Here is a 111752-nt window from a genome sequence, read left to right on the forward strand (position 1 = left end):
CAACAAACAAATTGTTGCCAAAGGAATCCCAACCAGCCAGCAAAAACTGACCAGTCCGGGGTATAAATCATCATTGGCACTGGCTTTACAAGCACCCTGTTGAGTTCTCAAAGAACAACCACACACCGATCAAAGCACCACACTCAGTGGAACCCATCCCGGGGCTTTACCGCTCCACAACCCCGACGCTTTCAGCGCCAGGCACTTTTACTACGTTACCCGCTCGTTTCCGCCGTGTCAAACCGACATTTCCCGGTTCGTCGTGCTTCAGCGATATTGCGGATACTCTTGCTGCTTCGAGTCCACGATGACGCGCGTCGTTTCCGACGTTCGTTTCTGTCGTGGGAAGCCGCAGACCGGCCGATCGCCGCTTCGCGGCTCTCCGCCCGGCTCCTGCCGGCTTCAGAACTCTACCCGGTCGGCTTCGCGTTCGCAACCCCGTATCCGGAGTGTTCCGCACCGCCCGATCCTCAGTCTCGCTCGGCGTTCCCGCCACGAGCCTGGCGCCCGTTCTCGGCCGGTTTGTCCGGCCTCCCCCGTGCAGAGAGAAAGTTACGCGGACGGCCCGGAGAAGGCAAATCAGGGTTCATCACTGGTTCGGACGAGGCGCGCGGCAGACTCCTCGGTGCGGCCGAGGACGCGGACCGCCTCGACGTGCCAGAGTGTCAGTCATGGATGAGTCCGGGCACGGTGCCAGGGTGGTCGCCGAGGAGGCACTGCTCGGCCTCATCGGGCCGTTCTGGCAGGTGGTGATCGGTGCGGTCGTGCTGGTCGTACTCGTGCTCTCGGTGGGACGACTGGCCCGCCGGGGGCGGTCCCGGATGACCACGGCGCTGCTGGTCACCGCAGCGGCCATCGCCGGGTTCGCGGTGATCGGCGTCCTGCTGGAGGGCTGAGGCTCAGAGCCGGCGGTTGGCGAGGCTGGGCAGCTCCGCGCGGATCGCGTCGAGCCGGTCGAGGTCCAGATCGACGACGGAAACTCCCGGCCCGTCCGGCACCTGGCCGATGACCGTCCCCCACGGGTCGACCACCATGCTGCGCCCGAAGCAGGTGCGACCGGGCTCATGGTCGCCGGTCTGGCCGGCAGCCGCCACGAAACACTGGTTCTCGATCGCCCTGGCCCGCAACAGAACCTCCCAGTGGTCCCGGCCGGTGTGCATCATGAATGCGGCCGGAACCACCAGCAGCTGAGCGCCACCATCGGACGCGAGCCGTCGGTACAGCTCCGGGAAGCGGAGGTCGTAACAGATCGACAGGCCGACCCGAAGCCCTTCGACGTCGACCACCACCGGCTGGACCCCGGGCGCGACACTCGCCGACTCCCGGTACGAGACCCGACCGGGGATCTCCACGTCGTACAGGTGAATCTTGCGGTAGCTCGCGGCCAGGCTGCCGGAACGGTCGAAGACCAGCGACGTGTTCCAGGTGTGCTCCGGGTCCGGGCCGGCCTCGTGGAACGAGCCGGCCACCAACCAGATCCCGAGCCGCCGGGCGACCCCGGCGAAGAAGCTGCCCACCTCCCCGTCGACCGGCTCCGGTTCGGGCAGCCCTGCGGCGGGACCCAGGTAGTCGACGTACTCCGGGAGGACGGCGAGATCGGCGCCGCCGGCGGCAGCGCGCTCCAGCAGGGCCTCCGCGGCCGCCAGATTGGCCTTACGGTCGTCCCGGGCGTTCAGCTGGCAGACGGCGACACGCATGGGCAAAGGGTACGGCTGGAAGACCGCTCACGGACAGGGTCACGGCCCAGCCGGCGCGGGTGGTCAGCGGCCGGCGCCCGAACGCGATCACGCCGGCCGTCTCAGAACTCGACGGCCGGCGTGATGCGGGGAGGATCAGGCGGACTTCTCTTCGCGATCGCGCCGGGCGCGACGGCCGGTGAACTCACGCGGCACGATCGTCGGGTTGACGTTCTCCAGGACAACCTCGCGGGTGATCAGCACGCGGGCGGCGTCCGGGTTGCTCGGCACCTCGTACATCGCAGAGAGCAGGACCTCCTCGATGATCGCCCGCAGGCCACGAGCACCAGTGCCCCGCAGCATCGCCTGATCGGCGATGGCTTCCAGCGCCGCCTCGTCGAACTCCAGCTCGACGCCGTCCAGCTCGAACAGGCGCTGGTACTGCCGGACCAGGGCGTTGCGCGGCTCGGTGAGGATCCGGACCAGGGCGCTGCGGTCCAGGCTGCGCACGTTGGTGATCACCGGCAGCCGGCCGACGAACTCGGGGATCAGCCCAAACTTGAGCATGTCCTCCGGCATGACCTGGCTGAAGATGTCGTCGGTCGACCGCTCGGACACCGACCGGAGCCGGGCGCCGAAGCCCGTGCCACCCTGCCCGGTGCGGGACTCGATGATCTGGTCGAGGCCCGCGAACGCGCCACCGCAGATGAACAGCACGTTGGTGGTGTCGATCTGGATGAACTCCTGGTGCGGGTGCTTGCGCCCGCCCTGCGGCGGCACGTTGGCCACCGTGCCCTCCAGCATCTTGAGCAGGGCCTGCTGCACGCCCTCGCCGGAGACGTCCCGGGTGATCGAGGGGTTTTCCGACTTGCGGGCGATCTTGTCGACCTCGTCGATGTAGATGATGCCGGTCTCGGCGCGCTTGATGTCGTAGTCGGCGGCTTGGATCAGCTTGAGGAGGATGTTCTCCACGTCCTCGCCGACGTAGCCCGCCTCGGTCAGCGCTGTGGCGTCGGCGATGGCGAACGGGACGTTCAACATCCGGGCCAGGGTCTGCGCCAGGTGGGTCTTGCCGCACCCCGTCGGACCGAGCAGCAGGATGTTGGACTTGGCCAGCTCGACTGCGTCACTGCCGGAGCCCGGCGCGCCAGCCGCCTCGGCCTGGATCCGCTTGTAGTGGTTGTAGACCGCGACGGCGAGTGCCTTCTTCGCCTGATCCTGACCCACGACGTAGGTGTCGAGGAACTGGCAGATCTCCATCGGCTTGGGAAGCTCTTCCCACTTCACCTCGCCGGACTCGGCCAGCTCCTCTTCGATGATCTCGTTACAGAGATCGATGCACTCGTCGCAGATGTAGACCCCTGGGCCCGCGATGAGCTTCTTGACCTGCTTCTGCGACTTGCCGCAGAAGGAGCATTTCAGTAGGTCGCCGCCGTCACCGATCCGTGCCACCTACGTTCTCCCTGCACTCATCGGCCGGAGACCCGGCCCTGACCTGCGGACGTTGCGCTCCGCCCGGCTTCGTTCGCGCCGCCGGCCCAACCGGCGAAGCGGTACGGACCCGACGTTACCCGCTGGCGGGGCATTCTCCGACCCCCAAAACGGGTGTGTCAGAGGTCGGCCGGGAACGAAGCCCCGGCCAACCTCTGACCCGATGCTGCTCAGCGAGCGGCGTTAGCCGCCAGCAGACCCTTCTTGCGACTGGTCAGGATCGTGTCGACCAGCCCGTACTCCTTGGACTCCTCGGCCGTCATGATCTTGTCACGGTCGATGTCCTTGCGAACCTGCTCGATCGGGCGGTTGCAGTGGCGGGACAGCATGTCCTCCAGCTGCGTACGCATCCGCAGGATCTCCCGGGCCTGGATCTCGATGTCCGAGCCCTGCCCGTAGCCGCCCTCGGTGGCCGGCTGGTGGATAATGATCCGCGAGTTCGGCAGGGCCATCCGCTTACCCGGAGTGCCCGCCGAGAGCAGCACCGCCGCCGCGCTCGCCGCCTGCCCGAGGCAGACCGTCGAGATGTCCGGACGGACGTACTGCATGGTGTCGTAGATCGCCGTCATGGCGGTGAACGACCCACCCGGCGAGTTGATGTACATGATGATGTCGCGGTCCGGGTCGGTGCCCTCGAGCGTCAGCAGCTGGGCCATCACGTCGTTCGCCGACGCGTCGTCCACCTGGACGCCGAGGAAGATGATCCGGTCCTCGAAGAGCTTGTTGTACGGGTTCGACTCCTTGACCCCGTACGACGTGCGCTCAACGAACGACGGCAGCACGTAGCGGTTGTGCACGGCCGCGAACTGGGGCGGCAGGCTCAGATCGGTCATCGTCAGCTCCTCAGCTCAGGGTCCCGGCGCCATCGGGAACCTGTGCGGCCCCGATGATCACCTTGTCGATGAAGCCGTAGTCCATGGCCTCCTGGGCGGTGAACCAACGGTCCCGGTCCGAGTCGGCCTCGATCTGCGACTGGCTCTGGCCGGTGTGGTGTGCGACCCGCTCCTGGAACATCCGCTTCGTGTAGAGCATCTGCTCCGCCTGGATGGCGATGTCGGACGCCGTGCCGCCCAGGCCACCGGACGGCTGGTGCATCATGATCCGCGCGTGGGGCAGGGCGTACCGCTTGCCCTTGGTGCCCGCGCAGAGCAGCAGCTGGCCCATCGAGGCAGCCATGCCCATCGCCACGGTCGACACGTCGTTGTCGATGAACTGCATGGTGTCGTAGATCGCCATGCCGGAGTAGACCGAGCCACCCGGCGAGTTGATCCACAGGTTGATGTCGCGGTCCGGGTCCTCCGCGGCGAGCAGCAGCAGCTGCGCGCAGATGCGGTTGGCGACCTGGTCGGTCACCTCACTGCCCAGGAAGATGATGCGTTCCTTGAGCAACCGGTTGTAGACCGAGTCGTCGAGGTTGCCAATGGAGTCGCCACCGCGCGCGTCAATCGCCCGGAGCGACTTCTTGGGGATGTGCATGTCGGTCATGGCAGCCCTTCGCTCTCCGTACCGTCTTTCCCGACACTAACCGCTGTGCGGGGCGGCAGAGTCCCGGTCGGGGCAGTGTTCGCTCTCAGCGCAGCTGTGTCGGGCGTACCCGCGGCGCGGGCTTCCGGGCGTACCCGGCAGTGCTTTGCGGCTGCCCGGCGTACCGGGCAGTGCTTGCTGCCCGGGACTACCCGGGAAGGAAACGGCCGTCGTCCGCCGCTGAGCGGCGGACGACGGCCGCAACCCGACGATCAGTGTTCGTGGTTGTGCTCCGCCTCGTTGGCGGCGCGCAGCGCGTCGAGCGTGATCCCGTTGCCGGCCGAGTCCTTGATCGTGATCCGCTCCATGACGGCCGCGAGCGCCTTGCCCCGCCGCACGTCGCCGAAGACCGCGGCGGCCGCGCCGGAGCGCACCAGCTGGTCGTAGTACTGCTGCGGGGCCATCCCGGCGCGCTGCGCCCGGTGCACGATCTCGTGCCCGAACTCGTCGTCGGAGACCTGCACGTCCTCCGCGTCGGCCAGCGTGTCCAGCAGGAGCTGGACCTTGACGCCCTCGGTCGCCGCCTCGGTCAGCTCGGCGTCGATCTGCTCCTCGGTCTTGTCCTCGGCCGCGAGGTACTCCTCCATCGAGGCGCCGATCCGCTCCAGCTGGTCGATCATCGCCTGCTTGCGGCTCGCGACCTCCTCGCGGACGACACCCTCCGGGGCCGGGATCTCGGCGGCCTCGACCAGCTGGGCCAGGGCCTTGTCCCGAGCGGCGTAGATCTGCTCGACCTGCTTGCCCTGGGTGACCCGCGCCCGCAGGTCGCCGCGCAGCTCCTCGATCGTGTCGAACTCGCTGGCCATCTGGGCGAACTCGTCGTTCAGCTCGGGCAGCTCCTTCTCCTTGACCGTGCGCACGGTCACCGCCACGTCGGCGTCGCGACCGGCGAAGTCGCCGCCGACCAGCTGGGTGGTGAAGGTGGTGTCCTCGCCGGCGGCCAGGCCGACAACTGCCTCGTCCAGGCCCGGCAGGAGCTGCTTGCTGCCCACCTCGTGGGAGATGTTGCTCGCCTGACCGCCCGGCACGTCCTCGCCGTCGACGGTGGCGTTCAGGTCGATCTGGACGTAGTCACCCTCGGCGGCGGCCCGCTCGACGGTCTTGAGGGTCGCGAAACGCTCCCGCAGGTTCTTCACCTGCTCGTCGATCTCGCTCTCGTCGATCTGCAGCTCGTCGACGGTCACCTCGATGGTGCTCGCGTCCGGGATGGTGATCTCCGGACGGACGTCGACCTCAGCCGTGAAGTTCAGCGAGTCACCGTCATTGAACTCGGTGATCTCGACCTCCGGGCGCCCCAGCGTCTTCAGGTCGTGCTCGCGCACCGCGGCGAGGATGTTCTCCGGGATGGCCTCCTGGACCGCCTCGTTGAGGACGGTGCCCCGGCCCACCCGCTGGTCGATCACCGCGGTCGGCACCTTGCCCCGGCGGAAGCCCGGAACCTGGACCTGCGAACCGATCTCCCGGTACGCCTTCTTGAGGCTCGGCTCGAGCTCGACGAACGGCACCTCGATGGCGAGCCGCACGCGCGTCGGGCTCAGAGTCTCGACGGTGCTCTTCACAGGCGTACTCCTTGACGGATCTCAGTTGAGTCTGGGCGTGATTCAGCCCATCGAGTGTAGGCGAGCCGGCCTGACGCTCCGGCATCGCCCGGGGACCGCACTGGGCGGCACCCGGGGCGGCCCGGCCGCGGACGACAGTCGGGGTGGCGGGATTTGAACCCACGGCCCCTCGCTCCCAAAGCGAGTGCGCTACCAAGCTGCGCCACACCCCGTGGCGACGTGCAGTCTATGCCGTCGCCACGCCTCCGGTGGTGCCGGGGCGTCCCCCACCCGGACACATCGCCCGAAAATTACCATTCCACCCACCCGCGTGCCACCAAGGTCCGCTGACGAATCTTGATGGCGTCATGCCGCGACGTGGAGGCGTAGCGCCGCGGGTCGGGACGCCTCGGCATCGCGGGCCGGTGGCGCGGTTACGGGCGGGGCACCGGCATTGGGTACGCTATGGGCGCGTTCCGTTCCGACGGACGCACGCGGGCGTAGCTCAATGGTAGAGCTTCAGTCTTCCAAACTGACTACGCGGGTTCGATTCCCGTCGCCCGCTCCACCACCTCCGACCCAGGTCAGAGGCCGCCGCAAGGGCACGTCGACCGTGAGCGGGACGCGGCGCAGCCGGCACGGGTCATCGGGGCGGGGAGAGACGACAAGGCCCAGGTGAACCGCTGGCTCGCGGCACCTGGACCCACTCGGCGAAGCCGAGTTGCCGTGTCACTTCAGGTGGAACCTCTCGTCGACGGCGAGCGCCGCCAACCGCGGCACGGAGAACGGCAGCTTCGTCAACGCCGGCCGGCTCTCGTCAAGCCGTACGCCCTGCGCCACGAAGACCACCACGCCGTCCGGATGCCGGTACGCCGACCACTGGTCCAGTCGGTCGTCGCCGTCCGGTCGGACCACCACGCCGACCCGCGCCGCGCCGACGGTCTCGACCTGGCACTCGCCCCGCATGCCCCAGAACGTCTGGGCCAGGTCGCACGGCTCAGTCGGCATCGGATTGCCGGCATCGTGCACCTCGACGACAACGCGCCCGGTGCCGTTGCCCTGCGCGACGGCCACCGAAGAGGAGTAGCTCCACACGTCGGTGTCGTCCACCCTGGCCTCGAACTGCGCCTGGTGGGTGCGCAGCGTCCGCTGATCGGCGGACTGACCCGGTGGGTCGTCGGGCGTGGTGAAACCGGCGGGTACGACAGCGACAGCCTCGCCGAGCAGGTGGGCCCCCTGGTCGTACTTGGAGCCGGCCCGCGCGGTCCGGTCCTCCTGCGGTTGACCGTTCGGCCCGGTCGGCCACGGCTTCTTGGTGTCCGGAGCAACCATCGGCCCACGGCCCGCCGGTTCGTAGACGTGACCGCCCGGACTGGCGACGGCCGCGAAGCCGCTGACCGCCAGCACGACAGCCGCCGAGCCGAGCGACGCCCACACCACGCGCCGGCGGACGTGCGCCCGTCGTGCCGCGCCGAGCGCGGCAGTCGTACTCAATGGTGGTGGCGGGGTGATGCCCGCCATCTCGCTACGCAACCCCGCGCGCAGCTCTTCCTCGTTCATCGCTCCCCCATACCGATCTCGCTATAGGTGGGTGCCAGGAGGCCACGCAACGTGTCGAGCCCGCGTGCCGCCTGGCTCTTCACCGTCCCTGGAGAACACTCCAGCAGCGCCGCGACGTCCTCGACGGACAGGTCCTCCCAGTAGCGCAGGACCAGCACGGCCCGCTGCCGCGGTGCCACCCGGGCCAGCGCCTGGAGCAGCACCAGTCGACTTTCCGGCGAGTCGGACGGGGCCACCTTCTCGGTGTCCTCGCCACCCACCCGTTCGCGCCGCCACCAGCCACGCCGTCGCTCGTCGAGGAATGTGCGGATCAGGATCTGGCGTACGTAGCTGTCGAGCACTTCGTGCCGGGAGATCCGGTTCCAGACCCGGTAGAGCTTGACGAACGTGGTCTGGACCAGGTCTTCGGCCCGGTGCCAGTCGCCGCACAGCAGGTACGCGGTGCCGCGCATGGCTCCGGACCGTGCCGCGAAGTACTCGGCGAACGCCTCGTCGCGGTCGCTCATTAGGCCTCCGATCCCCGTTTCGAGATAGTCACGCGGGGTCCGGCTCGGCGGGTTGCTCCGAAACTCGCGCAGTTGTCAACGGATCAACGGAGCACCGAACGGGGAGGATGTTGACCGGCACGAGCCGGCAGGGCGTGCCAAGCAGTTCTATGTGTTCGCCAACTTCGACTGCGCCGAGGCATAAGCCTCATGCCCGAGCGGCGGCCGGCCCGGTGGCGACTGGCCCGCTGGGTGAGGGAGGAGAGCGCGGCAGCAGGCGCAGGCGAGAACCAACCAGGCATCAGCAACCCCCGTGACCAAGCCCGGATAGTGGGCCAGACATTAGAGATCGAATAGCGGCACCGTCGAGAGCCGTCACAACGTGCGAGAACAAGCAGGACATCGGACCTAATTGTTTGATCGCGACCACGTTCCGTGAACTTCGCCCCGGCGGGTCCGCGCCACCCCTTCTCTTGACAGTTGTCGATCTGTGCACTGGTGTAAGGACCACGCACATCTATGTCCGTCACAGGAGGGCACATGATCGTCCGACGACGGTGGACAGCTGCCGCCACCACAGCGATCCTGATCAGCGCGGTGCTGTCCCATCCCGGTTCCGCAGCGGCGGCACCCGCCGCCCCGGCCAGCCCGATCACCCTGACCGCCACCGAGACCGCCCTGGTCCGGGTCCAACTCCGCGATCAGGCCCAACTGGACCGGCTCGTCGCCACCGGCGCGGACCTGGCCAACCGACCCCGCGCCCGCGACGGGAAGATCCTCGCCGACCTGGTGCTCACCGGCACGCAGCTCGCCGCACTGACCGCGCAGGGCGCGACCGCCGTGCAGATCGTGCAACGTGCCGGGGACGGCACCCGGAACTACGCGGACAGCGTCCGCGCGGCCCAGGCCCGCACCGCCGCCGGGCTGCGCGCTCCGGCCGCCGGCCAACGGACCACCGCCGCCGCCACGGCCGTGGACACCCTTCAGGTGCAGCAGGCGTACTGGTGGACCACCGGTGGGCAGACCTTCCTGCAGGCCCAGGTGGCCACCACCGCCACCGACGACCCGGACGTGGAGATCACGGTCAGCTGGCGGACAGCGGACGGCACGACCGGGTCGTTCCCGCTGTACCGGTTCGAGGACTCGGGCGAGTACCAGTACCACTACAACCTTCCCCAGCCGGTGCCGAACCGGCCGGTTCAGTTGACCGCCACCTCCAGCCTCGGCGGGGTCAGCCGCGCGGTCACGCCGGCGCTCTGGCCGAACGCCTCCCCGCCCCCGCTGCCGGCCGGCTACCAGAAGGACTTCATCGACGCGTACCTCACGCCGATCGACATCCAGGCGCGGATCAAGCGCCTGGCCCGCCAGTACCGGGACCTGGTCGAGGTGATCGACCTGCCGAACAAGACCCAGGGGTACCGACGCAACGCCGCCGGTTACCTGGGCGACCCGGCGGTGGCCGCAGTGGTGGTCGAGTCGGTCCGCTTCGGCGACCAGAACATGAACGGCGTACAGGTGCGGACAGTCGACCCGGGCCGGTCGAACCGACCGCTGACCGTCAACTACCGCGACCGTGTCCTCACCGTCTCGCTGGCCACCGACACCGCGGGGAAGACGGTGAGCACCACCGACGAGGTAGCGGCGGCGATCAACGCCCGCCAACCGGAGCGGTTCCGGGCCACCGTCGAGGACGGCTCGGCCGGGCTGCCGATGCCCGTCGCCGGCCCCACCCGGCTCGACGACGGCCTCCAGGGCACCGAGGTGCCCGCCCGACCGTGGACGGTGCAGGCGCTGCGCCTCGGCGTACACCGGGACGGCTCCCGGGTCGGGGTGCTCGCGTACTCCCAGGAACACGCCCGGGAGTGGGCCACCCCACTGGTGACGCTGGAGTTCGCCGAGCGGATGCTGGCCAACGCCCGCACCGACCCGGCCACCCGTGAACTGCTGGAACAGGTCGACATCTTCGTCATCCCGACGGTCAACCCGGACGGCGCGAACTACTCGTTCAACGACTTCAACTTCCAGCGCAAGAACCTGGTCAACCACTGCACCGGGGCGGCCCGGGACCCGAAGAACCGCACCTCGTGGGGCGTCGACATCAACCGCAACTACACCGTCGGGTCGTACTTCGACGGCTACGTGGGCGCCAGCGCCAACTGCCTGTCCGGCAACTACGCGGGCACCGCCGAGCTGTCCGAGGCGGAGAGCAGCAACGTGATCGCGCTCGCCGAGGACCACCCGAACATCAAGTTCGCGATGAACGTGCACTCCTACGGCGGGTACTTCATGTGGCCGCCCGGGGCGTACCGGGCCGATGGGCGGATCACCCTGCCCCGGCCGTCGATCGACGAGTCGACGCTGTTCCTCAACAGCGCCCGGCGGATCGTCGGCGCCATCGCACAGGAGCGCGGCACCGTGACCTGGCCGTCGCAGACCGGACCGGTCGCCGACGTGCTCTACTCTGCCGCCGGTAACTCGGCCGACCAGCTCTACTACGAGCTGGGCATCTTCGCCTGGGACTTCGAGGTCGGCAACGACCGGTGGAACCCGGCGACCAACCAGTGGGAGGGCGTCGGCTTCCAGCCGCCGTTCGACGAGGCGCACGGTGAATCCCAGGAGTACGCCGGCGGACTGGTGGAGCTGGTCCGGGTGGCCCGCGACTACGCCGCCGCCGAATCGGCCGGCTGATCCCTCAGCGGTGCCGTGCCCGCACCGGGCGCGGCACCGCCGGCCGGATCCCACCCAGAGCCCTCGACTCAGGTCGGAGCGACCGGCCACGGATGAACCGCGACCGGCCGGGTAAGCAGCGACAGTGCCTGGTGGGGAGACGACCGGGTGCACGGGTGGGCGGGCATCGACCGGCCCGCCCGTGCACGCTCCGGGTCAGTTCGAGGAGATCCAGTTCCAGGCCGAGACGACCCACTCGGTCTGCTGGAGCCACGCCACCCCCAGGCCGGCGAGGAAGACCGCCGTCGCCAGGTGGGCACCTCGGGCGCTGCGCCGGACCCGGCCCAGCTGCCGCTCCAGCACCACCCTGCCGACCAGTCGGGACAGGGCGAACAGGCCGACCGCCACCAGCAGGCTGAGCACCAACACCAGCAGCGGTCCGCTCAGATCACCCTGGCCGGACAGCGCCCAGATCCCCCAACACACGAACGCGAAGAGGCCAGCCGCCGCGCTCCACTCACCGCCGCGCCGCAGTTGCGCCATTCGCGAGCTCAGCGAGCGGCGTGGCACCGGCCCGTCGGGCCAGCCCGTGCCGGTCGGCTCCTCGGCGACCACCGGGAACGGCTCCGTCCGCGGGGTGCGCGGCTGACCCACCGGGGCGACCCCCCGGCGGAACGCGTCGCGCTGCGGCGGCACCCCGACGCCGGCCTGCGGTGGCACCTCCACGGTCCGCTCCGCCCACGGCTGCGTCTGGTCTGCCATCTCGTCCTCCCCCTGACCGACGGCAACGACACCGCCTGGATTCGAGGGTAGCCAGCCGGCAAATCGGTCGCCGACCCCGGCCGGGACAGGCGATCCACGACGGTGCCGGATCACACCAGGGCGGGGTACGGTCGGTTGATGGGTGACCCCGACCGACGACGGCGACGGCTACGCCCCCCCGCCGACAGCGAGACGGCCAGACCAGGTGCCGACGGCCCGACGGCCAGCACCGCCGGCGTGCACGACGGTGACGACCCGCCCGCGCGGCGCAGGGGCGCGGGCGGCGACGAGCGCGACGGCGAGCGGGGGCTGCGGGGGTTGGTCGGTTCCGGCTCGTCCCAGGTGGGGCTGAGCGCCGCGCTACGGGCCCGGGATGCGGCCCGCCCCAACGACGACGACCTGGCCGAGGCGGAGGCCCGGGTGGTGGTGGTCCGCCGCAACTGGGTGCCCCGCGAGGAGTTGCCCCGCTCGCCGCGCTGAGCGCCTGCCGTCAGGGCAGGTCGGGCAGCTTGCGGGTCTGCTCGTACTCGGCCACCTGGGCGATCCGGCGAGCGTGCCGCTCGTTGCCGGAGAACGGCGTGTTCAGGAACGCCTCGACGATGGCGGTCGCCTCGTCCAGCGTGTGCTGGCGGGCACCCACGGCGACCACGTTCGCGTCGTTGTGCTGGCGGGCCAGCTGAGCGGTCTCCACGCTCCAGGCCAGCGCGGCGCGGACGCCGGCGATCTTGTTCGCGGCGATCTGCTCACCGTTGCCGGAGCCACCGATGACCACTCCGAGGCCCGTCTCGTCGGCCACCACCCGGTCGCCGGTGTGCAGGCAGAACGTGGGGTAGTCGTCGTCCGGGTCGTAGGCGTGCGGGCCGACGTCGACCACGTCGTACCCCTGCATGGCCAGGTGGTTGGCCAGGTGCACCTTCAACTCGAAACCGGCGTGATCGGATCCCAGGTAGACGCGCATACCGGAAGTCTGTCAGGCCGCGCCCGGGAACGTCACACGGGCGTCCCCGGGCGCGGGTTCGTCACACGGTCGTGGGCACGGCGCTCAACGCGGCAGCTCGGCGACGACCAGACCGCCGCGCGCCTTCGGGGTGAACCAGGTGCTCTTGCGGGGCATCTTCTCCCTGGCCAGGTTGACGGCGACGAAATCCGCCACGGTCACCGGGGCGATCAGGATGGCCAACTCGGCCCGCCCGGCGTCGACCTCACCGGTGAGCCAGCTCGCCGGGTAGTCACCGCCAACGTAGGTGATCCGCTTGTCGCCCGGGTCCAGACCGAGCGCGTCGCGCAGCACCAGACGCTCGACCAGGGCGTGGTCCAGGTTCTCCAGGCGGGCGGAGGCCGTGGCGGGCAGGCGCACCGCGTACCCCTGGCCGTCAAGGCGGAGGTGCACGGTGCCGCCGACCTCCGGGACCTCGACCGGGCCGTCGATCGGCTCGACCTCGGCGCCGGCGGCCCGCAGCCGGTCGAGCAGCTCGGCGGGGGTGGTGGTCAGCTCGCTGACCAGGCGGTTGTACGGCTGGATGGCCACCGACGCGGGAGTGGTGACCACGGCCAGGAAGCGCGGCAGCCCTCCGGTCTGGGCGGCCAGGCTGCGGTGGTTGCCGTCCGCGACGACCAGGTCGCCGCCACCGGCGAGGGCGGTCAACGTGGCCTGCTCCGGGCCGGGGCCGAGCAGCCAGATCGCGTGCGTGCGCCCCGCCTGGTCGGTGTCCGTGGCGGCGGGCACGCCGGCCGCGTCGGTCGCCGCCGCGAGCGCCGCGTGCAGCTCATCGCCACGCCCGGTCTGCAGCAGGAGTACGGGTGAGAGCAGGTGGCCCAGCGCGTCGGCCAGCGCCACCCGCTCGCGGACCTTGGCGATGAAGACGTCCTCGTTGCGGATGACCAGGCCCGGCTCGTCCGCCCGGGTGGAGATCTGGTCGGTGTCCACCATCGCGAACATCCCGTACGCCGGCTCCTCGCCGGGTGCGCTGATCCGGTAGAGCACCACCACCTGCTCGGCGGGGGTGTAACTGCCGTCGGCCTTGGCTTCGGCGAGACGGGCCACCGCGTCCGGCAGCGCGTCGAGGAACGACTTGCCCAGGCTCTGCGGGGCGCGATGCGGCATCTCGATGCCGAGAGCACTGTGCGGGTTCGACTCGATGATCGCGGTAATCTCCGCGTCGTCGGCGAACTCGTCGTAGTTCTGCGCGCCGGTGCCGCCAGTGGTGACCCAGGCCCGGGTGATCGGATGCACGACCGTCATACCCACTGACGCTACCGGCGACGGTGTCGCCGCCGACGGGGACCCGCAGGGCGTCCACCAGATGAAAGCGCCCGGTCGTGCCCGAGTGGTCAGCCGGCGCGGTCGGACGTGCCCCGGCGGTGTCGACCCGCGCTCACCGGCCCACCGTTGCCGCGTCGACCGCTCCCGATCGGTCCGGTGTTCACGCCACGGCGGGGCGACGTGGGCGGCCCCGGCACGGGGCGGTCCGGGGGCGGCGTCGGAACGGGCCTCGGGCTCAGCGGCGGCGTTGGCACCGGACGCGGCGGAGCCGGCGGCGGGGGCGCGGGTTCGGCCGGCGCCGCCCCCGACGGCACCAGCGCCGGTACGTCGGCCGGCACGGCGTCGGCGGGCGACGGGAGCGGGTCGACCACCGCGGGCGGGGTGAGCCGGGAGGTCACCGGGACCCGCGCCACGCCCACCACGATGGGCGGCGCGAGCAGATCCACCAGATGGGCGGGGAGATCCGGGCGGACTGTCGGCCAGCGGGAGTCGTCCACGGACCAGTAGTCCGCGCCGGGAGTTTCGATCACCCCCTGCCGGGTCGACTGTTCGTCACCGGACGCACGGTGCTTGGCCATCGGGAATGCCTCCACGAGCTGCGGCGTGCGGCCCTACGGGTCGCTGCGGCGGACACCGAGGGAAACGACGCCGCCCGCCTCCCGGTGACGCCACGACCGCCCGCCGACCTCGGCACCCGACCCGAAACGCCCCCGTCCGCGCAGCTGACGCAGCACGGACGGGGGCGTGGTGGCCGTCGCTCAGTCGAAGATCGGGTCCTGCTCCCGAGTGCGCTTGAGCTCGTAGAAGCCCGGGGTACCGGCGACCAGCAGCACGCCGTCCCAGAGTCGGCCGGCGGCCTCCCCCTTCGGAGCCGGGGTGATCACCGGGCCGAAGAACGCGACCGGAGCGCCGTCCGGGCCGGGCGCGTGCACGACCGGAGTGCCCACGTCCTGTCCGACCGGGCGCATTCCCGCCTCGTGGCTGGCCCGCAGCGCCTCGTCGTAGTCGGTGCTGTCGGCGGCCGCGGCCAGCGCCGGGTCCAGGCCGGCGTCGGTGAGCGCGGCCACGTACAGCTCCGTGTTCCGCTCCTGCTTCTGCAGGTGGATCCGGGTGCCGAGCGCGGTGTAGAGCGGGCGCAGCACCTCGTTGCCGTGGCGCTGCTCGGCGGCGATGCAGACCCGCACCGGGCCCCACGCCGTCTTCAGGAACTCCTTGTACTCCTCGGGCAGTTCGTCGCGGCCGTCGTTGAGCACGGCGAGGCTCATCACGTGGAACCGGATATCCACATCCCGGACCTGCTCGACCTCGAGCAGCCAGCGTGAGGTGATCCATGCCCACGGGCAGGCCGGGTCGAACCACATGTCGGCGGTGACACGTTCGGTCACGGTGAGATCCCTTCACAACGGGTGGCGCCGGGAGTCGGCGTCTCAGAGGAATCTTCACCCCGCAGCACATCGACCGGCACCCGAATGAGAGCGTGACCTCGGCCACCGCGGGCTGCCCGTACATGGAAGACTCGAATCGGGCCGGCCGTCACGAGCGGTAGGCGAACGGGCGCCGCCGGGCGTACGGCGACACGTGGGATGGAGACGAACAGTGCCGGGAGTGCGCAACCTGACGCAGGTCGAGGCGACCGAGCGGGCACGCCTGCTCAACGTGACGGGGTACGACATCAGTCTGGACCTGTCCACCGCCGTGCTGGCGGCCGACGGCCGCACGTTCAGGTCGACGACCGAGGTTCGGTTCCGCTGCTCCGAACCGGGGGCGAGCACGTTCATCGAGTTGGCCGCCGAGTCGGTGCGGTCCGCGACGCTGAACGGCACACCCGTCGACCTCTCCGACTGGTCCGCCGAGAAGGGTCTGACCCTGTCCGGTTTGGACAGTGACAACGTCCTGGTGGTCGACGCCGACTTCGGTTACTCCAACAGCGGTCAGGGCCTGCACCGGACGGTCGACCCGGTGGACGGCGAGACGTACCTCTACAGCCAGTTCGAGACGGCCGACGCGCAGCGGGTGTACGCCTGCTTCGACCAGCCCGACCTGAAGAGCGTCTATACCTGGCACGTCACCGTGCCGGCGCACTGGCGGGCGGTGTCCAACATGCCGGTGCAGCGCGAGGAGCCCGCGGGTGAGGCGCTCAAGACGCTGCACTTCGCCGAGTCGCCCCGGATGAGCACCTACATCACGGCGATGTGCGCCGGGCCGTACCACGAGGTGCGCGACGCTCACGACGGCATCGACCTGGGGGTGTTCTGCCGGGCGTCGATGGCACGGTACCTGGACTCCGACGACCTGTTCCTGATCACCAAGCAGGGCTTCGACTTCTTCCACGAGAAGTTCGGGGTGCGCTACCCGCTGCCGAAGTACGACCAGCTCTGGGTGCCCGACTTCAACGCCGGCGCGATGGAGAACTTCGGCTGCGTGACGCACGCCGAGTCGCACTACCTGTTCCGCTCGCAGGTCACCGACTTCGAGTACGAGCAGCGGGCCAACACGATCCTGCACGAACTGGCCCACATGTGGTTCGGTGATCTGGTCACCATGCGCTGGTGGAACGACCTGTGGCTGAACGAGTCGTTCGCCGAGTGGGCCAGCCACTGGTGCAACACCAACGCGACCCGGTTCACCGAGGCGTGGACGACCTTCCTGTCCATCCGGAAGAACTGGGGCTACCGGCAGGACCAGCTCTCCTCCACCCACCCGGTCTACACCGAGATGCCGGACATGGAGGCCGTGGAGGTCAACTTCGACGGCATCACCTACGCCAAGGGCGCGAGCGTGCTCAAGCAGCTCGTCGCCTACGTGGGTGAGGAGCCGTTCGTGGCCGGGCTGCGGGCCTACTTCGGCAAGCACGCCTGGGGCAACGCCACCTTCGACGACCTGCTCACCGAGCTGGAGGCCGCATCCGGTCGGGAGCTGCGCAAGTTCGCCGCGCAGTGGTTGGAGACCGCGCAGGTCAACACGCTGCGGCCGGAGGTGACCATCGGGGCGGACGGCACGTACGAGCAGGTGCTGGTGCGACAGGAGGCGCCGGCGGCGTACCCGACGCTGCGTACGCACCGGATCGGCGTGGGCCTGTACGACCTGACCGACGGGCGGCTGGTCCGTCGGGAGCGGTACGAGGTGGACGTGACCGGCGAGCACACAGATCTCGCCCCGCTGCGGGGCGTCCGGGCGGCCGACGTGCTGCTGCTCAACGACGACGACCTCAGCTACACCAAGCTGCGCCTCGACGAGCGCTCGATGGCGACAGTGGTGCAGCACATCGGTGGCTTCGACTCGTCGCTGGCCCGCGCGCTCTGCTGGACCGCCGCGTGGGACATGATCCGCGACGCCGAGCTGTCCGCCCGCGACTACGTGGCGCTGACGCTGAGCGGGCTGCCCGCGGAGACCGACATCAACCTGGTCACCGCCACCCTGCGGCAGGCGACCACCACGCTCACCCTGTACGCCGACCCGGCCTGGGCGCCCACCGGCTGGGCCGACCTGGCCCGTACCGCCCGCGACGCGCTCGCCGCCGCCGAGCCCGGCAGCGGGTTCCAGTTGGCCTGGGCCCGCGCGTTCACCTCGGCGGTCCGCTCCGAGGAGGACCTGGCGACGCTGCGGGGCTGGTTGGACGGCACCGGCGTGCCGGCCGGGCTGACCGTCGACACCGAGCTGCGCTGGTCGGTCCTCGCCGCGCTGGTGGCCAACGGTGCCGCCGGCGCCGCCGAGATCGAGGCGGAGCTGAGCGGTGACCGTACGGCCAGTGGTGAGCGGGAGGCCGCGTACGCGCACGCGTTGATCCCGACGGCGGAGAACAAGGCCGCCGTGTGGGCCCTGCTCACCGGCCCGGAGGCGCTGCCCAACTGGCGGCACCGGGCGCTGTTGCAGGGCTTCGCCCACCCGACGCAGGTGGAGCTGGTCGCCCCGTACCGGGAGCGCTACTTCACGGCGGTCGGGCAGGTGTGGGCCACCCGGGACAGCGAGCCGGCGCAGGAGTTCGCCCAGTTGGCGTACCCCACCTACCTGGTGGCGGACGACACGGTGGCGGCCACCGACGCGTGGCTGGCCGGTGACGGACACCCCGCCCCGCTGCGTCGGCTGGTGGCCGAGGGCCGCGACGGTGTGGTGCGGGCGTTGAAGGCCCGCGCGAAGGACGCCGCGCAGAGCTGACCGACGAGTACCCGGCCCGGGCCGGCGTGGGTGCGAACCGACGCCGGCCCGGGCCATTATGGTGGCGAGAGGAGGTGAACGTGATGGCGCAGCCGACCTACCAATGGCAGCCCCCGGAGCGGGGCTGGCGCGAGCAGGACCTGTCCGACCTGCCTGAGGACGGGAACCGCTACGAGATCATCGACGGGAGCCTGCACGTGACGCCACCCCCGGGTTACGGGCATCAAGAGCTGGCGGATGAACTGCGGGCTGCCCTTCGAGCGGCGGTGCCCGCTGGATGGCGGGTCATCCGGGAGGCAGGGCTTCGAATGGCCGGGGGAAACCTCATCCCCGACGTCACGGTGCTGAAGCCGACAGCCCCCGCCGACGGCACCTGGGTCGAGGCAGAGGATGTGGCGCTCGTCGTCGAGGTGGAATCACCGGGTAGCCGTCGGCATGACCGGTTCACCAAGCCAGCGCTCTACGCCGAGGCCGGCATCCCCGCCTACTGGCGCGTAGAACGTGGCGATTTCGGTCCGGTGATCTACCGGTACGAGTTGGTGAAGGGGGTGCACTACAACCTGCTCGGCACGGTCGGCCCCGACGATGTAGTGCAGGTCGACGAGCCGTGGCCGATGCGCCTCGATCCCTCGGCCTGGCCCCGCTGAAGCAAGCCCTGACACGACGAAGCCCCGGCCCGCTGCGAGCTGGCCGGGGCTTCGTCGTACGAGTGGGTCAGCCCTTGCCGGCGTGGCTGGCGAGCTGGTCGAGGCCGTTGATGATGCCGCCGGCCAGGTCGCCGCCGCTGAACGCGCCGACCATGGAGAGCGCGGCCAACTTGGCGTACGTGTCGGGGATGCGCTTGCGGGCGTACCGCCCGGTGACGATCTCCAGCTGCCGTTGGTTGGGCGACACGGCGATCAGCACCGACTTGTCGGGCTCGGCGAGCTGACGGTGCAGCCGCTGGGCGTGCTCGCGGATCGGCTCGTCGAGACCGCCGACGAACACCGAGAACACCAGGCCGGTGCCCTTGTCGGCCAGGCGCAGCGCCTCGTCGATGCGCAGCAACTGGCGGGTCGAGAACGGCCCGTCCAGCACCTCGGGCGGATTCTCCGACCCGGCCTGCTTCTCACCAACGGTCACTTGCGCCTCCGGTTCCACCGGCCGGCGCCTCGACGCTGGCCTGCTCAAGCTTGTGGCTGGTCAGCGCGGGCGCCTGCGCCCCCGCCGTCAGCGCGGTGCCGGCCGAGTCGGCCAGCTGCTCCGGCCGGCCCAGGAACCAGACCGGAGTGAAGTCGAAGGGCCGGCCCGGCCGGTAGCGCTTGGCGCCACCGCCACCGCCGGTGGTGGCACCCCCACGGCTACCGGCGTACGACAGGCCGGCGATGACCAGGACCGCGGCCAACGGGATGCCGACGAAGACCAGCAACGTCTCGGTAACAGACAATCCCAACGCCCCCAGGCGGAAGAAGGACGACCTTGAACAACCGGGTCGGATGGACGATCATGCTGCCGACCGCCCGACTCCGTCGCCATTCACGTTAGCGGAGTCGACGGCCCGCCAGATTGCGGGGTGCCGATCCCATCCGTCACTGGAGTTCTCCAGTTGCGCAGCGGTGGCGATAAGCCGCGCGTCGTCGCCGTACCGGCCGGTGAGCAGCACCCCGACGGGCAGTCCGTCGGTGGTGGTGCCCAGCGGCAGGGAGACGGAGGGATCACCGGTGACGTTGAAAATGGCGCAGTAGGGCGAGAACCGACGTTGCCGGTCGAAGTCGGCGGCCGGGTCCGCGTCGGCGCTGAACCAACCGACGGGCGCCTGCGGGGTGGCCAGGGTGGGGCAGAGGAGCAGGTCGCAGCCGGCGGTGCGGCGGGTGCCGAGGCGGACCTGCGCCTGCAGCTCCCCGAGGGTGGCGGCCAGGGTTCCGGCGGAGAGTTCGGCGCCCCGGGCCCGGAGCAGCCGGGTCAACGGCAGTAGCTCCGCCTCCCGCTGTGGCGGTACCGGGGCCAGCGCCAGCACGTACCAGAGGATCTCGAACAGCGGCCACGCCGCCGGCCCGAGCGGCGGCGGCACCTCGACCACCTCGTGGCCGGCCGCCGTGAGCAACGCGGCGGCCCGGTCCACGGCGGCCACGCAGGCGGGGTGCACCGGCTCGTCGGCGAGCATCGGTGTGGTGAACCGGCCGATCCGCAGCGGGCCGGGTTCGGCCCGGCGCGCGACGGCCAGGTAGCCGCCGGGCGGCGTGACCGGCGGCAGGTAGGGCTCGCCGGGGACCGGGACGGCCATGACGTCGAGCAGCGCGGCGACGTCGGTGACCGTCCGCCCGAGCGGACCGCTGGTGGGTAGGCCGAACGCGCCGGAGCCGACCGGCCCGCCGGAGACGAGGCCCCGGCTGGGCTTGTAGCCGACCAGTCCGCAGAGCGACGCCGGGATGCGCAGCGACCCGCCGCCGTCGGACCCCTGGGCGACCGGAACCAGCCCGGCCGCGACCGCCGCCGCCGCGCCGCCACTGGACCCACCCGCCGTGTACGCCAGCTGCCACGGGTTGCGGGCCGGCGGCGCGACCCGGCCCTCCGAGTAGAGCGAACAGCCCAGCTCGGAGGTGGTCGTCTTGCCCAGGCTGACCAGACCGGCGGCCTTGATGAACCGGACCACGTCGGCGTCGACCGGCGGGACGAAGTCGAAGAAGGCGGCCGAACCGAAGGTGGTGCGGACACCGGCGGTGAGCGTCAGGTCCTTGATCGCGGTCGGCACGCCGTGCAGCGGGCCACGCCGGTCGGCGGGCGCGGCGTCTGCGGCGCTGGCGGCCGCACGGGCCAGCTCCGGGGTGACGGTGACGAACGCGCCCACCGTGTCGCCCAACGCGTCGACCCGGCGCAGGTGGTGCTCGACCAGGTCGACGCTGGACAGCTCGCCGCGCGCGATGGCGGCGGCCTGCTCCAACGCGGTCAAGTCGTGCGGTTCGGCCATCCCGCCATCCTGCCCCTCGGCAGGGCTGCGCACAGCCGACACACGCCGACAACCCGAAAACGGACCAATCCGACATGACGCTGCGGGGAAGGCATGTCGCGTGAAGAGCGTGATGCCACAGTGGAATCACGATGCCGCTGTGACATCGCGCTCCCGACCACTTGCGGCCCGGTCGGGAGCAGGGAACCGGGAGCCGGAAGCCGGGAGGTCTCAGCCGGACAGGAAGCGGCGGGCGTTGGCGGATCGGAGCTTGTCGCGCTGGGCGTCGGTGAGGAAGTCGGCCGCGTCGACAACCGCCCCGGCCGGCCGCTCACCCAGCGGGTACGGGTAGTCGCTGCCGACCAGCACCCGGTCCTCCCCCATGGTGTCCACCAACAGCCGCAACGCGGGCGGCGTGAAGACCACCGAGTCGACGCTGAACCGGTCGACGTAGCTGCTGGGCGGGGCGACGGACGCGCCCCGGACCAGGTCGCCCCGGCGGTGCCAGGCGTTGTCGGCGCGACCCAGCCAGAACGGGAAGCTGCCACCACCGTGCGCGAAGCAGATCCGCAGCGTCTGCGGCACCCGGTCGAAGACCCCGCCGAGGATCATCGCCAGCACCGACAGGTGCGTCTCGGCGGGCATCCCGGTGAGCCACCGGGCCATCCAGCGGTCCAGTCGCGGCCCGCCCGGCATGTCCCACGGGTGGACGAAGACCGGTGCGCCCACCTCGGCGCAGTGCGTCAGGAAGGTGACCACGCCGGCGTCGTCCAGGTCGCGGTCGCCGACGTGGTTGCCGATCTCCACGCCGACGTGCCCGGCCGCCAGACTGCGATCCAACTCCGCGCAGGCGGCGTCCGGGTCCTGCAACGGCACCTGGCAGAACGGCACCAGCCGGTCACCGCCGGCCGCGGTGACCTCCAGGGTCAGGTCGTTGAAGATCCGGGCGACCTTGACCGCCTGGTCGGCCGGGCGGTCGTAGCTGAAGAAGACCGGGGTGGGCGAGACCACCTGCACGGCCACTCCGTCGGCGTCCATGTCGGCCAGTCGCGTCGACGCGTCCCAGCACGCGGCGCCGACCGGGCGGAACTCCGTCTCCCCCACCATGATCATGGCGGCCCGCTCGGAGTCCACCCGCAACCACGGCCAGCCGGACCCGCCGCACGCCGCGCCGAGGTCCGGCCACCCCTTCGGTACGACGTGCGTGTGCACGTCGACAACGCCTGCGGGCATCAGCCCTTGCCCGGGTGCAGGGTGCCGCAGTTGGCGCAGGTGCGCGCCGCCTCGTCGGCGTAGAACGCCTGGAACACCGGGGGCAGGTCGGCGGCGATGTCGCGGACCTGCAACTCCACCTCGTGCACCTTGTTGCCGCACTCCGGGCAGTACCACTGGAACCTCTCCAGCGTGCCCTCCTCACGAACCCGTTCCACGACCACACCGATCGAGCCGGCCTCCGGGCGCTGCGGCGAGTGCGGGGTGTTGCGCGGCAGCATCCACATCTGACCCTCGCGCACGTGCACCGTACGCGGCCCCTCGGGAGTGACCAGATTGATGTGCATGTTGCCCTTGACCTGGTAGAAGAACTCCTCGTACGGGTCCACGTGGAAGTCGGTGCGCTGATTCGGACCGCCCACCACCATCACGATGAAGTCGTCCCCGCCGGGGAACATCTCCTTGTTGCCCACCGGGGGCTTCAACAGGTGCTGGTTGTCGGCGATCCAGCCCGGAAAGCTGAACGGCTCGGCGATCTCACTCACGACTGACCTCCCGAGGGAAGAAGGGCCACGGCCTGGATTTCGATCAGCAGGTGCGGGTGCGGCAGCTGGTGCACCGCCACCGTGGTACGGGTCGGTCCGGACGCGTCGAAGAACTCCGCCCACACCTCGTTGTAGCCACCGAAGTCATTCATGTTGACCAGGTACGTCGTCACCTGGACGAGGTCGGTGAGATCCGCGCCGACCGAGCGCAGCAGATCGCCGATGTTCTCGATCACGGCCCGCGTCTGCACCCGGATGTCGAGGTTCGTGGTGCCGAACTCGTCCACCGAGACGCCCGCGAAGCTGTTGTCCGGCCGCCGGGACGACGTACCGGAGACGAAGACGAACCCACCCGCCACCTTGACGTGCGGAAACGCCCCCCGAGGAACCGCCTTCCCCGCGACGACCCGAGCGGTCACGACGACGCCCGCAAGGACGCCGTGCCGAGCTTCTCCACGACCGCGCGGACATGGGCACCGGGACGCAACGGCACCGCGGCGGTCGCGGCACCGGCCAGGAAGACCCACCCCGACTCCAGCCGCACCCCGTGCCCGCCCGCCAGCCGGATGCCCTCGTCGAGCGCCCGACGCGGGTCACCGAGGATCGCGGCCGTCGAGCCGACCTGCGCCACCCGTCCGTCGACCTCCAGCAGCACGCCGAGGTTGTCCAGCCCCGCCGGTACCGGCGACCACGGCCCGATCACGAAGGCGGCGGCGGAGGTGTTGTCAGCGATCACGTCCGGCAGGGAGAAGCGGAAGTCCGCGTACCGGGAGTCGATCAACTCGATGGCCGGGGCGACAGCGCGGACCGCCGTGGCGAAGTCGCCGACCGGCTCGCCCGGCTCGGGCAGCCGGTCCAGCAGGAACGCCACCTCCGGCTCGACGCGGGGATGGATGTACGCGGCCGGGTCCACGGCGCCGCCGTCGGGCACCCGCATCGCGTTGGTGAGCCGCCCCCAGATCACCTCGTCCACGCCGACCTGCGCCATCTTCGCCCTGCTGGTCAGCCCCATCTTCAACCCGACCAACCGCTCACCGGCGTTCAGCCGGCGGTGCAGCAGCGCGGCCTGCACGGCGTACGCGGTGTCCACGTCGAGGCCGGTCTCGGCGGCGAGCTGCGGGATCGGGGTGGCCGTGTCGGCCGCCGCACCCAGCTTCTCGGCGATCCCGGCGATGTCCGGTCCGATCATGCTGCGCCACCCTTCGTTTGCGGCTGCGGGCCTCGCAGACCCGGCTCGCTCCTCGTGCTCACAGCCTCCTGGCCGGCCAGGTCGAGTGCGACGTCGACGATCATGTCCTCCTGGCCGCCGACCATCCGGCGGCGGCCCAGCTCGACCAGGATCGACCGGACGTCCACGCCGTACTTCGCCGACGCCCGTTCGGCGTGCCGCAGGAAGCTGGAATAGACCCCCGCGTACCCCAGGGAGAGCGTTTCCCGGTCCACCTGGACCGGCCGGTCCTGCAGCGGGCGGACGATGTCGTCGGCCGCGTCCATCAGCGCGAACACGTCGCAGCCGTGCTTCCAGCCGTGCAGCTCGGCGACCGCGACGAAGACCTCCAACGGGGCGTTTCCGGCGCCCGCGCCCATGCCGGCGAGGGAGGCGTCGACCCGGACGGTCCGACCGTGAGCCGCGTCGGGGCCGATCGGCGCGGAGCCGGTGACCCGCCCGTGCTCGACGGCGAGCACGCTGTTGGCCACCCCGAGCGACAGGTTGTGGTGGGCGTGGATGCCGATCTGCGTGTCCGGGGCGAGGACCTGCCGGTACGCGTCGACCCGCTGCGCCACGTCGGACATCAGCAGCCGGCCGCCGGAGTCGGTGACGTAGACGCAGTGCGCCCCGTACGACTCCATCAGCTTCGCCTGACCGGCCAACCCGGCCGGATCGTTCATGTGCGACATCATCAGGAACCCGGCCACGTCCATGCCGTTCTCCCGGGCCCAGGAGATGTGCTGGGCGGAGATGTCCGCCTCGGTGCAGTGGGTGGCGATCCGCACGCTGGTCACGCCCAGCGCCTTCGCCGCCTTCAGATCGGCGATCGTGCCGATGCCGGGCAGCAGCAGCGTGGTCAGCTTCGCGGTGGTCAGCACCTCGGCGGCGGCGGAGATCCACTCGGCGTCGCTGGCGGCACCGTGGCCGTAGTTGACGCTGGAACCGGCGAGCCCGTCACCGTGCGCCACCTCGATGGCGGCCACCCCGGCGGCGTCCAGCGCGGCGGCGATGGTGCGAACCTGGTCGACCGTGTACCGGTGGGCGATGGCGTGCATGCCGTCGCGCAATGTCACGTCCTGGATGTACAGGTCGGTCATGCCACCGCTCCCGTCGAACGCAGGGCGACCAGCCGCTCCGCCGTACGAAGCGCGGCGGAGGTCATGATGTCCAGGTTCCCGGCGTACGTGGGCAGGTAGTGCCCGGCACCCGCGACCTCCAGGAAGACCGACACCTGCAACGCGGTGATCTGTCGCCCGAGCGTCGGCACGTACGTCTCGACCCGGTCGAACTGCACGTCCTGCTTGAGCCGGTAGCCGGGGACGTACTCCTGCACCGCCGCCACCATCTCCGTCACCGAGGCGGCGATGGCGTCGGTGTCGGCGTCGGCGTCCGGGCAGAGGCAGTAGACGGTGTCGCGCATCAGCAGCGGTGGGTCCGCCGGGTTCAGCACGATGATCGCCTTGCCCCGTTCGGCCCCGCCCACCACCTCGATGGCCCGGGCCGTGGTCTCGGTGAACTCGTCGATGTTGGCGCGGGTGCCCGGCCCGGCGGACTTCGACGCGATCGAGGCGACGATCTCCCCGTACGCCACCGGCGTGACCCGGCGTACCGCGGCGACGATCGGCACCGTGGCCTGCCCGCCGCAGGTCACCATGTTGACGTTCGGTTCGTGCAGGTGCTCGTCGAGGTTGACCGGCGGCACCACGTACGGGCCGAGCGCGGCCGGGGTCAGGTCGACCACCGTGCGCCCGTGCGCGCGCAGCACCTCGTCGTGGTGTCGGTGCGCGCCGGCCGAGGTGGCGTCGAACACCACCTCGACGTCGGCGAACTCGGGCATCGCGACCAGCCCGTCCACCCCGTCGGCGGTGGTGGCCACGCCCAGTCGACGGGCGCGCGCCAGGCCGTCGGAGGCCGGGTCGATCCCGGCCATCGCCACCATCCGCAGGCTCGCCGGGGAGGGCGGGGAACCCAGCGGGGCGGTGTCCCGCAGCGACCCGTCAGCCGCACTGCCGCGCCGCAACACCTTGATCATCAGGTCGGTTCCGATGTTGCCGGAACCGAGCACCGCCACACCGACGCTCATGCCGAACCTTCCCTGCTGAAAGAGGTACGCACCGAGCCGAGCCCGGAGATGCGGGCCTCGTACGCGGCCCCCGGGGTGACCGGCACCATCGGACCGAGCGCCCCGGAGAGCACCACGTCCCCGGCGCGCAGCGGGTCGCCGGCGCGGGCGAGGGTGCCGGCCAGCCACTGCAGGGCGTGCAACGGATTGCCCAGGCAGGCCGCGCCCGCACCGACCGAGACCGGCTCACCGGCGTGTTCCAGCACCATTCCGCACAGCCGCAGGTCGACGTCGGCGAGCCGGCGCGGCGTGGTGCCGAGCACGAAGAGCCCGCTGGAGGCGTTGTCGGCGACGGTGTCCACGATGGAGATGTCCCAGGCGGCGATCCGTGAGTCGACGATCTCGATCGCCGGCAGCACGTGGTCGACCGCGCGGATCAGGTCGACGGTGGTGAGCTGCGGGTTCGGGAGGTCCTTGTCGAGCACGAAGGCGATCTCCGCCTCGACGCGGGGCTGGAGCAGCCGGTCGATGGGCACCTCGACCCCGTCGCCGACCGCCATCGCGTCGGTCAGCATGCCGAAGTCCGGCTGGAACACCCCGAAGGTCTCCTGCACCGCCCGGGAGGTCAACCCGATCTTCGCGCCGACCCGGCGTTCTCCGCGACCCTGCCAGGCCCGCGCCTGCAACTGCTGCACCCGGTACGCGGACTCCACGTCGCCCTCCGGCAGCAGCCGGCCCCGCAACGGCGCGCACGGCTTGCCGGTGCTGCGGGCGTCGGCCAACTCCCGGTTGGCCGCCTCGATGTCAGCTTCCATGCCCGCTCCCTCGCTTCGGCTCACGACAGGTCCACGCAGACGTTGGTGAGTTCGGAGTAGAAGTTCAGCGAGTGCACCCCGCCCTCCCGACCGATACCGGACGCCTTCACCCCGCCGAACGGGGTGCGCAGATCCCGCAGGAACCAGGTGTTCACCCAGACGATGCCGGCGTCCAGCCGGGCCCCGGCCCGGTGCGCCACGCCCACGTCCCGGGTCCACACGGTCGCCGCCAGGCCGTACTCGGTGCCGTTGGCGAGGGCGTACGCCTCGTCCTCGGTGTCGAACGGCGCGACGTGCACCACCGGGCCGAAGATCTCCTCCCGGTTGGTGCGGGCGTCCGGGGCGAGCCCGGTGAGCACCGTCGGCTGCACGTACGACCCGCCGTCGCGGGCGTCGCCGAAGGTGGGCGTGCCGCCACCGGTGAGCACCTCGGCGCCCTCGGCGCGGGCCAGCTCGTACGCGCCGAGCACCTTCGCCCGGTGCTGGTGGGAGATCAGCGGCATGGTGGCGGTGGCCTCGTCGGTCGGCCAGCCGTACGCCAGCTCGCCGGCCCGCTTCGCCAGCCGGGCGGTGAACTCCTCGAAGACCGGGCGCTGCACGTAGATGCGCTCGGTGCAGAGGCACACCTGCCCGCCGTTGGTGAAGCTGGACCGCACCGAGCCGGCCACCGCGGCGTCCAGGTCGGCGTCGGCGAAGACCAGGCCGGCGTTCTTGCCACCCAGCTCGAAGCTGACCGCCTTCACACCGTCGGCAGCGGCCCGCATGATCGCGCCGCCGGTGGCCGACTCGCCGGTGAAGGTGATCGCGTCGACCCCCGGGTGGCGGGTGAGATGTTCACCGGCCGAACCCGGCCCGAAGCCGTGCACCAGGTTGAACACCCCGGCCGGCACCCCGGCCGCGGCCATCACCTCGGCGAGCAGCGTCGCCGAGGCGGGAGTCTCCTCGCTGGGCTTGACCACCACCGCGTTGCCGCAGGCCAGCGCCGGAGCCACCTTCCAGGTGAGCAGCAGCAGCGGCAGGTTCCACGGCACGATGACCGCGACCACACCGACCGGCTTGCGCAGCGCGTAGTTGAGCGCCCGGCCGCCGGTCGGGGTGACGGTGGTGAACGACTCGGTGGGCGCGGTCGCCACGATCTCCGCGAACGCCCGGAAGTTCGCCGCACCGCGCGGAATGTCCAACGTGCGGGCCTGGGCTATGGACTTGCCGGTGTCGGCGACCTCGGCGGTGACCAGGTCGTCGAAGCGGCGCTCCAGCTCGTCGGCGACGCGGCGCAGCACCTCGGCGCGTTCACGCTCCCCCATCCGACCCCACGGCCCCCGCAGTGCGGCCCGAGCAGCGGCCACCGCGTCGTCCACGGTGGATGCCGACGCCTCGTCGACCTCGAAGACCTGCTCCCCGGTGACCGGACTGGCCTTGGCAAACGTCGTTGCGCCGTCGACGAACTCGCCGGCGACGAAGTTGCGCAACCGGTGCGGGCCACTTGGCGCGTGGCCGGCCATCAGTCGTGGATCCCAGGTGCCGGTCATGCGCGCCTCCCTCGGTTCAGTGCCGCACCGATCGCGCCGACCAGCAGCAGCGCGGCCCCGCCGACGACCGCCCCGAGCACCCGGTGCTGTCGGCGCACCCGGCGGCGCACCTCGGCGTACGGGGTGGTGGAGAACGACACCAGCTCGTACTGGGAAACGTACCGGCCGGGCAGGACCCGTTCCAGTGCGTGCTCCACCCGCCGCCGGGTCTGGAACACCGGGGAAGCGACCTTGTCCCGCATCTCCACGAAGTTGGTGAGCGCCATCGTCGCGATGGCCTCGGCGTTCTCCTGCCGGCGCCGCTGGAACAGCGGCAACGCCGCCAACCAGTCGTCGGCGCACTCGTCCAGGCAGCGGTCCAGCTCCACCACGTCCTCGAAGGCGCAGTTGGCGCCCTGGCCGTAGAACGGCACGATGGCGTGCGCCGCGTCGCCGAGCAGGCCGACCTTCCCGTTGACCTGCCAGGGGGTGCAGCGCACCGTGCCGAGCACGCCCACCGGGTTGTGCTGGTAGTCGTCGACGAGGTTCGGGGCCAACGGGACCACGTCCGGGTAGTGCTCGGTGAAGTGCCGTTCGATCTCCGCCGGGCTGGTCAGCGAGGCGAAGCTGCCGGCACCGTCGTTGGGCCAGAACAGCGTGCAGGTGAAGGAGCGGTCCGGATTCGGCAGCGCGATCATCATCGAGGTGCCGCGCGGCCAGATGTGCAACGCGTCCGGGTCCAGGGCGAAGTCCCCGCCCAGCGGCGGGATCGTCAGCTCCTTGTAGCCGTAGTCGAGGAAGTCGACGCTCTCATCGAGCAACCCGTACGCCAGCAGTTGCCCGCGCACCGCGGAGCCGGCGCCGTCGGCACCCAGCACCACCGACGCCTTCGCCGCGACCGGACCCTGCGGGGTCTCGAAGCTCAGGGTGCCGTCGACCGGGTCGAGCCCGACCAGCCGGTGGTCGAAGACGACCCGTACCCCGGGCAGCGCGGCGGCCTCGTCCAGCAGGGCGTTGTTCAGCGCGCCCCGGCTGATCGAGTTGATCGCCCGGTCGCCGGCCGCGCTGTAGGACTGGAACTGCTGCTCACCCTCGACCGGGTGGATCATCCGGCCGCGCATCGGCAGCGCGTCGGTCATCACCTGCTCGGCCAGCCCGATCCGGCGCAACGCGTCCAGGCCGCGCTCGGAGAGCGCCAGGTTGATCGAGCGACCCCGCTCGGCGACACCGGCCCGCGGGTCGGGGCGACGCTCGTAGAGGGCCACCGGGTAGCCCCGCCGGGCCAGGAAGCAGGCCGCCAGACAGCCGGCCAGGCCGGCACCGATGATCGCGACCTCGTCGCGCCGCGCGGTCACGGGTTCACCTGCCCGACCGTCGCGGCCAGCGCGGACGCGGCCCGCCAACAGTCCAGGTACGTGGAGTAGAGCGGCACCGGGGCGAACCGGACGACGTCCGGTTCACGGGCGTCGGCGATGACCCCGTGCTCGTACCGGAGGCGTTTCGTCAGCTCGGCGGCGCTGCCGGAACCGATGCGCACGGAGAGCTGGCAGCCCCGGCGGGCCGGGTCGCGGGGGGTGACCACCCGCAGCGGCCGGCCCACGGTCACCTGGTCGAACAGCGACTCCAGCCAGCCGGTGAGGCGCTGGCTGCGCGCGCGCAACGCGGTCATCCCCACCGCGTCGAACAGCTCCAGCGAGGTACGCACCGGACCCATCGCGAAGATCGGCGGGTTGGAGATCTGCCAGGCCTCCACAGTGGCCGGTGGCCGGGACACCGGCGTCATCTCGAACCGGGTCGCCGCCGCGGTGCTCCACCACCCCTCGAAGCGGGGCAGGCTGTCGTCGCCGAGGTTCCGCTCGTGCACGAAGACACCAGCCAGGGCACCCGGGCCGGAGTTCAGGTACTTGTAGGAGCACCACGCGGCGAAGTCGACATCCCAGTCGTGCAGGGCCAGCGGCACGTTCCCGACGGCGTGGGCCAGATCCCAACCGACCACCGCGCCGGCGGCCCGGCCGGCGGCCGTGATCGCCGGGATGTCCAGCAGTTCGCCGGTGAGGTAGTTGACGCCGCCGAGCAGCACCAGCGCCACCCGGTCACCCTCGGCGGCCAGGTAGTCGGTCACATCCTCGGTGCGCAGGGCGTCCTCACCGTCGCGCGGACGCAACCGGACCACCGTGTCGTCCGGGTCCAGGCCGTGGAACCGGGCCTGGCTGCGCACCGCGTAGCTGTCCGAGGGGAAGGCCGCGTCCTCGATGACGATGCGGGTGCGCGCGCCGGCCGGGCGGTAGAAACTCACCATCAGCAGGTGCAGGTTGACGGTGAGCGAGTTCATCACCACGGCCTCCGCCGGGCGGGCGCCGACCAGTCGGGCGGCCGGGCCGGTCAACAACTCGTGGTACGGCAGCCAGGCGCGCTCCGCCTCCAGGTGCCCCTCCACGCCGAGCCGCCCCCAGGCGTCCAGGTCGGCCAGGAGTTCGTCACGGGTGGCCCGAGGCTGCAGGCCGAGCGAGTTGCCGGCCAGGTACGCCGACTCGGGGTGCTCGCCCCCGTCGGCCGGCGGCACGTGGAACAGGTGCCGGTGGCCGGGGTCGGCCTCGTCGCGGCGATGCGCTTCCGCCTCGCCAGCGGCGAGGCCCAACGCTCCCGCCTCGCCAGCGGCGAGGCCCAGCGGCTCAACGTCAGGGGTCGTCATTGTCTGTTCTCGCTCTCCGGTCACATCGCGGTGCGGGCCGACCACAGCTCCGGGAAGACCACCCGGGCCATACTGCGTTGCAACCACGCCAGGCCGGCGGAGCCTCCGCTGCCGACCTTGGCGCCCATTGTCCGCTGCACCGCCTTGACGTGATTCCAGCGCCAGTCGCCGAACTCCTCGGCGACCGCGCTCAGCGCCTCACCGAGCAGCCGCAGGTGGTTGTCCGGGCCGGCGTCGTCGTAGATCCGTACCCAGGCCGCCTCGACCGACGGCTGCGGGTCGTGCTCGACGGCCACGTCCCGGTCGAGCAGGTCGGCGGGGAGGTCGAAACCGTGGCGGGCGAGCAGCGCGAGCACGTCGTCCCAGAGGCTGGGGGCGGCCAGCGCGGCGCTCAGCGCGGCGTGCACCTCGGCCTGCCGGCGGAACGGGCGGATCAGCGTCGGGTCGCGCAACCCGAGCAGGAACTCCAACTGCCGGTACATCGCCGACTGGAAGCCGGAGGCTTCGCCGAGCAGGTTGCGGAACCGGTTGAAGTCGGCCGGGCTCATCCAGCGCAGACCCTGCCAGGCGGCGTTGAGCCCTTCCAGGTGCAGCTTGGCTCGGCCCAGCGGGGCCAACGCCTCCCAGACCTGGTCGGCGCGGATCAGCCGCTGGGTCTCTCGCAGTTCGTGGCAGGTCAGCCCGAAGTACAGCTCCATGATCTGACTGACCATCAGGAAGGACATTTCGCCGGGGTCGTCGCTGAGCGGGTGCTGCATCTTGTGCAGGGCGCTGGCCTGCACGTACGCGTCGTACGGCACCATGTCGGCGAACTCCAACGTCGGCTCGCCACCGGTGCGCTCCGCCTGCGCGGCACGCTGCCCGGGGGTCACCGGCTGCACCGCGGCACGGCGGTTCGTCGCCCGCCGCTCCGTCTGATCCACCATCTCGTCTCCCTCCCCCGGACTAGCCGACGCCATGATCTCGCGGTCGGATCGGCCTGCGGAATGCCAAATCAACGGCTCTCGCCGCCTTCTCCTGGCGAACCAAAGGCAACTAGGCGAAGTCAGTTCACGAAAGTAAGGTCTGAGCGTGGACGACATGGACTGGGCGCTGCTGCGCGAGTTGCAGGCCGACGCGCGGCTCTCCTTCAGCGAGTTGTCCCGGCGGGTGCACCTGTCGCCGCCGTCGGTAGCGGAGCGGGTCCGCCGGCTGGAGGAGTCCGGGGTCATCACCGGCTACCACGCCCATGTCGACCTGACCCGCGCCGGGCGAACAGTGGTGGCGTTGATCCGGATGTCCTGTTACGGAACGCGGTGCATCCTGCACGACCCGGCGGTGGCCGGCTGGCCGGAGATCCTGGAGATCCACCGGATCACCGGGGACGCGTGCAGCGTGCTGAAGGTGGCGGCCGGCTCGATCGGCGCGTTCGAGGGGGTCATCGACCGTCTCGCCCCGTACGGCCAACCGTCGAGCACGATGGTCCTTTCCTCCCCGCTGAACTGGCAGCCCGTGGCCCCCCTGGCCACCCCCAACCCCACCCCCCGCCCGCGCTGACCCCCTGCACCCCGCCCGCCTGCGGGTTTGCACCTGCGCCAACGGGAAAGCAGCGCGCGTGCCCAGGGGAGGGTTCCGGCGGTCGTCGCCGGTTGGGGGGAAATCATGCAGGGAATCCGCACGATCAACCGCACGCTCTCGTCGGTACTGACACTGGTGGGGCTGGTCGGGGCGTTCGTCCTGTTGTCGGTCGCACCGGCTCGGGCCGGCGAGAACGTCTTCGTCGAGGTGACACCGAACAGCGCCCAGGCCGGTAGCCGGGTCAGCATCAAGGCAAGCTGCGACAACGACAACAACAACCGCCAGTCCAATGTGCACTCGGACGCGTTCGGAAACGTGATGCTCAAACCGGACAGGGGTTTCCTGACCGGACAGGTGACCATTCCGCGTGACAAGGCGGCCGGTGACTACCCGGTCGACCTGCGCTGCGAGAACGGCCAGACCTCGTCGACCACGCTGACCGTGCTGAACATGGCCTCACCCAGCAAGGGGCCGGCGACCGGAGGCGGCGGAATGGCCGGCGGTCGCGGCACGGGCTCGTTGCTGGTGCTCGGTGGCGTCGCCTTGGTGGCCACCGCGATCGGGCTCGGGATGGCCGGCGGCCGACGTCGATCGGGAGCCGGCTCCTGAGCCGGATCACCAATGACCCGCAGATCCGCGCGTGCGCGGCCGGACCGCCGCGCCCGCCTCCGGGCCGGGCCGGCGCTGCGCGCGTCCGGTCGGCTGGTGGCGCGCGTCTCCGGGCGGCTGCGTCGGGTCGCCGGGCAGGCCGTCTCGGCAAGTGTCGCCACCACCGATCCGGCCGCCCGCCCGCTGCCGCCACGGCGTCCGGTCGGGCCGCCGTCGGCCCGACACCGTTTCGGTACGAGCCCCGGGTTGCCGGTGCTGGCCATCGGAGCGCTGATGGTGCTGATCGTGGCGATGCTCGGCGTCGAGCAGGTGACCGGGATAAGCCTGCTGCCGGACCGGCTCAGCGCCGGCCTGCGACCACCGCCGAAGAAGTTCCCGGTGCTGCCGGCCAGCCAGCCGACCAGCCTCGCCATCGAGGAGATCGGTGTGCAGGCGCCGGTGCACGCCGTGGGCATCGCCCCGGACGGCACGATCGCCGTGCCGGACGCGGGCCGCGCCCAGGAGGCCGGGTGGTACGACCAGGGGCCCACCCCGGGCCAGTACGGTCCCGCCGTGATCGTCGGGCACGTCGACACCACCAGCGGCCCGGCGGTCTTCCACAAACTCCGCGAGCTGCGTTCCGGTGACGAAATCGAGGTCACCCGCACCGATCAGCGGGTGGCGGTGTTCGAGGTGAACTCGGTGGAGAAGTTCGACAAGGGCCGACTGCCGGTGGACGAGGTGTACGGGGACTTCAGCCGCCCGAGCCTGCGACTGATCACCTGTGGCGGGCAGTGGGTCGGCGGCGAGACCGGCTACGCGGACAACGTGGTTGTCTTCGCCTCGCTGGTCAAGGCACGTTCCGGCGGCTGAGCAGCGTCGAGGTAGTCGGCCAGCCGGGCGGCAGCGGTGAGCATGGCCCGGCCCCGCTCGGTGAGCCGCTGCCGCCACTGGCCCAACGACGCGGCGAGCGGTTCCGCGCCGCCCGCGTCGCGCACCCGACGCAGCACGTCGGCGATGTGGTCGAGCCGGTACCCGCCCCGGCGCAGCAGGTGAGCCAGTTCGGCGTCGCGGACGTCGTCAGCCGAGTAGACGCGGTAGCCGGTCGCCGGGTCACGCACCGGCCGCAGAATCCCGGCCCGCTCCCACTTGCGGAGCGTGGCCGGTCGTACGCCGAGCCGGTGTGCCAGCACGCTGATCGGCAGAGCCTTGCGGCTCTGCGGCTGCGGCCGCGCTCCGGTGAGCGTCGCCACCGCCGCCTCGACCGCGTCCAGGGTTTCCCGATCGCGCTGGAGCAGGGCATGACCCTGGTCGATGCCGCGCAACGCCGTGTCGATCTCACCCCGGTTGGCGGCCCGCATGATCTCGCCGCTGACCGGATAGCCGTGGCCCACGATCAACGCGAGGTAGGCGCTGAGGGCCTTGGCGTGCAGCTCGGTGAAGCGACGGTAGCCGTTCGGGGTGCGCTGGGCCGGCGGAAGGACCCCGTCGCGTTCGTAGTTGCGCACGGCCTGCGTGGAGAGGCCGTGGGCACGCGCGAGATCCACCGGTCGGCGTACACCCGGATTTGAAGGTTTTGTGGCTGTCACCGTGCCCTGCCGCTCGTAGGTCTCAATCGCTGGTTCAACGATACGGTTCATGGAATGGCATCTTTTCTCGACCTGCTGGCGGCATCCCCGGACCTGCTCGCGCTCGGTGAACCGACGCACGGTGAATCCGCCTTCCTGCAACTGCGCAACGAGGCCTTCCTGTCGCTGGCGGAGCACGGCTACCGCTCGATCGCCCTGGAGAGCGACCGGGCGGCCGGGCTGATCGCCGACGAGTTCGTGCGGGGCGTCGCCGACGTGACGCTCGACCGTGCGCTCGCCGAAGGGTTCAGCCACGGGTTCGGCGCGTACCCGGCCAACCGCGACCTGCTGCTGCGGATGCGGGAGTGGAACGCCGGACGGCCGGACGCGGAGCGCCTGACGTTCCACGGCTTCGACGCCCCGGTCGAGCTGGGGAGCGCGCCGAGCCCACGCCACCACCTCCACCAGGTCTGCCACTTCGTCGGCGTGGACCGGTCCGCCGAGATCGACGACCTGATCGGGGACGAGGCGCGGTGGAGTGACCCGGCCGCAATCTGGGAGCCGGGCCGTTCGATCGGGCGCTCGGTCGACGCGCAGCGTCTGCGGGTTGTCGCCGACGACCTGCTGACCGAGTTGTACCTACGGGCACCGGGCAGGTCCGAGGGCTGGCCGGCGGCGTACGTGCACGCCACAGCGGCAGTGGGGTTGCTGCGCTACCACGCCGCAGCCGCCACCCCGGTGGCGCAGGAGGAACGTTTCAACCGCCTGGCCGCGGTCCGGGACGCGCTGATGGCCGAGAACCTGCTGGCGATCCGGGCCGTCGAGGCCCATCGCGGACCCACACTGGCCTTCGCGCACAACGCGCACCTGCAACGCCACCAGAGCACGATGAGGCTCGCCGAGAAGCAGGTGACGTGGGCCGGCGCCGGTGCGATCGTCGCGGCGCTGCTGGGTGACCGGTACGCGGTGATCGCCGGCAGCCTCGGCGCGAGCCCGGCGCTCGGCATCGGAGCGCCCGCCGCCTCGACCTACGAGGGCAGACTCCAGCAGCAGAGCGGCGTGCCCCGGTACCTGCCGGCGGCCGACATCGGCCCGGCCGAGCGGCGGACGCACGACTACCGCTACTTCCCGCTGGACCAGGCCACGATCGACCACGCCGACGTGGTCCTGCACATCCCGACCGGTGTCGACGCGGCCACGCTCGCCGATCGGATCGTCGCGCTGCCCGACGTCGAGCAGGTCGTGGCGAGTGAGGAGAACGGATCACCCGAGGCGGCGTGGGGCGACCGGTTCTTCCACGTGGGCACCGACCGCCGCCAGCCGTTCGCCACCATCGTCGAGCACGACGTGCCCGGCTTCGACGAGGCCGCACAGCTCGACCGCCCCGGCGTCTTCCGCCTCAACCTGGACCTCGGCCGGGCCGAGTTCGAGCGGCTGTTCGGCTTCCCGCCCAAGGAGTTCGAGGAGCACCGGCACGAGTTCGACTTCGCCCGTCTGGACACCCTCGCGCCGCACCCGGGCTACGCACTGTACGGGTTCGCCAGCGTCGTCATGCCCGGCCCGCACCTGCTGCCCGAGATCGACAGGCTGCTCGCGGTCGCGCACCGCCGCGCTGTCGACCGCCACGAACGCGCCACCCGCCGGGCAACCCACCCGCAGTCCGGAGCCTGACCACGCCCCTCGACGTCAGGCGGCGGCCTCGGGCTCCCGCAGGTCCAGCCAGTCGGCCCAGCGGGGGTCGGGGGCGCGGTGCCCGAGGACCCGCCAGGCGGTGCCCTTCGGGGCGGCCGGCAACGCGTGTAACCGCCACCCCATCTCGGCCGGGGTCTTGTCGCCCTTGGTGTGGTTGCACCTGGCGCACGCGGCGACCACGTTCTCCCAGGCGTGCCGGCCGCCCCGGCTGCGCGGGAAGACGTGGTCGATGGTCTCGGCCGGACCCCGGCAGTAGGCGCACCGCCACCCGTCCCGGGCGAAGATCGCCCGCCGGGACAGCCCGACATGCGTGCGGTACGGCACCCGGACGAAGCGCGTCAGTCGGACCACCGATGGCACCGGGAGCGCGTCCCGGGCGCTGTGCAGGATGCCGTCACCATCGGCGACGCAGACCGCCTTGGCGGAGAGGACGAGGATCGCGGCGCGACGCACCGACACGACACACAGCGGCTCGTAGGTGGCGTTGAGGACCAGCGCGCCGGAGCCCACCGTGGGTCGTATGTCAGGCATCGCGCTCACCCTCCCGGTTCAGCGGCTGCTGGGGACCGCCGTCGACCGGGGCCGGGCACAACGGCCCACACGGTCGACGCCGGGCCGATCACCGACGTCCGTTGCGCCAATAGTCCCTGATCGGACCCCGGATTGCACGTACTAATCTCTCTTCTGGTAAGCGGATCACCCACGCCGGGACGGGTGGCTCGGTTTACGGCGCTTCGGAGCCCTGTCTCGACCGATCGGCCAGCAGCTCCAGTTGCCATCGACTCCTATGGTCACTGGCATGATCGACAAGCTTTCCGCTGCGACAGTGCGCCACCGGCACGTACTCCTGGCGCTCGGGCTTGTCCTTGCCTGCGTGAACGCCGTCGCCCCGGGTTCCACCGTGGGGACCCGTCTCTTGCTGCTGCTGTCCCTGGCGGCGCTGGTCCTGTCGGTGGTCCTCATGGGGGTCCGTCCGGCCTACTTCGTGGTGCGGCCGCAGGTTCCGGCCTTCGCCGCCCCTGGTCCCGCCTGGATGGTGTTCTTCGCCCTGGGCTACCTCGGGCCCGCGTCGCTCTGCCTCAGCGCGCTGATGCGCTCGACCAGGCAGGGCACGCTGTCGGCGTTCGACCTGGTCTTCAATCTTCTCTGGTTGGTCCTGGCCGCGTTGGTGATCACGCGGGCGTGGCGGGGTCAGGGGGTACGACTGCATCCGTCCGGGGTACGGCAGACCTGGGCCCTGGGCTCGCTCACCGTGCCGTGGGATGCCCTGGTGGCCCCGCAGATCCCATCGGCCGCCGACCGCCGCCAGTGGCTCCCGATGCGGATCACGGACCCGCACCTGGTCCGGCGACGCGGCATCCCGCGCAGCCGGGGGGGCGTTGCGGACGGACACCGTCGACGCGGCATTCCTCGCCGCGGCGATCGGGCACTACGTCGCGCACCCCGAACACCGGGCGGCGATCGGCAGTCACGCCGAGTACGAACGGCTGCGCGCCGAGTTGCCAGCGAGAGGGTGAGCAACGACCGGCAGGCAAGCCTGCCGGTGGGGTCACCGGCCGGTGGGTCGGCGGCGGGCGCTCGGGCTCCTTACGGTACGAAGACAGGGTGAGTGCCGCCAGCGTGACGCCCCTAGCCCTGTCCGACGCCGTCTCGGTGAGCTGCCAGGGCAGCACCTCCTGCGAGTGGATCTACCGGATCACCGGGTCCGGCTGGTTCGCCGAGGGGAGCTACTGGATCCTGCTCAAACCGCTTCGGGTGCTGCTGATCCTGGCGCTGGCGATGGTGGCCCGGTGGGCGCTGCACCGGACGATCAACCGCCTGGTCCGGACGACCACCGACGGCGCGGTGCCGACCATGCTGCGGCCCCTGCGCGAGCGGGTGCCCACCGCAGCGGCCGACCCGGCCGAGTTCGTCCCCGAGCGACGACGGCAGCGGGCCGAGGCGATCGGGTCGGTGCTGCGCAGCCTGACCACCGCGTTCGTCTTCGGCATCGCGCTGCTGATGATCCTGCGCGAGTTCAGCTTCGACCTGGCTCCGCTGCTGGCCAGCGCGGGGATCGCCGGCGTCGCGCTGGGCTTCGGCGCGCAGAGTCTGGTGAAGGATCTGATAGCCGGCCTCTTCATGCTGATCGAGGACCAGTACGGCGTGGGCGACAACGTCGACCTGGGCGAGGCGATGGGTGTGGTCGAGTCGGTCGGCCTGCGGGTCACCACAGTGCGCGACGGCCGTGGCGTGCTCTGGTACATCCGCAACGGCGAGATCATCCGGGTGGGCAACAAGAGCCAGGGCTGGGCCCTCGTGGTGGTGGACCTGCCGATCGGCTTCAACAGCACCGAGGAGGCCACCGCGGTGCTGCGGACCGCTGCCGCCTCGGTCGCGATGGACCCGGAGCTGTCGCCGGAGATCGTGGAGGCACCCGAGGTGCTGGGGGTCGAGCAGGTGACGGTGGATGGCGCGGTCATCCGCACAGTGGTGAAGACGACCGCGGACGGGCAGTTCGCCGTGGGTCGGGAGTTGCGTCGGCGGCTCGCGGAGGCGCTGGAGAATTCGGGGATCACCGCGCAGATCGCGGCGGCCCGCATCTACCCCGGTCTCTCGACCCGGCCGCTTTCGGACGGTGAGACTGGTCAGGGCGGCGCCACCTGATCCGGCGACATCGTCCTGCGATTCAGGGGTCGCGAGCCGGCCGGCCCCTCGGGTATCGTCCGTTCGTTCAGTCGGGGAGGCGACGAACGACCCGTTCGACCTAGCCAGTTGTCAGACGATCGGGCAGAATCCGGAACACGCGTTCCCACCAAAGCGTGATCACATCCTCGCTGATCCGTAGATCTGACGAGAGCTTCCGGCCGTGCTGCCACGAGCGGCCAAGCCGGGGCCGATGGAGGCGACGGTGCCTAACGAGCGACCTTCCGTGGAAGGCCCGGCAACCTTTCGCGAAGTGTTCTCCCAGCGCGAGTTCCGGGCCGTGTTCGTGGCGAGCGCGCTCTCCTGGGTCGGCGACTACGTAGCGAAGGCCGCCGTCACCCTGCTCGTCTTCCAGCAGACCCGGTCCGTCGCGCTCTCCGCGGCCGCCTTCGCCGTCAGCTTCCTGCCCTGGCTGCTCGGCGGCCCGGTGCTCGCCGCACTCGCGGAGCGGTACCCGTACCGGCGGGTGATGGTGGCGTGCGACCTCATCCGGATGGCGCTGATGCTGCTCATCGCCATTCCCGGCCTGCCGTACCAGGCGGTGCTGGTGCTCATCTTCGCCGCCACGTTGGCCAACCCACCGAGCCAGGCGGCGAAGTCCGCGCTGATCCCGCAGTTGCTCACCGGGGACCGACTGGTGCTGGGGCTGTCGCTGAACAGCAGCGTCGGGCAGGCCGCCCAGGTGGTGGGGTACGCCTTCGGCGCCGCTCTCGCCGCGATCACCCCGGAGGTGGCGCTGCTGTTCAACGCGGCCACGTTCGGTCTCTCGGCGCTGCTGGTGCGCCTGGGTGTGCGCGACCGCCCGGCGGTGATGAACCCGGCGCACCGCAGTCACCTGCTGCGCGAGACCCGCCAGGGGTTCGGCATCGTGTTCGGCACACCGGTGCTGCGGGCCATCGCGGTGCTGGTGTTCAGCGCGATGCTCTTCTCGATCGTTCCCGAGGGACTGGCTGCGGCCTGGGCCAACGACGAGAGTCGCGGCGCCGTCAGTGCGGGCACCGCCCAGGCAGCGATCATGATGGCGAACCCGATCGGTTTCATCCTCGGCGGGTTGCTGGTGAGTCGCCTGTTCGGGCCGGCCCGCCGGCTGAAGCTGATGCGGCCGCTCGCGGTGGTCGCCCCCTTGATGCTCGTGCCGGCCCTCCTCGACCCCCCGCCGTTGATGGTCGCGCTGCTCGCCGCGCTGTGCGGGTTCGCGGTCGCCGGCATGATGCCGATGGCCAACGGGTTGTTCGTGCAGGCGCTGCCGGACGGGTTCCGGGCCCGCGCCTTCGGCGTGATGGCCACCGGTGTGCAGGTCATCCAGGGTTTCGCGGTGCTGGTCACCGGGGTGCTCGCCGACCGGTTCCCGATCCCGATCGTGGTCGGGGTGTGGAGCGCGGCCGGGGTGGTGCTCATGGCGGTGGCCACGCTGCGCTGGCCGGACCGGCAGACGGTGGACGACGCGATCACCGCCGCCGCGAAGGCCAACGTGGAGCCGCCGGCCGCCGGGCCTGACGGCCCTCCCGGTGACCGCTTGCCGGGAGGCGCCACCGCTGACCCGCACGCCGGTGACGGCCACCGCCGGCACGCCGTCACCTGACCCGTCGCGCCGACGTCGACACGAGCGGGTCGGACGCGGCATCGGGGGCGTCGACCCGGCGTGATCCGACGCACGCCGTGCGGGTCAGGTCGGCCTGGGGCGCACCTGGCAGGATGGAACTGTGACTTCCGCAGGCGAATCCGACCGTCCCGGTGCGTCGATGACCCTCTTCGAGGCGGTCGGCGGCGAACCCACCTTCCGCAGGCTGGTCGACGAGTTCTACGCCGGTATCGCCACCGATCCCCTGCTGCGCCCCATGTACCCGGAGGAGGACCTGGGCCCGGCCGCGGACCGGATGACCCTGTTCCTGATGCAGTACTGGGGCGGGCCGAACACCTACTCCGCCCAGCGTGGGCACCCTCGGCTGCGGATGCGGCACGCGCCGTTCCGGATCGGCGCGGCCGAACGGGACGCCTGGCTGCGGAACATGCGCCGGGCCGTGGATCGACTCGACCTGGAGCCGGAGATCGCCACGACCCTCTGGGACTACCTGGAGCGGGCCGCGTACTTCATGGTCAACGTCGAGGACGACCCCGCCCACGGCGTCTGACCCGCCCGGCCCGCCGCACCGTCAGAGCAGCGCGCCCTCGTCGTGCAGCCAGTCCACGAAGCTGGTGGCGACCGCCGCGCCGCAGTCGAGCATCTCGACCAACAGCGCGTCGTGGGTGCCGGCACCGAGCGGCACCTGAAGCTCCGCGTAGATCGGCAGCTGACCGCGCTCGGTCGGGTCACCGATGTACGCCTTGCAGAACCGGCGGGTGTGGTTCCACTCGTTGACCACCCGGTACGCCCGGTCGGCCCAGTCCGGCGGGACCGTGGCGTGCGGACGTGCCCGCATGACGAGGATTTCGTCCTCGGGCCCTTCCAGGGTGACCAGCACGGCGTGCCGCTCCCACATCGCCAGCAGGTTGCCGTCGCCGTCGGCCAGGTAGCGCACGTCCAGCAGATCGAGCGCGTCACAGACCCGGCGCAGGCTCACCGGCTCGACGGTGGCGGGCATCTCGGTCAGCACTGGCCGCTCGTTGGACGGGCAGTCGTCCCCCGGCTGGCGAGGGCTGGGCGGACCAATCCGGACCGCACTGTCGACTGTGATCCCGCTTCGGGTTTCCGGATCGCCGCCGTCGGCGGGACCGGGGCGCCATGACCACCACGGCATCGCTCGCGCACCTCACTCCCCAGCGGATCCAGTCGCCTACGGTGCGTTGGATCCGAGGATGGACGGTACCCGGACAGCCGGGTTGAAGCACCCCCCCAACGACCGCCCCTGACCAGAAGAATGAACCGGGGTCATCCGTTCGGACGAGTGCTCAGGGGTGTCACGGCAAGATCCGTGGCCTTCTGCAACCACGCCGCTCCGTGCGGTCCCACCAGGCCGACCCAACGACCGGCCACCCGCACCTGAACGGTGTCCCCGCCCTCGCCGGCCGGCGAGCCGTCGGCGGCGCCGAGGAAGCCCATCCGGACCACCCCCTGCACCAGCCGCTGCGGCACCTCGACCGGCGCGGCGGGCGTCCCGTCCGGGGTGATCAGCACCGCCACGTGGTCGAGCAACGCGTCGCGCAGCGCCCGCTGGCCCACAGCCCGACCGGCGACACCCTGCTCGCTCGCCGTCCGCAGGGTGCCCGCCGCCGCGGCCGCGATCCGTCGCAGCTCGGCGACGGGCAGCACCTCCACCTGCTGGCTCCGCGCCGGCGGCAGCGGCCACCGCCACTGGGCGTCCCGCCGGGCCGGCAGGGCCGTACCACCGCGCTCCAGCTCGGCGAGCAGCTCCGCGGCGGCCACCGTGACGTCCTCGGCGGCACCGTCGGCCGGCCCGCCGGCAACGGTGCGGACAACCAGAACCTGCCACGGCAGCCGGGCCCACAGCGCGACCCGGCCGGGTGCGCCGGCCGGCCGCAGCCGGACCGGCGCGGCCGGGTCCAGTCGGACGAGCCGGGCCAGGAAGGCGCCCGCGTCGGCCACCCCGGCGACACCGTGCGTCGACGCCGCCACCCGGCCCGGCTCAGCGGTGCCCGGCCGGGTCACCCCACACCGCCCTGCGGTGCGTACGTGAGCAGGAAGTCCCGTTCCTCGGTGGTGATCCGCCGGGGCACCTGACGGGTCAGGTCGAACGGCACCAGCACGGAACGGGCCCGGCTGGCCAGCACGTCGCCGTCGTACAGCTCGTAGGCGACGGTGAACCGGGAGGCCCGGATCTCCTCCACCCACAACTCGATCCGTACGGTGGGCGCCGCCTCCGCGGTGGCCCGGCCGAGCGCGTAGTCGACCGGGCGCAGGTAGTCGACCTCGTGACGGCGGATCACCACCCCGTCGGCGAACGAGCCGACACCCCAGGCCCGCCCGCCGGCGAACATCAACGCCACCCGCGCCTCCTCGTACAGCGTGAGGAAGCGCGAGTTGTTGACGTGGCCGTACGCGTCCAGGTCGGACCAGCGCAGGGTGCAGTGGTAGACGAAGCGATCAGACACCGTCTCGGCCGGTCAGTCGCGGGTCAGCTTGCGGTAGGTCACCCGGTGCGGCCGGGCGGCCTCCGCGCCGAGGCGATCGATCTTGTTCTTCTCGTACGCCTCGAAGTTGCCCTCGAACCAGAACCACTTCGCCGGATTCTGGTCGTCGCCCTCCCAGGCGAGGATGTGCGTGGCGACGCGGTCCAGGAACATCCGGTCGTGGGAGATGACCACGGCGCAGCCGGGGAACTCCAGCAGCGCGTTCTCCAGGCTGGACAGCGTCTCCACGTCCAGGTCGTTCGTCGGCTCGTCGAGCAGGATGACGTTGCCGCCGATCTTCAGCGTCAGCGCCAGGTTGAGCCGGTTGCGCTCCCCGCCGGAGAGCACCTTGGTCGGCTTCTGCTGGTCCGGGCCCTTGAAGCCGAACGCGGCGATGTACGCCCGCGACGGCATCTCAACCTTGCCCACCATCAGGTAGTCCAGTCCGTCGGAGACGACCTCCCAGACGGTCTTGTCGCCGTTGAGGCCCTCCCGGTTCTGGTCGACGTACGACAGCGAGACCGTCTCGCCGACCCGGACCGACCCGCCGGTCGGCTGCTCCAGCCCGACGATGGTCTTGAACAGGGTGGTCTTGCCGACACCGTTCGGACCGATGATGCCGACGATGCCGTTGCGGGGCAGCGAGAACGACAGGTTGTCGATCAGCAGCCGGTCACCGAAGCCCTTGCTGAGGTTGTTCGCCTCGATCACCGTGCTGCCCAGGCGCGGGCCCGGCGGGATCTGGATCTCCTCGAAGTCCAGCTTGCGGGTCTTCTCCGCCTCGCTGGCCATCTCGTCGTAGCGGTCCAGGCGGGCCTTGGACTTGGTCTGCCGGGCCTTGGCGTTGGAGCGGACCCAGTCCAGCTCCTCGGTGAGGCGCTTCTTCATCTTGGCGTCGCGGCGGCCCTCGACGGCCAGCCGGGCGGCCTTCTTCTCCAGGTAGGTGGAGTAGTTGCCCTCGTACCCGATGGCCCGGCCACGGTCCAGCTCCAGGATCCAGCCGGCCACGTTGTCGAGGAAGTACCGGTCGTGGGTGATCGCCATGACGGTGCCGGCGTACTTCGCCAGGTGCTGCTCCAGCCAGGAGACGCTCTCCGCGTCCAGGTGGTTGGTGGGCTCGTCGAGCAGCAGCAGGTCGGGCGCCTCCAGCAGCAGCTTGCAGAGCGCGACCCGGCGGCGTTCACCGCCGGAGAGCTGGGTCACGTCGGCGTCCGGCGGCGGGCACCGCAGCGCGTCCATGGCCAGTTCGAGCTTGGAGTCGATGTCCCAGGCGTCGAGGTGGTCGAGCTCCTCCTGGAGCTTGCCCATCTCCTCCATCAGCTCGTCGGAGTAGTCGGTCGCCATCTGCTCGGCGATCTTGTTGAACCGCTCCAGCTTGGCCTTGGTCTCGGCGACCGCCTCCTCGACATTGCCGAGCACGGTCTTGGCCTCGTTGAGCGGGGGCTCCTGGGCGAGCATGCCGACGGTGTAGCCGGGCATCAGCCGGGCCTCGCCGTTGCTCGGCTTGTCCAGCCCTGCCATGATCTTGAGAAGGCTGGACTTACCGGCGCCGTTGGGGCCGAGCACACCGATCTTGGCCCCCGGCAGGAAGCTCAACGTGACGTTGTCGAGCACGACCTTGTCGCCGTGCGCCTTGCGCGCCTTTTCCAGGACGTAGATGTACTGGGCCACGGTGCGGGCTACCTCCGTCGGTTGCTGTCGCTGATCGGCGGCGCGGCGCGGGCTGCGAGGACCGCCCGCCGCCGCCGGCCGGGAGCCGGCCGCGCGCACGCCATCGTCAATCCTGACAGGTACGACGCGCTTCGCCCACATCACCCCGCCCCAGGAGTACGCGGGCGAGCCTTCTTGCCCAGCGCCGGTAGGGCAAATTACGGTTTCGGTATGACCAAGAAGATCACCATCAGCCTGCCCGATGAGCTTGCCGACAGGCTGGCCGACGAGCCGAACGCCTCCGCCTATGTCGCCGAGTCTCTGCGACGGAGGGTGGCCGGTGAGAAAACGCGGGAGATCCTCCGGCGGGTTGGTTTTGAGATCACCGACGAGGGCGTAGCGCGGGTACACGCCGAGATGGAGCAGTTGCGGGCGAGCATCACCCCCGAACTGCGCGAACAGGCGGCCCAGCTCCAGGCAGAGGTCTTGGCAGCACGCGCGAGAGCGCGCCGGTGACGGGCTACGGCTTGGCGCTGGATGCGACCGCCCTGCTGGCCTACTCGTCGTCGGAACGGGATGTCGGTCACCGCATCGCGGAAGCCGCTGACTATGGCGTGCACGTGCTGGTGCCGGCACTCTGTCTCGTTCGTGCGCACCAGGAGGCCACTCCCGGTCAGTGGGAGATGCTCGAAGTGCTCGCCGCGTTGCCGCACATCCGGGTGACCCCGGTCGAGCCGGACATGTGCTCGTTTCTCGGCGGATGGTCGCGCCGAATGGCCGGGCACACGGACCTGGCCCAGTTGGCGATGGACGCCGCCGCCCACCCCCTCACACCGATCATCACGGATCGGCGGGAACTGCTGGGTGAGGTGTTGCCCAAGGAATGGCCCATCATCGACCTCTGACCAGCACTGCTGTCGAGAAGATCACCTTCAGGGTTCGGTCAGACCGAGGCGGGTAGGAGACTCCGGCACTAGGCACAAGACGCCGCAGCTACGCTCAGTACGCTCATCGCGGTGGACCCGTCAGTACCCGGAGGTGGCCGATCGTGACCGTCCGTAGCTCCTTTGTCGTAGTGGCGAACCGTCTGCCGGTCGACGAGGTGAGCACACCCGAGGGCCGGCAGTGGCGACGTAGCCCTGGCGGGCTGGTCACCGCGCTGCATCCCGTCCTCGCCGAACACCAGGGCACCTGGGTCGGCTGGGCCGGTGGCACCGGCGCCGCCCCCGAGCCGTTCGACCTGGAGGGGATCCGGCTGCACCCGGTCCCGCTCAGCGCCGAGGAGCTGGAGCGCTACTACGAGGGCCAGTCCAACGCGACGATCTGGCCGCTCTACCACGACGCCGTGGAGACGCCGGCCTACAAGCGCCGGTGGCGCGAGGCGTACCGCCTGGTCAACGCCCGGTTCGCGGAGGCCGCGGCCGACGTGGCGGCCGAGGGCGCGACGGTCTGGGTGCAGGACTACCAGCTCCAGTTGGTCCCGGCGATGCTCCGTGAGCTCCGCCCGGACCTGCGGATCGGGTTCTTCCTGCACATCCCGTTCCCGCCGATCGAGCTGTTCATGCAGATGCCGTTCCGCACCGAGATCCTGCGCGGCCTGCTCGGTGCCGACCTGGTCGGCTTCCAGCAGCGGCTGGCCGCGCAGAACTTCGTCCGGCTGGCCCGGCACCTGCTCGGGCTGCGCTACGAGGGGCAGATGATCCAGGTCGACGGTCGGCAGGTGAAGGCGGGCGCCTTCCCCATCTCGATCGACACCCAGGAGATGGAGCGGATGGCCGCCGACCCGGCGATCCAGGCCCGGGCCAAGCAGATCCGCGCCGAACTGGGCGACCCGAAGACGATAATCCTGGGCGTGGACCGACTGGACTACACCAAGGGCATCGAGTTGCGGCTCAAGGCCTTCCGGGAACTGCTGGCTGACGGAAAGTTGACAGTTCCCGACGCGGTCATGGTTCAGGTCGCCACGCCCAGCCGTGAGCGCGTGGAGCACTACCAGGCACTACGGGTCAAGGTGGAGCGCGAGGTCGGCCGGATCAACGGCGAGTTCGGTCGGGTCGGCGTGCCGGCGGTCCATTACCTCCATCAGTCGTACAGTCGCAGTGAGCTGGCGGCGATGTACGTTGCTGCCGACGTGATGATGGTGACCCCGCTGCGAGACGGAATGAACCTCGTGGCGAAGGAATACGTAGCATCACGTGCCGACCAGGGTGGCGCGCTCGTACTCAGTGAGTTCGCCGGTGCCGCCACCGAGCTTCGCCAGGCATTTTTGTGTAACCCGCACGACCCGGACGCGGTCAAGGACGCCCTCCTCCGGGCCGTGCACGTGGAGAAAACCGAGGCACGCCGCCGGATGCGGACAATGCAACGTCACCTGCGTACCCACGACGTGGGCCACTGGGCCAAGTCTTTCCTCTCGGAGCTGGGAGTTCCCGAGGCGGAGGCCGAGTGAACACGTCCGTCAACGATGGGGCGGCAATCGCCACCGGGGTCATGGACCCTGAGTTGCGCGCCGCCATCGGCCGGATCGCCCGGGTCCCCCAGCTCCTGGTCGCCTGCGACTACGACGGCACGCTCGCGCCGATCGTGGAGGATCCGAGCACGGCCGTCCCGCTGCCCGAGTCGGTGGCCGCGGTCCGCGCACTCGCCGCGCTGCCGCAGACCACCGTCGCGGTGGTCTCCGGTCGGGCGCTACGCGACCTGGCCGCCCTCTCCCGGCTGCCCAGCGAGGTGCACCTCGTCGGCAGCCACGGCTCCGAGTTCGACATCGGCTTCGTCGAGCGGCTCTCGCCCGAGCTGGTCGCCGTCCGCACCCAGGTCCGCAACGCGCTGCGCGAGATCGCCGCCGAGCACCCCGGCATCCGGCTGGAACGCAAACCGGCAAGCGTCGCCATGCACACCCGGGGAATCGATCCGCAGGTAGCGGCCTCGGCCATCGAGGCGGTGCTCAACGGTCCGGCCACCTTCGACGGCGTCACGGTGACCCAGGGCAAGGAGGTCATCGAGCTCTCCGTGGTGGCCACCCACAAGGGCACCGCTGTCGACCAGCTCCGGACCCAGCTCGCCGCCAGCGCGGTGCTGTTCATCGGTGACGACATCACCGATGAGAACGCGTTCGGCAACCTGCACGGTCCCGACCTCGGCATCAAGATCGGCCCCGGTGACACCCAGGCCGGCTACCGGGTGGCCGACCCGCTGGAGGCGGCGCGGGCACTCGCGCTGCTGCTGGAGACCCGCCGGCACTGGCTGTTCGGCGAGCGGGCGGTGCCGATCGAGCGGCACTCCATGCTGGCCAACGGTCGTACCGTCGCGTTGCTCACCCCCGAGGCCAAGGTGAGCTGGCTCTGCCACCCCAAGCCGGACTCGGCGGCGATCTTCGCCGATCTGGTCGGTGGCAGCCCGGCCGGCCACTTCAGCATCGTCCCGGAACGTGGCGGCATCCCGCTGGGTCAGCGCTACCGCTCCGGCACGATGACCGTGGAGACCCGTTGGTCCGGGCTCACCGTCACCGACTGGTTGGACAAGCCGGCCCGGGAGACCACCCCGGACGGCCCGGCGGTCGTCACCGGGGACTCGACCCTGGTCCGGGTGCTGACCGGCGGCGGCAAGGCCCGGGTGGAGTTCGCGCCTCGACCGGAGTTCGGCCAGGTGGCCGTGCAGTTGCAGCCGCTCGGCGACGGCCTGCTGGTGCTCGGCTCCAACGAGCCGGTCGCGCTCTACTCCCCCGGCGTGCAGTGGGAGGTCGGCAACGACGGTGGGTACGAGACCGCCAAGGCGATCGTCGACCTTTCCGCGGCCGGCGGGCAGGTCGTGCTGGAGCTGCGCTTCGGCACGCACAGCCTGGAGCACCACCGGGTGCCGATCCACGAGCGTCAGGCCGCCGCCGAGCAGCCGTGGAAGGACTGGGTGGCCTCGCTGCGGCTGCCCTCCACCGCTCGTGACCTGGTCGCGCGCAGCGCCCTCACCCTGCGCGGGCTCTGCCACGAGGCCACCGGCTCGATCCTGGCCGCGGCGACCACCTCGCTCCCCGAAGAGCTGGGCGGCGTCCGCAACTGGGACTACCGCTACTGCTGGCTGCGCGACGCCGCGCTGACCGCCCGCGCCCTGGTCGACCTGGGCTCCGTCGAGGAGGCTGAGGCGCTGCTGCGCTGGGTGGACGGCTGCATCGAGCGCACCGGCGGGCACCCGGAGCGGCTGCACCCGCTCTACACCATCGACGGTTACGAGCTGGGCGCCGAGGCGGTCATCGACACGCTGCCCGGGTACGCCGGCTCCCGGCCGGTCCGGGTCGGCAACCTCGCCAACCACCAGTTGCAGCTGGACGTCTTCGGCCCGATCGCCGACCTGATCGCGGCCGTCGCCGATGCTCGCGGCTCGGTCCGCGACGACGAGTGGCGCGTTCTGGAGAACATGGTCGAGGCGGTCCGCCGCCGCTGGCACGAGCCCGACCACGGCATCTGGGAGGCCCGGCTGCCACCCCGGCACCACGTGTTCTCCAAGGTGATGTGCTGGATGACGGTCGACCGGGCGCTGCACGTGATGCGCCAGCACGGCGGCGAGGACCGGCCCGAGTGGAAGGACCTGCGGGACCGGATCGGCGCCAATGTGCTGGAGCACGGCTGGCACTCGGACGTCGAGGCGTACAGCGTCGCGTACGGGGACGAGGACATGGACGCCTCGTCGCTCTGGATCGGGCTCTCCGGCCTGCTCCCGGGCGACGACCCGCGCTTCCTGTCCACAGTCCTGCGGATCGAGGCGGACCTGCGCAGCGGCCCGGTCGTCTACCGCTACCACTGGGACGACGGCCTGCCCGGCCGCGAGGGCGGTTTCCACATCTGCACGGCGTGGCTGATCGAGGCGTACCTGCGCACCGGCCGCCGCACCGACGCCGAGGAGCTGTTCGCGCAGATGGTGCTGACCGCCGGCCCGACCGGCCTGCTCCCCGAGCAGTACGACCCGCTGGCCGAGCGCGGCCTGGGCAACCACCCGCAGGCGTACAGCCACCTCGGGCTGATCCGCTGCGCCCTGCTGCTGGACAACATGCTCAAGCAGTAGTTCGACAGCTCGTACGACGGGCCGGAGGCGCAAGCGCCTCCGGCCCGTTCCACGTCCGTGCCCCGCGCCAAGATCCGGACAACTTCCCTGATACTGCTGCCTCCGGCGCGCGGGAGGCAGCAAGATCCCCGATGTTGCGCAGATCTTGCGGGAGTGCGCCGGCGCGGATCGGGGTGCCTTGTTCTCAGACGGCCAGGGCGTCCACCACGTCGCCCACCACGACGACAGCCGGTGGGCGCAGGTCGGCCGCGAGGGCGTCGGCGGCCACCTCGCCCAGCGTGGAGCGCAGGACCCGTTGGGTGCCGGTGGTGGCTTCCTGGACCACGGCGGCCGGCGTCTGCGGCGACCGACCGTGGGCGATCAGGGTGGCCGTGATGGCGGCGAGGTTCTTCAGCCCCATCAGGATCACCAGGGTGCCGTGCAGACCGGCGAGGGCGTCCCAACGCACCAGCGAGGCCGGCGAGTCGGGTGCCAGGTGCCCGGAGACCACTGTGAACTCGTGCGCCACCCCCCGATGGGTGACCGGAATCCCGGCCGCCGCCGGGGCGGCGATCGAACTGGTCACCCCGGGGACCACTGTCACCGGCACACCGGCCGCCGCGCAGGCCAGCAACTCCTCACCACCCCGCCCGAAGACGTACGGGTCGCCGCCCTTGAGCCGGACCACGACGGCGCCGGCCAGGGCCCGGTCGACCAGGATCTGATTGATCTCCTCCTGGGCCCGGGACGGGCCGTAGGGGATCTTCGAGGCGTCCACCAGCTCGACGTCCGGGCGCAGCTCGTCCAGGAGCAGGCCGGGCACCAGCCGGTCGGCGACCACCACGTCCGCCTCGGTGAGCAGCCGCCAGCCCTTGACCGTGATCAGCTCGGGGTCACCAGGCCCCGCCCCGACCAGCGCCACCCGCCCGGCCCGCCGCCCACCGCCCGCACCGTGTGCGTCGGTCGCGCCGGTTGCACCGTCCGCGCTGTCCGCGCCGGCTGTGCCGACCACGTCGGTCCCACCTGTCGCACCGGCCGGAGGGCCGGGTTGGCCCCGCGTCGAAGCGATCCCGTCCGTTCCCAGACGGACCGCGAGCAGCTCACGGATCGCGTCGCGGACGGTCATCGCCCGTCGGGGGTCGCCACCGCCGAGCACCGCCACGGTGACCGGGCCATGCCGGGTCACCGCCGGGGTCCAGGCGGTGGCGGCCGTGCGGTCGTCGGCCCGGACGCAGAAGATCCGTCGCTCGGCGGCGACGGCGCTCACCGAGGCCGCCGCCATCGGGTCGTCGATGGCGACCTGGACCAGCCAGGCACCGTCCAGGTCCTCGGGCTGGAACCGGCGCGGCACCCAGTGCAGCCGCCCCGCGTCGACCCGGGCGCGCAGCGCCGGGGTCAGCTCCGGGGCCACCAGCAGGACGTCCGCACCGGCGTCCAGCAGCGCGGGCACCCGCCGGGTGGCGACCGCGCCGCCGCCCACCACCACCACCCGTCGCCCGTGCAGCCGCAGGCCGAGCGGGTACGGGTTGGCGGTCATGCCGCACCGCCGGGGCGGACGGCTCGTTCGTCGCGCGCTGTCACTTCTCGGCCACCCCGGCGGAGTCGAAGGTGGCCACCTCGTGCAGCACCCGGACCGCGCCGGTGACCACCGGCAACGCCAGTAGCGCGCCGGTGCCCTCGCCGAGGCGCAGCCCCAGGTCGATCAGCGGGTCGAGCCCGAGGTGCCGCAGCGCCACGGTGGCACCTGGCTCGGCCGAGCGGTGGCCGGCGACCATCGCGCAGACCGCGGCCGGGGCGAACGCGGCGGCGGCGAGGGCGGCCGAGACCCCGATCACGCCGTCCAGCAGCACCGGCGTGCGGCGCGCCGCGGCACCCAGGATCAGCCCGGCCAGGGCGGCGTGCTCCAGGCCACCGACGGCGGCCAGCACCCCCAGCGGGTCGGCCGGGTCGGGGGTGTGCCGGGCCAGCGCGGCCCGCACCACCGCCACCTTGTGGGCGTACGTCGGGTCGTCGACACCGGTGCCCCGACCGGTGGCGTCGAGCGCGTCGACGCCGGTGAACGCGGCGATCAGCGCGGCGGCCGGGGTGGTGTTGCCGATGCCCATGTCCCCGGTGAGCAGGATGCCGGCGCCGGCGTCGATCAGCTCGTCGGCGATCCGGATGCCGGTCTGTACCGCCGCCAGCGCCTCGTCCCGGGTCAGCGCGGTGGTCACTGTGAGATCACGGGTGCCCGGGCGGACCGACGCGACGACCAGCCGGGGCACTGCCGGGTCGAGCACGGCCGGACCTGTGACCGCCGGGTCGAGCACGGCCGGACCTGTGACCGCCGGGTCGAGCGCAGCTGGATCGGAGCCGGCCGGCGCGGCCGCCGGGTCGGTGGGCAGCGGGGTGGCCACGCCGACGTCGACGACGGTGACCGAGGCACCGGCCTGCCGGGCGAACGCGTTGACCACCGCACCGCCGGCCAGGAAGTTGCCGATCATCTGCGCGGTGACCTCCTGCGGCCAGGGGCTGACCCCCTGGGCGTGCACTCCGTGGTCGCCAGCGAAGATCGCCACCGCGGCCGGCTCGGGCAGCGGCGGTGGGCACGCCCCGGCCAGACCGGCGAGGCGTACCGAAAGCTCCTCCAGCGCGCCCAGCGAGCCCACCGGCTTGGTCAGCCGTCCGTGCAGCTCGCGGGCGGCGGCCATGGCCGCCTCGTCGGCCGGGCGGATCGCCGCGATCGTGGTCTCCAGCATCATGCCTCCATGGTCTCGCGCAGCACGTCGATGAACGCGTCGGTGGTGTTTCGGTCGCGTACCGCCGCCCGCAGCCAGTCCGGCCCGAGGCCGGGGAAGGTGTCGCCTCGGCGTACCGCCCAGCCGCGCTCCCGCAGTGCCGCCCGGATGCGGGTGGCGCCCGGCAGATGCAGCAACACGAACGCGCTGGCGGGCGGGCCGACGACGCGTACACCGGGCAGGTCGGCGAGTCGCGCGACCAGGTGGTCGCGGTCGGCGGCGAGGTCGGCGGCGATCGCGCGTTCGGCCTGGACCGCGACGGCGCTGGCGCACGCCGACGCGGCCGCCAGCGCGGGCGTGGAGACGGCCCAGAGCGGCTGGACGGCGGCCAGCCGGGACAGCAACTCCGCATCGCCCAGCAGGTAGCCGATCCGCAGGCCGGCCAGTCCCCACGTCTTGGTGAGGCTGCGCACCACGAGCAACCCGGGCAGGTCGCGGCGTTCGGCCAGCGACTCCGGCTCGCCGGGGTGCCCGGGGGCGGTGGTGGTGTCGGCGAACGCCTCGTCAACCACCAGCACCCGGCCGGGGCGGGCCAGCGCGGCCACCGTCCGGGCGGGGTGCAGCACCGAGGTCGGGTTCGTCGGGTTGCCGATCATCACGAGGTCGGCGTCAACGGGCACCCGGGACGGGTCGAGCCGGAAGTCGTCGGCGGCGTCGAGCAGCACCCGCTCGACCTGGTGTCCGGCGGCCCGCAACGCGGCCTCCGGCTCGGTGAACTGCGGGTGCACCACCACGGGGCGGCGGACGCCGCGCAGCGCCTGTGCGATCAGCACGAAGCCTTCGGCGGCGCCGGCGGTGAGCAGCACCTCGTTCGGGTGACGGCGGTGTCGGGCGGCGACCGCCGCCCGGGCCGGCGCCGGGTCCGGATAGCGGGCGAGGTCGGTGAGGGTCGCGGCGATCGGGTCGGCGAGCCAGGCGGGAGGCCGCGCCCGACGGACGTTGACGGCGAGGTCGATCAGGCCGGCGGTGGCCTCCGCGTCGCCGTGGTGCCCGAGGTCCGGCTCGAACCCGGTAGCTGGGGCGAGCGTGCTCGGCTGATCAGACATGTCCGCGATCCTGCCGGGAAGGTGGCCGGTGGGACAGCCGATCTCGACGTAAGCCGCGTCACCACTCGGCGGTTTAAGAGTTCTTCTCATGTACGAATCGGAAATGTCATAACTTGACCAGGTGAGCAATCGACCCCTTGCCGCCGCCGGTCGTCTCGTCCCTCTCCTGCGTGCCGGGCTGATCGCCGGAATCGTGATCGCCGCCGTCGCGTACCCACTTGTCGCCCTCACCGGGCTCGGCGCGAAGGCCACCGCGCACGCCGTGGACCAGAAGACCCGGGTGCTGAAGACCGCCCTGCCCGCCGAGACCTCGTACCTCTACGCCCCCGACGGCAAGACCGTCCTGACCATGTTCTACGAGGAGTACCGGCAGTACACCAAGCTGTCGGACATGTCGCCGAACATCCAGCAGGCGATCGTCGCGGCCGAGGACTCCCGCTTCTACCAGCACCACGGCGTCGACCCGAAGGGCGTGGCCCGGGCCTTCGTCTCCAACGCCCGCTCCGGCGGCTCCCAGGGCGCCTCGACGCTGACCATGCAGTACGTCCGGATGGCCCTGCGGGACAGCGCGACCACGCCCAAACAGGTCCAGGAAGCCACCCAGCAGACCAGCCTGCGCAAGATCAAGGAAATGCGGATGGCGTTGGACCTGGAGAAGGAGCTGAGCAAGGAACAGATCATGGAGCGCTACCTGAACTCGGCGTACTTCGGGCACCGCGCGTACGGCATCTACGCGGCCAGCGAGATCTTCTTCTCCAAGACCCCCAAGGACCTCACCCCGGTCGAGGCCGCCACCCTCGCCGGACTGGTCAAGTCCCCGTCCGAGTACGACCCGGCCGACTCCGACCAGAAGGAGGCCACCGGCCGGCGCAACTACGTGCTGGACCGGATGAGCCAACTCGGCTACCTCTCCCCCGACTCGGCCGCCGCCGCCAAGTCCGAGCCGATCCGGCTCAAGCTGACCACCCCACCGCACGACTGCGCGGCCATCCCAGAGAAGTACAACAGCTGGGGCTTCGCCTGCGACTACCTGAAGAACTGGTGGAGCGCGCAGCCCGCGTTCGGCGCGAACCGGCTGGAACGGATGGACAACCTGCGCCGGGGCGGCTACCGGATCGTGCTCAGCCTCGACCCGAAGATCCAGGAGGCGGCGGAGAAGAGCGTCGGCGCAAAGGAGGCCACCGGCAGCCCGTTCGCCAACGGCATCGTGGTCTCCGAGCCGGGCACCGGGCGGGTGAAGGCGATGGCGGTCAACCGGACGTACTCGCTGGACCTGGCCGAGAATCCACAGAGCTCCAACCCCGAGGCCGGGCCGAAGGTGAAGGCCAACTACCCGAACACGGTCGCGCCGCTGCTCGGAGGCGGTGACCTGGCCGGCTACCAGGCCGGGTCGACGTTCAAGATGTTCCCGATGCTGGCCGCGCTGGACTCGGGGATGACCCTCTCCACCTCGTTCAACGCGCCCTACCGCTACAAGTCGTCCGTGTACGACGGCTGGGCCCCGTCCAACGCCAGCGCGGCCATGACCGGTCAGCAGACCATGTGGTCCGGCTTCGGCAAATCGGTCAACACGTACTTCGTGTGGCTGGAGGAGAAGGTCGGCGCGGACCGGGCGGTCCGGTTGGCCGAACAGCTCGGGCTGCGCTGGCGCACCGACGTCGACCGGGAACAGGCGTCCCCGGCCAAGGCGAAGAAGTGGGGCGCGTTCACACTGGGCGTCTCCGACGCCACCCCACTGGAGATGGCGAACGCCTACGCCGCCATCGCCGCCGATGGCCGCTACTGCGAGGCCATCCCCGTTCAAGCGATCATGAACCGCGACGGCACGCCCGCCACGTACGCCACCCCGGGCGGCCTGCACCGCGAAGTGGCCAAGCCACGGTGCCGGCAGGTCGTCAGCGCCGACGCCGCGCGGGCAGCCACCGACGCGGCCCGCTGCCCCACCGGCGACACCCCGGCGCGCGGCAGTTGCGGCGGCTGGTCCACCGCCGACAGCGTGCGGGGCACCGTCGGACGCCCGGTGGCCGGCAAGACGGGTACGACCGACAGCACCAGGTCGGCCTGGTTCGTGGGCTACACCCCGGAGTTGGCGGCGGCGAGCTTCATCTCCGACCCGGACAATCCGTTCAATGCGGTCGGTGACGGGCAGTCCCAGATCCCCATCAAGGCGGTCTCGGAGACCCTGCGTGACGGCCTGAAGGGCAGCCCGACCCGCCAGTTCACCCCACCGTCCGACGCTATCGTCGGCTGACCGGCGCGCTGGTCAGCGCAGGTCAACGGTGACTCAACGCAGGTCGGCGGCGACTCAGCGCAGGTCGGCGGCGACTCAGCGCAGGTCGGCGGCGACTCAGCGCAGGTCGGCGGCGACGAACGACCACAGCTCCAGATCCACCCGGCCGCCGCTGACGAACCCGGCATTTCGCAGCAGACCCTCGTAGCTGAACCCGGCCTTCTCGGCGACCCGGCGCGAGGCCAGGTTGCCGGGCGCCACCCGCAGCTCGACCCGTTGGAAGCCGTGCTCCAGGATCAGCGCGATGGCCACCGCGTCGACCGCCTCGGCGGCGAAGCCGAAGCCCCGCGCGGGTGCCGCCATCGCGTAGGAGATCTCGGTGAGGCGGGCGCCCCAGTCGGTACGCCGGGTCCACAGCGAGCCCACCACCTGGTCGTCCTCGCGCCGCACCACCGCGTAGTGGTCGCCCTCCCCGCTGTCGCGCCGCTGCCGGGCCAGATCGGTGCACCAGGCCAGGCCGTCGATCGGGCCGGAGTCGTCGGGCAGCGGCAGCCAACGCCGGGTCAGCTTGTCGGCGAAGATCTCCCCGGCCGCCGCCGCGTCGGCCGCCGTGAGCTGACGCACCTCGGTACGCGGGGTGGAGACGGTCAACGCCGGGAATCGGCGCACCGCCACCTGACCGATCACACCGGCACCCCGCCGGACTGCGCGGCTACCACCTCGCCCGTCGGGTCGGCCGCCGCCGCGGCGACCAGCCGGGTGGCCGTCGCCGGATGGCTGGCCCAGTGCACGGTGAGCTGCGAAGCGTGCACGTTACGCCAGACGAAACCCTCCGGCGCACCGCCCTCCCAGCTCCAGGCCGGGCGCTGGCCGGCGCGCGGGGTGAGCACCGCACGGTGCGCCTTGTGCCCGACCAGCACCGTGCCGCTGGCGGCGACCACACTGTCGGTCTGGGCGGTCGCCTCCCGGTAGCCGGCCACCACCCCGTCCCGGCTGACGCCGACCGCGTCCAGGACACCGCACATCGGCAGCCCGTCCAACTCCCGGGCCAGCCACAGCAGCCCGGCGCCCTCGGCGATCACCGGACGCCCGGTCCGCGCCAACTCGGCCACCGCGATGCAGAGCCGCCGGTTGGCCGACAACTGCCCGGCGTACGCCTCGGGCAGCGCGCCGCCGACGACCAACGCGCGGGTGCCGACCGGCAGCGCCTCGTCGCGCAGCGGGTCCAGGACGACGACCTCGGCGCCGGCGGCCCGGAGCAACTCCGCCGTCTCCGGGTGGCTGAAGCTGCCGCCCGGCCCACCGGCCACCGCCACCAGCGGACGGTTCGCCGGGGGTGTGAACGCGCCGATGGCCTCCTCGGGAGACCAGGCCGGCGCCGGCAGCGGCGGGGCGGAGCGGGCCAGCCCGAGCAGCCGTTCCAGGTCGACAGTGGCGGCGACGGCCTCGCCCAGCCGGCGGACCGCCCGGACGGCGTCGGCCGAGTCGTCGACCACCGGCGCCACACCGTGCCGCCGCGACGGCAGCACCGCCGGCAGGTCCTGGCGACGCAGCGCGCCGTAGACCGGCACCCCCACGTCGTCCAACGCCTCGCGCAGCATCCCCTCGTGCCGCGACGACGCCACCCGGTTGAGGATCACCCCGCCGAGCCACAACTGCTCGTCGTACGAGCGGAACCCGTGCACCAGGGCGGCCACCGACTGACCCATCGCGGCCACGTCGACAACGAGCACCACCGGGCTGCGCAGCGCGGCGGCCGCGGCGGCGGTGGACTCCTGCTCGGGACGGCCACCGACCGAGTCGTACAACCCCATGCTGCCCTGCACCACGGCGAGCCCGGCACCGGTGGCGCCGTGCGCCACCAGCGGGGCGAGGCGGTCGACGCCGACGAGCCGGGGGTCGATCACCCGACCCGGCCGGCCGGAGGCGAGACCGAGGTAGGCGGCGTCGACGTGATCCGGCCCGAGCTTGAACCCGGCGACGTCGACCCCGCGCTCGGCCAGGGCGGCGAGCAGCCCGATCGCCAGCGCGTTCTTACCGTGCCCGGAGGACGGCGCGCTGAGCACCAGGCGCGGCACGACGGTCATCATCGACTCCTCGCGAGCGGCGGCGGGTACGCGACGGGACGACCGGGGCCGATCCGTCGGCGTGACGATACCCGCCCGGCTGGAGGCGCGAGCACCGCCAACCGGGGCGGACGGTCCGGCCCTGGCAGGGGCCCCGGGCGACGATCCCGGCCCGGTCCGGCCCGGTCCAGGTCAGTGGCGCCGGTCATACGAGTAGCCTCGGTGCCGTGTACCGGTTCCTGCTGAGCCCACGCTGGCTGGGCGCTCTCGCGCTGACCCTGGTCGCCGCCGCCGTCATGGTGTTCCTGGGCAACTGGCAGCTGGACCGTTACCGGGGACGCACCGAGGTCAACGAGCGGATCGACGCGGGCCAGCGGATGGCCCCCGCGCCGCTCGCCGACGCGCTGCGCGCCCCCAGCGGCGGCCCCGGGACGGTGGGTCCGGCCCCCGCCGAGGACAAGGTCTGGACCCGGGTCACCGTCACCGGCCGGTACGACCCCGCGAACACCGTGCTGGTCCGCGGCCGCACGGTGGACAGCCGGGTCGGCTTCGAGGTGCTCACCCCGCTGGTGCTCACCGACGGCACGGCGCTGCTGGTGGACCGGGGTTGGATCCCGCCGGCACCCGGTGGGGCGACCGCCCAGCCGTCGGTGCCGGCCGCGCCGACCGGCGACGTGACGGTGGTCGGACGGGTGCACGAGACCGAGAGCGGCGCCGGCGCGGTGGCCCGACGTGACGGGCTGCTGGAGATCCGGCGGATCGGGGTGTCCCGGCTGGCCGGCGAGCTTCCCTACCCGGTCTACGGCGCCTACCTGCTGCTCGACGAGCAGACCCCGGCAGCCGATCCGGTGTTCAAGGCGGTGCCGGTCGGGCACGCCAACAACTGGCAGAACTTCGGCTACGTCGTGCAGTGGTGGCTGTTCGCGGTGATGGCCCTGTTCGGCTACGGCTGGGTGGCCCGCCGTGAGGCCCGCCGGGCCGCCGGCATCGGCGTCACCGAGGCTCCCCTGGACCGGGCGGCCGAGCCGACACCGACCGCGTCCGCCTGACCTCGCCCCGTCAGCCGCTCACCCGGCCGGCGTGGATGGCGCGGACCGCGTCGATGGTGTCCGCCTCGGCGGCGGACTTGTCGTCGCGGTAACGCACCACCCGGGCGAACCGCAGCGCCATCCCGCCGGGATAGCGCGAACTCGTCTGCACCCCGTCGAAGGCGATCTCCACCACCTGCTCGGGCCGGACCCGGACGACCCAGTCGCCGCGCTCGACCGCGAGGTCGAGGAACCGCTCGGTCTGCCAGCGCAGCAGCTCGTCGGTGAGCCCCTTGAACGTCTTGCCGAGCATGACGAAGTCGCCGGTGCGCGCGTCACGCGCACCGAGATGCAGGTTGGACAGCCAGCCCTTGCGTCGGCCGCTGCCCCACTCGACGGCGAGGACCACCAGGTCGAGCGTGTGTCGCGGTTTCACCTTGACCCAGGCGGAACCGCGCCGGCCGGCGTCGTAGGGGGCGTCCGGGGCCTTGACCACCACGCCCTCCTGCCCGGCGTCGAGCGCTGCGGCGAACGCGGTGGCGGCCTGCTCCGGATCGTCGACCTCCATCCGGCCGACCAGCAGCGACGAATCCACCGCACCGGCGAGGGCGGCCCACCGCTCCCGGCCGGGGAGGTCGATCAGATCCTCTCCGTCGAGGTGCAGCAGGTCGAAGAAGTACGGGGTGAGCACCGTCGCACCCGTGCTGGCAGCCGCCGCGAGCACCGCCGGGGCGACCGGGCTGCGCCCGGTGGTGCTGGGGGTGGTGCGTCGGGCGGCCCGGCTCGACGTCTGTTGGAACGGCAGCGGGCGGCCGGTCTCGTCCAGGCCGATCGCTTCGCCGTCGAGGACCATCTCCCGGCCGGGCAGGGCGCGGACCGCGGCGACCACCTCGGGCACCCGGGTGGTGATCTCGTCGAGGCTGCGGGTGAAGACCGCGATGTCGGTGCCGGAGCGGTGCACCTGGATGCGGATGCCGTCGAGCTTCACGTCGACCACCGCCGGCGTGCCGGTCGCGGCGAGCGCCTCGTCGACCGAGGGGGCGCTCTGCGCGAGCATCGGCGCCAGTGGCCGGCCGACCCGCAGACCGAACCCGGCCAGCTCGGCGGCCCCGCCGGCCAGCGCGGCCACCGCCACGGCCCGCAGATCACCGGCGAGCAGCAGCGCCCGGCGGACCGCGGCCACCGGCACCTCGGCGGCCCGGGCCACCGCGTCCGCGAGGAGCCCGGCCTGGGCGCCCTGACGTAGCTCGCCGCTGAACAGACCGGTGAGCAGGCGCTGCTCATCGGCCGTCGCCGCCGCGTAGAGGGCGCCGAGCAGCGCCCGACGTCGAGCCTGCGAGCCCGAGCCGTGCACGGCGGCGATCTGCGCGATGGCGGCGTCAACGGCGGCCACCGTCAACGTCGGCTCGGCGGCCGGCGGCGGCAGGTCACGCAGGCTCGCGTAGCCGACCCCGGTCTGCCGTTGGCGCAGCTCACCGGCGAGATAGCCGGCGCCGGGCTCGACCTCGTCGGGATCCAGTCGGCGCAGCGCGTCAGCGAGCAGCTCCACCTTGGCGCGTCGGCCGCTGGTGGCACCGACGGCGGCGGAGGTGGCTGCCAGATCGAGGAACCGCACGCAGCTCATCCTGCCAGTCACCTCCGACACCGCCCGGGCATTGCCGTGCCCGGGCGGTGTCGGCAGGGTGCCGCCCGCTCACGCGGACGACGGATCAGGCGGAAGGCGGATCAGGCGGAGACGGGCTCCTCGATGCGCAGCCCCCGGGCCCGGACCTCGCCGGCCACGCGGGAGAGCACCGAGTCGAGGGCGACCAGTGCGGCGGAGAGCTCACCGAGCTGTTCGTTGAGCGTGTCCTCGGACCACGCGGAGACGTCGACATCTCCCAGCGCGCTGACAGCGGCCCCCAACCGGGCCATCACCTCGTTCGTACTCATGTACGAAAGGCTATAACAGACAGCGGACCGACACGCCGTAAACCCCCAGATCAGACCCAAACTTGCCGGGCCGCCCGCAGCCGCGTGCCCCGACGCCAAGATCCGCGCAACATCACTGTTGTTGGTGCCTCCCGCGTCGCGGAGGCAGCAACATCCGGGAAGTTGCGCGGATCTTGGGCGTGGGGTGGGGGCACAGCGCTAGCTGGCGGCGGCGCCCACCTTGCCCAGCAGGAGCGCCTCGGCGAGGCAGACCCGGGCGAACTCCCCCAGGTGCAGGCTCTCGTTCGGGCCGTGCGCACGGGCGTGCGGGTCCTCCACACCGGTCACCAGGATCGCCGCCTTCGGGAACATCTCCTGGAAGGTGGCGATGAACGGAATCGAGCCGCCGACGCCGATGTCCACCGGGTCGGTGCCGTCCCAGGCGTCCCGGAAAGCCGCCCGGGCGGCGTCGAACATCGGCCCGGACGCGTCGATCACACACGGGTCACCGTCGTGCTCGAAGGTCACGGTCACCTGCGCACCCCACGGCGCGTGCTGCTCCAGGTGCGCGCGCACCGCCGCGTACGCCCGCTTGCTGTCGTCGCCCGGGGCGAGCCGGATGCTGAGCTTCGCCTTCGCGGTCGGGACCAGGGCGTTCGGCGCCTCGCCCGTGGACGGCGCGTCGACGCCGAGGATGGCCAGCGCCGGCTTGGTCCAGAGCCGGTCGGTGATCCGGCCGGTGCCGATGAACCCCACGCCGTCGGCCAACCCCGCCTCGGCCCGGATCCGGTCCTCCGGGTAGTCGACGGTGGCGCCCTCCCGGCCGACCAGCCCTTCCACCGCCACGTCACCGGCGTCGTCGTGCAGCGTCGCCAACAACCGGACCAGCGCGGTGAGCGCGTCCGGCACGGCGCCGCCGAACATGCCGCTGTGCACCGCCTGGTCGAGCGTGCGCACCTCGACGAAGCAGTTGACGATGCCCCGCAGCGAGGTGGTCAACGCCGGTACGCCGATGTCCCAGTTACCGGAGTCGGCGATCACGATGACGTCGGAGGCGAGCTTGTCACGGTGCTCGACCAGCAACTGCTCCAGCGAGTCGGAGCCGTACTCCTCCTCGCCCTCGATGAACAGGACCACGCCGACCGGCAGCGCGTCACCGTACGCGCGCAGCGCCGCGACGTGCGCCATGATGCCGGCCTTGTCGTCGGCCGCGCCCCGGGCGTAGAGCCGGCCGTCCCGTTCCACCGGCTCGAACGGGTCGGACTCCCACAGCGACAGGTCGCCGACCGGCTGGACGTCGTGGTGGGCGTAGAGCAGCACGGTGGGCGCACCGGGCGGCGCGGCCCGACGGCCGATCACCGCCGGCTGGCCGCCGGATCGCACGATCTCGACGTCCAGGCCGCAACCGCGCAGCAGCTCGGCCACCGCCTCGGCGGAGCGTTCCACGTGTGAGTGGTCGAAGCCCTCGAAGGCGATGCCGGGGATGCGGACGAGGCGCTCCAGGTCGGCCCGGACGCCGGGCATCTCCCGCTCGACGGCGGCTCGCACCTCGGACTCGGACATGATCGGTGAGGTCATGACCGGCATCGTATGCCGGCCTTACCTGGGCGTGCCGGCGGAGCCCGTACCGTCACCGCTGTCCGTGGGGCCGGCGCCCGCCCGCGCGCCGGGGGCGGCCCGCCCGGCGCGCTGGGCGCGGGCTGCCGCCTCGGTGGCCGCGTCCATCCAGGAACGGGCCCGACCGGCGGTGCCGCCCACCCACTCGCCGACGTCGCTCGCACCGTCGCCGAGCCGGCGCAGCAACCCGACCAGCGGGTCACTGGACCTGCTGAACTCCTCCCGGTACGACTCGGCAGCCGCCTTGATCTCCTCCGTGACGCTGGTCGAGCTGTCGTCCTCGCGGCGTGGGTAGTCCCCGGCCAGCACCCGCCCGTACGCCCCGGAGTCGATCCACTGGCGCAGCTGCGCCGCCCGCGCCACCGGCACCGGGTGGGTGCTCCACGCGGTCATCCGGATCTTGTGCAGGCTGTCGCGCAGGTCGCCGCCGCCGGCGTACTCGGCGGCCTGCTCCAGGAACGCGGTGGTGTCGACCTGGGACAGGTCACCGCCACCGGCCAGCTTCATCAACAGTCGCAACGCTGCGGCCGGGTCCTGCCCGGCGAGCAGGCCCGCCCGGTCGGCGGACAGCTCCGCCTTGCGCCACCACTCCAGCATCGCCGCGATGATGGCCCGCAGCGCGATCGCGCCGACCGGCAACCAGCTCAGGTTGGCAGCCCAGCGGGTGAGGATCATGAGCATGGTCTTGTAGACCGCGTGCCCGCTGCCCACGTGCCCCAGCTCGTGGCCGAGCAGACAGCGCAGCTCGTCCTCGTCGAGTTGTTGCACGCACGCGGAGTTGAGCACGATGAACGGACGCTCCAGCCCGACCGCCTCGGCACCCAACCAGGGCGACTGGGTCACGTACAACTCGGGCAGCTCGGCCACGTCGAGCGCCGCCGCGGCCTCGGTGTAGCGCTGCCACACCGCCGGGTACTGCCGGTGGTCGACCCGGATGCCGGAGGCCAGCACGGACAGCCGGAAACCCCGCTCGTTCCACATGCCGAAGAACGACCGCACCACGTCGTCGAAACCGCGCAGCTCCCGCAGCGCGACCAGGGCGCCCCGGTCGGCGGGATGCTCCCAGGCCCGTGAGCTGATGCCGGTGAGGGTGATCCGACGCCGCGCTGGCGCGTCCGCTGCCGTCATGGTGGCTCCCCGTTCGCCGTAGCTCCCCGCATCGTGCCGTAGTCGGTGGCCGACGTCCATGCCCCGCTCAGCGCAGCCGCACGTAGTACCGGTCCGCGTCGTGCGGCAGGCTGGGCGCGCCGTCGACCACCAGGTCGGCGTGGGTCGCGGTCTCGTCGACGGCGAAGTGCGCCCGCTCCCCGTCGTGCCAGCGGCGCAGCTCGGGCAGGATCTCCGGCCCGTCCCGGGCGACCGCGCGTGCCAGCCGCAGCGACGCGGGTGCGGTGACGAACACGGCCAGCGTCAGCTCCGGCCGCACCACCGCGCGGGCGGCGCTGACCCCCTCGACCAGCAGCACCGGAGCCGCCGGCACCGGCACCGGCCGCGGCAGGAAACGGTGCCGGACCCAGCTGTACCGCCGGTAGGCACCCGGCTTCCCGACGCGCAGCGGGGCGAGCACCCAGTCGTCGAGCCGGGGCCAGAAGGTGATCTGGTCGCCCCATCCGTCGAGCAGGTCGTCGGTGTGCACCACCGGCGGTCGGTCGCCGAGCGGCCCCGCCAGGGCATCCGCGAGCTGCGCGGCGAACCGGCTCTTGCCCGCGCCGCTCGGCCCGTCGACGGCGACCAGCCGGGTCCGCCCCAACCGCGCCGGGCCCGCGAGCACCCGACGGGCCAGTTCGGCGTACGCCTCGACGACCGCCACGGTCGGCCCGGCAGTCTCCGGGTTCAGCACAACCTCGTGTGGTGCATGACCGAAGTATGCCGTCCCCACCGGCGGGCATGGTGATCGCTCCGGTCCGGTGCGGTCACGGTGTTCCTGCCGAGGGGACGCCACGCTATCGGGTGCCCGGCCATGTCGATCATGCTGGCTGAGGGGCCAGGGTGCGCCATGACCCGTCCGGCTGGTCGCCCTGGCCGGCCACCGTCACGTCCGGGGGAATTGGGGCGACGACGGGTGACGGGCGGCCCGTTCGCCGCCCGGGGTGCCACCGAATCGGGATGATCGGGTGGTGCTCCGAGACGTGATGAGCCCCGGCATAGACGCCCTGCTCGAACAGGCCCGCGCCGGGCTGCACCGACTGACGCCGCAGCAGACCGTCGAGGCGGTCCGCGGCGGCGCGTTGCTGGTCGACACCCGTACCGACCTGCAACGCCGCGAACAGGGCGACCTGCCGGGCGCGGTCGTCATCGACCGGACCGTACTGGAGTGGCGCCTCGATCCGGCCAGCGCCTGGCGGATCCCGGAGGCCACCGGATACGACCGGGAGATCGTGCTGGTGTGCCGGCAGGGCTACAGCTCCAGCCTGGCCGCCGCCAGTTTGCAGACCCTCGGGCTGCGCCGGGCCACCGACATGATCGGCGGTGTGGACGCCTGGCTCGCCGCCGGCCTGCCCACCACCGACCGTCCCGCCGACGTCCGCCCCTGACTCCCACCACCCTGCGCCCACCTCGGGCGGGCAGCCGGCTCACGATCGCTGCTCGATCCAGGAAACTGGCCCCTCCTCGCGCGGACGAGGCCCCTGGAACAACGATCGAGCACGATCATGGGCGGCCCCCCGCCTGCACGGTCCCCAGGGGACGGTGTGCCGGTCAGGAGGGTGGCGCGCCGGGTGGGATGAAGGGGAGGCCGGCGGGTGGGCCGGCTTCGATGAGCCGCCAGAGGGCATCGGTGTCCAGGTGTTCCTCGACCAGGTCGCCGAGCAGATCAAGCGAGCGTTCCCGGGCGGCGGCGAAGCTGGTGGCCGGTGCGACCCGGAACCCGCTGCGGCCGGCCAGGCGAGCCGCCTCGGTGAGGAACCATCGGCGGAAGCCGTCGGACTCGAACGCCCCGTGCCAGTGCGTGCCGTGCACCGCGCCGAGCACGGCCCCCTCTCCGACACCGTCGTCGCCGGTCAGCAGCGGCGGCAGGCTGGGGTCGGCCTGGGACACGTACCCGTGGTGGATCTCGTAGCCGTGCACCGGAAGGCCACCGTGGCCGGTGCCCACCGACTGCCGCACGGTCTTGCGCGGATCGAAGGTGATCTCGATGGGCAGCAGACCGAGCCCCGGCACGCTGCCCTGCCGACTCTCCACCGGGTCGTGGATGGCGCGGCCGAGCATCTGGAAGCCGCCGCAGAGGCCGAGCAGAGGTTTGCCGGCCGCCACATGGGTGGCCACCGCGTCGGCGAGGCCGGTCTCGCGCAGCCAGGCGAGGTCGGCGACGGTGGACTTGGAGCCGGGCAGGACGACCAGGTCGGCGGCGGCCAGCTCGGCCGGTTCGATGGTGAGGCGTACCCGGACACCCGGCTCGGTGGCGAGCGCCTCCACGTCGGTGGCATTGCTGACCCGGGGCAGGCGGACGACGGCCACATCCAGCCATTCGGTGCCGTGCGGGGCGGCGGGGCGCCCGAGCACCCGGCCGTAGGCGAGAGAGTCCTCCGCGTCGAGCCACAGGTCCAGTGCCCAGGGCAGCACCCCGTACGTGGGGCGGCCGGTGACCTGACGCAGCATGTCCAGGCCCGGCTGGAGCAGCCCCCGGTCACCCCGGAACTTGTTGATCACGAAGCCGGCGATCAGCGCCTGGTCGGCCGGGTCGAGCAGGGCCACGGTGCCGAACATCGAGGCGAACACACCGCCCCGGTCGATGTCGCCGACGACGATGGTGGGCAGGTTGGCGTGCCGGGCCAGCCCCATGTTGACGTAGTCACCGGCCCGCAGGTTGATCTCGGCGGGGCTGCCGGCGCCCTCGCAGATCACCACGTCGTACGTCTCGCGCAGCTCGGCGAGCGCGGCGTACGCGGTCTCGGCGAGCCGGGGACGCAACTGCCGGAAGGTGCCGGCGGTGATCGTGTCGACCGCCTCGCCCAGCAGCACCACCTGACTGGCCAGGTCACTGCCCGGCTTGAGCAGCACCGGGTTGAACCGCAGGTCGGGTGCGAGCCCGCACGCGGCAGCCTGCATGGCCTGGGCGCGCCCGATCTCGCCGCCGCGCCCGTCCGGCCCGACGACCACCGCCGAGTTGTTCGACATGTTCTGCGCCTTGTACGGCGCCACCTTCACGCCCTGGCGGTGCAGCCAGCGACAGATGCCGGCGGTGAGCACGCTCTTGCCCGCGTCGGACGTCGTGCCGGCCACCAGCAGCCCACCACTCACCGCCCGCTCCGCCCGGCCAGTCCGCGCGTTCCGGTCACGGCGGTCAACCCGCGCCTGCTCACCGCGCCAACCAACCGGCCGAGGGTCACCGGGTACGCGGCGGACAGCCCCACCGCGGCCAGCCCCACCGCGCCGGAGATCCGTGCGGCCCGCTTCAGGTGCCGCGCCTCCGGGCGGGGTCCGTCGCCGAGGAACGGCCGCACCTCGGAGCGCCCGAAGTAGACGTTGCGGCCGCCGAGGCGGACCCCGAGCGCACCGGCCATCGCCGCCTCGCACTGGCCGGCGTTGGGGCTCGGGTGGTCGTTGCGGTCGCGCAACCACACCTGCCAGGCGCGCTGGCGGTCCCCGTGCGCGACCGGCGCGACGGCGACGGTGAGCAGCCCGGTCAGCCGGGACGGCACGAGGTTGAGCGCGTCGTCCAGCCGAGCGGCCGGGGTGCCGAACCGCGCGTAGCGCGCCGACCGGTGCCCGACCATCGCGTCGAGGGTGTTCGCCGCGCGGTAGCCCAGCAGCCCGGGCAGGCCGGCGACCGCACCCCAGAGCAGCGGAGCGACGACCGCGTCGGAGGTGTTCTCGGCGACCGATTCGACTGTGGCACGGGCCAGTTCCGACTCGCCGAGCGTCGACGGGTCCCGCCCGCAGAGATTGCCGAGGCGTCGCCGGGCAGCGGGCAGGTCACCGTCACGCAGCGTCCGACCCATGACGGTCGCCTCGCGCCGCAACGTGCGGCCGCCCAGCACGCTCCACGTGCCGGCCGCCACGAGCACCGCCCGGGTCACCGGCCGGTGCCGGGTAGCCGCCGCGGCGACAGCTCCGAGCAGCACCGGCCCGCCGACGGCCAGCGCGGTGAAGGCCGTACCCGCCGTTCGGTCCGGGCGGTAGAGGCGGCGCTCCAGCGCGCCTGCGGCCTGCCCGAAGCCGGCCACCGGATGCCAGCGGCGGGGGTCGCCGAGCAGCCTGTCCAGCGCGTAACCGGCCAGCAGCCCCACCGCGTTCGCCATCGGCGCTGTCCGTCGCACCCGCACCACCTCCGGCCGGCCAGCCTAGACGAGCACCCCGGGAACCAGCCCAACCCACGGTGCCGCACCGGCAACGAGAACCACTGAAGCGACCGGGCGGCCCCCGCCGATGCCCGTCACGCGGGGTGACGACGCTGATCACGCCGCCACCCCGCCCCCGTCGTGCCGCACCGCACCACACGGAGCCTCAGACCTCCGCGCCCGAACGCAGTGCCTCCCGGAACAGCCGACCTGACCGCCGCCAACCCCGCGACGGCCGAGCCGACCGGTCAGGCGGGCTGCGGGACCCGGCCCCGACCACGCCGCCCGCGACCGGGCTGCGTCGGCTCCAGCTGCCCCTCGTCGGGCACCGGCCCCAACTCGAGGTCGAGGTCGCCGTCGGCGTTGTCGTCGTCCGCCCCGGGCGGAGGCGCCACCTCGTCGTCGAGGCCCGGCGGGACCTTGAGCTGCCCGCCGCTCGGGGAGCTGTCGTCGTCCTCCGGGACGTTGCCGAACGGACTGGTGCGCAGCTCGGCGTAGTCGGGCAGCTCGAAGTCGTCGTCCAGCGGCCGGTCGTCGGGCAGCACGGGGGCCTGCCCGGCCGGCACCGGCTCGGTGGGCTCGCCGTGCACCCGGCTCTCGGCCTCCGCGTCCTCCACGGTGCTGGTGGTCACGCTCGGCCGGTTGCGCAGGAACCGGGCCCGGCCACGCGACAGATCGTGGCCGACGGCGACCGCCTCCAACTCGTAGAGCGTGCGGTGGTTGCCCGCGTCGTCGGTCCAGTCGCGGGTGTAGAGCCGCCCGCAGACCACCACCGGATCGCCGACCATGACGGAGGCCGCCACCCCCTCGGCGAGCTTGCGCCAACAGTTGACGCGGACGCGGAGCGAGTTGCCGTCCACCCACCGGCCGCTGTCCCGGTCGAGTCGGCGGGCGGTGGAGGCGACCTTGAAGTTGGCCACCAGGGTGTTGCTCTGGGTCGTACGCCGCCACTCGGGCGTCGTCAGCACATTGCCGACGATTGTCACGTAAGTGTCGAACATCGTCCCTCCAGGGGGATCGGGGCCTGCCAGCGCGAGTCGACTCGCCACCGAGCCTCGACACCGAGGCCGCCCACCGCCACCGCCGACCGCCGGCCTGTGGACGACGAACCCACCTGTGGACAACGCCCTGATCACGTCCCGATGTGGTACGCCCGACCCGCCCAACCCGCCGTCGACGGTTTCCCGGGCCGCTCGAACTGGGTAAGGACTTGATCAACGCAACACCGACAGTTGCACGTCGACGAGAGGTCAGCGCCATGACGATCACTACCATCGGCTCCGCGAACGCTTCCGAGGCGCGGCGATGAGCGCCGTGGCGAACCCGGCCACCGTGGCTGAGTGCCTGCGGGTGGGCGCGGGGTTCTCGCAGGGCGACCGCAACTGGATCGCCGAGCAGTTCGCCACCCTCGACGCCCGGCTCGCCAGCTTCCACGCCGACGCCACCGAGCTGGAGGTGTCGGTGAAGGACCGGGAGGCCCGCGGGCAGAAGGTCACCCTCGAGTGCTGGATCGCCGGCCGGCAGAAGATCGTCACCACCTCCGCCGAGGAGGACCTGCACGCCGCCCTCAACGACGTCCGCGACGACCTGCGCCGCCGTCTCAATGACGCCAAGACCCGCCAGGAACCCCGGCACAACAAGCACCTGCGCGACCTCCCCCAGCCGCAGAACGAGCTGGACCAGGCCGACGATCAGGAGCGGATCCCCGCCGCCGACCCGAGCCGGGCTGACGCGGAGACCGTCTGACCAACGCCTGTCCGCCGCGATCCTGCCCGTCCCGCTGTGGCACGGGCAGGATCGCGGCGCAGGCCGACGCGTGGGCTACCGCTGGGTAGGTCGGCGGCGTAGCGTCGCGTTCGTGGAACCGGACGTGTTGGGACCGCCGTACGAGCGGCAGACGATCGACCTGGGCGCCGACGACGAAGGCCCCGTTGTCGCGACGCTGGTCCGGAGGCGGGCCGAACGCCCCACCGGGCGGGCCGTGCTCTACGTGCACGGCTTCGTCGACTACTTCTTCCAGACCCACCTGGCCGACTTCTTCGCCGAGAGAGGCTGGGACTTCTACGCGCTCGACCTGCGCAAATACGGTCGCAGTCTGCTCCCGGGCCAGACCCCGAACTTCTGCCACGACATCAGCGACTACTTCCCCGAGCTGGACGCCGCCGCCGAGATCATCCGCAAGGACGACGGTCACGACACCCTGCTGGCGATGGGCCACTCCACCGGCGGTCTGATCATCTCGCTCTGGGCGGACGCCCGCCGCGACACCGGCACCATCGACGGCCTGGTGCTCAACAGCCCCTTCTTCGACCTGAACGCCCCCTGGGCGGTCCGTCGACCCCTCGCGGCCGCCGCGTCCCGGCTGGGCCGCAGGGCGCCGCACCGCATCCTGCCGTTCGGGTTGGGCACGGTGTACGGCGAGAGCATCCACTCCGACCACCGCGGCGAGTGGACCTACGACCTGGCGTGGAAGCCGCTGGCCGGGTTCCCGGTCCGGGCCGGCTGGCTGAACGCGATCCGCACCGGGCAGCGGCGACTCCGGGCGGGGTTGGACATCCAGGTGCCGGTGCTGCTGGCCTGTTCGACCCGGTCCTTCCGGGGCACCAAGTGGCACGACAGCGCCACGCTGGCCGACGCCGTACTGGACGTCGAGCACATGGTCCGTTACGCGCCCCGCCTCGGTCGCCACGTCACACTGGCCCGCTTCGACGGCGGACTGCACGACCTCACGCTCTCCGGCCCCGCCGTACGGAAGAAGGTCTTCGACGAGGTGGGCCGCTGGGCCGAGGCGTTCCTCGCCGCCGGCCCCACCGCCCCGGCCGACGCGGACCCGGGCGATGCCGCACCGGGTGACGCGGCACCGGCCGACACGCAAACGCCGGACGCGGCAAGGGCGGCCACGTCCGGCGGCTGACCCGGCCGGACAGCGTGGCTCAGACGTCGCCGGGCGCCGCCGGGAGGACAGCACGGATCCGGTCGAAGGTCGCCACCGGGTGCGCGCCGACACCGGGCAGGACCAGGCCCAGACAGTACGGCGCGACGTCGCCGGTGTCGCCGGCCTGGACGATGAAGACCGGCGCCCCGACGTACCCCGGCGGCAGCTCAGTGGTGATCAGCACGGTGTCCCCGTCGCGGACCACCCGCTCGATCGCGACCTCCAGCGGGCGCGACCCGTCCTCGCGTACCCCGTGGGCCAGCACGAAAGCGGAACCGGCGTCGGCGCCGAGGCGGGCGACCACCTCGGGCCCGGCGGCGATCCCCGCAGGCACCGGCTGGACGCGCCACCGCCAACCGCCGTCACCGGCGAACCGGTGCAGGCCAGCCGTCGGCAACACCGCCACCCCGTCGCCCCCGAAGCGAGCCCAACCAGGCACGATCTCGGCCTCGGACATGACCTCCGGGGCCACCCCCGCCGGCTCGGTGACGCTCGACCGCAGGCCCAACTCGCCCCCGGAAACGCCCACCAGGTCGGCCGCCGTCAACAACGACTCCCCCACCGGGTCGTCACCGCTGCGAAAGAAGAACGCGGTACCGAAACCGCCCGAGGACCGGTACGGCAGGATGGCGCGACCGACGACCTGGCACAGCTCGTAGGCGACGTCGCTCTCGGCGTCGGAATCCAGCAACACCAGCCAACGGTACGGTCCAGTCCAGGGCCGGTCCGCGGTAACCCGGATGCCCGCTGCGAGGCGGACATGAGACTCTGCTCGGCAACGTGGACGCGGGCACCCTTTTCGCCGTCGGGCAGTGGCACGGCGGTACCCTCTGGGCGCGACATCCACGCCACACGCGCCCGTAGCTCAGCGGATAGAGCAGGGGACTTCTAATCCCAAGGCCGCAGGTTCGAATCCTGCCGGGCGCGCCTTCACACAGCAGGGGTTGACCTGCTCTCTCTGCCCGGCGACGGAGTATCGCGGGCATGGCGAGGGGCGACTTCGTTGATAGCGTCGCCAGGTGTCGTCGAACTCACGGCGGCCGACGCGCCTGCCCTTGCCGCGCCGCACCGGTGGCTCGATCGCCCGCTGATCGCCTGGAGGCCGACCCGGACGGCAACCCGATCCAGATCGTCCGGCGATGGGAGATCGGGCGACGCGATCCGTGAAGCGCCCCGCCGACTCCGTCCGAGGCGGCGGGGCGCTGTGAACAGCTACTTCTCGTCAGCAGGGATCAATGTAGTAAACGGGCGCCCAGGAGTAGTTCGGATTGCGACTGGAAGCGGGTGCGGAGTATTGGTAAAGGCCCTGGGTGGCGGTCAGGAAACGCGCCCTTGTGCCAGTGGTCTGGGCATTCTTCCAGGACCCGGCCCACGACCAGGGAATCGAAATCAGCTGCGAGCAGCTGTCCTCGTATCGCATGTCCCCGTAGTAGTTCTGTGCACTGTAGGCGCAGAAGTAGAGGTACCAGCAGTCGGCCATGGTGCCGATGGGCTGGCCGAGTTCACGTGCGGCCTTTTCACCGGGCAGAGCGAGCAGCAGACCGCCCCCGCTCCCGTACTCGATCCTGTTCGCGGCGACCTGCCTCCCGCCGGCTTGAACCAGGTAGGCGTCAACCCGCCCCTGAAGTTCCTCTGCTTCACCGAGGGTGAGCCCGGCAGCCCGAGCCTGGGCGGTGAAGCTCCGGTGTGCGGCTCCGGTTTCTCCGGCCGCTGCGCTGACCGCTCCGGCTGGTGTCAACAGGGCGGTGAACGCGAGCACGAGGGCCGCGACGGCCGCCATTGACCTTTGATAGCGCATAGAGCATAGAGCATTCCTGCTTTCGACAGCACGACGCCTCCCCGATGTGCGTCGTGTTCGGGATCGATGATGTCGCATCAGCGGATGCCGACCCCTCTCACTGTCCAAGAACTTACAGCCTTCCATGCATTGTTGACCGAGCCGATATTGCTGCCGTTTGCTTTCATCCGGGCGGCCGGCGCGTGGAAGCCAGAGAATTGCTGATGTTCCGCCCGCGCGCGATCTTTGTATGACCTCGCCGAAAGGATCTCCGCAGTGAGCCTCGCCGCTGCACCTCAGGTCCCGTGTCCGCTGGAAGCAGGCTGACACCTGCACCGCAGGCCTGGTGCGCACGATGTGCCCGGCAGGTGTCTACGGGTTGGCCGGTCCACGGCGTTAATAGGGCGTGACGTTCGAGGAGTACGCGTTCGCCCGCACGTCGGCCCTGGTGCGGCTCGCCCGGTTGCTGACCGGTGACGAGCACCGGGCCGAGGACCTGGTGCAGGAGGTCCTGGCCCAGGCGTACGCGAGGTGGGGGCGGATCGCCCGGACGGATCGTCCTGACGCCTACGTCCGCCGGATGCTGGTCAACGCCCACAGATCCTGGTGGCGTCGGCGCAGCAGCCGGGAGATCACCGTCGCCGCCGTACTCGATCAGGCGGGTGACGTGGACGAGGCAGCCGGGGTCGCTGAGCGCGACGCGCTGTGGCGGTTGGTCTGTGCACTGCCGGCGCGTCAGCGCACGGTGATCGTCCTGCGCTACTACGAGGATCTTGACGACGCGTCGATCGCGGAGATCCTCGACTGTTCGACTGGGACGGTACGCACCCACGCGAAGCGGGCCCTGGCGGCGCTGCGTCAACGACAGGCTGCGGCATCCCCCGCACGGGCAGGAGAGTTCTGATGTTCAGCGACCTTGATGAGCAGCTCGCCAGCACGCTGAGGCATCGTGCCGGCGGCGACGTCGATCCGACGCCGATCGTGCACCGGGCGCGTATTCGCGGTCGGCGACTTCGACTGCGTCGGCGAGGGCTGATCGGAGCGGGCGTGGTGGCGGCGTGTGTGGCGCTCACGTCGGTGGTGCTGGTGCTGCCGGGCGACCGGGGCGGCGACGACCCGATCATGCCGGCCTCGGCTCTGATGTTGCCGGAGGCACGAAGCGCTGCGACCGTACGCCCGGAGGAGGTGGGTGCGGATCCCGCGACCGTGCACTTCTCGCCCGGCGCCCTGGTGAGCGGTGCGGAGTACGCGACGTGGCGTGCCGGGCGCGGCGTCGAGAGCGTCGAGTTCCGGGGCCAGGGCGGGCAGGCCCGGTTCGCGCTGGCCCGCACCGAGGTGTTGCTGGACGAACTTCAGCAGACGTTGTCGTCGGCGGGACGACCGCAGCCACGCTCCGACGTACGGATCGGTGACCGCCCGGGTGTCGCCTGGTTCGACCCGTCCGGTGACCGGCAGTTGTGGTTCGTTCGCTGGCAACCCGCCGACGGGCTCTGGGCCCAACTGGACACCTACGCGACCACCCGGGACGAGGCGGCGGGCACGGCCGGCCGGGTCCGGTTCGATGGCGCGCACCGTTGTGTCGTGCCGTTCCGCCTGGAGTCGGTGCCGCCCGGCGGACGGTTGCTCGAATGCTCGGTCACGTTCGGCCGGTCGGCGCGGGGGTCGTTCGTCGAGGGCGCTCTCGTGGTCGGTGACGCATCCGGTCGCTGGCTGACTGTTCGGGCGCAACCCGCCCGGGCCGGCGGGGCCCGGGCCGGGGATCTCACCGCCGGCCCCTACCGGGCCCGCCGGCAGGGCAGTGACGTGTTGGAGATGACCGTCAAGCCGTTCGTCGTGGAGGCGTTCCGCAAGGGGTGGGGGGACGGCTACACCGAGGCGGAGGGCTTGGCGGTCCTCGCGGGGTACCGGCCGGCCGCCGACCCCGACCGCCCGGACACCTGGTGACCGGGCGGCCGGATCAGATCGGCCCCAGCAGATCGGCCAGCGCGTCGTCACCCTGGCCGAGCTGGGCTGCACCGATCGGTGGCGTGACGAGGAACCGTCGGCAGCCGTCGAGTTCCACGTACCAGTCGGGGCGATCCCCGTCGAGCGGTCGCAGCACCGCGAAGCGGGTCGCCGGGGTGGCACAGTCGACCACCGCCCGGCGGTTGTTCAGCGCCCGGAGCACACCCGCCTGGCGCTCGGTTGGCAGTGGCCCGCCGTACACGAAATCGCCGGCCGGCTTTTCGCCCTCCTGGAGCGACTCGGGCACCTGGTAGACGCAGAGGCGCAGCGGCCCGGCGGCCGGTCGGGCGACCGGCCCGGCCGGCCCGGGGCGACGGCTCCTGGTTTCCACCCACACCATGTCCGTCCACTGCTGGGCGCATCCGGCGGCCTCGGCCGCCGCGGATTCGACCTGCCCGATGGTACGGGTGTCCACCGTGCTCCACTGCGGCCCGGCCAGGGCCGCGATGACCTCGCGGCGCGGCTTGCCGCAGGCGTCGGTCGGGATCTGGGGTCGCAGCCAACGCCCCCGGTCGTCCAGCAGGGCCAGCCACGGCGGGACGACCATGTCGAGGGTGCAGGCGACCTTCCCGCCGGTCGGCTCGCTGGGCAGGCGCAGCGCGGCGAGCAGCGGTGCGATCTCGTCGGCGCGCCGCTCGGTGGCCATCTGCTGCTGGCCGCCCCGGCGGCCCGGCCGGGTCTCCCGGCCGCAGATCACGGCCGCCACCGGGGTGAACGTGGGGTCGATCCGACCGGCCGCCGGTTCTTTCGAGGCTGGTGGTGGCGTCTGCGTGCGCGGCAACGTGATCGTCTCGCCGGCTCCGGGGGCATCCTTGGCACAGGAGGTCCACGTGTCGACGATCTGGGCCGGGGCGGGCTCGGCGGCCTCGCCCGGCCCGTTGTCCGTGCCACCGCAACCACTCAGTGCCAAGCCGAGCAGTGCCACCGCCAGTACCGTCCGGGACGAGCGCATCCGGCTCACCATCCTTTCACCCGAGGATGAGACGGACGGCGGGTGTGCTCGGTTCCGACCGGTCGCGGCACCCGGGGCGGACTCCCCCAGTCGCGGCACAGAGTGACACATTAGCGATACTCCGTACACTAGGGGTCATCAGATGTCAGCCGACATGCTATTGTCCGATGTCGATCTGCACCGTGTGGACCCGGACCGGGTCGTTGTCGGAGGGGCACTTCCCGATGCCGGCCGTTGCCACTCCAGCCGTGCCACCGCCCACGTTGGACAATCCGGCCGGCGGGGCCTTGGGGCTCATCTTCACCACGTTGCCGGCGTTGCTGCGGCTGACCTGCGGGCTGTTCGGCGCGGCGGTGGCCGTGTCCGTGCAGACCCCGCCGGTCGAGCAGGCGGTGTTGCTGCCCGCTGTCGGCGTGCTGACCGGCTGGTCCCTCTGGTACGCCCACCGCGCGTTGCGCCACGGCATCGGCCCCGCCCTCGTCGCTGGTGACGTCGCGGTCACCGCGTCGGCCTGCCTCCTCATCCCCGTGCTGGTGGCACCCGAGGTGTTGCCCGGCGAGGGCAGTTGGATCGCCGTGCTGGCCAGCACCACGGTGATCAACACACAGGCCACCGCCCTGGCGCGCTGGTCGATCCCCGCCGGACTGCTCGTGATCGTCACCTACGTGACCGGCGCCCAGGCGGCCGGCAACCCCACCGAGGCGCGGGCGCACGCGGCCACGCTGCTGGCCCAGACCGCCTGCACGGCGATGATGGCGGGGGTCATGCGGCGACGCATCGGCCGGGCGGACCGCGCCTTCGCCGCACACCAGCGGCTGACCCGGGAGGCGTTGGTCGCCCGCGCCGCCCGCGAGGCCGAACGCCAGCAGAACCGCGACCTGCACGACACCGTGCTCGGAACGTTGACCATGGTGGGGCTGGGCGCGGTGGCCGGTCCCTCGGCCGTCTTCCGGGACCGGTGCGCGGCCGACCTGCGTACCCTCGTCTCGCTCAGCGACGTCGGCCCGGTGGCCGGCGACGGCCCGGTCCCGCTCGACGGACGGTTGCGGTCGGTGGTCGAACGGCTACCCGAGCTCGCGGTACGGCTGGACCTGACGTCCTGCGCCGTCCCGCTCGGGGTGGCCGACGCGATCAGCGACAGCGCCTACGCGGCGCTGTCCAACGTGGTCCGCCACGCGCCCGGTGCCGAGGCCACGCTGCGTCTGGCCCGCGACGCGATCGGCGTGGTGGTCGAGGTCGCCGACGACGGTCCCGGCTTCGACCTGGCCACCGTCCCACCGCACCGGTACGGGCTGCGCGAGTCCATCCGGGGCCGGATGGCAACCGTCGGTGGGCGTGCCGAGGTGCACTCGGTGGTCGGGATGGGCACCCGGATTCGACTGGAGTGGCCCGGTGTCGGCTGACCTGAACGCCCCTGCGTACCTCACCGACGCTCCCGAGGCACCGACCCGGGCCGGCGTTCCGACGCCCCGGGAGCCGGTCTCCCCCGAGGCACTCGCCGCGCCGGCCGCCGTCGCGCACGCCTCCGACCGGGGCGCCCGGATCGCCGCTGTCGTCATCGCGCTGGCCTGGCACGTCGCGATCGCGCTGCCGGCGGTGCTGGCCGCCCGCGCGGAGTTCGCCGCGCCCGCAGTGGTGATCGGTGCCTGGATACTGGTCGCCGTGACCGGCGCGGTGGCCGGGGTACGGCTGCTGCGGGGCTCGCCGCTGCCGCCGTGGCCGCTGGCCGTGTTGCTGCTGGTCGTCGACGCGGCCGTCTTCGCCGCGGCCGGCGAGCGGCAGCTGTTCACGGCCGCCAACTGGGTGTGGGGCACGCTCGGCTGGTTCTTCGTGCTGGCGGTGTGGGGCCAGCGCGTGTTGGGGCTGATCGCGCTGCTGAGCACGCACGCCTTGATCGCCCTGGTGGCCGTGCTGGGGCACGGCGCCGACCCGGCCGACGTGGCCCGCTACGTGATGTACGTCTACGGCACGTTCTCGCTGCCGGTGGCGGTCTTCGTGGGCAGCGCCGTCATCGTCGGCCTGGCTCGGGAGCGGGCCGCCGTCTCGGCCGCCGGTCACGCGATGGCCGCCGAGCGGGATGCCGCCGAACATGGCCGCCAGGAACGCCGCGACCGGCTCACCCTGGTCAGTTCGGCGGCCGGGCGGGTCCTCGGTGACCTCGCCGCCGGGCAGGCCGACCCGGGCGACCCGGAGGTGCAGCGCCGGTGCATGTTGGCCGCCGCCCGGCTACGCCGGCTGATCGCCGAGTCCGACGATGTGCCCGACCCGTTGCTGCACGAGTTGCGCGCCGCCGCCGACCTGGCGGAACGCAGCGGCCTGCCGATCGACCTGGTCACCATCGGCACCCCGCCGCCGCTGCCGGTGGAGGTCCGCCGCCGGCTGGCCGACCCGCTCACCGGCACCCTCGCTGACGCCCGGGAATGGGCGCGGCTGACAGTGGTCTCCGGCCCGGACGAGGTGGTGGTCAGCCTGGTCACTCCGGACCGGGAAGGCCCGGAGGCGACCGGCCCACCGCCCGGGGACCGTGACGACGGGCTGGTGCAGTACCTCTACGAACGGGACGGGAACATCAGATGGGCGCAGACCCGATGGCGGCGGTGAGCGGCGATCAGCCGGTCGGGGTGGCGATCGTCGACGACCACCCGGTGGTGGTCGAGGGAGTCCGCGCCTGGCTCGCCACCGAGCCGCGCCTCACGGTGCTCGCCACCGGCGACGACCCGGACGAGGTGCTGCGGGCCGCCCCGGACGCCGCCGTCGTCCTGCTCGACCTGCGGTTGCACGGGCGGATGGCGTTGGACAAGTTGGCCGAGCTGAGCGCCGCCGGGCGGCGGGTGGTGGTCTATTCGGAGCACACCGACCCGCAGACGATGCTGGCCGCGCTGGACGCCGGGGCGGTGGCGTTCCTGGCCAAGCACGAGGGCCGGGAACACTGCGTGGAGACGGTGCTGGCCGCCGCGAGCGACCGCCCGTACGTGCCGCCGGCGCTGGCCGGTGCGATGGTCGGAGACCCGCGACCGGACCGGCCGATGCTGTCCGACAAGGAGCGTGAGGCGCTGCTGCTCTGGTTCCAGTCGATGTCCAAGGCGTCGGTGGCTCGGCGGATGCAGATCAGCGAGCACACCGTGAAGCAGTACGTCGACCGTGCGCGCATCAAGTACACCCGGGCGGGGCGGCCAGCCGCCACAAAGGCGGCACTACTCGCCCGTGCGATCGAGGACGGTCTCGTCCGCCCGGAGGAGATCGGCATCTACCGGTCACAGGCGACACACGACCGGCCGACCCCCTAACAGGCGTCATGACAGGGGCGCTCCGGTCCGCGAGGCTTCTCTTCACAGCCAGCTGACCGGAAGGTCGTGACGATGCACTCCGATGCGTCCCCGTTCTTCATCGGTCCCCACCGGTTCGACGCCCCGGACGACGACGTGGGCCCGACCCTGGACCGCCGTTATCACCTGCGACCGAGGCCCGGTGAACGATTGCTCGGGCGACATCGGCTGCTGGTCGCGGGCTACCTGCTCGGGCCGAGCGAGGTGCGACGCCGCTGGGAGCTTCCCGAGCCGGTCGAGGTGACCGTCACCGACCAGCGGATCTGCTGGGTGGGCAGTGGCTCGCAGCTGTCGCTCGTCGCCGACGGCACGCACCGCGCCCGGCCGCCCGCTCGGCTCAACGGCCTGATGAGCGGGCAGATCCGTTGGCAGTGGCCGTCCCGGTTGGAGTTGTCGGCGACCACCCCTGACGCACCGCTGCAACTGCTGATCGTCTGCGACGCGCTGCGCACCATCCAGCAACCGGCGTTGGCGCTCAGCGGAGCCGCCGCCGAGGTCGTGGCCCTGGCCCGTCAGGTTCGCCGGGCGGTGGCCCTGTTCCGGCTCAACCGTCCGCAACTGGTCGACCTCTCGGCCCAGGAACGCGACGTGCTGCTGCTGCGGGCCGGCCCCGGTCTGCTCGCCGGCGACACCCGGATCACGCTGCCCGGCTCGTTGCCGGTGGAGTTCCACTCCCGGGACGACTACTACCGGTCAAGACCGGAGCCGACCTCGTGGGGCGGGCTCGCAGACGGCGCAGCATCCGGGCATCGCTGAAGCCGACGGCCCGCGCGGCGGCCTCCACGGTGCTGCCGTGCCCGATCAGGTGCTCGGCCCGTTCCACCCGGAGCAGCTGCTGGTAGCCCAGCGGGGTGAGGCCGGTGCTCGCCCGGAACAGCCGGGTCAGCGTTCGTTCGGCAACGCCGCCGGCGGCGGCCAACTCGGCCAGCGGCAGGGGCTCGGCGTATCGACCGTCGATCAGGTCCTGCACCCGGTGCACCGAGTCGGACAGGTGTGAACGGTGCCGCATCAGGGCGCTGGCCTGCGGCTCGTGTCCGTTGCGGCGGGCGTAGACGACCAGCGTGCGGGCGATCTTCGCGGCGGTCGCCGGGCCGTGCCGGGTCGCCACCAGGTGCAACGCCACGTCGATGCCACTGGCGATGCCCGCCGAGGTGACCACCCTGTCGTCCACCACGTACAGCACATCGCGGACGACCTGGGCCGCCGGGTGCCGGCGCGCCAGGTCGTCCTGCACCTCGTGGTGGGTGGTGCAGCGGCGGCCGTCGAGCAGCCCGGCCCGGCCGAGCGCGTACGCCCCGGCGCAGACGCTGGCCACCGTGCCCCCGGCCGTGTGGTGCGCGGCGAGCCGCCGCAGGTCGCCGGGGGACACCGGCCCCTGCGGCCCGTGCGCCGCCGGCCGCCAGCCGGGCACTATCACCAGGTCGTCCGGGGCCAGTTCGGGCCACCGGGTGTCGGCGACCAGCGGTACGCCCTGCACCGTCGGCACCTGTTCGCGTTCCGCGACGTAGTGCAGCTGGTAGTCGTACCCGAGGTCGGCGGCGCTGGAGAAGACCTGGGCCGGCCCGGCGAGGTCCAGCAGGTGCAACTGTGGGACCAGCAGGAAGACGACCCGGGTCATCACGTCAGCCCCCGCTGCCGACGAGGGTCGCGCCGACCAGTTCGTCCACGGTCCGGATGGTCGCGAAGCGGCCGGCGAGCGCGTACTCGGTACGGGTCACGATCTCCTCGTTGGTCAGGGTGCGTGGGTCGGCGAGGATCTCCGCGACGGTGGCGGTGTCCGGCAGGTCCCGGTGCGGGATGGGGAAGGTCAGCGTGGCGTCGGTGACGAAGGTCATCCGGTAGCCGAGGTCGGCGCCGACCCTGGTGGTGGTCTCCACGCACTGCTCGGTGCGGATGCCGCAGACGGTGATGTCGGTGATGCCCGCCTGGGTGAGCAGCTGCTGGAGGTTCGTCGTGGTGAAGGCGTTGTGCGCCGTCTTGACCATTGTCGGCTCACCATCGGCGGGGACCAGCCCGTCGATCAGCCGCACGTACCCGAGGGCGGGGTCGAACAACCCGCCCGTGCCGGGCTCCGAGTGCAGGACCCAGACCACCAGGTCGCCGCGCTGCCGGGCGGCAGCCACCAGCCGGTCGACCTGGCGGATCATGTCGGGGTTGGAGCCGTACGCCCAGATCGGGCGCTGGCGGAATGATTCCTGTACGTCGATCACGACGAGTGCTGCTCTGCTCATGACCTCGATACTGGTCCGACGACGTTCACAACGGCAGACACCATCCTGACCGGGTGCGGAACGATCCGGCCAACCCGGTGTCAGACGCTGGGGGTGCGCTCTTCGGCAGCGGCGTCCAGCGCGGCGGCCTCCTCCGGCGTGGGCGCGCTGCCGCCCAGGTGCGCGGGCTGCCACCAGGTGTCATCCGGGCCGGCCGGAGTGTCCGGGTAGTCCCGCTGCGCCCGGTCGACGAGGGCACTGAGCCGGGTGGTCAGCTCTGCGGCCAACACGTTCGGGTCCGGGAAGTCCGCCGGATTGATCGGCTCGCCGATCAGGATGGTGATCGGCGTGTGCCGGCGGGTCAGGGTGCGTGGGCGGCCCTTGGTCCAGAGGCGCTGGGTGCCCCACAACGCGACGGGCAGCACCGGCACCTTCGCCGAGCGGGCCATCCGGACCGTGCCGCTCTTGAGCTCCTTGACGGTGAACGACCGGCTGATCGTCGCCTCGGGGAAGACACCGACGACCTCGCCCTGCTTGAGCGCGCTCACGGCGGCGCGGAACGAGGCCGCGCCGGCCTGCCGGTCCACCGGGATGTGCCGCATGCCGCGCATCAGCGGGCCGGAGATCCGGTGCGCGAAGACCGACTCCTTGGCCATGAACCGAACCAGCCGACCCGACGCGTTCGCGCCCAGACCGGCGAAGATGAAGTCGAGGTAGCTCACGTGGTTGCTGGCCAGCACCGCCCCACCAGTGCGGGGTACGTGGTGGGCGCCCTCGATGGTGATCTTCAGGTCGAGGACCCGGAACAGCGTCTTGGCGGTGGCGATAACGGGCGGGTACACGAGCTCCGGCATTCGCAGAATCTACCCTGACCGGCTGGAGATCGGCTGGGTGGCGAACCGGCGGCGGCACGGGTGGTGGGCGCCGCCGCCGGTTCGGCGGTCGGGTCGGTCAGTCGGTGAGGGCGTTCAGGTCCAGTCGACCCCGGGCGAACGCGTCCACCCGACCCCACCGACCCGGGATGTCCAACACCTCGATGCGGCCCATCCCGACCGGCAGCCGGGGCTCGACCGCCAGGTGACCCTCGTGCGGTTCCAGACCGAGCATGGTGCGCAGCAACAACAGCGGCGTGCCCGTCGACCACGCCTGCGGGCTGCACGCCGTCGGGTACTCCACCGGGAACTTGGTGAGCTCCCGCGGGTAGCCGCCGAACGCCTCCGGCAACCGGCCGTCGAAGTACGTTGCCGCGTCCAGGATGCCGTTGGCGATGGTCGCGGCTTCCTCGGCGAAGCCGTAGCGGCGCAGACCCCAGGCGATGAACGAGTTGTCGAACGGCCAGATCGTGCCGTTGTGGTAGCCGATGGGGTTGTACCGCGCCTCCCCGTCGGCGAGCGTCCGCACCCCCCAGCCGGAGAACAGGCGCGGCCCGACCAGGTGTGCGGCCAGCTTCTCCGCCCGCTCGGGCTCGACGATCCCACTCCACAGCAGGTGACCGATGTTGGAGCTGAGGATGTCGCACTGGCGGCCGTCCGGGTCCAGGGCCAGGGCGAAATACTCGCCGTCGTCCACCCACCAGTCCCGGTTGAACCGCTCCTTGAGCTGCGCAGCCTCCCGCTCCAACTGATCGGCGAACTCCGGGTCACCCCAGAATTCGCGAGCCAACCGGGCCGCCCTGATCTTCGCGTCGTACGCGTACCCCTGCACCTCGCAGGTGGCCCGTGGGAACGGCGGCAGCGTGCCGTCGGAGTAGGAGATCGAGTCCCAGGAGTCCTTCCAGCACTGGTTCTCCAGGCCGGTGTCGGTGTTGCGGCGCTCGTACCAGATGTAGCCGTTGCCGATCAGGTCGGCGTAGTTGTCGATCCACCTCAGCGCCGCCCGGGATTCCTGTTCCAGCTCCTTGACCAGCTCGACGTCCCCGCTCCACCGCTCGTACTCGTCGAGCAGCACGATGAACAGCGGTGTCGCGTCCACCGAGCCGTAGTACGGCGAGTGTGGCTGCTCCTCGAAGGCGGCGGTTTCGCCGTAGCGCATCTCGTGCAGGATGCGCCCCGGGTCCTCGTCCCGGAAGTCGTCGAACCGGCTGCCCTGCAGGGACGCCAGGATGCGCAGCGTCGTCTTCGACAACTGCGGGGTGAACGGCAGCGTCTGCAGGCAGGTGAGGATGCTGTCCCGGCCGAACATGGTCATGAACCAGGGCAGACCGGCAGCCGGCAGGGTGGCGCCGCCCAGCGACAGCGGCGAGAAGCGCAGCGCCGCCAGGTCGATCAGGCTCCGCCGGTACGTGCTGGCCACCCGGCCGTGCTCACTGTTGACCTTCGGCGCGTCGGCGATCCACTGCTCCAGGTCGTGCTGCAGAGCGAGCCGCTCGGTGTCGTGCTTGCGCAGCCCCAGGCGAAGGTCCCGGCCGGTGGGCCCGACCGCGTTGGTCTCGACCTCGATCGAGGCCTCCCACTGCTCGTTCGGCTCCAGGTGGACGGTGTACGCGAAGCCCTTGCTGTCGTACCGGGCCGACATCGACGACGAGATCACCGTCTCCCGCCGAAAGTTTCCCCGCCGGTAGCCCAGCCGCAGCCGGTCCGGCTCCACCTCGGTGTAGATCTCGCCCTTCTTGTTCAGGATCTCGTCCTTGACCTGGAACAGATCGGCGAAGTCAGACGCCGCGTCCATCCGGACTTCCAGGTCGACCGGCTTCTCGTCGTGGTTGAGAATGGTCAGTTGCTCCCGGAAGCTGCCGCCCACCGCGCGCTCCCGGATGATCGACAGCTTCGCGTCCACGTAGTGCGTGGCCATCCCGGGGACCAGGAAGAAGCGCGACTCGAAGTACTGCAGGTCGTCGAAGGAGAGCGAGTTGAGTCGCTCACCGTTGACGGTCAGCACCCAGGTCGACAGGAACCGGGTGTCGATGGAGAAGAGCCCGGTGGGCTCGCTCGGCGTCGCCTCGATGTCACCGGTGTCCTCGCAGACGACGAACGTGTTGCCGTCCAGGATCCGGATCGTGTTGCTCTGCCCCATCAGTGCACCTCCCCGGCGAAACGTCGACGTGGCCCACGGGCGTCCGGTGACCCCGGGAAGATCCGCTCCACCTGTACGACCAGCCGAAGGTCGCCCGACGCCGTCATGTCGCCGCGCAGCAGCGCGGCCAGGCCGTGCTCGCGCCCCGAGGCGATGTCGTCGAAGAGGACCGGGCTCGCGCCGATCACCGTGTCGGCCTCCTGGTCCTCCTGGCTGACATTGAGCCGGCCGCGATCGATCTTCAGCAGCCAGTGCCTGGTCTGCGCCCCCTCGTGCAGGTCGATCCGCAGCGTCCCGGAGGTCTTGGCCAGCAGGGGTTCGTACCCCCGCCGGTCCAGGTCCTCGAAGAACCTCGTGGTCGCGTCCACCATCGGGTCCACTCCTCCCAGTTGCCGGGCCGGGGATCCCACCCACCGCGCTCGCGTCGCGCGGACGGCCGGCGTTGCACGTCCCCGCACGGGTCCCCGCCGCCCCCCTGGCCCAACCTCACCCAAATCAGGTGACCCCCTTGCTTCGGTGATTGAGACGTTTGCGTCAGCACCGGGGCGTGTCGTGACGCAAACTTCTTGATCACGCGGGGAGGGGTGGGGGACAGAACGCGCGCCGGCCCTCCCTGGAGGAGAGCCGGCGCACGTCTGCCGCGGCGGACGGTCAGTTGTTCGGGTCGTCGGCGCTGATGTCGGCCAGGACCGACTGCGGTTCACGCTCGACCGCGAGGTCACCCATCGAGACCAGGCCAACCAGGCGTCCGTCGTCGATCACCGGCAACCGGCGTACGGCGTACGTCCGCATCAGGTCGGCGGCGGCCACGGCATCGTCGTACTGACTCACCGTGATCACGTCGCGAGTGGTGACCTGATTCAACCGGGTCGAGCCCGGGTCCATGTTCTCCGCGACACCTCGGACCGTGATGTCCCGGTCCGTGACGATGCCGACCACACTGTCGCCGTCGGTCACCACCACATCTCCGATCGCGCTGTCACGCATCTCCTGCGCGGCCGCGATGAGCGTGTCGTTGCCGTCCATCGTCACCAACCGGGTCGTCATGAACTCTCCGACCGTTGTCATGGTGCTCCCCTCTCGGTGTCGGCACGGCCCGTCTACCCGCCGTCCGGCACCGGGTAACGCCCGGCCGCCGGTGGCTACCGGCGCTCGCACGCGCCGCACCTCGTACCCGCCATCCGCCAACCCGCTCGGGGGCAGCGCGCCCCGGGGTGGCCGCCTACGGTGGGCCGATGGTGGCGGACGAGTCGGAGCTGCGGGAGCTGGTCGCCGGCAACCGATGGTTGACGCGGGCGCTGACAGTGGTGCGCGACTCAGGGCTCCCGGACGCCTGGATCGGCGCGGGCGTCCTGCGTGACCTGGTCTGGGGCGAACGGTACGGACACGGGTTCGATCCGGCGACGGTCCGGGACGTGGACGTGGTCTTCTTCGACCCGACCCGGCTGACCCGCGAGGACGACGACCGGGCCACCGCCCGGCTGACGGCGGCGTGGCCGCAACCGCCGTGGGAGGCGCGCAACCAGGCGGCAGTGCACACCTGGTACGCGGCGAAGTTCGGCGGCGAACCGATCACGCCGTACCGCGATGTGGCCGAGGCGGTCGCCACCTGGCCGGAGTACGCGACGGCGGTGGCCGTCCGCCTGGACTCGGCCGACCGGCTGGAGGTCTGCGCGCCGTACGGCCTCGCGGACCTGCTGGGTGGGGTGTGGCGACACAACCCGGCCCGGGTGGGTGTGGCATTGTCCCGGCGACGGCTGGCCCGGCACCGGCCGGCGCAGCGGTGGCCCGGCGTGACCGTGATCGAACCGGGCTGACCGGTCGGGTTCAGCCCTGCGGCGGCATCCCGTAGAGCCGCTCCACGTGCAGCCGCAACACGATCCGCCCCTCGTCGACCATGGCCTGGCGGTACTCGTCCCAGTCGGGGTGTTCGCCGCTCAGCGCCCGGTAGAGCGCCACCAACTCCTCGACCGTGTCGTCGCCGAGTTCGGCGGACGGCGGGGTCAGCTCGGCGCGCCCCTCGGCCACCGCGTACGCCCAGCCGTCCTGACTGCTGACGTGGAAGCTGGCCCGGGGGTCGCGGCGCAGGTTGGCGGTCTTCGCCCGAGAGTCGGTGACCGAGACCCGGATCAGGCCGGCGTCCCGGTCGAAGGAGTAGAGCACCGTGGACAGCTGCGGACGCCCGTCCCGCTTGATGGTGGCGAGCACGCCCATCGAGTGGCCGGCCACCAGGTCGGTCAACGCCTGCTGGGTGCGGTCGTCGGGCATGGTGTCCTCCAGGTTGGACGATCGTCTCCGACCCATCCAAGCACGACCCGCCGGCCCTCGCGGGCGACCACCCGCAACGGCGCTGGCTTCCGTCCAGAGCTTTCGGGCGACCGAGGTCGAGCGCGCACGACGACAGTGCGACCACCCGGAACGCGGCGAGCCCTCGCCGACGGGCGGCGAGGGCTCGGTGCTTGTCGGGTTTCGAGGGCCTGTGGTGTGGCGACCGGTGCCGGTCAGCGGCGCTCGGCGGCGACCAGCTCGGCGAGCTGCACCGCGTTGAGCGCGGCGCCCTTGCGCAGGTTGTCGTTGGAGCAGAAGAGGGCCAGCCCGTGTTCCACCGTCTCGTCGGCGCGGATCCGGCCCACGTAGGTCGGGTCCTGGCCGGCGGCCTGCAACGGCGTCGGGACGTCGGTCAACGCCACCCCGGGTGCGTCGGCCAGCAGCTCGTGGGCGCGCTGCGGGGTGAGCGGCCGGGCGAACCGGGCGTTGATCTGGAGCGAGTGCCCGGTGAAGACGGGGACCCGGACGCAGGTGCCGGAGACCAACAGGTCGGGGATCTCCAGGATCTTGCGGCTCTCGTTGCGGAGCTTCTGCTCCTCGTCGGTCTCGAACGAGCCGTCGTCGACGATCGAGCCGGCGAGCGGGAGCACGTTGAAGGCGATCGGCTGGGCGAATGAACGCGGCGCGGGGAACTCCACGGCCGACCCGTCGAAGGCCAGCCCGGTGGCGTGCTCGGCCACCTTGCGGACCTGCTCGTCCAGCTCGGCGACGCCGGCCAGCCCGGCACCGGAGACCGCCTGGTACGTCGACACGACCAGGCCGACCAGGCCGGCTTCGGCGTGCAGCGGACGCAGCACCGGCATCGCGGCCATCGTGGTGCAGTTGGGGTTGGCGATGATGCCCTTCGGCCGGTCCGCCGCGGCGTGCGGGTTGACCTCGGCGACCACCAGCGGCACCTGGGGGTCCATCCGGAACGCCGAGGAGTTGTCGATCACGACGGCGCCGGCCTCGGCGACCCGGGGGGCCATCTCCCGGGCGGTGCCCTTACCGGCCGAGAAGAGCACGATGTCCAGCCCGGAGTAGTCGGCGCTGGCCGCGTCCTCGACGATCACCTCGCCGTCGCGCCACGGCAGCGTACGCCCGGCTGACCGCGCCGAGGCGAACAACCGCACCTGCTCCGCCGGGAACTCCCGCTCCGCCAGCACCTGCCGCATCACGCCACCGACCTGGCCGGTGGCCCCCACAATGCCGATCCTCATGCCCGCGAGGCTACCGACCCGACCCCCGGAACCGGGAGCCCTTTCCCACCCCCCGGGTCCCACCTCACACCCAACCCTCCCCCACCCTGACCCCCGTCGATCATGAAGTTGTTGTCGCGACACGCCGTCGGAGGTGACAACAACTTCATGGTCAACGAAGCGGAGGGCGGGGAGGGCCGGAGGCGGCGGGTGGGTGGATGGGATTAGGGGAGGAGGTCGCCCAGGGCGGTGGCCTGGAGATCGTCGCGGATGGCTGCGGCGTCGCCCTCGATGACCAGGGTCAGGGCCTCCGGGTGCAGGTGGGTGGCCGCCGCCGCGGAGACCTGCGCCACGTCGGCGGAGAGCAGCGACTCCCGCAACCGCGCGTGGTAGTCGTCCGGCAGATCGTGCACCACCAGGGTGGTCAGCGCGGAGGCGATCGCCCGAGGGCTCTGCAACTCGACCGAGAGCTGCCCGGCCCGCCAGGAGCGGGCCACCTCCAGCTCGTCCTCGGTCACCCCACTGGCCTGGGTACGGGTGATCTCGCCCACCGCCTCGACCAGGGCCGGCGCGGTGACCGCCGTCTGCACCCCGGAGCTGACCGCGAACCGACCGAACCGCCGCGACGCGGCGAAGTCAGCCCGGATGCCGTAGGTGTAGCCGCGGACCTCGCGCAGCAGGTGGTTGAGTCGGGACGTGAACGCACCGCCGAGCACCGTGCCGGCGAGCGTCATCGGCACATGGTCGGGGTGCGCCCGGTGTGGTGCCGGGTGGCCCAGCCGCAGCGTCGACTGCACCGACCCGGGTCGGTCCACCAGGATGATCCGACGACCCTCGTGCATCGGCACCTCAAGGGGGCCGCCGCGCTCGGCGGGGCCACCACCGGTGCCGGCGAACGCCGCGGCGGCCAGCGCGTCCAGGTCGATCCGGTCCAGGTCACCGGCGACGATCAGGGTGCCGGGGCGCAGGAACCACTCGGAGTGGAAGACGGTGACGTCCTCCACGTCCAACCCGGCGACCGACTCCGGGTCGCCGTGCATCGGCCGCCCCCAGCGGTTCTGCGCGCCGAACAGGTCGGCCCGCAGCGCGGCGTCGGCACGCGGGCCGGGGTTGGCCCAGTCCATGCGGAGGGCTGTCGCCTCGTCGTCGCGGACCCGGCGCACGTCGGCGGGGTCCAGCCTGGGCGTGCGGACCGCCTCGGCCAGCAACTCCACTGCCGCGTTCAGCCGGTCCACCGGGATCACCACGCTGGCCTGGAACGAGTCCCAGTCCAGGCCGGTCGACAACGCGGTGCCGAGCCCTTCGACGGCGAGCGCGTACGCGGCGGCGTCCCGCTGCGCGGTCCCCTCCTCCAACGCCTTGGCCAGCACACCGGACAGGCCCTCCTTGCCGACCGGCTCCTGGCCCGCACCCACGTCGAGCAGCAGCAGGGCCACCGCGAGGTTCTGCCCCGGCAGGTGCGCGGCGACGACCTGACCACCGGCCACGGCGCGGCGGACCACCGGCGGGAACCGGTACGGGCGGGCGGCACCCGGGCCGGGACGGTCGGCGATCAGCGTCATGAGGTCTCCTCGGGCAGGTAGGTCAAGGTCACCCGGTCGGTGGCGAGCACGTCGGCGGCGGCCTCGGCGATCTGCTCGGCGGTGACCGCGAGCAGCGCCGGCAGGTGGTCGGCGACGCGGGCCGGGTCACCGAACTGCGTGGCGTACCGGCCGAGCAGGTCGGCGCGGCCGTCGACGGTGGACAGTTGACGCCACCACCCGGTGCTGAGCAACGCCTTGGCCCGGTCCAGTTCGGCGGCGGTGACCGGTACGGTGGCCAGCTCGTCGACGACCTCGGCCAGCCCTTCGGCCAGCCGCTCGGCGCTCACTCCGGGACGGGCGGTGGCGGTGGCGATCAGTGGTGCCGGGCCGTGCGCGAGGTCCACCCCGTACGCCCCGACCAGGTCCGGTTGCGCGATCCTCTCGCCGTCGGCGAGGCGCTGGTAGAGCCGGCTGCCCCGGCCGCTGCCGAGGACCGTGGCGAGCACGGTGATCACGTCGTACCCCGGGCTGCCGAACGGGTAGCTGCGGTGGGCGATGTACACCCTCGGCGCCGGCACGTCGGCGCTGACCGCCTCCACGGCCGTCTGCCCGGTGGCGGGGACGCTGCGGCCGTCCGGTGCCGGCGGGATGTCGTCGCGGGCGGGCAGCGCGCCGAAGTACTTGTCGGCGAGCGCGAACACGTCGGTGGCGGTGGCGTCGCCGACCACGGTGAGCACCGCGTTGTTCGGCGCGTAGTAGGTCTGGTGGAACGCCTGGAAGGTGGCGAGGTCGGCGGCGTTCAGGTCGGCCATCGAACCGATCGTGGCGTGGTGATAGGGGTGCCCCGGCGGGTAGAGCATCGGCAGCAGTCGCAGCCAGGCGTCCCCGTACGGCACGTTCTCGTAGCGCTGCCGGCGCTCGTTCTTGACCACGTCCCGTTGGTTGTCCAGCGTCTCCTGGGTGAGGGCGGGGACCAGGCCACCCATCCGGTCTGCTTCCAACCAGAGCGCCAGCTCCAGGTGCTCGGCCGGGACCGTCTCGAAGTAGTTGGTCCGGTCCGGGTTGGTGGTGGCGTTGAGCGAGCCGCCAGAGCCCTGGATCAGCTTCATGTGCTCGGTCTTCGCCACGTTCACCGAGCCTTCGAACATCAGGTGCTCGAAGAGGTGGGCGAAACCGGTCTGCCCGGCCGGCTCGTGCCGGGAGCCGACGTCGTACCAGAGGTTGACGGCCACGGCGGGCGCGGTGCGGTCCTCACTCACCACCACGCGCAGGCCGTTGTCCAGTCGGGACGTCTGAATGGGCCAGGGGTAACCGCTGTCGGGCATGCCCCCGACGCTATCCGATCTCGGGGGCGGAAAGGTGACGCGCTGTCGGTCGGCGAGCCGACCGGGGCGGCATCGGTGCGGCCGTGCGGGGTACCGGAGGGGAATGACCGTCACCCCGCCCCCGTCCCGGGCCGCCACCGCCGTCGAAGGCGCCAGCACCGCACTCGGCCGGCTGCGCCGCGGCCGGTTGCTGCATCCGGCCGGTCGCTCGTTCGTCGGCGAGACGGTGATCTGGGGTACGCCGGGGCCTCCCACCGGGGTCGCGCTGCTCGACGACCCCGGCCGGTACCGGACCACCGTCCGGCTCTCCAAGGGCACGCCCACGCCGGGCAGTTGGCCCGACGTACTGGGCCTCGCGTTGCGCCTGCACCGCGACGGCGGCCGGCCGTTCGACCTGTTGGTCAGCTCCAGCGGCGCGGCCCCGGTGCTGCGGAACCTGCCGCTGCCCCGACGCCGCTTCACCGGCACGTACAGCACGATCACGTGCTACCGCGCGGGTCGGCGACGCCTCTGGTTGGCCGCGTTGGCCGACCCCGACGCGGCCGACCTGGGCCGCAGCCTGGCCACGGTGGCCGCCGCGACGCGGACGGACACCCCGCGCCTGGTGCTCGCGGTCGCGTCGGCGGTGGGGCCGTGGCGGCTGGTCGGGCAGGTCAGCCTCGGTGCTCAGCTCAGCGCCGAGCAGGACGCGGCGCTCGCGTTCGACCCGACGCGCAACCTGCCAGCCGAACTGCGGATGGCAGGTCCGCTGGCCTGGCTGCGCGACCAGACCTACCGGGGGTCGCGCCGGGCGCGCGGGGCGACCGCTCAGTCCGGCGGTTCGACGGCGACCACGGTCTGATCCGAGGTACGACGTTCCAGCACCGTGTCGGGGGCGGCGTTCTGGTCCGCCGTGCGAATGTCCGACTCGCTGAGGATGGCCTCCGCCTGCGCCTCGGGGTCGTCGCTGCCCACCGCCGTCTCCTCGGGCAGGAGGTGGTGTGCCCGGGACTCCACGCGGTCCTGATCGCTCTGTTCGTGTGTCATGGGACCCCTGTTACCCCGACCGCGCCCCTGGCACGCGATGTTCGCTCCGCATCTTGGGACGACAGGCCGGGTGACCGCGTCCGGTCGGGTACGCTGGCCGGGTGACGCGTTCCTATCGATGGTTTAGGCAGCCGGCTCGCACGCCGGTGACTTCACCATGAACTGACGTCACCACGGACCGAGCCGGCTGGGCAGGAGCTATCGTTCCTGCCCTTTTGCGTACGAGCAGCCGGCTCGTCCCGGGCACCGGCCCCGGGCACGGTCGGCGGAAGGATGCCCACCGTGACGACCCCGGAGACCGATCGGGTCAGCGATCAGCGGATCGACCGTGTCGTGCCGCTGACCACCCCCGCCCTGCTGCACCACGAGTTACCCCTTGATCCCCCGCTCGCGTCGGCCGTACTGACCGGCCGCCGCGCGGTGGGGCGCGTGCTCGACCGCGAGGACGACCGCCTGCTGGTGGTGGTCGGCCCCTGCTCGGTGCATGACCCGGCTGCCGCCCTCGACTACGCACAGCGGCTGCGGACGGCGGCCGACCGGCTCGCCGACGACCTGCTGATCGTCATGCGGGTCTACTTCGAGAAGCCACGCTCCACGGTCGGCTGGAAGGGCCTGATCAACGACCCGGGGCTGGACGGCAGCGGGGACGTCAACACCGGGCTGCGGTTGGCGCGGGCGCTCCTGCTCGACGTGCTGCGCCTCGGCCTGCCGGTGGGTTGCGAGTTCCTCGACCCGATCACCCCGCAGTACATCGCGGACACGGTGGCCTGGGGCGCGATCGGCGCCCGCACCGTGGAGAGCCAGGTGCACCGGCAGCTGGCTTCCGGCCTGTCCATGCCGATCGGCATGAAGAACCGCCCGGACGGCAGCATCGGCACGGCGGTGGACGCGATCCGCGCCGCCGGGGTTCCGCACGTCTTCCCCGGCATCGACTTCTCCGGCACCCCGGCGATCATGCACACCCGGGGCAACACCGACGGGCACCTGGTGCTGCGCGGCGGGGGCGGCCGGCCCAACTACGACGCCGCGTCGGTCGCCGGGGCGCTTGACCTGCTCCGCGCCGCCGACCTGCCGGAGCGGCTGGTGATCGACGCCAGTCACGCCAACAGCGGCAAGGATCACCGCAACCAGCCGCTGGTGGCGGCGGACGTGGCAGCGCAACTGGCCGCCGGCCAGCGCGGGATCACCGGTGTGATGCTGGAGTCGTTCCTGCTGCCCGGCCGACAGGAGCTCGACCCGACCCGGCAGCTGGAGTACGGCCGGTCGGTCACCGACGCCTGCCTAGGCTGGGACGACACCGCCGAGGTGCTCGACCACCTCGCCTCGGCCGTGCGGGCCCGGCGGGCCACAGTGCCGACGACGGTGTGACCGCCGACACCGGGCCGCACGGAACACGAGCGGGGGTCGGCTCGTTGTCTGGGGTGTCGGTGTGTCCAGTGTCCCCGGGCCTCACCTAAATAGCCTTCGCGGAATACCGTCCGGCTGGAGCCGCGTAGCGCCACTCGCCGAGAGGCGACCTGCACACCGACACCAGCGCCGCCCCCGGCCCACAAGGCCGGGGGCGGCGCTGTCTGTATTGGCGAACCCGGCGGACCCGGCTCGACCGAGAGGGCCGGGCAACATCACCCTCGCCCCCACTACCTCTTTGCCTTCCTTTGCTCTGCACCCGTCCGCGCACCACCTACCGAGCGTGACTGTCGCCTGGGCGGGTGCAGAGCAAAGGAAGGTTCGCGAGGCCATCGACCGGAGCCCAGGCCGCCACCGGTCCGGGGTGACGTTTGACCGATTCCGCCCGGGGTAGCTGATCGACGTGACCGACGACGCATCAGTGGCCGGCGAGCCGGACACCCGGGCCCTCGACGACCTGCTCGACGACGTCTACCGGGGGCAGGAACGGGTCACCCAGGCGGACATCTACCGCCGGGCCGTGGCCGCCGAACTCCCACCGGACCTGCTCGCCCGGATCGACGCGCTGCCCGAGGGCGAGTACGCGGTGGACGAGGCCAGCGACCTGCTGGGCGGGTCCATCGGCTGAACGCCGGTGCCAGCTCCGCCGCCCGAGCGACAGCAGAAGGGACACCACATGACGCACCACGACGAGGAGCACGACGAGAAGATGCCGGCGCTGGGTCAACCGCCGAAGGGCACTGACACCACGCCTGAGCCGGACTTCGCGAACGAGCACGACCGCACGGCGGTGGACCGGGACATCATCACCGGGGCGGACGAGCACGAACGGGAGCCGGAGTCGCCGCACGGTTGGTCCGGCATGCAGCGGTGAGGGGTACGAGAAAGGGGGGTCGGTTTCCGCCGGCCCCCCTTTCTCGTGCGTGCTGATCAGTCGTCGTCGTGCCCGCCCTCGGCTGCCTGCTGGGCCGTCGCGTACGCCATCTGGAGGAAGTCGGACGCGGCGACCGCGGTCAGCGCGGTGGCCACCAGTCGGGTGAGCCGAGGCGCGAGGACCAGGCCACCGGTCAGCCCGGTTGCCACCCAGACGGCCAGGCAGAACGGGCAGCTCAGCAACTCGCCGATGGCGTGCCGGGTCGGGCTGCCCGAGTCACGGACCTGCTCCATCACCTCGCCGCTGCCGATCGGGCGGTCGTAGCGGGTGAACGGCGCCCGCAGCGGGCTCGTCACCGCGTCCTTGGACAGCAGCCGGCTCAGCTTGTGCGTGGCGATGGAGAGCAGCACCACGTCGGACGGCGCGGGGCGCTCCGGCACCGGCCGACCGGTCGCCTTGACCAGGCCGGCGAGCGCACCGGTCACCCCGGCGTAGGCGCCCATCGCCACCAGGTAGCCGCCGAGCGGCCGGTGTTCGTGCGGCGCGTACGCCCGGCGCAGCCGGGCCGCCTTCTGTCGCAGGCCAGTGTCGCTCACCCGATCTCCTCACGTGTCGTGGTGGTGGCGGGAACGGCGTCCCGCTCGGCCGGCTCAGCCGGCCTGGAGGTTGTCGGCGACCTCGCGTGCCAGGTTGGTGAGCGCCTGGTCGGCCAGCTGGTCCGGCCCGGGCCCGCCCGACCCGTCGGCCAGGTCGAGCTCGATCCGGGCGCCACCGGAATCCGCCGGCTCGACCCGGATCTCGGCGGACCAGTCGTCGGTGTCGCCCCACCGGGCACGCAGCTCGTCGCCGTTGATCTCCGCGGCCGGGCTGCCGTCGCCACGCAGTGGTTCCGGCAGCCAGGCCGAGGCACGGTCGGGGTCGGTGGCCGTGCTGAAGACCACCTCGGGTGGCGCGGACATGCCGCGTACGGCGCGCGCCGGCATCAGGCGTCCCGCAGGCGGCTGGGATCGACCTCGCGGCCCGGGTGGCGGGCCAGGTACTCGGTCTCCAGCTCCGCCGTGCGTCGCAGGTGGTTGGCGAGTGCGGAGTCCGCAGCGTGCCGCAGGGTGTCCAGGCGGGTGCGGTGCAGGCTGTGCATCTCGCGGATCAGGTCCTCGTCGGTCAGCTCCGTCGGGTCGATGCCGAGCAGATCGCCGTCGAGACCGGGAGCGCCGGCCGGGTCGGCCAGCTCGTCGCCGCCCCACTCGGGCACCCGCTGCTCCGGGCTCATATCCGCGCCGCCGCTGGACGCGAAGCCGTCCTCACGTACCGATCCGGTCATGATCGCCCCCCTTGATCTCGTTTGGGCTGGCGTCTAGACGATTGCCCAGGCGAGGTGCTGCCAAACCACGCCGACGAGGCGACAACTACGACACGGTGTCGGAGACCGGCGGCGTCCCCGGTACCCTCGATGTCATGAGGCGGCTCTGGACTCCGGCGTGGATCGCGCGCCACGTGGCCATGGTCGTGCTGGTCGTGGGCTTCCTCGGGCTGGGCTGGTGGCAGATCAGCCGGGCCACCGCCGGCAACAGCCTGAGCTGGGGGTACGCGGTCGAGTGGCCGATCTTCGCCGGCTTCGTGGTGTACGTCTGGTGGCGTGAGGTGAAGCTGGCCCGCCGCAGGGCGACGGAGGCCGACGCAGCGCCCGTGGACCCGGCCGTCGAGCCGGCGCCGATGGTCACCACCGGGTCCCGACCGGCGGTACGTCGACCGGTGCGGGTGTCCCGGGTGCCGGCCACCGGTGACGTCGGCGAGGACACCGACCTGGCCGCCTACAACCACTACCTGTCATGGTTGAACGCCAATCCGGGTGCCCGGCCCGGTGACTATCCCGGCTGAGCCGGGCTCGGAAGGACGGACAACGGTGGGCGCTGCCCTTACCCGGTACCGCGTGATCGCCTGGATCGTGGGCGTGGTGCTGATCCTGCTGGTCGTGATCGGCATGCCGCTGAAGTACGCGTTCGACAACCCGGTCGTCGTGGAGACGGTGGGGCCGGCGCACGGCTTCCTCTACATGATCTACCTGGTGGCCGCGTTCGACCTGAGCCGGCGGGCCGACTGGCCGTTGAAGCGGATGCTCCTGGTGATGCTGGCCGGCACCGTGCCGTTCGTCTCGTTCTACGCCGAGCGCCGGGTCAGCGGATGGTTGACCCGACCGGTGGAGCGCACCCCGGAGACGGTCGCCGGCTGACCTACCGTCGGGGAGCTACGGCAGTTGCGGGAACCGGCTGTGGTCAGGAAGCGGGTGGGTTGAGCCCGTCGCAGGATCACCCGGGCGGGTCGGGGCGTCAGCGGTTGGGCCGCCACGGGTCCGCCGCGGCGAGCGGATCGACCCAGCTGCCGTAGCGGTTGACCTCCCGGGCCCGCAGCAGCGACCGGGTGACCTGGCCGAACTGCCGTTCGTCGTCGGCGCTGAACAGCAGCACCTCCGTTCCCCGGTACCACCCCCACAGCTCGTGCGGCGGCGGCCGCCAGCGGTCACCGACCACTGCGAGCGCGGCCGGGAGCAGGAACACCGCGCCGAGGATCAGGTACGCCTCGGCGGTGAGACGTTGCAGACCGCCGGTGAAGCCGAGGAGCACCCCCACACCGCCGAGCATGCTGGCGGTGAGGACGACGGCCCGGACGGCGATCCGGTCGTGCGGGCCCCGGGTGGTACGCAGATGGGTCAGGTCGGCGACCCGGTAGCTGTTCCGACCGACGGTGAACCGGTCGACGGTCACGATGATGCCGGGCCGCGCGTACAGCAGGGTCGACCGGGCGCCCGGCACCGTTCGCGGCGGTCGCGTCTTTGCGCCTTCACGATTCACGGTTCCTCCCGCAGGGGACGGTTGGCCGGCTGGACCGCCAGTGGCAGTCATCGCTACCTGCCGACGGGATTCCCGGCTCCGGACTTCATTGTGTTTCGCCATTGCCAGTCGACCTGGGCATTTGCGGGCTCCCGACAGCCCGCCCCGGCGGGTGACATCGCCGAGAAACAGCATCCATTTCAGGTTTTATCGGTTATGGCGACCAGGAATCCGGCGGCATACGCCGGGAACGACGAAAGTCGCATATCCGTCAGTGGCCCTCGAAAAGGGCGATGTTCGCCTGTTCTGAGTTGTCATCAGCCACGATGACGCCACCCAACACACCGGCCACGACCGGCAACTCTGCCAACTTTCGCCACTGCTTCAACTGCGAGCGACATCCGTCCCGGGTTAGGTTGGGCGAGCCGGTCCGGCCCAGTGCCGTCCGCCCGGATGGCCCCGGCCGGTGTCGTCGAGGGCGTCAGCAGCCCCGGCGGCCGTGGGAGAGGGGCCTTTCGCTCTTGTCATCCCTGAGGAATCTGCTGCGCACCGTGGCGCTGGTCGGCATGTCCGCCGCGCTGATCGCCCCGACGGCGGTGGCCCGGGCCGAGCCGTCCCCCGCCGAGCTGACCCGCCGGATCGAGACGTCCTCGGCGGAGCTGGAGCGGGTCGTCGAGTCGTACAACAAGCTGCGTGAGGAGATCAAGACGAACGAGGCCGCAGTGGCCCGATTACAGGCCCGCATCGGCCCGCTCGAACAGCAGGTCGAGCAGAGTCGGGCCGACGTTGCCAAGATCGCCTCCACCGCGTACAAGAGTGGCAGCCTGCGCACCGCCGACGCGCTGCTGCGTCCCGGTGGTGCGGCGACGCTGCTGGACCGGCTCGGCACCGTCGAGCAGTTGACCCGCCAACGGCAGGCGAGCATCTCCGGCTTCACCGTCAATCAGCAGCGACTGCTCGACGAGAAGGCCAGCCTGGACGCCACGCTGGCCCGGCAGGCCGCGCAGGCTCGCCAGCTCGCGGCGGGCAAGAAGCAGATCGAGCAGGACCTGGCCAGGCTGTACGAGCTGCGCCGGCAGGCGTACGGGGCCGCCACCGAACGACCCGAGCCCACGGCGGCGAAGAACGAGGCGAAGAACGTGCCCGCCGTGTCGGGTGCCGCCGGCACAGCGGTGCGCTACGCGTTCGGCGCGATCGGCAAGCCGTACGTGTGGGCAGGCGACGGGCCGAACGGGTACGACTGTTCCGGGCTGACCTCGGCGGCCTGGCGGGCGGCCGGGAAGTCCCTGCCGCACAACACCCGGATGCAGTGGAGCGCGGTCACCCACATCGGGCGAAGCGACCTGAGCCCCGGCGACCTGGTCTTCTACAGCGGGCTCGGGCACGTCGCCCTCTACGTGGGCGGCGGCCAGGTGATCGACGCGCCCAGCGCCGGTCGCAACGTGCTCAAGCGCGGCATGAACATGATGCCCATCCAGGGTTACGGTCGGGTTCGCTGACCACGCTCGGCCAACGGCGAACGGCCGGCGTCCCCCTATCGGACGCCGGCCGTTCGCCGTCATTACTACCAGGTCAGGCTGCCTGCAGCCCCTCTGCCCGGGCCAGCTCACGGAGCCGGCCGAGGGCCTGGATCTCCAACTGCCGGATCCGCTCGCGGGACAGCGAGAACCGGGACGCGACCTCGGTGAGCGAGTGCTCCCGGCCGTCCTCCAGCCCGTAGCGGGCCCGCATGATGCCGGCGGACCGGTCGTCGAGGTGGTTGAGCAGCCCTTCGATGCGCTGCCGCTCCAGGCCGCTGAGCACGATGTCCTCGGGCGACGGCGCGTCACTGTCGGCGACCAGGTCGCCGAGGTTCGTGTCGCCGTCGTCACCCACCGGGGTGTCCAGCGAAACGGTGTCCTGCGACCAGCGGCGCAGCTCGTTCACCCGCTCGACGGTGACGCCGAGGGCGGCGGCGATCTGCTCCGGCTCCGGGTCGCTGCCCAACTCGCGGGTCAGCTGCCGCGCCACGTTGCGCATCCGGTTGACGTCCTCCACCAGGTGCACCGGGAGTCGGACGGTGCGCTCCTGCTGGGCGATCGCCCGGCTGATCGCCTGCCGAATCCACCAGGTGGCGTAGGTGGAGAACTTGTATCCACGTTCGTAGTCGAACTTCTCGACCGCCCGGACGAGGCCGGTGTTGCCCTCCTGGATCAGGTCCAGCATGGGCATCCCGGAGCGTACGTAGCGCCGGGCGATCGACACGACCAGCCGGAGGTTGGCGCGGATGAAGAGGTCCTTCGCCCGCTCCCCCTCGACGACCAGCCACTGCAAGTCGGCCCGGTCGACACCGGCGGGAACGGCTTCCTCACCGAGCAGGTGCTCGGCGTAGAGGCCGGCCTCGATCGCCTTGGAGAGATCGACCTCCTTGGCGGCGTCCAGCAGTGGCGTCCGGGAGATCTCGTGCAGGTAGACGCCGACCAGGTCGCGCTCCTCGGCAACCTCGTCGGTTCGCATGCCGATGTTCTTGTCCACGTTGCCCACGGTCCCCTCGCTCGCGCCGGTTGCCCGGTTCCTTGCCATTTCCCACGCCTGTCAGCCCCTGGTAACTTCTGCTGTGCCCATCGGTGCTGACACCTACACAACAGATGAGACGTGTCGGGGATTCCTCGCCGTGAGTCGAAAGTGTCACGAATGCCTGAGTAGTAGCTGAGAGCACGGTCCATGTTTGCTGTCAGCACCCCATCGGGTGGGCTCACCATTGGGCACCACGTACGGGTTACCGCACCATGGCAACACCGCCCGCCGCGGGGGGACAGCGACCCGGGTCACCACCACGATGCGATCCTGCTCACTGCCAGATACGCACCGGTGAACCGGTCGGTTCATCCACGGGAGTGTTATTACCCCCCGGCCAGATGAACAATCCGAAGCCCCGTTCGCTTCCCGGGGTGGGCGGCGCTAGGAGGCGAGCAGGGCGAGGGCGCCGCGTACCTGGTCCGCCGAGCGGGCCAACGCGGCCCGGGCGGCGTCGATCTCGGCGCCCGAGACGAGGGAGACGAGCGCCGTCTTCAGGTCACCGTCGGCCTCGGTGAGGGCCTGCCGGGAGATCTCCTCCGAGCAGCCGGTCGCCTCGACCAGAATCGAGATCATTCGTCCGCGGAGTTTCGCGTTGGTGGCCACCATGTCGATCATGAGGTTCGAGTAGACCCGCCCCAGGCGCACCATGACGGCGGTCGAGAACGTGTTGAGCACCAACTTCTGCGCGGTGCCCGCCTTCATCCGGGTCGACCCGGTGACCACCTCGGGTCCGGTGTCCACCCCGATGAACACGTCGACCGACCGGGCGGCCTCCGCCTCCGGATTGGCGCAGAGCAGCACGGTGGAAGCGTCGATGGCGCCGGCTGCGGCGAGCGCCCCGAGGACGTACGGGGTGCGTCCGCTGGCCGCCAGACCAACCACCAGGTCCCCGGCACGGACGCAACTGGCCGCTTCGACCGCTCCGCCCCGGTCATCGTCCTCGGCGTCCTCCACGGCCCGCCACATGGCGTCCGGGCCGCCCGCGAGGTGTGCGCAGAACCAGTGCCGGGGCGAGTTGAAGGTGGGGGCCAGCTCGGCCGCGTCGATCACGCCCAGTCGGCCGGAGGTGCCGGCACCGAAGTAGTGCACCCGGTGGCCGCCGCGAAGCGCCTCGACCGCCAGGTCGACGGTGGTGGCGATCTCGTCGAGCACCGCGGCGACAGCGGCGGGCACCCGCCGGTCCGCGTCGTTGATCACGGTGAGCACGTCCCGGGTCGACATCAGGTCCAGGTCGACGCTGAGCGGGTTACGCCGTTCGGTCGGAGCACCCACCCGGACCGTCGGGCGAGCGGGCGGTGCGGGCATCTCCGCACCGGCCGTCATGCCCGCCTCCGGTTGGCACCCACCCGGTGCGACTGGACCGCCTCGGCGGTCGCCTCCAGGGCCTTGCGGGCCCGGGCACGGTTGCGGGCGGCCACCCCGACGAAGAGGCAGTCGACCACGGTGAGCTGGGCCAGCCGGCTGGCCGTCGCGCCCGAGCGGTAGGTGGTCTCCCGGGCCGCCGTGGTCAACACGAAGTCCGCCACGTCGGCGATCGGCGAGCGCGGGAAGTTGGTCAGGGCCACTGTCGCGGCGCCGCGGGTGCGGGCTTGCTCCAGCACTTCGATCACGTCGGAGGTGGTGCCGGTGTGCGAGATGCCGATCGCCACGTCGCCCCGGCCCAGGAGGGCGGCCGAGGTCAGCGCGGTGTGCACGTCCGGAAAGTAGAACGCGATCCGCCCGATGCGGTGCAGCTTCTGCTGGAAGTCCGAGGCGACGAAGCCGCTGGCACCGGCGCCGTAGATGTCGATCCGACCGGCGCCGCTGATCGCCTCGACCACCTGCTCGCAGACGGCAGGGTCGAGTTGCTCGGCGGTCTCCTCGACGGCGCGGGCGTCGTTGAACGCGATGGTGGCGATGATCTGGGCGAGGTCGGCACCGGGCGGAATGTCACCGCCGACCACCCGGGCGTCCGGTGGCTCGATCCGCCGGGCGGCCTCGGCGGCGAGGCGGATGCGCAGCTGGGGGTAACCGTCCATGCCGACCGAACGGCAGAACCGGATGACTGTCGCCTCCGACGTCTCGGCTGCGGTGGCGAGGTCGGTGATTGTCCGCCGGGCGGCGGCCGCCGGGTCGGAGACGACCAGCCGGGCGACCCGCTGCTCGGCGGGCGACAGCGATGGCAGCAACCCACTGATGTGGACGATCAGTCCACCGGGCTCGTGACTCGCAGAAATCTTCGGACTCTTCGCCACGGGTGAAACTTACTTTCACCAGGCGTGAGCGTCAACTATGACTGTCCGGTAGGGAAAAGTGTCGGCGGCCGGGATCACCGGTCCCGCACAGCCTGCCACTCCCCCAGGACCACCGCCTCATCCGCCGGGTCGAGACCACCCTGCCGTACGGCGGCCGGATGCGCTGCCATCCAGGACGCGGTCGCCCGAACGGTGTCCGGCAGCGGACGGATCGCCAACCCGGCGTGCAGAGAAGGTCGGGCGTCGCGGTCCATCAGGCCGCCGTACTCCGGCAGTCTCGCCCCCGGCACCCGACCAGCCCAACCACTCTGCCCACGGCAGACGGTGATCATGAAGTTGTTGCCACCCGGATCGGCGTGTCACGGCAACAACTTCATGATCGACGCAGGGGGTGGGTGGGGGCTAGCGTGAGGGTATGGCGGAGCGCAGCGTGGTGGTGACCGGAGGTACCGGTGGGCTCGGCGGGGCGGTCGTCACCGCGTTCGTCGAGGCGGGCTGGCGGGTGGTCGTACCGCAGCGGGAAGCGCGACCCGGGTCGGAGCCGGCGGCAGCCGGGGTGGTCCCGGTGGTCGCGGACCTGGCCGACCCGGCGGGGGTGGCGCAGGCGGTCGAGGCCGCGCTCGGCGACCCGGCGGCACCGCTGCGCGCGGTGGTCAACCTGGTCGGGGGGTACGCCAGCGGCGGGCTGGTGCACGAGACCCCGGTCGAGGAGTTCGAACGGATGCTCACCGTCAACCTGCGGCCGACCTACCTGGTCACCCAGGCCGCGCTGCCGCACCTGGTGGCGGCCGGCGGCGGCGCGGTGGTCTGCGTCTCGGCCCGCGCGGCGGTCGCCCCGTTCCGGGGCGCGGCCGGCTACTCGACGGCCAAGGCGGCGGTGCTGGCCTTCGCCAACGCGGTAGCGGTGGAGTACCGGTCGCAGCACGTGCGCTGCAACACCGTGCTGCCCAGCGTCATCGACACCCCGGCGAACCGGGCCGCGCAGCCCAACGCCGACCATTCCCGCTGGGTGACCCCGGCCGAGATCGCGCCGGTGATCCGGTTCCTCGCGTCGGACGAGTCGGCCCCGACCAGCGGTGCCACCGTTCCGGTCTACGGACGGGCCTGAGCCGCCACCGGCCCCAGGTCGTCCCCGGCCGACGCGGACGACGGCAGCCAGGTCTCCAGGTGCGCCTGGATCTGCTCGGTCACCTCCTCGGCCGGGCGGCCCGCGTCCACCAACACGAAGGTGGGGTATTCGGGCAGCGTCCGGTAGGCGGTGTCGGCGGCGGTCAGCCACCCCATCGTCTCGTGATCGGTGCCGCGTTCCTCGATGCGCCGGTACGCCTCTGCCGGGTCGACGGAGAGCAGGAAGGTCACCTGCGGCGTCGGGAACAGCCGGTAGCCGGCCCGGGCGAGCCGCTCCCAACGCTGCCCGCCGTGCGCCCGGATGCTCGCGTACTGGCAGGCCGAGTAGCGGTCCATCACCGCCGTCCGGCCGGTGAGCAGGCAGCTGATCAGGGCGATCGCAATGGCGAGCCAGCGCAGCACCGATTCCACGGCCAGCACGCCGTCGCGCCCGACGAGCCGTTGTGCGTCGGCCCGGCCGAGTCGGCGGGCGAGCCGGCCGAGCCAGCGCCGGCCACTGGCGTTGCGCCGGTACCTGGCGGGACGCCCGGCGGCGGTCAGCGCGTCGGCCAGCCGGTGCGCCTGGGTGGTCTTGCCCGAACCGTCGATGCCGATCAGGGCGACAGTGCGCAACCGGGCCTTGCGTCGTCGCATCCCCGATGATCTGGCCACTCTCCACAGATTATCCGACCGACGCACTGGCCCCGCGAGGTTTGTCATGCTTCATCCCTGTTGACGCCCGACCGCGACACCGGCAGGTGTGGCCGACCGGAATGCCGGGTACCGGACTTTGAAATCCAACCGCCGGTCCACCAACACGACGACGGAGGAACCAGATGGCTGAGCGCGGGGACGAGAGTCTTGTGCACACCCTCAAGAAGGTCGCCGCCGTGCTCAAGCAGTCCGAGATTCCGTTCGCCCTGGGCGGCAGCTTCGCCGTCTACGCCCACGGAGGCCACTCCAGCGATCACGACGTCGACTTCCTGATCCGGGAAGTGGACGTGGAACAGGCGCTGGAGGCCCTGGTGGCCGCCGGTTTCGTCGCCGAACGCCCACCGGAGGACTGGCTGGTCAAGGTCTTCGACGACGGCCGGATGGTGGACCTGATCCACCGGCCGATCGAGACGCCGGTGACCGAGGAGACGTTCGCCGACACCGTCATCCGGCCGGTGGACGCGATTCACATGCCGGTGCTGTCCGCCACCCAGCTGATGGTGCACAAACTGCTCAGCTTCTCCCAGCACTACTGCGACTTCGCCCGTGGCCTGCCACTGGCCCGCTCGCTGCGGGAGCAGATCGACTGGGAACGGGTACGCAAGGAGACGCAGCACTCGCCGTACGCCGAGGCGTTCCTGGTGCTGCTGGACCGGCTGGAGGTGGTGCCGGCCGCCGGCACCCAACCAGGAGAGGGGACATCGTGACCCACCATCGCGACATCGACGCCGGGCCACCGGACGAGTACGTCGAAGCGGAGATCCAACGGTTGCTCGTCGAGGACCCCGCCGTCGCCGAACAGGGGATCACCGTGATCCGGCGGGAACGCGCCCTCGTGCTCTACGGCGAGGTGGAGAGCCCGCACCGGCGGGAGGAGATCCTGCGTCTGGTGTCGGAGCGCTTCCCGGACGTGCCGGTCACCAGCGACATCGGGGTGATCCGCGCGCAGGCGCCCACGGAGATCGAGCAACTGCCCTGAGGGAGGTTCCATGGTGATCCGGATCGCCGCCGTGGGCGACGTGCATCTGGACGAGGACGTCGTCGGTCGGTTCCGACCGGCGTTGGAGGAGCTGCCGGAGTGCGCCGACGTGCTGCTGCTGGCCGGGGACCTGACCCGGCACGGCACCGAGGCCGAGGCGCGCTGCGTGGCAGAGGAGTTTGGTGGGTTGGCCGTACCGGTGGTGACCGTGCTGGGCAACCACGACCACCAGTGTGACCAGGTGCCGCAGGTGGTCAAGGTGCTGGAGGACGCGGGCATCACCGTGCTGGAGGGCAACGGCGTCGTGCTGGACTGCGCTGGTGGTCGGCTCGGCATCGCCGGCGTGAAGGGCTTCGGCGGCGGGTTCGCCGGCCGGTGCGCGAGTGACTTCGGCGAGCCGGAGATGAAGGCGTTCGTCCGCACCACCACCGACAGCGCGGACCGGCTCGGTGCGGCGCTGCGCTCGTTGGACTGCGACATGCTGGTGGCGCTCACCCACTACTCGCCGGTGCCGGACACGCTGGCCGGCGAACCGTTGGAGATCTACCCGTTCCTTGGGTCGTACCAGCTGGGGCAGGCGATCGACTCGGCGCCCACGGCGCTGGCCGTGCACGGGCACGCGCACGCCGGCACCGAGCGCGGCACGACCCCAGGCGGGGTACGCGTCCGCAACGTCGCACACCCGGTGATCAAGCAGGCGTACAGCGTCTTCCACGTCGGCGATCAACTCGACACCGACCAGGTTTCCCCGATCGGCCAGTCGGGTAGTCAGAGGTCATGGAGCTGATTCTCTGGATTCTCGCAGTCGTACTCGTGGTCGCCGGCATCCTCGCGCTGTTCCGCCGGCAGATCCTGTGGGGCATCGTCCTCATCGTCGTCGGGCTGTTGGTCGGCCCGGGTGGTGTCAGCATCTTCAATTAGCGCTCATCAGTGGTAACACCGGGACCCGCCGGGGTCGCCGCGACCGGAGCTTCGTCCTCCCGACAGAGGCACCGGTCGCAGCGATCCCGGCGCTTTCGTGTCCGGCGGTTTGCCACCGCCGATCCGCGGAAACATCTTGACTATGGAGACATCTCAGGACGCCCCGAGGACCTCCGGTCGCCGCCAGTGGTGGGCCCTCATCGGTTTCGGGGTGGCGGTCTTCATCGCTGCCGCCATCGGCGGGCTGGGCGTGCAGGGCACCACCGACGAGTACGCGAGCCTGCGGCAGCCCGACTGGGCCCCGCCGTCCTGGCTGTTCGGCCCGGTCTGGTCGCTGCTGTACGCGCTGATCGCGGTGGCCGGCTGGCTGGTGTGGCGACGGGTCGGCTTCTCCCCCGCACTCTGGGCCTGGACCGCCCAACTGCTCCTCAACGCCATCTGGACCCCGCTGTTCTTCGGCGCGGGGCAGTACGGACTGGCGTTCGCCGAGATCGTGGTGATGTGGTTGGCGATCGGCCTCACCGTGGTGCTGTTCGCCCGGGTGTCCCGGGTCGCCACCGCGCTGATGCTGCCCTACTGGGCCTGGGTCACCTTCGCCGCCGCGTTGAACCTGTCGATCTGGCGGCTGAACGCCTGACCGGCGGATCTTCGGCGGGCGTCCGCCCGCCGAAGACCGGCCTTTCGCCGCCTCAGCAGCGAGGGACGTTCGGGATGTAACCGTCGTAACCGGTGTAGACGTACGCGTCGGCGATGAACCGCCCGGCGCCGATGCGATCCCAGATCGTGCTGGTGCCGTAGGTGCCGGTGACGCTCGTGCCACTGGTCTGGCAGGCGATGGTCACCCGGGTGCCGTCGGCGACCGTGCCCACCGAGGCGTACCCGGTGCCGGGGCCGGAGCGGACGGTCAGCGGCGTGCCGCTGGTGTCGACGGTGCCGTTGCCGCTGCCCGAAGAGCACCCGTTGCCACTGGTGTAGCTCTTGGTGCCCCAGTAGAGCGCGAGGCTGCCGTTGAAACGGACCTGGATGTCGGCACCGTTGAGGCGCTGCTCGTAGTGCAGGTGCGGGCCGGTCGATCCGCCGGTGCTGCCGACCCAGCCGATCACCTTGCCGTATCCGACCGTCTGCCCGACCGAGACGTTGAAACCGCTGAGGTGCGCGTAGTAGGTGCTGTAACCGCCCCCGTGGTTGATTCGGACGTATTTGCCGTAGCTGGTGCCGCCGAGGTCGGTGACCCTGTCGACGGTGCCGGGGGCGCTGGCGACCACCGGGTCGCCGGAGTCGTCGGTGCGGTTGAAGTCGATGGCGTACGCCGGGCTGTGATCCGACCGGGTCTGCCCGGACCAGGTCTGCCCGCACGGGAACGGCACCCTGAAGGTCGGCGCGGCCAGCGCGGGTGCCGCTGGCGCCAGCGCTCCTCCGACCAAGAGACCCGTCACCAGCAGGCTGATCCACCGCTTTCGCATACAGCTCCTCCTATGTCGAAAACCTTCGATGCGTACGCACCAGCCTGACAGATATCGCCAATCTTCGAAAGAGTCCGAAGCGTGCCCCGGGAGCGCGCCCACCAGGCAGCCGGCAGGTTTCCGGATTGTTACTCGGTCGTGTCTGACAGGGGGTGGACCCGGCCGGATGCAAGCGCTTACATGTGTGCACGCCCAATCGGACCGGCGACGGGTCACCAGCGAGACCGCGCCGGCTAGGAAGGAGGACGGCATGGCGGTCTTCACCAGACCACGCCAGGCCTTCGTGATCGCCGGCGTACTCGGGCTGGCGCTCAGCGCCACCGCCTGCGGTACCGGCGACGACAAGAAGAGCAGCAACGCGGGCTCCGCGGAGTGCGCCGCATACGAGAAGTACGACGGCCACGACGGCAAGAAGGTCTCCATCTACGCGTCCATCCGTGACGCCGAGGCCGACCTGCTCAGGAACTCCTGGAAGACGTTCGAGGACTGCACCGGCATCGAGATCGACTACGAGGGCAACGCCGAGTTCGAGGCGCAGCTCCCGGTCCGGGTCGACGGCGGCAACGCGCCCGACCTGGCCTTCGTGCCTCAGCCGGGCCTGGTCAAGCGGTTCGCCGACGCCAGCAAGCTGAAGTCCCTCGGTGCCGACACCAAGACGATGGCCGAGCAGAACATGCCGGCCGACTGGCTGAAGTACGGCACCGTCAACGGCACCCTCTACGGTGTGCCGCTCGGCGCCAACGTGAAGTCCTTCGTCTGGTACTCGCCGAAGCTCTTCAAGGAGAAGGGCTGGACGGTCCCCACTAGCTGGGACGACATGATCAAGCTCAGCGACACGATCGCGGCGAGCGGAATCAAGCCGTGGTGCGCCGGCATCGAGTCCGGTGACGCCACCGGCTGGCCGGCCACCGACTGGATCGAGGACGTGATCCTGCGTACGCAGGGCCCCGAGGTCTACGACCAGTGGACCACCCACGCCATCCCGTTCAACGACCCGCGGATCGTCGACGCCGTCAACCGGGCCGGCACGATCCTGAAGAACGAGAAGTACATGAACGGCGGCTTCGGCGGGGTGAAGAGCATCGGCACCACCGCCTTCGGTGAGGCCGGCCTGCCGGTCACCACCGGCAAGTGCGCCATGCACCGCCAGGCGTCGTTCTACGCCAACCAGTTCCCCGAGGGCACCAAGGTGGCCGAGGACGGCGACGCGTTCGCGTTCTACTTCCCGGCCATCGACACGGCCAAGGGCAAGCCGGTGCTCGGCGCGGGCGAGTTCGTCGTCGGCTTCGCCGACCGCCCTGAGGTGCAGGCGGTGCAGACCTACCTCGCCTCGGCCGAGTACGTCAACAGCCGCGCGAAGCTCGGCAACTGGGTCACGGCGAACAACAAGCTGGACATCGCCAACGTCGCCAGCCCGATCGACAAGCTCTCCGTCCAGATCCTGCAGGACAAGACCGGCGTCTTCCGCTTCGACGGATCCGACCTGATGCCGGCCGCGGTCGGCGCGGGGACGTTCTGGAAGGGCATGGTCGAGTGGATCAACGGCAAGGACACCGCGTCGGTGCTCCAGGGCATCGAGAGCAGCTGGAAGTGATCTGAGCGGTGGGCCGGTCCGCACCCGCGGGCCGGCCCACCGACGGATCTGGACCTGGGAGGGTCGATGGAGTTCGACTTCGCTGAGGAGCAGCCGAAGTTCCTCATGCTGATGTACGGGCTGATCGCTTTCGTCGCGGTGGTGGGCGGTCTGCTCCTGCTTCTCGACGTGGTGCCGGCCTGGTTCGCCCGCCGTCGGGAGGCGCAGCTGGTCGCCGCGTCCGCCAGCGGCGCCCCGCTCCCACGGCGCTCGAAGCAACGGGAAGGGCTCTTCGCGCTCTTCTTCATGCTGCCGACGGTGCTGCTGCTCACCATCGGGCTGGTCGTGCCCGCCATCCGCACCACGTTGCTCTCCCTGATGGACAAGGACAGCAACGATTGGGTGGGCCTGGCCAACTACCGCTGGATGTTCTCCGACGACTCGATCGTCCGGGTGCTGACCAACAGCCTGATCTGGGTGATCCTGGTCCCGCTGGTGGCGACGGGCTTCGGCCTGATCTACGCCGTGCTGGTGGACAAGGCCCGGTTCGAGGCGGTCGCCAAGTCACTGATCTTCCTGCCGATGGCCATCTCGTTCGTCGGCGCGAGCATCATCTGGAAGTTCGTCTACGCCTACCGAGGCGACGGCGACCAGATCGGCCTGCTCAACCACATCGTGGTCAGCCTCGGCGGCGAGCCCAAGCAGTGGTTGCTGGAATCACCGCTGAACACGCTGCTGCTGATCGTCATCATGGTCTGGATCCAGGCCGGCTTCGCCATGGTGGTGCTCTCCGCCGCGATCAAGGCCATCCCCGCGGACATCGTCGAGGCCGCCCGGCTCGACGGCGTCAGCCCCTGGCAGATGTTCTGGCAGATCACCATGCCGACCATCCGCCCGGCGCTGATCGTGGTGGTGGTGACCCTCTCGATCGCCACGCTCAAGGTCTTCGACATCGTCCGGACCGCTACCAACGGCAACTACGACACCAGCGTGATCGCCAACGAGATGTACAACCAGGCGTTCCGGTACGGCGAGAACGGGCAGGGTTCCGCGCTCGCGGTCTTCCTCTTCATCCTGGTCATCCCGATCGTGATCTACCAGATCCGCAACCTCCGTCAGCAGCGGGAGGGCTGAGATGACGACCGCAACGCCCACCGTCGCCGCCGGCACCCAGAAGACCGACGGCACCCCGACCACCACGGCCGGGCGGGTCCGCAAGCGGCTGAACAGCCGCACCGCGACACTCGTCTCGATCGTCATCGCGGTGCTCTGGACCATCCCGACCTTCGGCCTGTTCATCTCATCGCTCCGGCCCGAAGACGAGATCAAGACCACCGGCTGGTGGACGGCCTTCACCAACCCGCAGTTCACCTTCGAGAACTACCAGCAGGTCCTGTTCGGCCGGTCATCGTCGTCCGGGCAGCTGGCCAGCTACTTCATCAACTCCCTGGCGATCACCATCCCGTCGGTGCTCTTCCCGCTCGCCTTCGCCTCCCTGGCGGCGTACGCGCTGGCCTGGATCAACTTCCGGGGTCGGGACTGGGCCTACATCGCGATCTTCGCGTTGCAGATCGTGCCGTTGCAGATGGCCCTGGTGCCGTTGCTGAAGTTCTTCTCCACCGGCGTCAGCCTCGGCGGCGTCACCCTGATGCCCGCCTGGGACCTGGTCGACGAACAGAAGTTCGCCCAGGTGTGGTTCGCGCACACCTGCTTCGCGCTGCCGTTCGCCGTCTACCTGCTGCACAACTTCATCTCGCAACTGCCGGGGGACCTGATGGAGGCGGCCCGGGTCGACGGGGCCACCCACCCGAAGATCTTCCGGACCATCGTGCTGCCGCTGATCACCCCGGCGCTGGCCGCGATCGGCATCTTCCAGTTCCTCTGGGTCTGGAACGACCTGCTGGTGGCGCTGATCTTCGCCGGCGGTGGCGACGAGACCGCCCCGCTCACCGTCCGGCTGGCCGAGATGGCCGGCACCCGGGGCAACGAGTGGCAACGGCTGACCGCCGGCGCGTTCGTGTCGATCGTCGTACCGCTCATCGTGTTCCTGTCCCTGCAGCGCTTCTTCGTGCGAGGTCTGCTCGCCGGCAGCGTCAAGGGCTGACCGCGCGCCCGCCGTCGCCTGGCCCCTCGGGCGGCGGCGGGCACCGGGCACCGAGCGGGGGTAACCGTGACGAGGATCGATGATGTGGCCCGGCTGGCCGGGGTCTCCACGGCCACCGTCTCGCGGGCCCTGCGAGGGCTGCCGACGGTCTCGGCCGCCACCCGGCGCCGGGTACTGGCCGCCGCCGAACAGCTCGACTACGAGGTCTCACCGAGCGCCTCCCGGCTCGCCGGTGGCCGCACCGGCACTGTCGCGGTGGTCGTCCCCCGCATCACCCGGTGGTTCTTCAGCACCGTCGTCGAAGCGGTCGAGGAGTACCTGCACCAGGCCGGCTACGACCTGCTGCTCTACAACCTGGGCGGCCGGGAGCAGGTCCGCCAGCGGGTCCTGCGCACCGCCAACCTGCACAAGCGGGTGGACGCCATCATGCTGGTCGCCACGCCCCTGCGTCCGGCCGACCTGACCGCGCTCGCCAGCCTGGAACTGCCCGGAGTCACCATCAGCTCGGGCAGCAGGGTGCCCAACTGGCCGTGCGTACGCATCGACGACGTGGCCGCCGCGCGGGTCGCCACCAAGCATCTGATCGACCTCGGCCACCACCGGATCGCCCACATCTCCGGCGACCCGGACGACGAGTTGGCCTTCACCACCCACCTCGACCGGCGGCGGGGTTACCAGGCGGCGCTGCGCTCCGCCGGCCTGCGACCCGACCCGACCCTGGACATCGAGTCCACCTTCACCATCGACGGCGGCAACCGGGCCACCGCCGAACTACTGGCCCGCGGAGAGCCGCCGACAGCGATCGTCGCCGCCTGCGACGAGATGGCGATGGGCGCGATGACCGCCCTGCGCGACGTCGGGCTGCGGGTGCCGCAGGACGTCAGCGTGGTCGGCATCGACGACCACTACCTGGCCGGTGTGCTCGGGCTCAGCACCGTCGCCCAGCCCGCCGCCGAGCAGGGCCGGCTCGCCGCACAGATGCTGCTCGACCCGCTCGGGGCCCGACCGCCGAACCCTGTCGTCAGTCAACGGGGCACCGGTTGCGACACTCCGGTGGTCCTGCCCACCCGGTTGGTGGTGCGGGATTCGACAGCACCGCCCCGGGCAAACTGAAATCCACACACACCGCAACACGGGAGACGACCCTGAACACCGACCCGACGCAGCAGACCTCCTCCGACCAACCGGCCACCGGCTGGTGGACCGAGGCCGCCATCTACCAGATCTACCCCCGCTCGTTCGCCGACTCGGACGGGGACGGGATCGGTGACCTGCCCGGCATCACCGCCCGCCTCGACCACCTGGTCGAGCTGGGCGTGGACGCGGTGTGGCTCTCTCCCTTCTACCCGTCGCCGCAGGCCGACGCCGGCTACGACGTGGCCGACTACCGCGACATCGACCCGCTGTTCGGCACCCTCGCCGACGCGGACAAGCTGATCGCCGAGGCCCGGTCCCGCAACCTGCGGGTGATCGTCGACCTGGTCCCGAACCACACCTCGTCGGCGCACC

The 111752-nt window shown here is 71.4% G+C and carries 115 protein-coding genes, 3 tRNA genes and 1 pseudogene (1 of these 119 running past the window's edge); 49 read left to right on the plus strand and 70 right to left on the minus strand.

Annotation, left to right across the window (positions count from 1 at the left end; genetic code table 11):
- Positions 1–671: 671 nt before the first annotated feature.
- A complete protein-coding gene (locus QSK15_RS12265; RefSeq protein ID WP_030333540.1) occupies positions 672–896 on the plus strand; it encodes a hypothetical protein in 225 nt (74 codons plus the stop codon).
- Positions 897–899: 3 nt separating this feature from the next.
- Here QSK15_RS12265 and QSK15_RS12270 read toward each other — a convergent pair whose 3' ends face one another.
- From QSK15_RS12270 to QSK15_RS12295, 6 genes are all read right to left on the minus strand, one after another.
- Entirely contained in the window at positions 900–1697 is a 798-nt protein-coding gene (locus QSK15_RS12270; RefSeq protein ID WP_279520330.1) for a carbon-nitrogen hydrolase family protein, read from the minus strand.
- A gap of 135 nt (positions 1698–1832) precedes the next feature.
- Positions 1833–3128 carry an ATP-dependent Clp protease ATP-binding subunit ClpX gene (clpX, locus tag QSK15_RS12275; RefSeq protein WP_130403784.1) on the minus strand — a complete coding sequence of 432 codons (1296 nt, stop codon included), beginning with the start codon at positions 3126–3128 and terminating at the stop codon, positions 1833–1835.
- Between the two features lie 209 nt (positions 3129–3337).
- Positions 3338–4000 (minus strand): ATP-dependent Clp protease proteolytic subunit, encoded by a 663-nt coding sequence (locus QSK15_RS12280; RefSeq protein WP_030333536.1) that lies wholly within the window; start codon positions 3998–4000, stop codon positions 3338–3340.
- A 10-nt stretch (positions 4001–4010) separates the two neighbouring features.
- A complete protein-coding gene (locus QSK15_RS12285) occupies positions 4011–4652 on the minus strand; it encodes an ATP-dependent Clp protease proteolytic subunit (RefSeq protein WP_007464111.1) in 642 nt (213 codons plus the stop codon).
- Positions 4653–4903: 251 nt separating this feature from the next.
- Complete coding sequence (gene tig, locus QSK15_RS12290; RefSeq protein WP_030333534.1) at positions 4904–6250, minus strand: trigger factor; 1347 nt, start codon at positions 6248–6250, stop codon at positions 4904–4906.
- 138 nt (positions 6251–6388) lie between these two features.
- Positions 6389–6462: transfer RNA gene (locus QSK15_RS12295), tRNA-Pro, on the minus strand.
- Positions 6463–6723: 261 nt separating this feature from the next.
- On the opposite strand from QSK15_RS12295, the gene QSK15_RS12300 reads away from it, so the two are divergent.
- Positions 6724–6797, plus strand: a tRNA-Gly gene (locus QSK15_RS12300).
- Positions 6798–6958: 161 nt separating this feature from the next.
- Here the strand turns inward: QSK15_RS12300 and QSK15_RS12305 are convergent.
- The gene (locus tag QSK15_RS12305) at positions 6959–7789 is read right to left on the minus strand and encodes a hypothetical protein (RefSeq protein WP_285794392.1); all 831 of its coding nucleotides are present in this window, start codon (positions 7787–7789) and stop codon (positions 6959–6961) included.
- Positions 7786–8295: a SigE family RNA polymerase sigma factor gene (locus tag QSK15_RS12310; protein WP_285794393.1), complete on the minus strand. Its 510-nt coding sequence runs from the start codon at positions 8293–8295 to the stop codon at positions 7786–7788. The genes QSK15_RS12305 and QSK15_RS12310 overlap by 4 nt, the downstream gene beginning before the upstream one ends.
- A 519-nt stretch (positions 8296–8814) precedes the next feature.
- Between QSK15_RS12310 and QSK15_RS12315 the strand changes: the two genes are divergently transcribed.
- Entirely contained in the window at positions 8815–10962 is a 2148-nt protein-coding gene (locus tag QSK15_RS12315; protein WP_285794394.1) for a M14 family zinc carboxypeptidase, read from the plus strand.
- 195 nt (positions 10963–11157) lie between these two features.
- Here QSK15_RS12315 and QSK15_RS12320 read toward each other — a convergent pair whose 3' ends face one another.
- Positions 11158–11703, minus strand: coding sequence for a hypothetical protein (locus QSK15_RS12320; RefSeq protein WP_285794395.1), 546 nt, complete (start codon positions 11701–11703; stop codon positions 11158–11160).
- A gap of 138 nt (positions 11704–11841) precedes the next feature.
- Between QSK15_RS12320 and QSK15_RS12325 the strand changes: the two genes are divergently transcribed.
- Positions 11842–12183, plus strand: a complete 342-nt coding sequence (locus QSK15_RS12325) for a hypothetical protein (RefSeq protein WP_285794396.1) — start codon at positions 11842–11844, stop codon at positions 12181–12183.
- Between the two features lie 10 nt (positions 12184–12193).
- Here QSK15_RS12325 and QSK15_RS12330 read toward each other — a convergent pair whose 3' ends face one another.
- The 4 genes from QSK15_RS12330 to QSK15_RS12345 all read right to left on the minus strand — a co-directional run bounded on the left by QSK15_RS12330 (position 12194) and on the right by QSK15_RS12345 (position 15351).
- The gene (locus QSK15_RS12330; RefSeq protein WP_285794397.1) at positions 12194–12661 is read right to left on the minus strand and encodes a ribose-5-phosphate isomerase; all 468 of its coding nucleotides are present in this window, start codon (positions 12659–12661) and stop codon (positions 12194–12196) included.
- An 84-nt stretch (positions 12662–12745) separates the two neighbouring features.
- Positions 12746–13945: a DUF1015 family protein gene (locus tag QSK15_RS12335; RefSeq protein WP_285794398.1), complete on the minus strand. Its 1200-nt coding sequence runs from the start codon at positions 13943–13945 to the stop codon at positions 12746–12748.
- An 89-nt stretch (positions 13946–14034) separates the two neighbouring features.
- Entirely contained in the window at positions 14035–14544 is a 510-nt protein-coding gene (locus QSK15_RS12340; protein WP_285794399.1) for a hypothetical protein, read from the minus strand.
- 180 nt (positions 14545–14724) lie between these two features.
- Positions 14725–15351 carry a mycothiol-dependent nitroreductase Rv2466c family protein gene (locus QSK15_RS12345; protein WP_285794400.1) on the minus strand — a complete coding sequence of 209 codons (627 nt, stop codon included), beginning with the start codon at positions 15349–15351 and terminating at the stop codon, positions 14725–14727.
- 220 nt (positions 15352–15571) lie between these two features.
- Between QSK15_RS12345 and pepN the strand changes: the two genes are divergently transcribed.
- Both pepN and QSK15_RS12355 read left to right on the plus strand, forming a co-directional pair.
- Positions 15572–18121, plus strand: a complete 2550-nt coding sequence (gene pepN / locus QSK15_RS12350) for an aminopeptidase N (protein WP_285794401.1) — start codon at positions 15572–15574, stop codon at positions 18119–18121.
- An 83-nt stretch (positions 18122–18204) separates the two neighbouring features.
- Complete coding sequence (locus tag QSK15_RS12355; RefSeq protein ID WP_285794402.1) at positions 18205–18768, plus strand: Uma2 family endonuclease; 564 nt, start codon at positions 18205–18207, stop codon at positions 18766–18768.
- A 67-nt stretch (positions 18769–18835) separates the two neighbouring features.
- Here QSK15_RS12355 and QSK15_RS12360 read toward each other — a convergent pair whose 3' ends face one another.
- From QSK15_RS12360 to QSK15_RS12425, 14 genes are all read right to left on the minus strand, one after another.
- Positions 18836–19243 carry a DUF5130 family protein gene (locus QSK15_RS12360; RefSeq protein WP_030333506.1) on the minus strand — a complete coding sequence of 136 codons (408 nt, stop codon included), beginning with the start codon at positions 19241–19243 and terminating at the stop codon, positions 18836–18838.
- Positions 19230–19553: an aa3-type cytochrome oxidase subunit CtaJ gene (gene ctaJ / locus QSK15_RS12365; RefSeq protein ID WP_449894085.1), complete on the minus strand. Its 324-nt coding sequence runs from the start codon at positions 19551–19553 to the stop codon at positions 19230–19232. Before ctaJ ends, QSK15_RS12360 begins: the two co-directional genes overlap by 14 nt.
- A gap of 51 nt (positions 19554–19604) precedes the next feature.
- Positions 19605–21068, minus strand: coding sequence for an amidase (locus QSK15_RS12370; protein WP_285794403.1), 1464 nt, complete (start codon positions 21066–21068; stop codon positions 19605–19607).
- Positions 21069–21278: 210 nt separating this feature from the next.
- Entirely contained in the window at positions 21279–22280 is a 1002-nt protein-coding gene (locus tag QSK15_RS12375) for an amidohydrolase family protein (protein ID WP_285794404.1), read from the minus strand.
- Complete coding sequence (locus tag QSK15_RS12380) at positions 22280–22804, minus strand: 3-hydroxyanthranilate 3,4-dioxygenase (protein WP_285794405.1); 525 nt, start codon at positions 22802–22804, stop codon at positions 22280–22282. The genes QSK15_RS12375 and QSK15_RS12380 overlap by 1 nt, the downstream gene beginning before the upstream one ends.
- Positions 22801–23223: a RidA family protein gene (locus QSK15_RS12385; protein WP_285794406.1), complete on the minus strand. Its 423-nt coding sequence runs from the start codon at positions 23221–23223 to the stop codon at positions 22801–22803. The genes QSK15_RS12380 and QSK15_RS12385 overlap by 4 nt, the downstream gene beginning before the upstream one ends.
- Positions 23220–23993 carry a 2-keto-4-pentenoate hydratase gene (locus QSK15_RS12390; RefSeq protein ID WP_285794407.1) on the minus strand — a complete coding sequence of 258 codons (774 nt, stop codon included), beginning with the start codon at positions 23991–23993 and terminating at the stop codon, positions 23220–23222. The genes QSK15_RS12385 and QSK15_RS12390 overlap by 4 nt, the downstream gene beginning before the upstream one ends.
- Positions 23990–25111 carry a 4-hydroxy-2-oxovalerate aldolase gene (dmpG, locus tag QSK15_RS12395; protein ID WP_285794408.1) on the minus strand — a complete coding sequence of 374 codons (1122 nt, stop codon included), beginning with the start codon at positions 25109–25111 and terminating at the stop codon, positions 23990–23992. Before dmpG ends, QSK15_RS12390 begins: the two co-directional genes overlap by 4 nt.
- Positions 25108–26097 carry an acetaldehyde dehydrogenase (acetylating) gene (locus QSK15_RS12400; RefSeq protein ID WP_285794409.1) on the minus strand — a complete coding sequence of 330 codons (990 nt, stop codon included), beginning with the start codon at positions 26095–26097 and terminating at the stop codon, positions 25108–25110. Before QSK15_RS12400 ends, dmpG begins: the two co-directional genes overlap by 4 nt.
- Entirely contained in the window at positions 26094–26891 is a 798-nt protein-coding gene (locus tag QSK15_RS12405; RefSeq protein ID WP_030333489.1) for a 2-keto-4-pentenoate hydratase, read from the minus strand. Before QSK15_RS12405 ends, QSK15_RS12400 begins: the two co-directional genes overlap by 4 nt.
- Before the next feature lie 20 nt (positions 26892–26911).
- Positions 26912–28393 (minus strand): 2-hydroxymuconic semialdehyde dehydrogenase, encoded by a 1482-nt coding sequence (locus QSK15_RS12410; protein ID WP_285795094.1) that lies wholly within the window; start codon positions 28391–28393, stop codon positions 26912–26914.
- 23 nt (positions 28394–28416) lie between these two features.
- The gene (locus tag QSK15_RS12415; RefSeq protein ID WP_285794410.1) at positions 28417–29754 is read right to left on the minus strand and encodes an FAD-dependent oxidoreductase; all 1338 of its coding nucleotides are present in this window, start codon (positions 29752–29754) and stop codon (positions 28417–28419) included.
- The gene (gene kynU, locus QSK15_RS12420; RefSeq protein WP_502889564.1) at positions 29751–31091 is read right to left on the minus strand and encodes a kynureninase; all 1341 of its coding nucleotides are present in this window, start codon (positions 31089–31091) and stop codon (positions 29751–29753) included. The genes QSK15_RS12415 and kynU overlap by 4 nt, the downstream gene beginning before the upstream one ends.
- Positions 31092–31111: 20 nt before the next feature.
- Complete coding sequence (locus QSK15_RS12425; RefSeq protein WP_285795095.1) at positions 31112–32014, minus strand: tryptophan 2,3-dioxygenase; 903 nt, start codon at positions 32012–32014, stop codon at positions 31112–31114.
- Between the two features lie 148 nt (positions 32015–32162).
- On the opposite strand from QSK15_RS12425, the gene QSK15_RS12430 reads away from it, so the two are divergent.
- The 3 genes from QSK15_RS12430 to QSK15_RS12440 all read left to right on the plus strand — a co-directional run bounded on the left by QSK15_RS12430 (position 32163) and on the right by QSK15_RS12440 (position 34109).
- Positions 32163–32627, plus strand: coding sequence for an Lrp/AsnC family transcriptional regulator (locus QSK15_RS12430; protein WP_285794412.1), 465 nt, complete (start codon positions 32163–32165; stop codon positions 32625–32627).
- Between the two features lie 105 nt (positions 32628–32732).
- Positions 32733–33257, plus strand: a complete 525-nt coding sequence (locus QSK15_RS12435) for a hypothetical protein (RefSeq protein WP_285794413.1) — start codon at positions 32733–32735, stop codon at positions 33255–33257.
- Positions 33258–33269: 12 nt separating this feature from the next.
- On the plus strand, positions 33270–34109 hold the full coding sequence (locus tag QSK15_RS12440; RefSeq protein WP_502889565.1) for a class F sortase: 840 nt from the start codon (positions 33270–33272) through the stop codon (positions 34107–34109).
- On the opposite strand, the gene QSK15_RS12445 is transcribed toward QSK15_RS12440, so the two are convergent.
- Positions 34052–34783 (minus strand): TioE family transcriptional regulator, encoded by a 732-nt coding sequence (locus QSK15_RS12445; protein ID WP_285794414.1) that lies wholly within the window; start codon positions 34781–34783, stop codon positions 34052–34054. The two genes, QSK15_RS12440 and QSK15_RS12445, sit on opposite strands and share 58 nt — an antisense overlap.
- A 96-nt stretch (positions 34784–34879) precedes the next feature.
- Between QSK15_RS12445 and QSK15_RS12450 the strand changes: the two genes are divergently transcribed.
- The gene (locus QSK15_RS12450; RefSeq protein WP_285794415.1) at positions 34880–36475 is read left to right on the plus strand and encodes a DUF6194 family protein; all 1596 of its coding nucleotides are present in this window, start codon (positions 34880–34882) and stop codon (positions 36473–36475) included.
- Between the two features lie 15 nt (positions 36476–36490).
- On the opposite strand, the gene QSK15_RS12455 is transcribed toward QSK15_RS12450, so the two are convergent.
- Positions 36491–37027, minus strand: a complete 537-nt coding sequence (locus QSK15_RS12455; protein ID WP_030333470.1) for an HNH endonuclease — start codon at positions 37025–37027, stop codon at positions 36491–36493.
- Positions 37028–37295: 268 nt separating this feature from the next.
- On the opposite strand from QSK15_RS12455, the gene QSK15_RS12460 reads away from it, so the two are divergent.
- The 4 genes from QSK15_RS12460 (at position 37296) to QSK15_RS12475 (ending at position 41313) form a co-directional block, all read left to right on the plus strand.
- Positions 37296–38105, plus strand: coding sequence for a hypothetical protein (locus QSK15_RS12460; protein WP_285794416.1), 810 nt, complete (start codon positions 37296–37298; stop codon positions 38103–38105).
- A gap of 44 nt (positions 38106–38149) precedes the next feature.
- Entirely contained in the window at positions 38150–39142 is a 993-nt protein-coding gene (locus QSK15_RS12465; RefSeq protein ID WP_483414219.1) for a mechanosensitive ion channel family protein, read from the plus strand.
- Between the two features lie 232 nt (positions 39143–39374).
- On the plus strand, positions 39375–40763 hold the full coding sequence (locus QSK15_RS12470) for an MFS transporter (protein WP_285795097.1): 1389 nt from the start codon (positions 39375–39377) through the stop codon (positions 40761–40763).
- A 160-nt stretch (positions 40764–40923) separates the two neighbouring features.
- Positions 40924–41313: a globin gene (locus tag QSK15_RS12475; RefSeq protein WP_285795098.1), complete on the plus strand. Its 390-nt coding sequence runs from the start codon at positions 40924–40926 to the stop codon at positions 41311–41313.
- 21 nt (positions 41314–41334) lie between these two features.
- On the opposite strand, the gene QSK15_RS12480 is transcribed toward QSK15_RS12475, so the two are convergent.
- The 4 genes from QSK15_RS12480 to ettA all read right to left on the minus strand — a co-directional run bounded on the left by QSK15_RS12480 (position 41335) and on the right by ettA (position 44920).
- Positions 41335–41919, minus strand: a complete 585-nt coding sequence (locus tag QSK15_RS12480; RefSeq protein ID WP_030333460.1) for a type III secretion system chaperone family protein — start codon at positions 41917–41919, stop codon at positions 41335–41337.
- 131 nt (positions 41920–42050) lie between these two features.
- Complete coding sequence (locus tag QSK15_RS12485; RefSeq protein ID WP_285794417.1) at positions 42051–42788, minus strand: DUF8185 domain-containing protein; 738 nt, start codon at positions 42786–42788, stop codon at positions 42051–42053.
- The gene (locus tag QSK15_RS12490; RefSeq protein ID WP_030333456.1) at positions 42785–43231 is read right to left on the minus strand and encodes an acyl-CoA thioesterase; all 447 of its coding nucleotides are present in this window, start codon (positions 43229–43231) and stop codon (positions 42785–42787) included. The genes QSK15_RS12485 and QSK15_RS12490 overlap by 4 nt, the downstream gene beginning before the upstream one ends.
- A gap of 12 nt (positions 43232–43243) precedes the next feature.
- Positions 43244–44920, minus strand: coding sequence for an energy-dependent translational throttle protein EttA (gene ettA, locus QSK15_RS12495; RefSeq protein WP_279519362.1), 1677 nt, complete (start codon positions 44918–44920; stop codon positions 43244–43246).
- Between the two features lie 210 nt (positions 44921–45130).
- Here ettA and QSK15_RS12500 point away from each other — a divergent pair, with 210 nt between their 5' ends.
- The 4 genes from QSK15_RS12500 to otsB all read left to right on the plus strand — a co-directional run bounded on the left by QSK15_RS12500 (position 45131) and on the right by otsB (position 49951).
- Positions 45131–45415 carry a hypothetical protein gene (locus QSK15_RS12500; RefSeq protein WP_285794418.1) on the plus strand — a complete coding sequence of 95 codons (285 nt, stop codon included), beginning with the start codon at positions 45131–45133 and terminating at the stop codon, positions 45413–45415.
- Positions 45412–45804, plus strand: a complete 393-nt coding sequence (locus tag QSK15_RS12505) for a hypothetical protein (RefSeq protein ID WP_285794419.1) — start codon at positions 45412–45414, stop codon at positions 45802–45804. Before QSK15_RS12500 ends, QSK15_RS12505 begins: the two co-directional genes overlap by 4 nt.
- A 143-nt stretch (positions 45805–45947) precedes the next feature.
- Positions 45948–47348: an alpha,alpha-trehalose-phosphate synthase (UDP-forming) gene (locus QSK15_RS12510; RefSeq protein ID WP_030488230.1), complete on the plus strand. Its 1401-nt coding sequence runs from the start codon at positions 45948–45950 to the stop codon at positions 47346–47348.
- Between the two features lie 41 nt (positions 47349–47389).
- Positions 47390–49951 carry a trehalose-phosphatase gene (gene otsB / locus QSK15_RS12515; protein WP_051708603.1) on the plus strand — a complete coding sequence of 854 codons (2562 nt, stop codon included), beginning with the start codon at positions 47390–47392 and terminating at the stop codon, positions 49949–49951.
- 184 nt (positions 49952–50135) lie between these two features.
- On the opposite strand, the gene cobA is transcribed toward otsB, so the two are convergent.
- The 3 genes from cobA to cobC are packed head-to-tail and all read right to left on the minus strand — an operon-like array spanning position 50136 to position 53753.
- Positions 50136–51467 carry a uroporphyrinogen-III C-methyltransferase gene (gene cobA / locus QSK15_RS12520; RefSeq protein ID WP_285794420.1) on the minus strand — a complete coding sequence of 444 codons (1332 nt, stop codon included), beginning with the start codon at positions 51465–51467 and terminating at the stop codon, positions 50136–50138.
- Between the two features lie 40 nt (positions 51468–51507).
- Positions 51508–52668: a nicotinate-nucleotide--dimethylbenzimidazole phosphoribosyltransferase gene (locus QSK15_RS12525; protein ID WP_285795099.1), complete on the minus strand. Its 1161-nt coding sequence runs from the start codon at positions 52666–52668 to the stop codon at positions 51508–51510.
- A complete protein-coding gene (gene cobC / locus QSK15_RS12530) occupies positions 52668–53753 on the minus strand; it encodes an Rv2231c family histidinol phosphate aminotransferase CobC (protein ID WP_285794421.1) in 1086 nt (361 codons plus the stop codon). The genes QSK15_RS12525 and cobC overlap by 1 nt, the downstream gene beginning before the upstream one ends.
- A gap of 121 nt (positions 53754–53874) precedes the next feature.
- Here cobC and QSK15_RS12535 point away from each other — a divergent pair, with 121 nt between their 5' ends.
- The gene (locus QSK15_RS12535) at positions 53875–56004 is read left to right on the plus strand and encodes a transglycosylase domain-containing protein (protein WP_285794422.1); all 2130 of its coding nucleotides are present in this window, start codon (positions 53875–53877) and stop codon (positions 56002–56004) included.
- A 96-nt stretch (positions 56005–56100) separates the two neighbouring features.
- On the opposite strand, the gene QSK15_RS12540 is transcribed toward QSK15_RS12535, so the two are convergent.
- Together QSK15_RS12540 and QSK15_RS12545 are read right to left on the minus strand one after the other, a co-directional pair.
- On the minus strand, positions 56101–56670 hold the full coding sequence (locus tag QSK15_RS12540) for a GNAT family N-acetyltransferase (protein ID WP_210866014.1): 570 nt from the start codon (positions 56668–56670) through the stop codon (positions 56101–56103).
- Entirely contained in the window at positions 56667–58070 is a 1404-nt protein-coding gene (locus QSK15_RS12545; protein ID WP_285794423.1) for a cobyrinic acid a,c-diamide synthase CobB, read from the minus strand. The genes QSK15_RS12540 and QSK15_RS12545 overlap by 4 nt, the downstream gene beginning before the upstream one ends.
- Positions 58071–58276: 206 nt before the next feature.
- Here QSK15_RS12545 and QSK15_RS12550 point away from each other — a divergent pair, with 206 nt between their 5' ends.
- A complete protein-coding gene (locus tag QSK15_RS12550) occupies positions 58277–59098 on the plus strand; it encodes an SURF1 family cytochrome oxidase biogenesis protein (protein ID WP_285794424.1) in 822 nt (273 codons plus the stop codon).
- A 10-nt stretch (positions 59099–59108) separates the two neighbouring features.
- Here the strand turns inward: QSK15_RS12550 and QSK15_RS12555 are convergent, their stop codons facing one another.
- From QSK15_RS12555 to QSK15_RS12575, 5 genes are all read right to left on the minus strand, one after another.
- Complete coding sequence (locus QSK15_RS12555; RefSeq protein WP_285794425.1) at positions 59109–60701, minus strand: ATP-dependent DNA ligase; 1593 nt, start codon at positions 60699–60701, stop codon at positions 59109–59111.
- Positions 60702–60802: 101 nt separating this feature from the next.
- Positions 60803–61009: a hypothetical protein gene (locus tag QSK15_RS12560; protein ID WP_030333429.1), complete on the minus strand. Its 207-nt coding sequence runs from the start codon at positions 61007–61009 to the stop codon at positions 60803–60805.
- Between the two features lie 198 nt (positions 61010–61207).
- On the minus strand, positions 61208–62551 hold the full coding sequence (locus tag QSK15_RS12565; RefSeq protein ID WP_285795100.1) for a dipeptidase: 1344 nt from the start codon (positions 62549–62551) through the stop codon (positions 61208–61210).
- 36 nt (positions 62552–62587) lie between these two features.
- Positions 62588–63733 carry a M48 family metallopeptidase gene (locus QSK15_RS12570; protein WP_285794426.1) on the minus strand — a complete coding sequence of 382 codons (1146 nt, stop codon included), beginning with the start codon at positions 63731–63733 and terminating at the stop codon, positions 62588–62590.
- A gap of 67 nt (positions 63734–63800) precedes the next feature.
- Complete coding sequence (locus tag QSK15_RS12575) at positions 63801–64445, minus strand: uridine kinase family protein (RefSeq protein ID WP_285795101.1); 645 nt, start codon at positions 64443–64445, stop codon at positions 63801–63803.
- Positions 64446–64737: 292 nt separating this feature from the next.
- Here QSK15_RS12575 and QSK15_RS12580 point away from each other — a divergent pair, with 292 nt between their 5' ends.
- On the plus strand, positions 64738–65139 hold the full coding sequence (locus QSK15_RS12580; RefSeq protein WP_030333422.1) for a rhodanese-like domain-containing protein: 402 nt from the start codon (positions 64738–64740) through the stop codon (positions 65137–65139).
- Positions 65140–65302: 163 nt separating this feature from the next.
- On the opposite strand, the gene QSK15_RS12585 is transcribed toward QSK15_RS12580, so the two are convergent.
- The 3 genes from QSK15_RS12585 to QSK15_RS12595 all read right to left on the minus strand — a co-directional run bounded on the left by QSK15_RS12585 (position 65303) and on the right by QSK15_RS12595 (position 68885).
- Entirely contained in the window at positions 65303–66844 is a 1542-nt protein-coding gene (locus tag QSK15_RS12585; RefSeq protein ID WP_285794427.1) for a cobyric acid synthase, read from the minus strand.
- Positions 66841–67845 (minus strand): cobalamin biosynthesis protein, encoded by a 1005-nt coding sequence (locus QSK15_RS12590; protein ID WP_285795102.1) that lies wholly within the window; start codon positions 67843–67845, stop codon positions 66841–66843. Before QSK15_RS12590 ends, QSK15_RS12585 begins: the two co-directional genes overlap by 4 nt.
- A gap of 287 nt (positions 67846–68132) precedes the next feature.
- Entirely contained in the window at positions 68133–68885 is a 753-nt protein-coding gene (locus tag QSK15_RS12595) for a single-stranded DNA-binding protein (protein ID WP_285794428.1), read from the minus strand.
- 304 nt (positions 68886–69189) lie between these two features.
- On the opposite strand from QSK15_RS12595, the gene QSK15_RS12600 reads away from it, so the two are divergent.
- Together QSK15_RS12600 and QSK15_RS12605 are read left to right on the plus strand one after the other, a co-directional pair.
- Positions 69190–69630: an HPF/RaiA family ribosome-associated protein gene (locus QSK15_RS12600; RefSeq protein WP_285794429.1), complete on the plus strand. Its 441-nt coding sequence runs from the start codon at positions 69190–69192 to the stop codon at positions 69628–69630.
- 112 nt (positions 69631–69742) lie between these two features.
- Entirely contained in the window at positions 69743–70798 is a 1056-nt protein-coding gene (locus QSK15_RS12605; RefSeq protein WP_285794430.1) for an alpha/beta hydrolase, read from the plus strand.
- A gap of 19 nt (positions 70799–70817) precedes the next feature.
- Here QSK15_RS12605 and QSK15_RS12610 read toward each other — a convergent pair whose 3' ends face one another.
- A complete protein-coding gene (locus QSK15_RS12610) occupies positions 70818–71513 on the minus strand; it encodes a hypothetical protein (RefSeq protein WP_285794431.1) in 696 nt (231 codons plus the stop codon).
- A 160-nt stretch (positions 71514–71673) separates the two neighbouring features.
- Between QSK15_RS12610 and QSK15_RS12615 the strand changes: the two genes are divergently transcribed.
- Positions 71674–71746: transfer RNA gene (locus tag QSK15_RS12615), tRNA-Arg, on the plus strand.
- Positions 71747–72041: 295 nt separating this feature from the next.
- Here the strand turns inward: QSK15_RS12615 and QSK15_RS12620 are convergent.
- Positions 72042–72599, minus strand: a complete 558-nt coding sequence (locus QSK15_RS12620) for a hypothetical protein (protein ID WP_285794432.1) — start codon at positions 72597–72599, stop codon at positions 72042–72044.
- 403 nt (positions 72600–73002) lie between these two features.
- On the opposite strand from QSK15_RS12620, the gene QSK15_RS12625 reads away from it, so the two are divergent.
- A complete protein-coding gene (locus tag QSK15_RS12625) occupies positions 73003–73500 on the plus strand; it encodes a SigE family RNA polymerase sigma factor (protein WP_285794433.1) in 498 nt (165 codons plus the stop codon).
- Complete coding sequence (locus QSK15_RS12630; protein ID WP_285794434.1) at positions 73500–74540, plus strand: hypothetical protein; 1041 nt, start codon at positions 73500–73502, stop codon at positions 74538–74540. The genes QSK15_RS12625 and QSK15_RS12630 overlap by 1 nt, the downstream gene beginning before the upstream one ends.
- A 13-nt stretch (positions 74541–74553) precedes the next feature.
- On the opposite strand, the gene QSK15_RS12635 is transcribed toward QSK15_RS12630, so the two are convergent.
- The gene (locus QSK15_RS12635; RefSeq protein WP_285794435.1) at positions 74554–75552 is read right to left on the minus strand and encodes a hypothetical protein; all 999 of its coding nucleotides are present in this window, start codon (positions 75550–75552) and stop codon (positions 74554–74556) included.
- Between the two features lie 224 nt (positions 75553–75776).
- Here QSK15_RS12635 and QSK15_RS12640 point away from each other — a divergent pair, with 224 nt between their 5' ends.
- From QSK15_RS12640 to QSK15_RS12655, 4 genes are all read left to right on the plus strand, one after another.
- Positions 75777–76955, plus strand: coding sequence for a sensor histidine kinase (locus QSK15_RS12640; protein ID WP_352232181.1), 1179 nt, complete (start codon positions 75777–75779; stop codon positions 76953–76955).
- Positions 76945–78153, plus strand: coding sequence for a hypothetical protein (locus QSK15_RS12645; protein ID WP_285794437.1), 1209 nt, complete (start codon positions 76945–76947; stop codon positions 78151–78153). Before QSK15_RS12640 ends, QSK15_RS12645 begins: the two co-directional genes overlap by 11 nt.
- Positions 78126–78839, plus strand: a complete 714-nt coding sequence (locus QSK15_RS12650) for a response regulator transcription factor (protein ID WP_285794438.1) — start codon at positions 78126–78128, stop codon at positions 78837–78839. The genes QSK15_RS12645 and QSK15_RS12650 overlap by 28 nt, the downstream gene beginning before the upstream one ends.
- 72 nt (positions 78840–78911) lie before the next feature.
- Positions 78912–79634, plus strand: a complete 723-nt coding sequence (locus QSK15_RS12655; protein ID WP_285794439.1) for a hypothetical protein — start codon at positions 78912–78914, stop codon at positions 79632–79634.
- On the opposite strand, the gene QSK15_RS12660 is transcribed toward QSK15_RS12655, so the two are convergent.
- The 6 genes from QSK15_RS12660 to QSK15_RS12685 form a co-directional block, all read right to left on the minus strand.
- Complete coding sequence (locus QSK15_RS12660; protein ID WP_285794440.1) at positions 79516–80496, minus strand: GlxA family transcriptional regulator; 981 nt, start codon at positions 80494–80496, stop codon at positions 79516–79518. The two genes, QSK15_RS12655 and QSK15_RS12660, sit on opposite strands and share 119 nt — an antisense overlap.
- 4 nt (positions 80497–80500) lie before the next feature.
- Positions 80501–81109, minus strand: coding sequence for an isochorismatase family protein (locus tag QSK15_RS12665; RefSeq protein ID WP_285794441.1), 609 nt, complete (start codon positions 81107–81109; stop codon positions 80501–80503).
- A gap of 80 nt (positions 81110–81189) precedes the next feature.
- Positions 81190–81942, minus strand: a complete 753-nt coding sequence (locus tag QSK15_RS12670; RefSeq protein ID WP_285794442.1) for a lysophospholipid acyltransferase family protein — start codon at positions 81940–81942, stop codon at positions 81190–81192.
- Between the two features lie 97 nt (positions 81943–82039).
- The gene (locus tag QSK15_RS12675) at positions 82040–84100 is read right to left on the minus strand and encodes an amylo-alpha-1,6-glucosidase (RefSeq protein WP_285794443.1); all 2061 of its coding nucleotides are present in this window, start codon (positions 84098–84100) and stop codon (positions 82040–82042) included.
- Positions 84100–84471 carry an SCP2 sterol-binding domain-containing protein gene (locus QSK15_RS12680; RefSeq protein WP_285794444.1) on the minus strand — a complete coding sequence of 124 codons (372 nt, stop codon included), beginning with the start codon at positions 84469–84471 and terminating at the stop codon, positions 84100–84102. The genes QSK15_RS12675 and QSK15_RS12680 overlap by 1 nt, the downstream gene beginning before the upstream one ends.
- Before the next feature lie 280 nt (positions 84472–84751).
- On the minus strand, positions 84752–85168 hold the full coding sequence (locus tag QSK15_RS12685; RefSeq protein WP_285794445.1) for a CBS domain-containing protein: 417 nt from the start codon (positions 85166–85168) through the stop codon (positions 84752–84754).
- 167 nt (positions 85169–85335) lie between these two features.
- On the opposite strand from QSK15_RS12685, the gene QSK15_RS12690 reads away from it, so the two are divergent.
- On the plus strand, positions 85336–85917 hold the full coding sequence (locus tag QSK15_RS12690; RefSeq protein ID WP_285794446.1) for a nucleotidyltransferase family protein: 582 nt from the start codon (positions 85336–85338) through the stop codon (positions 85915–85917).
- Between the two features lie 10 nt (positions 85918–85927).
- Here the strand turns inward: QSK15_RS12690 and QSK15_RS12695 are convergent, their stop codons facing one another.
- The 4 genes from QSK15_RS12695 to QSK15_RS12710 all read right to left on the minus strand — a co-directional run bounded on the left by QSK15_RS12695 (position 85928) and on the right by QSK15_RS12710 (position 90454).
- Complete coding sequence (locus QSK15_RS12695; protein ID WP_285795103.1) at positions 85928–86368, minus strand: PPOX class F420-dependent oxidoreductase; 441 nt, start codon at positions 86366–86368, stop codon at positions 85928–85930.
- A gap of 233 nt (positions 86369–86601) precedes the next feature.
- Positions 86602–87627 carry an aspartate-semialdehyde dehydrogenase gene (locus QSK15_RS12700; RefSeq protein WP_285794447.1) on the minus strand — a complete coding sequence of 342 codons (1026 nt, stop codon included), beginning with the start codon at positions 87625–87627 and terminating at the stop codon, positions 86602–86604.
- Positions 87628–87830: 203 nt separating this feature from the next.
- Positions 87831–89168 carry a M16 family metallopeptidase gene (locus QSK15_RS12705; protein ID WP_285794448.1) on the minus strand — a complete coding sequence of 446 codons (1338 nt, stop codon included), beginning with the start codon at positions 89166–89168 and terminating at the stop codon, positions 87831–87833.
- Complete coding sequence (locus tag QSK15_RS12710) at positions 89165–90454, minus strand: M16 family metallopeptidase (protein ID WP_285794449.1); 1290 nt, start codon at positions 90452–90454, stop codon at positions 89165–89167. The genes QSK15_RS12705 and QSK15_RS12710 overlap by 4 nt, the downstream gene beginning before the upstream one ends.
- 103 nt (positions 90455–90557) lie before the next feature.
- On the opposite strand from QSK15_RS12710, the gene QSK15_RS12715 reads away from it, so the two are divergent.
- On the plus strand, positions 90558–91295 hold the full coding sequence (locus QSK15_RS12715; RefSeq protein ID WP_285794450.1) for a phosphodiesterase: 738 nt from the start codon (positions 90558–90560) through the stop codon (positions 91293–91295).
- Here the strand turns inward: QSK15_RS12715 and QSK15_RS12720 are convergent.
- Complete coding sequence (locus QSK15_RS12720) at positions 91262–91480, minus strand: hypothetical protein (RefSeq protein ID WP_285794451.1); 219 nt, start codon at positions 91478–91480, stop codon at positions 91262–91264. The two genes, QSK15_RS12715 and QSK15_RS12720, sit on opposite strands and share 34 nt — an antisense overlap.
- Before the next feature lie 273 nt (positions 91481–91753).
- Here QSK15_RS12720 and QSK15_RS12725 point away from each other — a divergent pair, with 273 nt between their 5' ends.
- From QSK15_RS12725 to QSK15_RS12735, 3 genes are all read left to right on the plus strand, one after another.
- Positions 91754–92848, plus strand: coding sequence for a 3-deoxy-7-phosphoheptulonate synthase (locus tag QSK15_RS12725; protein WP_285794452.1), 1095 nt, complete (start codon positions 91754–91756; stop codon positions 92846–92848).
- 433 nt (positions 92849–93281) lie between these two features.
- A complete protein-coding gene (locus QSK15_RS12730) occupies positions 93282–93515 on the plus strand; it encodes a hypothetical protein (protein ID WP_377617833.1) in 234 nt (77 codons plus the stop codon).
- Positions 93516–93563: 48 nt separating this feature from the next.
- A complete protein-coding gene (locus tag QSK15_RS12735) occupies positions 93564–93761 on the plus strand; it encodes a hypothetical protein (protein ID WP_285794454.1) in 198 nt (65 codons plus the stop codon).
- 56 nt (positions 93762–93817) lie between these two features.
- Here QSK15_RS12735 and QSK15_RS12740 read toward each other — a convergent pair whose 3' ends face one another.
- From QSK15_RS12740 to QSK15_RS12750, 3 genes are read right to left on the minus strand one after another with little or no spacing between them, the layout of a single operon-like run.
- Positions 93818–94357, minus strand: a complete 540-nt coding sequence (locus QSK15_RS12740) for a DUF1360 domain-containing protein (protein WP_030333340.1) — start codon at positions 94355–94357, stop codon at positions 93818–93820.
- Positions 94358–94411: 54 nt separating this feature from the next.
- A complete protein-coding gene (locus QSK15_RS12745) occupies positions 94412–94744 on the minus strand; it encodes an SRPBCC family protein (protein WP_030333338.1) in 333 nt (110 codons plus the stop codon).
- Entirely contained in the window at positions 94744–95085 is a 342-nt protein-coding gene (locus QSK15_RS12750) for a DUF6158 family protein (protein WP_377617835.1), read from the minus strand. The genes QSK15_RS12745 and QSK15_RS12750 overlap by 1 nt, the downstream gene beginning before the upstream one ends.
- A gap of 131 nt (positions 95086–95216) precedes the next feature.
- Between QSK15_RS12750 and QSK15_RS12755 the strand changes: the two genes are divergently transcribed.
- Positions 95217–95639 carry a hypothetical protein gene (locus QSK15_RS12755; RefSeq protein ID WP_285794456.1) on the plus strand — a complete coding sequence of 141 codons (423 nt, stop codon included), beginning with the start codon at positions 95217–95219 and terminating at the stop codon, positions 95637–95639.
- 25 nt (positions 95640–95664) lie between these two features.
- A complete protein-coding gene (locus QSK15_RS12760; protein WP_285794457.1) occupies positions 95665–95991 on the plus strand; it encodes a DUF3817 domain-containing protein in 327 nt (108 codons plus the stop codon).
- Between the two features lie 97 nt (positions 95992–96088).
- Here the strand turns inward: QSK15_RS12760 and QSK15_RS12765 are convergent, their stop codons facing one another.
- Positions 96089–96610, minus strand: coding sequence for a DUF6232 family protein (locus QSK15_RS12765; protein WP_279519306.1), 522 nt, complete (start codon positions 96608–96610; stop codon positions 96089–96091).
- Between the two features lie 500 nt (positions 96611–97110).
- On the opposite strand from QSK15_RS12765, the gene QSK15_RS12770 reads away from it, so the two are divergent.
- The gene (locus QSK15_RS12770; RefSeq protein ID WP_285794458.1) at positions 97111–98088 is read left to right on the plus strand and encodes an NlpC/P60 family protein; all 978 of its coding nucleotides are present in this window, start codon (positions 97111–97113) and stop codon (positions 98086–98088) included.
- A 73-nt stretch (positions 98089–98161) separates the two neighbouring features.
- Here the strand turns inward: QSK15_RS12770 and QSK15_RS12775 are convergent, their stop codons facing one another.
- The 4 genes from QSK15_RS12775 to QSK15_RS12790 form a co-directional block, all read right to left on the minus strand.
- Positions 98162–99151: a sigma-70 family RNA polymerase sigma factor gene (locus QSK15_RS12775; RefSeq protein WP_285794459.1), complete on the minus strand. Its 990-nt coding sequence runs from the start codon at positions 99149–99151 to the stop codon at positions 98162–98164.
- Between the two features lie 378 nt (positions 99152–99529).
- Positions 99530–100471: an N-acetylmuramic acid 6-phosphate etherase gene (locus tag QSK15_RS12780; RefSeq protein ID WP_279519304.1), complete on the minus strand. Its 942-nt coding sequence runs from the start codon at positions 100469–100471 to the stop codon at positions 99530–99532.
- Positions 100468–101382 carry a MurR/RpiR family transcriptional regulator gene (locus tag QSK15_RS12785; RefSeq protein WP_030333314.1) on the minus strand — a complete coding sequence of 305 codons (915 nt, stop codon included), beginning with the start codon at positions 101380–101382 and terminating at the stop codon, positions 100468–100470. The genes QSK15_RS12780 and QSK15_RS12785 overlap by 4 nt, the downstream gene beginning before the upstream one ends.
- Positions 101383–101456: 74 nt before the next feature.
- Positions 101457–101672, minus strand: coding sequence for a hypothetical protein (locus QSK15_RS12790; RefSeq protein WP_285794460.1), 216 nt, complete (start codon positions 101670–101672; stop codon positions 101457–101459).
- A 125-nt stretch (positions 101673–101797) separates the two neighbouring features.
- Between QSK15_RS12790 and QSK15_RS12795 the strand changes: the two genes are divergently transcribed.
- Positions 101798–102490, plus strand: coding sequence for an SDR family NAD(P)-dependent oxidoreductase (locus QSK15_RS12795; protein ID WP_285794461.1), 693 nt, complete (start codon positions 101798–101800; stop codon positions 102488–102490).
- Here the strand turns inward: QSK15_RS12795 and QSK15_RS12800 are convergent.
- Positions 102475–103143 (minus strand): dTMP kinase, encoded by a 669-nt coding sequence (locus tag QSK15_RS12800; RefSeq protein WP_377617079.1) that lies wholly within the window; start codon positions 103141–103143, stop codon positions 102475–102477. The genes QSK15_RS12795 and QSK15_RS12800 overlap by 16 nt on opposite strands.
- Positions 103144–103322: 179 nt before the next feature.
- Here QSK15_RS12800 and QSK15_RS12805 point away from each other — a divergent pair.
- The 5 genes and pseudogenes from QSK15_RS12805 to QSK15_RS12825 form a co-directional block, all read left to right on the plus strand.
- Positions 103323–103910, plus strand: a pseudogene (locus QSK15_RS12805) (nucleotidyltransferase family protein); the annotation flags it as partial.
- On the plus strand, positions 103907–104182 hold the full coding sequence (locus tag QSK15_RS12810) for a hypothetical protein (protein WP_285794464.1): 276 nt from the start codon (positions 103907–103909) through the stop codon (positions 104180–104182). The pseudogene QSK15_RS12805 and the gene QSK15_RS12810, both read left to right, overlap by 4 nt.
- 10 nt (positions 104183–104192) lie before the next feature.
- The gene (locus QSK15_RS12815) at positions 104193–104969 is read left to right on the plus strand and encodes a metallophosphoesterase family protein (protein ID WP_091405690.1); all 777 of its coding nucleotides are present in this window, start codon (positions 104193–104195) and stop codon (positions 104967–104969) included.
- Positions 104960–105103, plus strand: a complete 144-nt coding sequence (locus QSK15_RS12820) for a GPGG-motif small membrane protein (RefSeq protein WP_007464364.1) — start codon at positions 104960–104962, stop codon at positions 105101–105103. Before QSK15_RS12815 ends, QSK15_RS12820 begins: the two co-directional genes overlap by 10 nt.
- A gap of 142 nt (positions 105104–105245) precedes the next feature.
- The gene (locus QSK15_RS12825; RefSeq protein ID WP_285794465.1) at positions 105246–105740 is read left to right on the plus strand and encodes a TspO/MBR family protein; all 495 of its coding nucleotides are present in this window, start codon (positions 105246–105248) and stop codon (positions 105738–105740) included.
- A gap of 52 nt (positions 105741–105792) precedes the next feature.
- Here QSK15_RS12825 and QSK15_RS12830 read toward each other — a convergent pair whose 3' ends face one another.
- Positions 105793–106566, minus strand: coding sequence for a peptidoglycan DD-metalloendopeptidase family protein (locus tag QSK15_RS12830; RefSeq protein ID WP_285794466.1), 774 nt, complete (start codon positions 106564–106566; stop codon positions 105793–105795).
- Between the two features lie 250 nt (positions 106567–106816).
- On the opposite strand from QSK15_RS12830, the gene QSK15_RS12835 reads away from it, so the two are divergent.
- The 5 genes from QSK15_RS12835 to QSK15_RS12855 all read left to right on the plus strand — a co-directional run.
- Positions 106817–108160, plus strand: coding sequence for an ABC transporter substrate-binding protein (locus QSK15_RS12835; protein WP_279519293.1), 1344 nt, complete (start codon positions 106817–106819; stop codon positions 108158–108160).
- 66 nt (positions 108161–108226) lie between these two features.
- On the plus strand, positions 108227–109273 hold the full coding sequence (locus QSK15_RS12840; RefSeq protein ID WP_285794467.1) for a carbohydrate ABC transporter permease: 1047 nt from the start codon (positions 108227–108229) through the stop codon (positions 109271–109273).
- A 1-nt stretch (position 109274) separates the two neighbouring features.
- Complete coding sequence (locus tag QSK15_RS12845; protein WP_279519291.1) at positions 109275–110243, plus strand: carbohydrate ABC transporter permease; 969 nt, start codon at positions 109275–109277, stop codon at positions 110241–110243.
- Positions 110244–110309: 66 nt separating this feature from the next.
- Entirely contained in the window at positions 110310–111356 is a 1047-nt protein-coding gene (locus QSK15_RS12850; protein ID WP_285794468.1) for a LacI family DNA-binding transcriptional regulator, read from the plus strand.
- Between the two features lie 32 nt (positions 111357–111388).
- Positions 111389–111752: the 5' portion of a glycoside hydrolase family 13 protein gene (locus QSK15_RS12855; protein ID WP_285795104.1), read on the plus strand. The gene runs 1310 nt beyond the window's last position; the window shows 364 of its 1674 coding nt (coding positions 1–364); the start codon lies at positions 111389–111391; its stop codon lies beyond the right edge, outside the window.

It is taken from the genome of Micromonospora sp. NBRC 107095, assembly GCF_030269705.1.
GTDB lineage: Bacteria > Actinomycetota > Actinomycetes > Mycobacteriales > Micromonosporaceae > Micromonospora > Micromonospora parva.

Coding starts and splice junctions, on each gene's coding strand:
- QSK15_RS12265 (WP_030333540.1), top strand. CDS start 672: ATGGATGAGTCCGGGCACGGTGCCAGGGTGGTCGCCGAGGAGGCACTG.
- QSK15_RS12270 (WP_279520330.1), bottom strand. CDS start 1,697: ATGCGTGTCGCCGTCTGCCAGCTGAACGCCCGGGACGACCGTAAGGCC.
- QSK15_RS12280 (WP_030333536.1), bottom strand. CDS start 4,000: ATGACCGATCTGAGCCTGCCGCCCCAGTTCGCGGCCGTGCACAACCGC.
- QSK15_RS12285 (WP_007464111.1), bottom strand. CDS start 4,652: ATGACCGACATGCACATCCCCAAGAAGTCGCTCCGGGCGATTGACGCG.
- QSK15_RS12305 (WP_285794392.1), bottom strand. CDS start 7,789: ATGAACGAGGAAGAGCTGCGCGCGGGGTTGCGTAGCGAGATGGCGGGC.
- QSK15_RS12310 (WP_285794393.1), bottom strand. CDS start 8,295: ATGAGCGACCGCGACGAGGCGTTCGCCGAGTACTTCGCGGCACGGTCC.
- QSK15_RS12315 (WP_285794394.1), top strand. CDS start 8,815: ATGATCGTCCGACGACGGTGGACAGCTGCCGCCACCACAGCGATCCTG.
- QSK15_RS12320 (WP_285794395.1), bottom strand. CDS start 11,703: ATGGCAGACCAGACGCAGCCGTGGGCGGAGCGGACCGTGGAGGTGCCA.
- QSK15_RS12325 (WP_285794396.1), top strand. CDS start 11,842: ATGGGTGACCCCGACCGACGACGGCGACGGCTACGCCCCCCCGCCGAC.
- QSK15_RS12330 (WP_285794397.1), bottom strand. CDS start 12,661: ATGCGCGTCTACCTGGGATCCGATCACGCCGGTTTCGAGTTGAAGGTG.
- QSK15_RS12335 (WP_285794398.1), bottom strand. CDS start 13,945: ATGACGGTCGTGCATCCGATCACCCGGGCCTGGGTCACCACTGGCGGC.
- QSK15_RS12340 (WP_285794399.1), bottom strand. CDS start 14,544: ATGGCCAAGCACCGTGCGTCCGGTGACGAACAGTCGACCCGGCAGGGG.
- QSK15_RS12355 (WP_285794402.1), top strand. CDS start 18,205: ATGGCGCAGCCGACCTACCAATGGCAGCCCCCGGAGCGGGGCTGGCGC.
- QSK15_RS12370 (WP_285794403.1), bottom strand. CDS start 21,068: ATGGCCGAACCGCACGACTTGACCGCGTTGGAGCAGGCCGCCGCCATC.
- QSK15_RS12375 (WP_285794404.1), bottom strand. CDS start 22,280: ATGCCCGCAGGCGTTGTCGACGTGCACACGCACGTCGTACCGAAGGGG.
- QSK15_RS12390 (WP_285794407.1), bottom strand. CDS start 23,993: ATGATCGGACCGGACATCGCCGGGATCGCCGAGAAGCTGGGTGCGGCG.
- dmpG (WP_285794408.1), bottom strand. CDS start 25,111: ATGACCGACCTGTACATCCAGGACGTGACATTGCGCGACGGCATGCAC.
- QSK15_RS12400 (WP_285794409.1), bottom strand. CDS start 26,097: ATGAGCGTCGGTGTGGCGGTGCTCGGTTCCGGCAACATCGGAACCGAC.
- QSK15_RS12405 (WP_030333489.1), bottom strand. CDS start 26,891: ATGGAAGCTGACATCGAGGCGGCCAACCGGGAGTTGGCCGACGCCCGC.
- QSK15_RS12410 (WP_285795094.1), bottom strand. CDS start 28,393: ATGGCCGGCCACGCGCCAAGTGGCCCGCACCGGTTGCGCAACTTCGTC.
- kynU (WP_502889564.1), bottom strand. CDS start 31,091: ATGACGACCCCTGACGTTGAGCCGCTGGGCCTCGCCGCTGGCGAGGCG.
- QSK15_RS12435 (WP_285794413.1), top strand. CDS start 32,733: ATGCAGGGAATCCGCACGATCAACCGCACGCTCTCGTCGGTACTGACA.
- QSK15_RS12440 (WP_502889565.1), top strand. CDS start 33,270: ATGACCCGCAGATCCGCGCGTGCGCGGCCGGACCGCCGCGCCCGCCTC.
- QSK15_RS12450 (WP_285794415.1), top strand. CDS start 34,880: ATGGCATCTTTTCTCGACCTGCTGGCGGCATCCCCGGACCTGCTCGCG.
- QSK15_RS12455 (WP_030333470.1), bottom strand. CDS start 37,027: ATGCCTGACATACGACCCACGGTGGGCTCCGGCGCGCTGGTCCTCAAC.
- QSK15_RS12460 (WP_285794416.1), top strand. CDS start 37,296: ATGATCGACAAGCTTTCCGCTGCGACAGTGCGCCACCGGCACGTACTC.
- QSK15_RS12470 (WP_285795097.1), top strand. CDS start 39,375: ATGGAGGCGACGGTGCCTAACGAGCGACCTTCCGTGGAAGGCCCGGCA.
- QSK15_RS12475 (WP_285795098.1), top strand. CDS start 40,924: ATGACCCTCTTCGAGGCGGTCGGCGGCGAACCCACCTTCCGCAGGCTG.
- QSK15_RS12480 (WP_030333460.1), bottom strand. CDS start 41,919: ATGCCGTGGTGGTCATGGCGCCCCGGTCCCGCCGACGGCGGCGATCCG.
- QSK15_RS12500 (WP_285794418.1), top strand. CDS start 45,131: ATGACCAAGAAGATCACCATCAGCCTGCCCGATGAGCTTGCCGACAGG.
- otsB (WP_051708603.1), top strand. CDS start 47,390: ATGGACCCTGAGTTGCGCGCCGCCATCGGCCGGATCGCCCGGGTCCCC.
- cobA (WP_285794420.1), bottom strand. CDS start 51,467: ATGACCGCCAACCCGTACCCGCTCGGCCTGCGGCTGCACGGGCGACGG.
- QSK15_RS12525 (WP_285795099.1), bottom strand. CDS start 52,668: ATGCTGGAGACCACGATCGCGGCGATCCGCCCGGCCGACGAGGCGGCC.
- cobC (WP_285794421.1), bottom strand. CDS start 53,753: ATGTCTGATCAGCCGAGCACGCTCGCCCCAGCTACCGGGTTCGAGCCG.
- QSK15_RS12545 (WP_285794423.1), bottom strand. CDS start 58,070: ATGACCGTCGTGCCGCGCCTGGTGCTCAGCGCGCCGTCCTCCGGGCAC.
- QSK15_RS12555 (WP_285794425.1), bottom strand. CDS start 60,701: ATGAGCTGCGTGCGGTTCCTCGATCTGGCAGCCACCTCCGCCGCCGTC.
- QSK15_RS12560 (WP_030333429.1), bottom strand. CDS start 61,009: ATGAGTACGAACGAGGTGATGGCCCGGTTGGGGGCCGCTGTCAGCGCG.
- QSK15_RS12565 (WP_285795100.1), bottom strand. CDS start 62,551: ATGTCCGAGTCCGAGGTGCGAGCCGCCGTCGAGCGGGAGATGCCCGGC.
- QSK15_RS12570 (WP_285794426.1), bottom strand. CDS start 63,733: ATGACGGCAGCGGACGCGCCAGCGCGGCGTCGGATCACCCTCACCGGC.
- QSK15_RS12580 (WP_030333422.1), top strand. CDS start 64,738: ATGAGCCCCGGCATAGACGCCCTGCTCGAACAGGCCCGCGCCGGGCTG.
- QSK15_RS12590 (WP_285795102.1), bottom strand. CDS start 67,845: ATGGCGAACGCGGTGGGGCTGCTGGCCGGTTACGCGCTGGACAGGCTG.
- QSK15_RS12595 (WP_285794428.1), bottom strand. CDS start 68,885: ATGTTCGACACTTACGTGACAATCGTCGGCAATGTGCTGACGACGCCC.
- QSK15_RS12600 (WP_285794429.1), top strand. CDS start 69,190: ATGAGCGCCGTGGCGAACCCGGCCACCGTGGCTGAGTGCCTGCGGGTG.
- QSK15_RS12620 (WP_285794432.1), bottom strand. CDS start 72,599: ATGGCGGCCGTCGCGGCCCTCGTGCTCGCGTTCACCGCCCTGTTGACA.
- QSK15_RS12630 (WP_285794434.1), top strand. CDS start 73,500: ATGTTCAGCGACCTTGATGAGCAGCTCGCCAGCACGCTGAGGCATCGT.
- QSK15_RS12635 (WP_285794435.1), bottom strand. CDS start 75,552: ATGCGCTCGTCCCGGACGGTACTGGCGGTGGCACTGCTCGGCTTGGCA.
- QSK15_RS12640 (WP_352232181.1), top strand. CDS start 75,777: ATGCCGGCCGTTGCCACTCCAGCCGTGCCACCGCCCACGTTGGACAAT.
- QSK15_RS12650 (WP_285794438.1), top strand. CDS start 78,126: ATGGGCGCAGACCCGATGGCGGCGGTGAGCGGCGATCAGCCGGTCGGG.
- QSK15_RS12655 (WP_285794439.1), top strand. CDS start 78,912: ATGCACTCCGATGCGTCCCCGTTCTTCATCGGTCCCCACCGGTTCGAC.
- QSK15_RS12660 (WP_285794440.1), bottom strand. CDS start 80,496: ATGACCCGGGTCGTCTTCCTGCTGGTCCCACAGTTGCACCTGCTGGAC.
- QSK15_RS12665 (WP_285794441.1), bottom strand. CDS start 81,109: ATGAGCAGAGCAGCACTCGTCGTGATCGACGTACAGGAATCATTCCGC.
- QSK15_RS12670 (WP_285794442.1), bottom strand. CDS start 81,942: ATGCCGGAGCTCGTGTACCCGCCCGTTATCGCCACCGCCAAGACGCTG.
- QSK15_RS12675 (WP_285794443.1), bottom strand. CDS start 84,100: ATGGGGCAGAGCAACACGATCCGGATCCTGGACGGCAACACGTTCGTC.
- QSK15_RS12680 (WP_285794444.1), bottom strand. CDS start 84,471: ATGGTGGACGCGACCACGAGGTTCTTCGAGGACCTGGACCGGCGGGGG.
- QSK15_RS12685 (WP_285794445.1), bottom strand. CDS start 85,168: ATGACAACGGTCGGAGAGTTCATGACGACCCGGTTGGTGACGATGGAC.
- QSK15_RS12690 (WP_285794446.1), top strand. CDS start 85,336: ATGGTGGCGGACGAGTCGGAGCTGCGGGAGCTGGTCGCCGGCAACCGA.
- QSK15_RS12695 (WP_285795103.1), bottom strand. CDS start 86,368: ATGCCCGACGACCGCACCCAGCAGGCGTTGACCGACCTGGTGGCCGGC.
- QSK15_RS12700 (WP_285794447.1), bottom strand. CDS start 87,627: ATGAGGATCGGCATTGTGGGGGCCACCGGCCAGGTCGGTGGCGTGATG.
- QSK15_RS12705 (WP_285794448.1), bottom strand. CDS start 89,168: ATGACGCTGATCGCCGACCGTCCCGGCCCGGGTGCCGCCCGCCCGTAC.
- QSK15_RS12710 (WP_285794449.1), bottom strand. CDS start 90,454: ATGCCCGACAGCGGTTACCCCTGGCCCATTCAGACGTCCCGACTGGAC.
- QSK15_RS12715 (WP_285794450.1), top strand. CDS start 90,558: ATGACCGTCACCCCGCCCCCGTCCCGGGCCGCCACCGCCGTCGAAGGC.
- QSK15_RS12720 (WP_285794451.1), bottom strand. CDS start 91,480: ATGACACACGAACAGAGCGATCAGGACCGCGTGGAGTCCCGGGCACAC.
- QSK15_RS12725 (WP_285794452.1), top strand. CDS start 91,754: ATGCCCACCGTGACGACCCCGGAGACCGATCGGGTCAGCGATCAGCGG.
- QSK15_RS12735 (WP_285794454.1), top strand. CDS start 93,564: ATGACGCACCACGACGAGGAGCACGACGAGAAGATGCCGGCGCTGGGT.
- QSK15_RS12745 (WP_030333338.1), bottom strand. CDS start 94,744: ATGCCGGCGCGCGCCGTACGCGGCATGTCCGCGCCACCCGAGGTGGTC.
- QSK15_RS12755 (WP_285794456.1), top strand. CDS start 95,217: ATGAGGCGGCTCTGGACTCCGGCGTGGATCGCGCGCCACGTGGCCATG.
- QSK15_RS12775 (WP_285794459.1), bottom strand. CDS start 99,151: ATGGCAAGGAACCGGGCAACCGGCGCGAGCGAGGGGACCGTGGGCAAC.
- QSK15_RS12780 (WP_279519304.1), bottom strand. CDS start 100,471: ATGACGGCCGGTGCGGAGATGCCCGCACCGCCCGCTCGCCCGACGGTC.
- QSK15_RS12795 (WP_285794461.1), top strand. CDS start 101,798: ATGGCGGAGCGCAGCGTGGTGGTGACCGGAGGTACCGGTGGGCTCGGC.
- QSK15_RS12800 (WP_377617079.1), bottom strand. CDS start 103,143: ATGCGACGACGCAAGGCCCGGTTGCGCACTGTCGCCCTGATCGGCATC.
- QSK15_RS12815 (WP_091405690.1), top strand. CDS start 104,193: ATGGTGATCCGGATCGCCGCCGTGGGCGACGTGCATCTGGACGAGGAC.
- QSK15_RS12820 (WP_007464364.1), top strand. CDS start 104,960: ATGGAGCTGATTCTCTGGATTCTCGCAGTCGTACTCGTGGTCGCCGGC.
- QSK15_RS12825 (WP_285794465.1), top strand. CDS start 105,246: ATGGAGACATCTCAGGACGCCCCGAGGACCTCCGGTCGCCGCCAGTGG.
- QSK15_RS12830 (WP_285794466.1), bottom strand. CDS start 106,566: ATGCGAAAGCGGTGGATCAGCCTGCTGGTGACGGGTCTCTTGGTCGGA.
- QSK15_RS12835 (WP_279519293.1), top strand. CDS start 106,817: ATGGCGGTCTTCACCAGACCACGCCAGGCCTTCGTGATCGCCGGCGTA.
- QSK15_RS12840 (WP_285794467.1), top strand. CDS start 108,227: ATGGAGTTCGACTTCGCTGAGGAGCAGCCGAAGTTCCTCATGCTGATG.
- QSK15_RS12845 (WP_279519291.1), top strand. CDS start 109,275: ATGACGACCGCAACGCCCACCGTCGCCGCCGGCACCCAGAAGACCGAC.